The sequence below is a fragment of the Micromonospora noduli genome, assembly GCF_003264365.1.
Lineage (GTDB): Bacteria > Actinomycetota > Actinomycetes > Mycobacteriales > Micromonosporaceae > Micromonospora > Micromonospora noduli.
Map to the genome: position 1 here is coordinate 54313 of NZ_PYAK01000009.1, position 115343 is coordinate 169655.

Here is a 115343-nt window from a genome sequence, read left to right on the forward strand (position 1 = left end):
CGGCTGGCTGCCGGACGGGCTGCGGGATCTCCAGTACCAGGCCGGACTGCTCCTCTCCAGCCCGGGTGTCCACCTCGGCGCGTCGAACGGCCGCACGGACGACCAGCGACAGTTCGTGGCGGTCTCGCTTCTCCCGAAGGGCGTGCAACCGTCGGCACCCCAGCGCGACAGCGCTGAGCCCGCCGTGGCCGGTGCCACCGAGGCAGGCCCTGAGCTGAACGGTGGGCCCAGTGTCTTCGCCAGCTATTCCGGTGCCGAGAAGCCGGAGGCGATCCTGCGTTGGCGGTACGCCCCGGACGGCTGGGCGCAGCTGCGGATGGTCGGGGCCGGGCCGGACGTGCGAGCCGCGGCGACGCACGTTGCCCGGTCGCTGCGCTTCGGCTCCGACCCCGTCCCGATGCCGGCGACGGTGGCGGGCGTCCCGGCCAACCTACGGTTGATCACGCTCGACGTGAACGAGTCACTGGACGAGCCCCGATCCTGGTACGCCGGCTGGACCTGGACCGCACAGCCCGACACCGCCGAGCCACAGTGGCAGCGGGCCCGGACGTTGTCCGTCGGCGTCTCCCGCTACCGCAACGTCACCGATCCCACCGACAAGGCGTACGTCGACCCGAACACCACAGTCGGTGGGCACCAGGCGCGGTTCAGCGGGGAGGACGGCAACGAGTCGCTGACCGTCTACGACGTGAACGGGGCGAACGTGACGATCGACGACAGCGCTCTGCTTCCCACCGGTGGCACTCGGGCACTGTTCCCGACGATCACGCTGGTGGCCGACCCGGCCGCCTGGCACACCCACCTGCACCGGTGAGAGCCCCGGGCCCGCGCCGTCGGAGCGGCGCGGGCCCCGACGGGTCGGTCCGGACGGCCGGGGACGGGCATGATGAGGGTGTTCCCGACGACGACCGCGAAAGTGAGGCCGGCATGTCGTTGCTGCGACGAGTCATCGGCGGAGTGCTCCGCCGCCACCGCCAGCGTCAGGGCCGCACGCTGCGAGAGGTGGCCGCGTCGGCCGACGTCTCCGTGCCCTACCTCTCGGAGGTCGAGCGAGGTCGAAAGGAGGCCTCGTCGGAGGTGCTGGCGGCGATCTGCCGGGCGCTCGGCATCAGCCTCGCCGACCTGCTCGGCGAGGCCCGCGACGACATGCGCCGGGTCGAACCCCGCCTCCCGGCCGCGCCGCGCGCCGCGCTCACCCACCTGGAGCGGGTCGACGCGACTCGCCGGGAGATCGGCAACGCCACACTGCTGGTGGGTCCACGTGTCGGCGGGTTCGTCCTGCACCGAGGGCCGGTGGCGAGCGAGCCGACCCTCAGCGTCGACGGAAAAGCCTCCGCTGGTGGCTTGCGCCCCGGTCCGCGTACCGCCGCCCTTGCTGACTGCGCACAGACCCGGCTGGGCCTGCGGCGGGTGACCGTCGCGTAGGCCGCGTGGGTTCTGCCGTCGGCGGATCTGCCGGCGGCAGAATCACTGGGCCAGCCACCGTGGTCGCCCGCACGCTGAAGAGGCCGGTCCCCCGGGTGGTCCCCACCGCCCGCCGGCACGGCGGAAGGCGGCGGCACATGATCGGGTACGACGTGCGGATGTTGGAGGGCGGGCAGCCGTCCTTCGGTGACCAGGTGTTCGAGCGGCTGCTGCGGGAGCGGATCGTCTTTCTCGGCACCGAGGTCACTGAGGAGTCGGCCAACCAGATCTGCGCGCAGATCCTGCTGCTCGCCGCCGAGGACGACGACCGGGACATCTACCTCTACATCAACTCGCCGGGCGGTTCGGTGAGCGCGGGAATGGCTGTCTACGACACGATGCGCTACGTCCGCAACGACGTGGCGACGCTGGCGCTCGGGTTCGCCGGCTCGATGGGGCAGTTCCTGCTCTGCGCGGGTACGGCCGGCAAGCGGTACGCGCTACCGCACTCGCGGATCATGATGCACCAGCCGTCCGGCGGGATGGGCGGAACCGCCGCCGACATCACCATCCAGGCGGAGAACATGCTGCACGTGAAGCGGACGATGCAGGAGCTGATCGCCCAGCACAGTGGACGAACCCTCGACGAGATCCAGCGGGACTGGGACCGGGACCGTTGGTTCACCGCCGAGCAGGCCCGGGAGTACGGCCTCATCGACCAGGTGGTCACCCGAGCCGAACAGCTGCCGACGCTCTGATCAACGCCTGGTGGCTCCGGTACCGCCAGAGCACCCCACCCATTAGCCTCCGTAGATATGTTGGCGGGCGCAGAAGGAGTGGGAATGACGGACGGCCACGAAGGCAGCTGCTGCGGCGGCGACACGACCACCTCCGCCGTGAGTCGCCGCACGATGTTGCGCGCGGCGGTGCTGGGTGCGGGTGCCATCAGCACCGGTGGCCTGCTGGTTCCCGAGGCCGCACAGGCCGCGCCGGCCATCTACAACCCGTTCAGCGCCTACCCGATCACCGATACCTGGGAGGGTCACCTCCGCCGTGGGTCACTCGGCGGCATCGACTTCGGGATGGGGGTGGGCACGGCGTTGCCGGCCTGCGGCGCCGGCACCATCCAGAACATCCCCAACAACGGCACGGGTGGGCACACCGTCACGATCCAGCACGCGGACGGGTACCGAAGCCAGTACCTGCACCTGTCCCAGTTCCTGCTGGCCAACGGCACCAGCGTGGGTGCGGGCACGATCGTGGGCCGCTCCGGCGGCGCGGCCGGCGCACCCGGCTCGGGCAGCTCGACGGGCCCGCACCTGCACTGGCACATGATCGACCCGGTCGGCACCCGGATCAGCCCGCTGGTCTTCATCCAGCAGAACCCGGCCGACCAGCCCCGTCAGGTGTTCGAGGCGGCCAGCAACGCCGGCTGGCGCGCCCTGCCGGTCTCCGGCAGCGCGGGTGCGGTGACCGGCACGGCGACGACCGCGATCACAGTGGGCACCACGAAGATCCTCTACACCCTCAACGGCGGCCGGATCCACGAGGCCGCCAGCAACGCCGGCTGGGCCAACCTGTGGACCGGCATCCACGGCGCACAGGGCAGCGCACTGGCCGCGATCAGCCTCGACGGGGTGAAGCTGGTCTACAACGTCGTCGACGGGTACGTGCACGAGGCCGCCAGCAACAACGGCTGGCGCAACCTCAACACCGGCATCGGCGGGGCAGGCTCGTCCTCGATCTCGGTGATCGCGCTGAACGGCGTCAAGTACGTCTACAGCATCGTCGGCGGCTATGTACACGAGGCGCACAGCGCCAACGCCTGGCGGAACCTGAACACGGGCATCCCGGCCTCGGCGGTAGCGGCGATCACAGTGGGCAGCACGAAGATCCTCTACACCCTCAACGGCGGCCGGATCTACGAGGCCGCCAGCAACGCCGGCTGGGCCAACCTGTGGACCGGTGTCCACGGCGCACAGGGCACCTCGCTGGCCGCGCTCAACGTCAACGGGGTGAAGCACATCTACAACGTCGTCGACGGATGGGTGCACGAGGCCGCCAGCAACAACAGTTGGCGCAACCTCAACAGCGGGGTCCGCGGCACGCGGGCAGCCGCTCTGGGGCTGGACGGAGTCAAGCTGATCTACGCCGCCTGACTGACCCGCTGCTCTATGACGTGCCCCCGGCAGGATTCGAACCTGCGACACACGGTTTAGGAAACCGATGCTCTATCCCCTGAGCTACGGGGGCGCGAGGGCACAGTCTAGCGACTTGGGCGTTCACCTGGGGTGGCAGGGAGTGGCCCACGTTCACCCGCGTTCCCTGGATTGCCGTTGTTCCAGCCCAGGAACACACGCGGAGCACACGAACCCCGGTTTGCGACCGGCGGTCGACGCGCTGACCCGCGTTGGCACCGGTTCACCCCGGTTGGGATCCGCTGGAGAGCACACACCGCGCACATCATCGATGATCATCATGCGCGTTCTCTCGGCCCAGGATCCGTCGGCCAGGCGCCGGACGGCGGTGACCGACACGGTGTCAGTCCTCGGCCTCACCCCCGCCGACCGAGCACGTCGGCGGAGGCTTGGTTCATAGGGTTGGTGCCATCCGCCGACTGCAAGCCGTCGCCTGCCTCGGACCCCTCGCCTTGGACTTCCCACACGCCAACCAGGCCCTACGAATCCGCCGACGACGCAACAACCCGGCCACCGGACGGAAATTCATCGTCACCGTCTACGCCATCGCCAGCCTCACCGCAGCCTAGGCCCGCCCCCGACCTCGCCGACTGGCTCCGAGGACACTGGCCCATCGAGGCCCTGCACCACATCCGCGACGTCACCTTCGGCGAGGACGCCAGCCAGGTCCGCACCGGCAACGCCCCAAAGGCCATGGCCGCCCTACGCAACACCGTCATCAGCCTGCTCCGACAGGCCGGCGTCACCAACATCGCCAAAGCCCTACGCCACAACAGCCGAAACACGGACCAGCCCCTCCAACTACTCGAAATCACCTGAAACGGCCAAGTCCCTACCTTGCAGAAGCCGTGAGAGCACCAGTTCTCTGGGCACGTCGGTCATGGCGCGATAGGCAATCACATGAAGCCCTTCGAAGGGCGTCGACCTTGTCTCGATGAGCTACCCGTCGATGGGATCCACGCCATCTCGAGCGCTGTCCGACCCGACCAGGTATGCGCGCGTCAATGAGGTCCGACCCGGACTCCGCGCTGAGATCACGTCCCTGCGCCAACGCCCCCACTCGACTGCCATGTCATCGCTGGTCAACACCGCACCGTCGTATCGAGCCCCCTGCCAAGTCGCCTAGAAAGCCCGTGTTGGATAATCCGAACAGTCGTGGTTGTCTTCATCGGCGCACGGAGTCCGAAATGATCATGTTTAGCGACGAGGAGTGGGCTGAATGTTCCCGTGGTCTAAACGATCTTGGACTACGCGTGGGGCAGATCATCTCGACCCTGTCAAGCGAGGTTGACGTGACCCCTCATTCGATAACACATAGGGTCAAAGACAAACACAGTGCAGCCAGAAAGATCGCCAAGAAGCGCGAAACGAATCCCACGTACGGCCTGTTCAGCTTAACTGACGTTCTCGGGATCCGTGTCATTACATATTTTAGCGACGAGGTAGACCACATCGCGACGGCCTTAAGTCGTGAATTTGTTGTAGATGAACTGAACTCAATTGATAAACGGAAGTCGCTTGCGGCAGACCGGTTTGGATACATGTCACTGCATTACGTTCTCGGCCTCAGTCCTGCTCGCGCGACGATGCCGGAGTACCGTCAGCACGCTGATGTTTCATTCGAAGTGCAGATCAGGTCCGTGTTGCAGCACGCGTGGGCGGAAGTGGAGCACGACCTTGGCTATAAGTCTGTCGGGGACGTGCCTACTATACATAGGCGCCAGTTTTCAAGGCTGGCAGGCACGTTGGAATTGGTGGACGAGCAGTTTTGTGCGCTTCGCAGTGAACTGGGGACTCCTCGAACACTCAATGGACCGTCAGACGAGGTCGCCCTCATGGATGAGTCGATCTCTTCGGAGTCACTGGCAGCCTACGCCGAGCGCTCGACATTGCTTCAATTCAACGAGCGCTTTGCGCGCATTCACGCGGTCGAACTCGGCCCGTTCGAACCGGCGGCCCTGAACCGCCTCGTAGTGAACCTAAATTTATTGGGTGTTCGCTCGGTGGCCGATCTGGAACATCTTCTCGTGAGTCACTTTGAGAGTCTTTACAGACTTATGGAAGCGCGTTACCTGCTAGCACGCGATCGGGGGGAATCCCCTGCCGTGACCGTCACGACGCCGCTCTTGTACCTGTTGCTGTTCAAGATTGCGGACATGGGCGAGCCAGAGGGCAGGTCCGCGTTCGAGAAGATATGGAAGGCGTCCTCCTATGATGAGTATATGAGATCAGTTTTCTCGGCAATGAAGGGAGTGCGTCGTGTCTAGTCAGGATGGCACCACGCCTGAACTTCCCCTGCGGCCCGCTCACCACGATCGGCATTCTCAGGGGGAGCCCGTCGTGTCACTTCCGGCCGATGCGGTAATGGCAAGCTCATTACTGCCCTCGGACGCACAACTAATTCGTGAGGCCATCTCCGCGCTGATGCAAAGCCCGGACCCGCAGCGGCCTGGGCAAGCTATAGGTGGATCAAAGGCTGGCATCTACGCATTCTATGATTACGATAAGGAACCCATCTATGTCGGCCAGACTGCTGTGGGGTTCGCGATTCGCTTAGGGCGACACCTCATGTCTGGCCGCTCAGATGCCGTGGCGCAGTCAATTCTGGATCCATTCGAGATCCGCGAAGTGGCGCTTTGGTCGCTACCGCACATTGGCGATATGCCAGCCAAGGAGCGAAAGGCGGCTTTAGATCCATATGAGTACACCGTCTTCGAGCGACTAGTGAGTGAAAGCTCGTTCCACGCGCTTTTGAACGAGAGACTCGTCCCGCCGTCAACGGTCGTCGATCTCCCTGATCCTTTCGTCGGGGTAATCGTTCCGGACGAAGTCTTTCCGAATCGCAATCATCCGGACGTCCGCATCGCGCGCCGTGTGCAGACAATGTCACAGCTTGCCAAGTTCATCTGTGAGCGGAAGGTCTCGCTGGGGCTGCGAAGGACGCTCGCGACGCAGGCACTAAGACTTGAGGAGATAACCCGGCGACGCCTCAATGCGCTGACACAGGTGGACCGCCATCATGGATTTGAGCGCGGCGGCACCTTAGAAGTCTTCGAGAAAGAGCCAGACGGTTCGCTCTTCTGATTCCACCCTGCGGGAGGCAGTAAGGTGATCTCGGCAAGAGCCAGTTTGTCCGTGGTCAACGACAACCTTGCTTGACCGCCATTTAATTCGATCAGCCGGTTCAAGAAGTGTTCGGATGACCCGTAGGTAAGGAGGAACGCTTCGGAGTGGATGCGCTGATAGCGGCGGCTGCAACTTCGCGGGGGTCATCTCGATGAACAGAGGCCAAGTCAGCTGGAACCACCAGCCGGTTAGCCAACTCATCCGGCGGCATCAGCACACCGTCCGGGCGCTCTGATCTGAGCCGCGATGATGGTGCCCTGCGAGCCGCAGGTCGGCCCCTCCGGCAGGAGGACTCGGCGTAGGTAGTTCTGCTCGACGAGGGGCGCGGCTACGGCTGTAACTGTCGGGCAATGCTGCTCTTGCCTGCACCGGAGTTCCCGGCTGAAAGTCAGAATCGTGCCGAGGCTGCAGGTATGGCATATGGTTCACGGCGGCGGTCCCCCCAGCCGATGGGTCGGTATAGCTGCGGCATCGGTGTCGCGTTGGTCGGCGGCTTCATGGCCAGGAGTGTCATCCGGGGCCCCGGCCGGTGAACCGCCGCTGGGGTAGAGGCGTCGCGCCCGCGTAGCTACGGAGACGCCGTGGCGGAGGGCAACGTTTCGGTCGGCGCGGCGGGCGTGGATGCCACACTGGCCTGTCAGTGGTCGCCGATCCGCAACAGCGGCACGTCGTAGAGGCTCGCCTCGGGGATACGACGCATGACGGGCGCAGCGACCTCGATGATCAGCATCTCGGTGAGGAACTGGACCGTAGCGGCGAGCAAGTGACTGGTGTGGCCGGTCGCGCTGTGCTCCTTGAGTCCGACGCTGACGTGGATGTGCGGCGCGATCCGGTCGTGGGCGTCGTCGTAGGCGATGGTGCCGCCGCCGAGCGCTTCGACGTTGGTCAGGTGCACCCGGTCCCAGACCGGGGCTTGGGGGTCGTCCAGACGCTGGCAGGTGCCGACGATCTCGACCGTGCTGAACCCGGCGATGAAGACGGGGATGTAGCCGTGCCGGATGCCGTTGGCGCGGCAGGCGTCAGCGAGGGCGGTGAAGAAGTCCTCGCCATGATCGAAGGTGACGCCGATCATCCGTCCGGGCGTGAGGTCATGGCTGCGCATACTGAGGCACTTCCGGTCGGGTTGGTCGGGGGAAGTGGCTGTGGTGGGTTCAGCCGAGGACGTACGCCCGTCAGAGGTGAAGAATCCTGTCGTAGTCTTCGTCGTACCAGCCGTCGGTGTTGTGCTTCTGGATGGTCCCCGCGATGCGCGTCAGCATCAGTACGTCGCCGTTGAGGGTCAGGGCGGCGTCCTCGGCCCTGCCGGTGAGGATTCTGGCCACGGTTGCCAGCATATGGGGCTTGCCCTTGTCGACCAGGGTGTCCTTGCGCATGTAGAAGCTGACGTCGACGTAGGTCTCCGGCTCCCATTCCCACAGGGCGCCATCGTCGTCCTCGGCACTGCAGTAGCCGTGCCTTCCGCCAGTGATGTCCACGACGTACCCGCAATCGTCGTTCAGGTCGGCGCTGAGCATCCTGCCGCCGGACGCCGTGGACGTCTCGACTGCTCCGGGAGCAGCCAGTTCCGCCACCTGCTCCAGTGGAATGTCGCCCGCCAGCGTCAACCGGTACTCGACAGCCATTTGCACCCCTTCGTCAGTCTCGCCGGATGATCTGAATGATCGCACCGTCGCGCGTTACCGCCGCCAGTTCCTTGAGCCCTGCTACGGGCCAGTCGTGGAACTGCTTGTGCAGGGCGGCGAGGTCTCCTCGCCAGTCGTGGAGGTTCAACATCACGCGTTGGGTCTGCTCCGTGTCGACCTTCCTGGACACGGCGCTCCAGACGGCGCGGGGCGGCACGGGAGCGGTGGGCGCGTAGCAGTCGAAGACATGCCCCTCAATGAGGAAGTCGGGTGCCTTTTCCGGCCTCCCCGAATCCCCGGTTTCGAGTCGCGCGTCCGCGACCTCCTGCCCCGTGGGGTTCTGGTGAACCCGGTACCCCTTGCCGGCGACCCTGTCGGCACACTCGTTCTCCAACTCCAGGGCACGCCGCTCCCGTGGCTTCTCGTTCGCGGAGATCCGGGTTCGACGTCCGGTAGGCGACCCACCGCCGACGCCGGTGGGACGCCTGGTCCACGGGGTTGCTGCGTCAGGGTCCGTGGAGACAGTTCTGCCCAGGGTGGGGGCCGTCGGGGATGGGCTGCCGGTGGTATGAGGGGCGGGGCTGGCCGGTGGATGACCGCCAGCCCCAGTCAGTTTCCCGACGACCCCAACTGCCGGGCCTGCGCGATCGCCCCTTCGATGGCCTGCCGGGCCCCGCCGGTGCGCTGAACGACCAGTACCAGGACCTGCTTGATGGCCTCCAGGGCCTGCAACAGCGGCCCGGGCTGCCCACCCTGCAGGACCACGGCGACGAGCTGCTGCGCCTCCCCGACTCCGGTGATAGCCCCGGCCGCCGCGTCACGAGCGGCGTCCACGGCGGTCAGCACAGGCGCCAGCCCGGCGATCGTCTCCTGCGGGGTGGCCTCATTCGGCACGGCCGCGGTCGCCTTCGCTGCCTCACCGATCGACCCGGCAAGACTTCCCAGGGCACCCTGGATGCCCGTGATCGCGTTACGCACCCGCGCCACACCCGCCGCCACGGCGACGAAGCCGGCGCCCGCAGCCCGCAACGCCACCTCCTGCGCCTGACTGTCGGCGGCGGCTGCCAACCCCTGCGCGCGTTCGACCCCGGTCATCAACGCGCGGAACTCACCGGTGATCTTCTCGATGTGCGACACGTGGCCGGCATCCCCAATCGATGACAGTAGAAGTGCTCGACAGCTGAAACTACCTGGCGTTCCTAGGGGGCCCACCGTCCCGTGTCAGCCCGTCGCCGGTAACGGTGTCGACGAGGTCGAGGAGGCGGTGGGCCGCGTTGATCGCGGGGCGCATGACCTCGGTGGCGGCTTGGTCGACACGTTCGTCGAGGATCTGCCGCAGCGTGACGATCTCGACGCCGGATGGAAACCCCAAGTGTCGAGTGATAGCGACATGGCGCTGTCCGTCGCCACGGGCGAGATACTTCGCGGCCAACTGCACCAGGAGCAGGATGCTCGCCGGGTGATTCGCGTCGGCACCGGTGGAGTCCGGGGTGCGGTGCTGATCCAGCAGCGGCATGAACGCCAAGCCGGTGCGAGGTGGTGGTGATTCGCGATACAGCAGGAGCCGACCGTCGGAGGGTATAGCGGCGGTGGTGACGGGCCACAAGTAGAGATCGATCAGAATGGGTAAGGCGGCCAGCTCGACGCACACGGTCACGTATCCGCCACCGGCCGGGGGCTTTGCAGGGCTTACCTCTGGTGAACAGCAGCCGGCCTGGCAAATGCAGGCCGGCAACCGGATCGTCGAGCACGCTTTGGGGTGTGGTGTCATCAGCGGCCACGACGAGGTCGACGTCGCTGTACGGGTCAGCGCTGCCTCGTCCGAGAGATCCCACTAGCCACGCCGCCCCCACAGATTTCCGCTGGTGCAGCACGTCGACAGTGGCAGCGAGCCAGGCCGTACGGGCTTCAACTACGGCTGCCAGCAGTGCGGCCGCTCGCCGCCCTCGTGGCGGTGGGACGTTGGCGGGCACGCGTTGGCTCATGCCCTGCGGTCCCGTCCGTGTGCGGGCACTGCTGCCCCTACGTCCGCACGACTGTTCATGATCGTCTGGAGGCAGAGTGACTCGATGACCGTCACGCAGTTGGATTCGGCCGACATGGAAACGTCAAGTCGTTGCGTTGGCAGGCCCGGCCAGTCGCCAGAGGTATGCATCTCTGTGGCGAATGCTTGCAAATACCTTAGGTAACCGGGCGTCACGGTCTGAGACGACGTGAGGCGTGGCAAGGCCGTCTGGAGCGCCTCCTCGCCCTCCCCGAGTTCGATCGAAACGCACGGCTGGACGTCGGTGAGTGCTCGGACCGAGGCTGCCAGGTGTTCCCGAAGAGGTTCGAATTCGGTGTGTCGGGCGTGGGCGTGGGCGGATGCGTAGACGGTCTTCGGCCCGCGATCAACCAGGCGCACTCGGTCTTGTGCGACGCTCAGGTCGCGGAGATCATCGAGACGATCAATCATCGCCCCGATGAGCACCTCTGCAACGTCCATACCTGGGGTACTGACGACCCAGGAAGCGAACTGTTCCGGCGCGGCGATCGTGGGGAGGTAACGCCACAGTGGGCTGGAGACGACTGCTTCAATGCCACTGCTGTTGAGGGCGGTGGCAAGGTGTCCGATCAGAGTCGTCTTCCCGCTACCATCGATCCCGTCGACGAAAATGATCATAGGGGTGCCGACTCTTCGAGCATGCTCCTCACGGCCACAAGCGCACCTGGCACCCGTGCGGCGAGCAGTTCGGCCTGCGCTACGTCGTCTGCGCCTGCACGGCGGTAGGCGTCGTAGTCTCCAAGGAGCGATCTGAGCTCGGTGCCCGGCCAGTCGCGCAGCGCCTCGACCACCTCGGGAAGCCGCAGGCCGACCTCTGGCGCTCGATGTGCGACAAGCAGTCGACCGGCGCTCGACAGCACCGACAACACTCGGCGTGCGGTGTCCTCGCGCTCCGATTCTGTGTGGTGGCTGGCGGCCAGACGGGCGACGGCGAACTCGTGCAGTACGCCAACATCACCAGCGAGATCGGTCAGTTCTGTGGTGACGGCCGGCGTAGGGGCGGTGGCACCTGCGATCACGGCGGTGTCGAGCCCTACGCGACGCAGCACCACCCGCATCTTCATGTCGTAGAGCGGACCGAGGCGACGGGCGTCGCCCCCGTGGCTGTCGGCGAGGTGCAGCGACGCTCGAGAACCGTGGCGTCGGGCCGCTTCACTGACGATCTCGTGGAGCGACGTGGCGGCGGCCGACGTGGGGGGCAGGTTCCAAGCGATGAAGTCGACGTCGCTCCAGCCCTCGATGAAGTCTCCTCGTGCGGCGGATCCGCACAGCCCCACCCCGGCATCCGGATGTCCGGCGATGACGGCCTCGGCCTCTGCCGCCACTTGGTTGACCAGGTAACTGAGCTTTCGGCTGAACGGCAGGGGATGAGCGGCACGCCAGGTGATGACGGCAAGGGCGCGATCCAGCACCTGCTGGAACTGGGGATGGCTGGCGGCCTGCCGGGCGGCGGAAGCCTCGAGCCAGCGGGCCTGGACGAAGCCTTCGTCCCGGGCCGGCGTCGTGGTGGTGGTGGACGTCGAGAAGAGGAACCAGTCGACGATCTTCGCCGCTGGCGTGCCGTCGTTGTCGGTGAACGTGTAAGCCTCCTGCCCGAGATACGCGCTGTAGTGCGTGTCGGTGAGGCCGGCTTCCTCGGCCACCTCCCTCTTGGCTGCGAGGAGTGGTGCCTCGCCTGGCTCCAGTCGGCCTTTCGGCGCGACGGTCTGTCGTTCACCGGTCTTTCGGACCTGATCGAGGAGCAGGACTTGTGGAGAGCTGAGGTCGTCGGTCGCGACGACGGCACCGGCGGAGGCGTATCGACGAGTCATGGCTGGATGCCTCCTGGGGCTGTCTGCATGGTCTGGAACGCGTCGCGGAGACGAGCCCTGAAGCTGATGATGTTGGCAGTGTTGTCGACCCAGTGATCGGTAATTGCGCGCCAGGCCGGAAGCTGTTCGTGGACGCGTTTCCGCTCGTCTTTGCGTCGGATGATGCGTCGGGCCTCGTCGGCGGTCAGCCCTCGGGCCTGCGCGAGGCGTCTGACGCGGATGAGTTCTGGAGCGGTGATGAAGATAATCGAGCATGGTGCCGGCCACGTTCGCTTCACAGTCATAGCCAAAGCGGCATCGATGAAGCTCTCGACTGCCAGGGGGGCCTCGCCGCGGTCGGTTAGTACGAGGAGTTTCGAGACGAACTCGTCGTACCCGAAGCCTTCCCGCGTCTCCACGCCCTCGTGGTAGGCCTGCCGGCCTGAGGTGAGTTGCACGAGGACCGTCCTGATCTTGACGCGGCGGGCGCCGAGGGCGGCCAGGTACTCGCCCGCGCTCGACTTTCCAGCCTCGCTGGTGCCGGCGAGGAGGAGCATCGGTGGCGCGGCCGGCTGCCGCATCACGAATCTCCTCTTGTCCGACGGATCACCGCGGCAACACTGGTGGGCAAATCGTCTGGCTTGCCGATGCCGACGCGGATGACCGGTACAGCGGCAAGTGCGTCGAGCGCCTTCTCCGCCACGTTGAATGCGGGAAGACTGCGGCTGATGGTGACCTCGTCAGCCGAGGAGAAGATCGAGACGTGGTCAAGAGTCGGGTCGCGTAGCTTCGCCTCGTGGTCGGTCACCGCCGCGCGCAGCAGACCCCGGGCTGCGGGAGTAGGCGTCTCGCGCAGTTCACCCGCCGCAAGACCCTGATCCGGAATGACGATGAGGCTCAGCGGCAGCGGGCGGTGTCCGGCAGTGGTGGGGGTGGGAAGATCCACCGGGTAGAGGAGCCGTTCGGTGGCGTGAGGTGCCAGCAGCGACGCCATGTCGGCGCGTACGTGCCAGGGCAGGGTGGGCATCGGCACCACGCAGGGCTGACGGCAGGGGAAAGCGGTGAAGGCGAACTCGTCGACCAGGAGGCTGCCTCCGTGAGCGGCGACGCCCAGCGCGAGTGATGTCTTGCCCTGCCCGCGTCCGCCGTCCAGCACCGCTATGGCCGACCGTCCGCCGTCTATGGTCACCGCACTCCCGTGCAGGAGCGTCAGCTGGCCGTCCCCCATGACGGCCAAGGAGCGTGCCGCGGCCTGGAGCACTCCGATCTCCAACGTGGGTGGATCGCCAGCCAGCTCTGCGGCTAGTTCCAGGAGGACCTCACCTCTACTGATGTCGACGGTCAGCCGGGTTCGGTGCCCATCACGTACCTGCATGACCTGCCCGGCCGGCATGGTCGGCAGTTCCGTGTCAGCGAGTCGGGCGACGAACCGCCGCAGGCAGCGTGGTGCCGACTCAGCGATCCGGATCTCCAGCGCGTGGTTGCCGACTCTCAACAAGCTCATGACCGCTCCCCGGGCTTGCGGAGGACGAGCCACATCGAGTATCGGCGGTGTCTGCCGTGTACCGGGAGCGCGGGGGCCGACAGGACACCCTCCTCCGATGTCACGGTCGCGTACTGCCGGATCCCGCATGTCGCCGCGAGGAGGTACAGCTCGTGGGCGGTGGTGAGGTGGGCGTAGCCGGGTGCCGCTCCGCTGGTCTTGTTGGCGAGGTAGATGATGTCGCGCGCTGGCAGGGGCCGCGAGCCGGTGCGGCGCTGCCCCCGCCATCGCGCGGCGCGGGCGGCCAGGTCCAGCAGATTGGCGATACGGACAAGCCCGAGCCGGCCGGCGTAGTGCCAGTTGAACGTCTCTACCAGGACGGTGCCTCCCGGAGCGCACACCCGCCACATCTCGTGCAGGGCTTCCACACGTTCGGCCTCGGTTGCCAGCGCGTTGAAGGAGAAGCGGAGGCACCACACCTGGTCGAAAGTGTCCGCTGGTAGTGGCAGGGCGTTCATGCTGCCGTGCACGAAGGTGCCGTTCGGGCACGCGGCCCGGGCAACTGCCAGAGCCGCCTCGTTGATGTCGACGCCGACGATGTCGCCGCCCAATACGGTTATCGCTTGGGTGACGCGACCGGCACCGCATCCCACATCGAGGATTCGCGCCCCCGCACCGAGCCGGTGATAGAGCGCCTCCTCGCAGGGGCGCAGCGGTGCTGTGTTGTAGAACGACGTCTCGCCCGCGTAGTGGACCTGGTTCAGGGCGCGGATCATGGCTGCGTAGTCGATCTCGGCGATGCCGCCGTGGGTAGTCGTCATCGCAGTTCCAGTCCTCCGTCGACGTGCAGCGTGCTGCCGGTGATGTACGACGCCTTCGGCGACAGCAGGAACGTGATCGCGTCCGCCACCTCTTCCGGTTCACCGCAGCGCCCGAGGAGGCAGCGGTGACCGGCGGCCTTGTCGGGGGTCATCTGGGGTGGCGATCGCACCCGGCACGACCGTGTTGACGCGGATGCCTCGACCGGCCAACTGCCGAGCAGTGACCCGGGTGAGGGCCTCCACGCCGCCCTTGGCGACCGCGTACCCGAGTCGCTCCGGGTGCCCGTAGTGGGCGTTCACGGAACTGACGTTGACGATGGCGGCAGGAAGGGCGGCATACGCAACGAACTCACGGATCACCAGGAATGCCGAGCTCAGGTTGACCGCGAGCATCCGTTCCCACTCGGCTACGTCCGCATCGATGATCGAGGTGCGCTCCACCGCTCCCGCGCAGTTCACCAGCCCACCCACCGAACCCGGCTTGACGTGATCGGCGAAGAACGACCGCACCTGCTGCTCATCCGCGACATCGACGTCGTGCCAGGAAGAGCTCTGGTCTCCGCGCGGAACGTCCGCGGGCACGTGAATATCCAGCCCGTACACATGAAGGGCCCTGCTCATGGTCGCCCGCACGATGGCGAGCCCGATACCCCTCCCGGCACCCGTCACGATCAGGGCGGATGGAACGACTTCGTGCTCCACTGGCACCTCCCAGGTTCGTGAACAACCAGAGGGCGGATCTGACGAGTGATCGCGCCCCTCCTCCTCACACTCACCCTCAGCGTCGCTGTCGTGAATGGCGAGCATGCGGACGAAGGGTTTGTCCGCATGCGGCGCGCCGAACAGGCCGACGGTCATGCGGCGCAGTTAATGGCGATCCTGGTTGCGCCGCGCTGAACACTGAGTGACCCTATGTGCGCGATGTCCACGCTGCTCAATGCCATTGGCGACGCACAGCCCGAAAGGCGGTGTCATGGGCCAGACCCCGCGGGCGCTCCAGCCATCCCTGTCCGAGCGCCACTTCTTCGGCGCCGAACTGCGCCGACTGCGCGAACGCGCCGACCTCTCGCAGGCGCGGCTCGGCACCATGATCCGCTTTAGTGCCGATCTCGTGCGTCGTGTGGAGACGGCCGATCGGTTTCCATCTCGCGAGTTCGTCGGGGCCTGCGACAAGGCGCTGGAGACCGGCGGCTCCCTGATGCGCCTGCTACCGCTGCTCGACAAGAACCAGACCAGCGACGGCAAGCGGAGCGCCCCCTCGCCAACCGGCGGCGGCCTCAGCAGCGCGCTGTCCAATCGCCCGACAGAAACGTCAGGGCTGGCCGAGATGGTCGCTCGGGTTCCGTTTCAACCCGGTGTCCTCGATCGCGCCGCCCTTTAGTGGCTGAACGCTGCGGCGGGACCCCGGCCGCCCGTGGCCGGACGACCCGGCTCGCCTGACCAGGTTGACGAAGAGGATCTTGATTCGGCGGAGACCGCTCTGGCGATGTTCCGGCAGCTAGACCACACCCACGGTGCTGGACGAGTCCACGCGCAGGTGCAGCGGTACGTCGAAGGCGAACTGAACCGACTGTTGGCGAATACTCCAACGTCTGAGGCTGTTGGTCGCCAGCTCTACACGCTCGCGGCGGGATTCTTCGAGCTCTGCGGGTACCAGGCGGTTGACACTGGCGCCCATGGCCTCGCCCAGCGCCGTTACCTTCGCGCTCTGCGTCTGACGGAAGCTGCCGAGGACCGCCCGTACGGCAGCTACCTGCTCGCTGTGAACATCGGCCACCTCGCGCTGCACTGCGGGCACCCCGAGCCGGCACGCAGGATGGCGCTGACGGCGGTGAGAGGAAGCGAGACCCAGGCGACTCCCGCTGTGGCAGCCGCACTGCACGCGGTGGTGGCGCGCACGCACGCTCGACTCGGACGCGAACGCGACTGCCTGACCCACTTCGACATCGCGGAGAAGCAACTGGCCCGTAGCAAGCCCGAGGACGAGCCTCCGTGGATCCGGTACTTCGACGCGGCGTACCTCGCCGACGAGGTCGCCCACTGCTTCCACGACCTGGGCCGACCGCAGCACACCCAGCAGCACCTGGGCGAGGCCCTAACCGCGCTGAGTCCCACCCATGTCCGGCGACTCGCCATCGACACCGCGCTCCTGGCCTCGTCGCTGGCCGCCGCCGGCCGCATCGACGAAGCCTGCGCCGCCGCACGCGAGGCAGTCGACTACGCCGCACGAACCACCTCACACCGCTGCCTGCAGCGCATCGTCGAGGTACAGGTCGACCTCGAGCCCTATCGGTGTGAGCCTGAGGTCCGCGAGTTCGGCGACTACGTGCGTCACCGACTACCGCTGGCGGCTGTGCAACCCGGTTGATCGCTGGCCGCACCCGCCATCACCGAGCGATAGTGAGCCAGCTCCGCCTCCAGCGCCGCGCCTGCTCGACGGGACGACGCCACATAGTGGCCGACATCAGGAAGAAGCAACACCTCGGGCGCCATGCCGAGAGACGTCAACTCGTCGGCGAGGTCGCGGACATCCTCGACCACGGCCACCTCATCGGCGGTGCCGTGAATGAGCAGCACCGGCCGTTGGACCGTGGCGGCACGGACCGGGCCGGCGCCCCCACGCAGCCGCATCGCGTGCGCCCGCTGGAACCGGGGCACCGTCTGCGCCCACCGGTCAGGATCGACGATCGCCGACACGGCAGTGGCAGCAGCGAACGGGCCGTCCTGGGCCACCGCGTGTAACGCGGTGTACCCGCCGGCGCTGGCACCGCGGATGAACACCTGCCCCGGCACCGCCCGCCCTGTCGACAGCAGGAGCACCGCCACCGCCGCGCAGTCATCGACATCGTCCAGACCCCACCGGCCGTACAGCGATTCCCGGAACACCCGGCCGTACCCGGTGCTACCCAGGTAGTCGACATCAACGACGGCGAACCCGCGACTGGTGAAGAACTGCGCCTGCCAATCCAGGCGAAGCAGGCAGGAGGCGGTAGGCCCGGGATGCGCCCGAACGATCACCGGCGCCCGCCAGTCCGCCGCCGAGCCCGTCGGCGGGTACACCAGGGCAAGCAGCTCCCGACCGCTGGCCACTCGGACGCGCAGCTCCGTCGGCGTCGAAACGCACGCCCCGTCGAGCGCGGCGTGCTCCGACCTGGCAAGCACCTCCACCTGGGGGGCAGCGTCAGCCAGGTTCACGAGCGAGACCTGCGGGGCTGCGGTCGGTGATGATCCGATCAACGCCACGGTCGTCCCTTGCACGGCGAGGTACGGCTTGATCGACGTGTAAGGGAGGTCGACCGGGCGGACAGTACCGTCGGGCTCGACGACGACGAGGCGGTGTCGCGGCCCCTCCTGCGCCGCCACGACGATCCGACCGCCGTCGAGGAAGCCATACGACGTGTAACCCAATTCCCACGGCTCCGCGGCGCACTCACCCGCGATCGGCGCCACCGCCACCGCCTGGAGGCCGTTCCACCGGTAGAGGTTCCACCAGCCATTGCGGTCCGACACGAAGTACAACGCCCCGTCGGGTCCCCACTGCGGCTCCAGCGCAGACTCCTCCGGACCGCCGGCGAGCCTTACTGGGTCCTCGACCCCACCGTTCGGTGAGTAGGAGGCGGCCCACACCTCACACGCGTCCCAGGGCATGTCGTGCTCGCTCCAGGCGGTCCAGGCCAACGAGCCCGGACCCGGCCGAGGCGCGCCGAGGAAAGCCCGGGACGAGACGAGAGTTCGCATCTGCGGAGCACCGGTGAGCGACACCGCGACGAGTTGGTCACCCTGCTCCGACTCCCGCACAGCCAGCAACTCGCCGTCGCCGATCGTCAGGTCACCGAAGCATCCATGGCTGACCAATTCGAGTTCATCGCCGTGACGACGGCTCCGATAGAGGCCATCTCCGCCGACGCACCACAACGTCCCCTCGACGACAGCGAACGATCCGCCCCCATACGCGTGCACGCCGCTGGCGACATCGAAGCCCTTCGGACTGACATCATGCGTGCCCTCGCCGGACCGCCACCGTGTCACCGTCGTACCCTCGCCGGCGTCGGGGCGAGTCTCCAGCCAGTACAGGCCGTCATCGCCGGTACGCAGCTGGTCATAACTCACGGAGGCGCGGACGGCGTCATCCACCGGCACTTCAGCGATCCTGTCGCCCAGCCTCACAGGTCCTCCTCGAACAACTTCCACGCGGGCCGGACGACGGCGGGCTCGTCAACCGGTCGCCGGGACACCGGCGCGGCCACCGGCAAGGCTCGGTCTTCCGGGCCGGCGTATGTGCTCTCGTCCATCATCATTCCTGGTCATGCCTTGGGTCTCGGCAGGAGGCCGTAGTGGTCGGCGAAGGAGCGAACAAGGTCTTCGAGTACGGCCTTGCCCTTGGCCGCGGTGGCGTGGGACGGCAAACCAATGACGCCGCTGGTGGTGTAGCCACTCATGCCCCGCGTGAGGAGGTGACGTCGATCGTCCGCTAGGTGGTCGGCCTGCTGGAAGCCATCACGCACCACCTCCGGCGCAACGTGCAGAAGCAGCGAAACCTCGAGCTCGCCAGCGTGCATGTCCTGGTGGGCTGTGCTGTGCAGGCCGGCGGCAACTCGCGCGTCGTCCCAGTCGGCCCGAGCGGGGAACAGGGTCATCCTCGGTCCGGCGACGTTGGCTTCCTGAACGATGTTGGCAAGCGCGTAGTTCCCGCCGTGTCCGTTGATCACAGCGAGCCGGTCGACGCCCGATTCACGCAGGGAGTCAGCGATGTCAACGACCACGGCGGCGAGGGTGGTGGCGCTGATACTGACCGTTCCACGCCACGCGGCGTGCTCGTGGGAGCAGGAGATCGTCACGGGCGGCAGCAGAAAGAGGCCGTAGCGCTCGGCGACTGCCTTCGCAATCGCGCATGCCACGATGGTGTCCGTCAGCAGCGGGAGGTGGGCGCCGTGCTGTTCGAAACTCCCGACTGGGAGGACCGCGACGGACGCTGCTCGTTCGGACTCGTCGGTGCTCGTCGCCGTGGTGATGAGATCCACGGGCTAATGGTTACACGCTTCGAGGGTCGCCCGCCGATAGGCGAGCACGAAGGCCGCCGCCTCGGGAATGGCTGTCTGCTGGCGCAGGGCCACCGCCGTCGGGTTCAACCAGCGCAGAGCCCGCGCGGAGGAGGTGCCAGTGGCCAAGGCCAGGGCGTTGGCGGCCTCGGTCGCCGCGCGCTCGACGTCGCCCCTGTTGAGATAGGCGGTGGACAGGGCCGATCGCCAAAGGGCCTCGTCGACGCGCCACTGAGCTGGCCAGTGGCGCAGGAGTTGCTCGTAGAGATCGGCAGCAGCCGCCGGTTGGCCGAGGAGCAGACGGCATTGCGCTTCGTGGGCAGCCACGTACACCGCGTCGCAGTGGACGCCGACATCGATCGGCAGTTCCGAGCCCCAGTCGGCGCTGCCGGCGACCCTGTGCGCCTTGTCGATGCTGGCTGCACAGGCGTTCTGGTCGCCTCCCATCGCGTAGGCCTGGGCCTGGCGGATCAGCAGTAGAGCGCGGATACGGCCTGGTAGCCGGACCTCCTCCAGCGCCCGCTGCGCCAAGGCAATGGCATTACGCGGATCGAAGCGTTCGAGGGCGCGTTGGCTCTGCCTCATCAGGACGTAGCTGGCGAGCGCCGGCGCGTTGGCTTCGACGGCCTGCTGCTGGGCGCGTCGCAGCCAGGCGTCAGCCTCGGCGGCGTCGCCCTGCTCGTCGATCCAGCTGAGAAACTCCGCCCACAGTGCCTGCGCGATGAGTACGTCTCGGCGATCGCCTGAACGGCTTCGCCGCCCGACCGCGGCCGCGATGCTGATCTGCGCATGGGCGGTGGACGCCATCCCGGCGTATCCGATGCGGTTTCCGGCAATGGCCAGACCGGCGAGCTGCTCGTGCCACGAGCGGAGCAGGTAGGGCCTGTCGGGATGATCGATGGAGGCCCGGAGTTGGCCCTCCGCACCGCCGACCAAGCGGTAGCCGACGCTGGTGAGGCGACGCCCACTCTCGAGGTCTGACAGAAAGCGGACCAGCTCACCACCCGTCTGCAGTGCCCCCTCACACGACTCGACGAAGCGGGCGGACGGCCAGCGTTCGGCCTTCTCCACCTTGCCGACAAGGTCCCCACTGACGTGCACCAGCCTGCCTAGAGCGCGCTGGGACAGCCCGCGGCACTCGCGCCACTGCCGAAGCGCGGCCCCGAATCCGTGCAGCGCCGATCGGTGCGGGGTCAGCCGTCGTGGAGTTTGCGCCACCGGTACCCCTGAGTGCTGTCTGTTCGTCACTGCCGCATCCGGAAGGTCTGACCGTACGTGGTCGAACGCTACGCGGACAGTTGCATGCGGACAACACCGTGTGTCCGCATCAACGCTATCGACTCATCTGTCTCGGTGAGCAAATCTCGTTGCTGAGATACCCGTCGGCTTGCTGGTCGAAATCATTAGCAGCGGTTCAGGTTCGACGAAGCAGTTGCCTTCGCTGACGAGTCAGCTGCGAGTTGCGCGATTGGCCAGGACGCAAACATTTTGAGGAGTGTGATGAGTTTTCAGAATGACCTCTCCCGATATGGATATCGACAGGAACTGAGCCGCCAACTCCGGTTTCGGGACTTGGTCGCGTATGGATTGGTGTACATGGTGCCGATCGCGCCGATGGCGATCTTCGGCAGCGTGTACGCCGGCTCCGGCGGGATGGTGGCCCTGGCGTACGCGGTCGGTGTGGTGGCGTTGGTGTTCACCGCGTTCTCCTACGCGCAGATGGTCAGGGCGTTCCCGATGTCGGGAAGCGTCTACAACTACGCCGGCCGGGGCATCAGCGCGCCGGTCGGGTTCCTGGCCGGCTGGGTGATCCTGCTCGACTACGTCCTCGTGCCGGGTCTGCTCTACCTGGTGGCGTCGGTAGCGATGCACGCCACCGTCCCGGCGGCGCCGGTCTGGTTGTGGCTGCTCGGGTTCGTCGCGGTCAACACGGTCGTCAACTCTGTCGGGATGCGGATGACCGCGATGGTGACCCGGGTGATGCTGGTCGGTGAGTTGGTCGTCCTGGCGGTCTTCCTCGCTGTCGCCGGTTGGGCTCTTGCCTCGGGTAGGGGCAGGTTCAGTTGGGACGCGTTCTACAACTCCGACACGTTCACCTGGTCGCTTGTCGCCGGTGCGGTGTCGATCGCGGTGCTGTCCTTCCTTGGCTTCGACGGCATCTCCATGCTGGCCGAGGAGACCAAGGGCGGTTCCCGGCAGATCGGCCGGGCCATGGCCGCCGTCCTCATCCTGGCCGGGGTGCTGTTCATCGCCCAGACCTGGCTGGCCGCGATGCTCGTCCCCGAGCCGGCCTCGCTGCTCAGCGACGGGGATCCGAACGGCACCGCCTTCTACGACGCCGCGCAGGTGGCTGGCGGAGGGTGGCTGGCGACCCTGTGCGCGGTGGCGACCGCGATCGCTTGGGGCCTGCCGAACTCGATGGTCGCCCAGGTCGCCACGTCCCGGCTGTTGTACGCGATGGCGCGGGACCGGCAACTGCCCGCCTTCTTGGCGAAGGTTTCGATCCGCCGGAACGTGCCGATCAACGCGACCCTGCTCACCGGCGCGGTGTCCCTGGTGCTCGGCCTGTACATGGCCACCCGCGCGGACGGGATCACGCTGCTGTCGTCGCTGATCAACTTCGGGGCGATGGTCGCCTTTCTGGTCCTGCACGTCTCCGTGGTCGTGCACCACCTCATCCGCCAGCGCAGCGGGAACTGGTGGGCGCACCTGGTCATGCCCGGGATCGGGTTCGCGATCCTCGCCTACGTGGTGGTCAACGCCAACATCGCCGCGCAGCGCCTCGGTCTGGCGTGGCTCGCCCTCGGCATGGTCGTGCTCGCTGGCCTGTACCTGGCCGGCCGCCGGCCCGCGCTGTCGGGTTTGGCGCCCACGCAGCCGCAGGCCCGCCACGTGGAACGGGTGTGACCGCCATGGACACGATCACTTACCGTCCGGCTCGCGATGAGTTGGCCTACACCTTCGGTGGCCGGATGCCGGTGGCCCACGTCCGCTCCGGCGACGTGCTGCGGGTGTTCACGGAGGACTGCTTCGGCGGTCTCGTGCGCGGGCCGGCGGATCTGCCGTCGCGGGTGTGCCGGATGCCGTACCTAAACCCGGTGTCGGGGCCGTTCTTCGTCGAGGACGCTGAGTCCGGCGACACCCTCGCGATCCACCTCGCTGCCATCGAGCCCGCCCGGGACTGGGGAGTCTCGTCGACGTTCCCGCACTTCGGAGCACTCACTTCGACCTCGCAAACCGCTACGCTGCAGCCGCCGCTGGAGGAGCGGGTGTGGGTGTACGACATCGACCGACAGGCCGGGACGATCCGCTTCCACGCCACGGGCAGCGACCACAGCGTCGACCTGCCCCTGGACCCGATGATCGGCACGATCGGGGTCGCGCCCGGCGGGTTCGAGGCCCGCTCCACGATCGTCCCCGACTCCCATGGCGGGAACCTGGACAGCCCGGAGCTGCGCGCCGGGGCCACCCTGTACCTGGGGGTGAACGTGCACGGGGCGATGCTCGCCCTCGGCGACGGCCACGCCCGCCAGGGCGAGGGTGAGGCCTGCGGGGTCGGGGTGGAGATCGCCACGACCACCACCCTGATCATCGAGGTCATCAAGGGCGTCCCGACGGTGTGGCCCCGCCTGGAGACCGACACGTCGATCATGTCAGTTGGCTGCGCCCGTCCCCTGGAAGACGCGTACCGGATCGCGCACCGCGACCTGGTCGGCTGGGTGAGTGACCTCACCGGCCTGCAGCAGCTCGACGCCTACCAACTGGTGTCGCAGGCGGGAAGGGCGCCGATCGGCAACGTCTGCGACCCGAACTACACGGTCCTCGCCGCCGTCGACAAGCTGCTGCTTCCGCAGCCGCAGGCCGCCTACGGCGGGATGCACGCCCGCCTCCGACAGCGCGCCGGCGGGCTGCGGTAGAGGGCGGGATGAACATGACCTCCATCCCCCAGTTGCCGTTGCGCGACGAGTTGTTCCTGCTCGGTCACGACGACGACACCGGCCAGCCGCACATCCACCGCCAGGCCCTCGCCCTCGGCATGGCTGGTGCGGTACTCATCGACCTGTTCCTCGCCAGGCGGATCGCTCTCGACACCGACGACACCGGGCCGGGCGAGGAGCAGCGTGTCTGGCTGCACCTGGACCGCCCGGTCGGGGACCTGATCGCCGACACCGCCCTGGCCTCCATCCGCTACGCCCACCCGACCCCATCCCTGCGGGGGTGGCTGCGCGGGTTCGCCGACGACCTGTATGACCGCACCCGCGCCGGCCTGCACGCCGGCGGGATCCTGCGCCACGACGTGCGCCGCCGCCTCGGCGGGCTGGCCCGCACCGACCGCTACCTGCCCGCCGACCTCAAGTGGCCGGTCGTCGCCCGCGCCCGGCTGCACTACATCGCCGCCGGCCGTGACCAGCCCGACAACCACACCGCAGCCCTCGGCGGCCTCGTCGCGACCCTCGGACTGACCAACCACCTGTACCTCGCCGACGACATCGCCGCCCTCACCGTGCAACTACGCACCATCGCCGCGCAGCACCACCGGCAGGTACGCGACATTACCGCCGCGGTTGACGCCGCCGTCGGTGACCTCGCCACCGCCGCCTACCGGTGAGCCCCGCCATCCCACCCGATCCGCTGCCCTTGGAGGCATCTCATGGACGTCATTCCGCGTATCCGTGCCGCCCGGTGGGCGGACAAGGAACCGGTCGCCGCGATCGTCGCCGACGCCCTGCACTCCGGCCCGCTCGCCCAGTGGCTAGTGCCGGATCCGACCTGCCGGCGGCGGATCCTGGCCGATGTGGCAGTGATCTGAGTCGAGCACGCCATGTTCTTCGGCGACATTCAGATCACCAACGACCTGAGCGCCGCCGCGATCGGGTTTCACCGCTACCGCAGCATCCCGCCACCGTCGAACTACCGCCGCCGACTGGCCGACGCCGCCGGCCCGCACGCGCGGCAGTTTGAACTCCTCGACCAGCTGCTCACCCAAGTCCGACCCACCGAGCCCCACTACCACCTGGCAGTCCTCGCCGTCCTACCCGCCGCCCAGCGGCGCGGAATCGGCGCGGCGATGCTCACCCACCACGAGAGCCGCCTCGACCGCATCCACATGCCCTCGTGGACCGAAACCACGCCCTACAGCCAGGACTTGTACCGCCGGCACGGCTACCTCGCGAGACCCAGGCTCACCCTGCCCGACGGGCCGGTCATCGCCCCGCTGCGCCGCAACCCTCACCCGGCTCGCGGAGCCTGGCCCGTGAACACCGCCAAGCCGGCGACCGTCACCGCGCCGACGCGCGCCCAACCCAACGCGCAACGCTAGGCCGGGTGCAGACGCCCAGGTCACAGCCCTGACTGAGCTTCTCTATCCCCGTCCCCGCGTCACCGCCCGCCATCTGCGCTGGGCCCACGCCGGGACGTACAAGCCGGTCGCCCGCCCATAGAGGGACGGCAGCGGCGACCGACGTGGCCGGCGACGACAGTCCCCCGCTGTCGCCGCCGGCCACACCTCCCGCCCAGATCGGCAGCAGCCTTCGGCCGCGACCGCCTGCACCAGCCCAGCGGTGCTACCCGCACCCACCACCCGAACACGAACACGAACACGAACACGAACACGAACACGAACACGAACAGCAGGAAGGAAAGCCGATGCCGACGCGGACGCCAGTCCTCGCCGCGTGGACACCCGCCTTTGTCGCCGAAGTCGTCGCCGCGAGCATCAAGCATGCCGCCGTCCACGGCCTGCACCGAGCCTTCCCGGACGTGGCCCGCGGCCATGGCCTGTCGCCGGCGACGGTCGAGGAATGGGTCTCGCGGGCCCGCGCCGTGCAGGCCGCGCCCGTGCCACCCGACCTCCTGGCCTGCCACACCTGCGCGCGATCCATGGTCCTCATCCAGCTGCCCGGCTGCGGCAGGGTCTACCTGTGCTCGCCGTCCTGCGGGCGCACACCGGTTCTGGCCGACGAGATCCGCAGCGCCGTCGCCGCCGTCGTCCTGCACCGCACCCCACACCTCGTTCACCCGGCAAGACGAGCCAGGCCGCCTCCTACGCGCTCGGCCCGATCCAACGCGTCGCCGTCGGCGCGACCGGCACAGAACTGCACATCACCTGGAGAGCTGTCTCCCGGCAGATCACCAATCCGATGATGGCCATGGCCCAGCGTCTGCACCTGGCCCAACGCCACGCCCCATCACCGACCACCGCCGTGCCCATACCCACCACCCCGCCATCGCGCGCATGGCAGCCGCCCTGTACCGCATGCACACCACAGCCACCGACCCGCCGGTCACCCCACGCGCTTCGCTATGACCGCGACGCCCGGCGCCAGCTAGACCGCCCACACCTGACCACCCACCACCGGGACAGCCTGCCTGGGCGCACCCGCACCAGACTCGCATCGGAAGGACACGAGACACCGTGCTCCGCACCACCCCCACCACGCGTCGACGGTCGGCAGGGCTAATCGCCGGCCTCCTCCTCGCCGGCTGCCACCCCGGACCCTCCGCCCCGACACCGGCCACACCAACCCCCACGACGCCACCAGCGTCCACATCCCCAGCGCTCGCGGCGACCCCGCCGGGCCTCACCCCCCAGCAGCGCCTGCGCCTGCTCGCCGGCACCATCACAGCCGCCCCCGCCGATCAAACCGTCGGCCTGCCCTACACCTACCTGCACACCCAATCCTGGACCCGCGCCACCAATGTCATCACCCGCTCGGACCTACAGCGCTGGCGCCGCGACACAGACGACTCCGGCCGCGAGGTGACGCGCCGGCTCCCCGACGTGCGTGGCCTCGCCCACCGCCCGACATCCGACGAGCGCCGCCAGTTCGCCGCTGCCGGGACGACGTCGACGCGATACGTCAGCGGCGATCTCGAGCCGTACCTTCCCGAACCGCTGACCACCGACATCGCCGAGCTCGCTGGTGAGCTGGCCCCACGCGAGCTGGCCGGCGAGGCCGCATACCCGCGCATGCTCGTCCACGGCGTCGTCGGCGTCGCCATCAGCCAATACCTCGACCGAGCACAGCGCGCAGCCACACTGCGCGTCCTCGCGAACGTGCCGACCATCGCCTACCAGGGCGAGCGGACTGACCTCACCGGACGAACCGGCCTCGGCTTCACCGTGACGGCCGACAACTCCCAGACGCAGTTCATCGTCCACCCCCACACGGGCGAAATCCTCTCCGCCCACGAACAGGTGCTCGGTGCGAAGCCTGGCCTGTTCTCCTACCTGCTGATCCTCGAACGCAGCCACACCGCCACCGACACCGGAACACCCTCCGGGCGGCCCTGAGCTGCCCCGTCCAATGGGAGGGGCGCATCGGCTTGCAGGTGGTGTCCGGCTCCTGCAGTCCCGGCTGGCCCAGTCCCTGTTGAAGGCGTGGATCGCTGGCGGCCTTCAGTCGTCCGCTGCCCGCTTTCAAGAACCGGCCGGAAGGGCGGAGCTGTCTCGCCGCGGCGCTGTGTACAGCGCGGTGACGTAGTGGTCGATCGCCGTCGCCCCGGGTTGGCGGGCGATCACCTCGGCGACGCCGTCGAGGAACGCCTCGCGCTGGTCAGTACTCAGCTCGCGGACGTTCGGGAAGGTCCCCCACAGCACGCGCGCGCCGTGCGGGGTCAGCTGGTGCTTCCAGCGGATCATCTCGACCTGGACGGGGCCGAACCAGTCACCTGCCCGCAGTTCCGCCATGCGCTCGGCGACCCGCAGCGGCGCTGGCCTACCGGCGGGGCCGCGCCCCTGCCCCGGTAGCCACCGTCGGTACACCGCGTCCAGCTCCGTACGCCAGGGCGGGCTGCGGTCGGGGGTCGCCGAAGACCGTCCACCACACCGCCAGCCCTCCGCCCGGCCGCACCAGGCGGGCCAGCCGTCGCACCGCCGCGCCCGCGTCCAGCCAGTGGAACGCGGTGGCGCAGACCGCCAGGTCGAAGGTGTCGTCGGGCAGCGCCACGGTGGCGAAGTCGCCCTCGACGACGGTCACGTCGTGGCCGGTCAGGTTCGTTCGCAGCCGAGTTGCCAGCCTGCCACCGAGTTCCACCGCCAGCACCGACGCGCCGGCGTCCACGAGGGGACGGGTCACCTGCCCGGTGCCGGGTCCGATCTCCAGGACGCGCGCACCCGGTCGCAGCCCGCACTCGGCAAGCACCTCATACACCCGCCGCGGGTATCCCGGCCGGGCCGCCTGGTAGTTGTCCGGGTCTTCGTCGAAGCTGCCCCGCCGGCTCAGCCGCTTGTCGTCACCGCCCACGTTGCGAGCGTATTCGCTCGGGCGACCGGGGCCGGCCCGGCCGCACACGGTCGTCCGCCGCCGCTTTCGTGAGGTGGGGTTTACCCCGCCTTGCGGCGTTTCTGGTTGATCTTCTTCGCGACAGCATCGGCGGCGTCCTGGTGCATCCGCCTAGTGACACTCTGGTAGGTGTCGCGAGTCAGGGTCGTGGTGGAGTGACCGAGTTGCTCGGAGACGACTTTGATGTCGATGCCGGCGTCGAGGGCGATGGTGGCGGCGCTGTGGCGTAGGTCGTGCAGCCGGGTCGGGGGTAGCCCGGCTTTGCGGACAAGCCGCCGGAACCGTTGGGTGACGGCGCTTGGGTGCCACGGCTGCCCGTCGGGGCGGACGAAGAACAGTCCGGTGTCGGGCCACGCCTGGCCGGCGGCGAGTTGCCACTGGGCGCGGTGGGCCCTGTAGGCGGTGAGGACCTTGACGGTGTCGGCGTCGAGGGCGACGTCGCGGTTGCCGGCTCTGCTCTTCGGCGGTTTCTGCACAGCGGTGTAGCCGTGGGTGGCGATCTGGTTGTTGATGGTGGTCTCCCGTCGGTGCAGGCGAACCTCGCTGTCACGCAGGCCGCACGCCTCGCCGCGGCGGGGTCCGCGGTAGGCCATGTAGTGCCACATCGGATGCAGGTCCGGAGCGTGCGCGGCGGCGTAGTCGAGGAACCGCACGACCTGGGAGTCGGTCCACACCATCACCGGTCCGGGGACCTCGCCGGTGCTCTTCCACCGCTGTACGCGTTCGTCCTCCCACACGATTGGCAGGGGCCGGTCGGCGGGCACCTTGACCAGGGCTGCGGGGTTGGCGCCGACGATGAGTTCGTCGGCGAGGGCGTCGTTGATCGCCTTGCGTAGACAGGCGCGGATGCGCTGGCGTGTGCTAGCGCCGGTGGGTCGCACGCCAGTGACGGTCGTGCGGATCGCTGGGTCGGTGCTCGCCTTCGCGGCGGTGATCTCGTCGTTGCGGCGCTCGATGGCAGCGAACATGGCGCGGATGTGGGTGGTGCGCAGCTTGTCCAGCGGGATGTCCCCCAGGTGTGGGACGAGGTGGACCCGGGTGATCGATTCGTAGCCGCGCTGCGTGTTCTCGTCGACCATGAGGTGGGTCAGCCAGCCGGTGAGGTACTCAGCAAGGGTCGGCGTGTCCGCAAGAGGGCCGTCGCCGCGCAGCCGCTGCCGTAGGCGGTTGACCTCGGGTAGGGGGCGCTTGGCCCGCACCGCGGCCTGAAGTAGGTCGGCGATGTCGGTGCGGCGCCGCCGGTCCCCACGCGGGGCGAGGGCGAGCAGTTCCCGGGCCTGGTCGAGTTCGTCGGCAGCGGCGCGGCGGTTGGGCAGGCCGGCGCGGCGTAGTTGGCGACGTCGGCCGTCGGCGGTAGGTGGGAGTTCAAGTTGGTAGGCCCAGTGGCCGTGCTCGGAACTCCAGGCGCGGTTGGGGCGGCGCAGCTTCGGACAGTCGTTGCCGAAGGGCTTTCCGGTGTCGGGGTGGCGGCAGCCGCAGCGTTTGAAGACGCTTCCGTCAGGCATGGCAGGTGGTGCTCCTCGAGATCAGGTAGGGGTGCATCGGTTTCGTCGATCGACATCCACGCGTGATCCGCGGGCACGATCAAGTCGCCGGGACCGTCAGACGACGGTCCCGGCGCAAGGTCGGGGCTGGAAGAGGGCCGCGCGTTGGCGCGGCGTGAGGGTTAGACAGGTGGGGCCCCCGGTCGGCGCGCAAGGCGCCTACGGTGGGGCACTCGTGGCACCGACGGCGCGCTCCGGCGTGGTGCCGGGGTCACCCAAATGCAGGGCGGCGAGCAGCGGCGCCGTCGGTATCCGGTAGTGAGCCCCGACGCGGAAGTGCGGCACGGGAAACGCGTCGCGGCGGATCAGCTTGTAGGCGGCGGAGCGGGACATGCCGAGCACCGCCGCGGCGGTTGCCAGGTCGGTGCTGGCACCCAGGGCGCGGATCCGCTCGGCCGTCCACGTCGGCTCCCGCTCACCCGCGGCCGCCTCTTCCCCAGACTGCGGTGGCACCGTTCGAGTGCGTCTGGACGATCTCATGGTCATCTCCTCAACGGTGGGTACGGGCGTACGGCGTCAGGCACGGGGGCGCGCGGCGGTGAGACCGGATGCCCGGATGCGGACTCGGCCTCACGGCCGGACCGCAGGAGCAGATCCGACAGGCGCTCGACCTGGCTCGGCGACATCCAGCACGGCCGGCCGGGACGACTCAAGCGGTACTTACGTCGGTGCTTACACATCTCGATGTCGGCCCCGCGCCACGCCGGTCAGGGCGCTGACACCTGTAAACCCGCGCCTGTGTGCTCTGGCGAACGCCTGCCTGACTCACCGCCGCTCACAGGGGCTCACAGGCCGCCCGTCCGTGCGCTCACACGGGGCCGGCGCCGACACCACGCCGATGGCCGCCGCCTAGACGCCAACCCACCCGGACAGTGGCAGAAGCCGATGACACGGTGGGCGGTGTGGCGGTTGACGAAGCTCCGACAGCCTGTCCGCCGACGGCTCCGCCACGGTGCCAACGTGTCACACGGCGAAGTGGCGACGACCAGTCAGGCACTCATGAAAGTCGATGACAAGCTGTCCGCGAACATGTCCGTCGCCGACGAGCGCGGACACCGCTGGCGAGCGGTTGACACACCCGCCCACGCGGCGCGTTAATGTCATGCCGGTTGGCCATCGCCGCCACGGGACGGACCTCCGCCAACCTGCGCCAGTGTCACTCCAGGCGTGACACGCGAGGAAGAGTTGTCCCGGGCCTGATCAGCAACCCCGCCGGACAAGTTGTCAACGACGAGCATCGATGACACGCGCGACGCCACGGACACCGGTCCAGGCATCGAGGACATGCTGTGCCCACCTTGAGGCCATAGCCGCGCGCACGATACCGATCGGCACTTCTCGACGTCATGTGACCGCTCGTGAACACGTGTCCGGACAAAGTGACACAGCGCTCATGCCGACGTCCCTGTCCTCTCGGACGCGGTCGCCAACGCCCGCACGGACAACCTGTCAATCGACCGCCCTCGTTGACACCGGATCGCCCGCTTCCGGGCGAGGCAGCCGGGACCGAGGGTTCTCCCACTGGTGCGCACACCTCGGCGGTCGAATGGGTGAGGCGCCGGGCATGACGCCCAGGGACGAGGACGCGGCATTTGGTCGGGGTTCGCGCCACGCCGGCGTCGTCCGCTGGCCTACCGGGCGTGCCGGCAGCGGATGCCACGCCGCTGTGAGTCGCTGTGAGTCTTTGTGAGCGGCTGTGAGTCGCTGTGAGTGGGAGGGTGTATGGCAGGGCTCCCGGAGAGTCCTTGTCGGACACATCTCGCATGGACTCCTACGCTCACAGCCCTGCTCAGCACCCCTAGCGCGAGTGACCAGCGGCGGTGCGACCTCGGCGGTGAGATGGCTGCGGCGCGCCTTCGGTGGCATGAAGTTCATCGGCGCTGTCAGTCCGATGCCAGCCAAGGTTGTTCGGTGCCAACGAGAGTGATCCGATCGCCGATGACGGACGAGATTCGCCGACCAGACGGGCTCGGTCAGCGGCTGTGAGTGACTGTGAGCCGCTGTGAGTGACTGTGAGCGGTGGACGCGGCTCGACGATCGCGACCTCTTCGCAGAGGCGTCCGGGTACCGCCCACGGTGCGCCTCGGTGGCTCACAGCCCTGCTCAGCCGCACCGCGGCCCGTCCGCGTCGCTCGCCAGGTGCCGGACTGACGCCCGGAGTTCGGGTGGGGCGCTACGGCGGTCCGCTGGGGGCAAAAAGCGGGCCTGACCTGCGCTGTGAGCGGTTGTGAGTGGGTCGTGGCGTAATCGGCATCCCAGCGTCGCCGAAAAGACGGCGGCGGCCCTCGATGGTCTCAGACCGAGGAGTACTGATCATGAGTGTGTCCGACACGATCTTCCCTGCCGCGCCCCTGGACGCCTTCGATGTGGCGTTCGCGGCGTTGACCAGCGACCCGGCTCCCCTGTCCCTCGACCTCGACGAGTTCGGTCCAGATGTCGGGCTGCCGACGGGTGTCGTGGCGCTGCCGGCGCTGCGGGAGTGGCTGCTGGCGAGCCCGCGCGCCTACACGGCCCGCGACGCGGTGTGGCGGGAGTTGATCCGTCGTGCCCGCCTGGACGGGCCGCAGTGGGTCATCGCTGCGGTCGGCATGGCGATGCCGGCGCTGCGCCGCTACGCGAGGCGGTTGTCCGACGGCTACCGCGGTGACCCCGATGACATCAGCGCGGAGGTCCTCGCGGGTTTCCTGGCGGCGCTGCGTGACCACGTGGACGTGGCCCGCCGGGCGCCGTACGCGTCGTTGTGCCGGGCCGGGTGGCGCGCCGGGCACGCGCTGCGCCAGCAGGCCAGCGAGTTCGTTCCGGTCGAGGACGTGGAGCGCGTCACGGGACCGCGGACCCCGCAGGTGCCCTACGGGCATCCGGACGTGCTGGTACGCCGCGCGGTGCGCCTGGGGATCCTCGACGCCGACGACGAGCAGCCCTACATCGACGTGCGACTGGGACGGCGGGCCATGGACCCGATCGCGGCCCGGATGGGCATCAGCACCGACGCCCTGCGCATGCGGTTGGGTCGCATCGACACCCGCCTCGCCGAAGCCCTCGCCAACGGCATGCTGACCGGCGCGGCGTCCCCGCAGGCCGCCGAGGCGTTGGCGGCGCAAGCCGAACGCCGGGCCAGTCTGCGCGCCGCCAGCCGCCGTCGCCTCTCCACCACCACCGCCACGTCGACGGCAGTCGCGTAGGCCGGCTCCCTCTTCGCGCGGCGCCGTCACCTTCCCCCGGTGAGGGCTCCTGGGACGGATCACCTCAACTGAGAAAACCCCTCGTTGTGAGTGGCTGTGAGTGGGGCAGGCGTTCGCCAGAGCACACAAGCGGCGGTTTGTTAATGACGGCGCCAGAAGCCGCGCTCGGATTCTCGCCGTACCGCATGACCGGCCGGTGATCCGGCCGCGCGGACCAGCCGGTTCCGTGCCGGGCTGCCGCCCGGACACGGAATCGGCGATCTGGCACCGCACTGTCACCCACTGCGACGCACGACCGCGGTGGCGTGATCCGCCCGAGGTGTGCCGCACCGACGCCGTCACACAGGCATTCATCCGCCCCTGCCACCCCCAATCCGGGAGTGGCACCACCTTGGAGGTAACGGTCATGTCGACCACCCACCATCCCCAGTTCACTGTCCCGTCCACCCGACCGATCCCGACGGAGCTGCTCCTGGCCGAGAGCGGCCGCATGCGCCTGCCCGACTGGTGGGCCGTCGAGATGCTCGCCGAGCACCGCGTCCTGACCACCGCGCAACTCACCGCACTCGGCTTCGCCACCACCACGACGTCGGCCACCCGACGTCTGGCGATCCTCGCCCGCCGCGGCTGGATCGACCGCCTCTGGAACACCGGCACCGCGGCCACCGCCGACACCTCGTGGTGCCTCGGCCCGATCGGCACCCAACTCACCCCACTCGACGAAGACCGCGACGTCACACCGGCGCAGGTGTACCGGGCCCGCGACCGGCTCCGCGAACATGCGGAGCTGCCCGGCCTGCTGCAGGCCAACGACTTCTTCGTCGACCTGGCCACCCACGCGCTCACCGAACCCGGGAGTGACCTACGCACCTGGTGGTCACCGCGCACCTGCCGACACGTCACCGCGGCGCGACATGCCGCCTGGCACGGCGAGTACATCCACGACCGCAACCGCCACGCGTTCTGGTACCAGCCCGACCCCGGCGAGATCCGTCCCGCCGACCTCGCCGACCACGTCCACGCCTACCGGCGGCTGGCCGAACAAACCGGCCTGGCGACCCTGCTGTTCCACGCCGCCGACCCGCAGCGCGAGCAGGAACTGCGCCGCTACCTCGAGCGCCGCAACACGCGGCACCTCACCGTCGTCACCAGCAACCCCGAGCACGGCCACCCGGCCGACCCGGTCTGGCAGCCGATCGGCGAGACACACCGCCTCGCCCTGACCGACCTTCCCCACACCCCCGATCAGTGGCCGCCCGACACCGTGACCTTCAAGGAGGTACGACCCCGAGCCCCACACCCCATCTACGACCCCGAACGCCCCTACGAAGAATCCGTCGCCAACGGCGAGTACCACTACCCGCCACGCCCCTGACCAACCGACCACTGCTCCTCGACCGGCCCACCCGGGCCGGTCGAGGAGCAGACCGGGGCGACCCACCGAAGCGATCCCCCGGTCGCTGTCAGGGGACTGGCGAGGTTGCCGTTCGCTTCGAACCCGAACGGCAACGCCTGCGGCTCTCACGCCGCAGGTCGCAGCCGCTGTGACCAACTTCGATCGCGGCGACTGACGCTGCCCGTGTCACCGGAAGTTCGCCATACGCGCGAGACCAGGCAGGTTGGCATGTCCAACCACGCTTGCGTACGGCGGCTGCGGACCTCCGGTTGCTTCCGCCCGCTGCGGCCGCGCGGGAGCACCAACCTCACACCCACTCGCACCTGCGACCTTGGAGCACCAACGATGATCACCCCGCACCGCGAACCTCACCAGCGTCACCGGCCCGACTCACACCCACCCTCACCACACCGTCTGGCCGAACCCGTTGTGCCCGGCGCTTCAGCGGTCAGTGCCGATCTCCGTTCTACCGTCCGTCTTGATCCTGACACCCAACCTGACCCCGCACGGCCGCTCACAGCCCAGGTCAACCCCGCTGTCAGGAGTGTGGGACCGCTCCAGACAGACCCTCCAGTCTCGGGTCTCTCCCCCAGGGCTTGTGCCCATGGGTAAACACCTACCCGCCGCGGACCCGCTGCTACGCCTGCAGGCCAGCATCACCGCCCGCGACGACCGGCTCCTGGGCTGGCTCTACGACCACGGCGTGCTCACCACCGACCAGATCGCCGCCGCCCTGTTCCCCTCCCTGGACTTCACCCAACGCCGCCTCCGCCGCCTCACCGCCCTACGAGCGGTCGACCGGTTCCGACCCAACAAAGCAGACGGAGGCTCCCACCCCTATCACTACGTCCTGGACCAACTCGGCTACGACCACGTCCACGCCCAACGCGGACTCCCACGAGGCCGCCGAGACCAAGCCCGCCGACGCAAACACTCCCTCACCCGCCGGCCGGACCTGCCGCACCTGCTCGGCGGCAACCAGGTCTTCATCGACCTCGCCGCCCACGCCCGCACCCACCCCGACACCGAACTGGCCCGCTGGCAGCCCGCGTCCGCCTACCACGAACCCGGCACCCTCTACCGCAAAGGCGCCAACCCGCACCTCATCATCGCCGGAGCGACCGGCTTCCCCCGCCCGGACGGAGCCGGAATATGGACCGAGCACGAACGGTCCGTGCCGTTCTTCCTCGAGTACGACACCAGCGGTGAGAACCTGCAGGTCCTCATCGACAAAATCATCAAATACGAGCGGCTCTACCTCCTGAGCACTTGGGCGTGGCCGGTGCTGTTGCACCTCCCCTCCGCCCGCCGCGAGGCGAACCTGCACCACCGGATCGCCGGCGCCGGCCCGGAGGCGGCCATCGCCACCACCACCGCCGAACTACGCACCGCACTCGCCGCCAGCCCCGCCCACCAGATCTGGCAACTACCCGGCTGTACCGGCCGTCACCGCCTCATCGACCTGCCCTACACCGACACCCACCACGACGACCAATACCCCACCCACGACCAGCCCACCCCGGACGAGCGGGCCGCCTAATGAGGGGGAGCGGAACACGCGGCGCGTGCGGCGGCCTGCTGGCCGCCGCACGCCGCCGGACCGTGGACGGCCTGCGCCACCGCCTGGACCGTTGGGCATGGCCTGCGCGCCGTAGTCACGGTCGAGGCGGGCGAGAGCTCCGGACGGGGCACACCAATGTCGCGGAGTGGACTACGAATCCACGCAGCGTAACCGCGTAAACTTCAGCTCGGTGTTCGGCGGCAGGCTGGTAGTTTCTGCACCTAAGACTCTGGACCTTGGCTTCTGACTTCTCAAGTCCGAGCGCGCTGGGTTGTCGACCATCTCGAACGCCCAAGCTCAGCCGAGGATTTGTGGGCGGCGGCACTTGATGTTGACGATCCGTTCGGTACCGTAGCAAGCGGTAAACTACATAGCTGTGGTTCGCCATGGGTCTGCAGTTTCACACGAGCGAGAGATCAGGTCACAAACATGGCGCAGCGCAAGGCGGTAGTCCTCCTGAGCGGCGGCTTGGACTCGGCGACGGTGCTGGCGATCGCCCGGAACGAAGGGTACGAGACCTTCGCGCTGAGCTTCAGGTACGGACAACGCCACACGGTCGAGTTGCAGGCGGCAGAGCGCGTCGCCGCCGCACTGGGAGCGACCAAGCATGTGGTAGCCGACATTGACCTGCGGGTCTTCGGTGGATCGGCGCTCACCGACGCGTCGATCGCGGTACCGCATCACGACAGCGTTGACGACCTCTCGGCCGATGACATTCCCGTCACCTATGTCCCAGCACGCAACACGATCTTCTTGTCGTTCGCCCTGGCATGGGCCGAGACGCTTGACGCGTCGGACGTTTTCATTGGGGTCAGCGCACTCGACTACAGCGGCTACCCGGACTGCCGCCCGGAGTACATCAAGGCCTACGAGGAGATGGCGAACCTGGCTACTAGGGCTGGGGTCGAGGGCCGCCAGAGACTGAAGATCCACACTCCTCTGATTCAGTTGACCAAGGCAGACACCATCCGGCGAGGCCTCGAACTAAATGTGGACTACGCCCTCACCCACAGTTGCTACGACCCGGTCGACGACCGCGCCTGCGGCACGTGCGACTCGTGCCTCCTCCGCAACCGCGGCTTTGCCGAGCTGGGAATGACCGATCCGGCTTTGACGACGTCACAGAGCTGAACAGGGCTATGTACAAGATCAAGGAGATCTTTTACACCCTGCAGGGTGAAGGCAGCCACGCTGGTCGACCCGCAGTCTTCTGCCGGTTCGCGTCCTGCAACCTGTGGACCGGACGGGAGACCGACCGGCACCGCGCGATCTGCCAGTTCTGTGACACCGATTTCGTCGGCACTGACGGGCCTGGCGGGGGCCGTTTCGCCAGCGCCGCGGACCTCGCGATAGCGGTGGCCAAGACATGGCAGGGCCTGCCGCACTCCCGTAGCAAGCCCTACGTGGTGTGCACCGGCGGGGAGCCGTTGCTGCAACTCGACGATGACGCCGTGGCGGCGCTGCACGCCGAGGGCTTCGAGGTTGCGGTGGAAACTAACGGCACCAAACCGGCGCCCGCTGGCCTCGACTGGATCTGTGTCAGTCCCAAGGCCGGCGCCGATCTGGTGTTGACCGCTGGCGATGAACTGAAGCTCGTCTATCCCCAGCCCGCCGCGATGCCTGAGCTTTTCGAGGACCTCGCGTTCACGTTCATGCGGTTGCAGCCGATGGACGGCCCAGAGCAGGAGGCCAACACCCGCGCGGCGGTGGCCTACTGCCTGGCTCACCCGCAGTGGCAACTGAGCCTGCAGACCCACAAGTACTTAGGAATAGCCTGATGGAGATTTACCGCGAGTTCACCTTCGAGGCCGCCCACCGGCTTCCTCGCGTGCCCGACGGGCACAAGTGTGCCCGCCTCCACGGCCACTCCTACAACGTGCAGGTACACGTCCGCGGGGACGTCGATCCGGCGACGGGCTGGGTGATGGACTTCGCCGAGATCAAGAAGGCGTTCCGCCCACTGCACGACCAACTCGACCACTACTACCTCAACGATGTCCCCGGGTTGGACAACCCCACCAGCGAAAACCTTGCACGCTGGATCTGGGAACGACTCATCGATCAACTGCCGCTGTCAGAGATCCTCGTCCGGGAAACCTGCACGTCAGGCTGCGTCTACCGAGGCGACGCATGACGATCAGTGAGATCAGGGGCGACAGCTTGCAAGACGTTCAGGCCCTGCCGGACACTCGGGGCATCGCCCTCGACGAGGTCGGTGTCGAGGGCCTTCGCTACCCCCTGCTCATCTCCGACGCGCGTGGCAACAAACGCGAGACCGTCGCGACAGTCACCATGTCGGTGAGCCTCGCCGACCACGTCAAAGGCGCCCACCTGAGCCGCTTCGTCGACGTGCTGCACACCTGGCGCGACCGACTCAGCAGCCAAGCCGTCACCTTGATGGCCGACGACCTGCGCCAACGCATGGGCTGTGCCACCGCCCGCGTCGCTCTCACCTTCCCGTACTTCCTGGAACGCCTCGCCCCAGTCACCGGCATCGCCTCGTTCATGGACTACACCTGCACCCTGACCGCCGCCGCCAGCGACCGTGGGGACGAGGTGGTGCTCGCCGTGAAGGTGCCGGTCACCAGCGTGTGCCCGTGCAGCAAAGCGATCAGCGACCGCGGCGCCCACAACCAACGCGGCTGGGTCACCATCGACGCCCGCCCACACACCCCCGCCACCGGCCTGTGGTTCGACCACCTCATCGACATCGCCGAGGCAGCTGGATCATCGCCGGTGTACGCGCTACTCAAACGTCCGGACGAACGCCACGTGACCATGGCCGGCTACGACAACCCCGTCTTCGTTGAGGACATGATCCGCACCGTTGCCGGGGCACTGGACCACGACGTCCGCATCGCCGAGTACCGGATCCGCGTGGTCAACGACGAAAGCATCCACAACCACGCCGCCTACGCGCAGATCCCCTGGACGCTGACCGCAACGACTCGGGACTCCACCGATGGCTAGCAGCGGTCACTCCGGCCCGGCCAACGTGCACGTTGTGGTCACCTGCAGCAACCGGAAACGACACACAGTGCCAGACCGGTTACGTGTGGGTAACCTCCATGAAAGCAGTCCAGGTCAGCGGTTCGCCACCTGGACAGACCGACTGTTGACCAGTTCTGCCAGCAGGTTCCCTGCCGTTGATCTGTACGCCGGTGAGCATTGGCAGATTGCCCGGACCCTGCCCGACCAGATCGCACCGCGGGCCGCGACGTTATGGGTCTGCTCAGCAGGCTACGGGCTCATCGCCGCATCGGCGGCGATCCGACCGTATGCGGCAACGTTCGCCTCGGGCGGGGTCGATTCGGTCGGTGAGGATAAATCCGCCGCCCGCGACTGGTGGACAAGGCTGACCGAGTGGCCTGGCCCTGACGCAGACCAACCGCGGTCATTCGCGGACCTAGCCCGTCGTGATCCACACGCCACGATCATCGCGGTGCTCTCTGACGCCTACCAGCGAGCCTGCGCCACGGACGTCACCGTTGCGGCCAGTCTGTTGCACGACAACCAGCAACTATCCGTTGTCGGGCCATCCACTAATGACCTTGAAGACCTCGTCGTACCGGTGACCGCCAGGCTGCAACCTCACCTCGGCGGCAGCCTGCTATCGCTCAACGCCCGCGTCGCAGCGTTCCTGCTGCGCTCGTCGGTCGATGACGATCACGACCTACGGCGCGAACGACTGCGCGAGCGTGTGGAACAGACAACGCAAGCAACGCCGGTTCCCGCAACTCGCACCGCTGGACAGCGTCTTACCGACGAAGAGGTGCGCGCCTTCATCCGTGGGCATGCGGGCGAACGGGCAACCACCGCGACGGGCTTGCTGCGACGCCTTCGCCTGTCAGGACGGTCATGTGAGCAGGCCCGCTTCGGGCAACTCTTCGCCGAGGTAATGGCATGGAGGGCGCGCCCCTGATGCCTGCCTCACCGCCTCCCAACAGCATGGTCCGTCGGGCCTTGTGCATCGCGCAGAGCACCGAATATCCCCTCTATGTCTTCACCCTCCGGGCCGAGGAGATTTTGCAGGTCGCAGACATCTCCCGGGTCAGTCGTGACCATGCCGGCAAGCTCATCGGCTATCAACGCCCTGAGGTGCGCAAACATATCCAGGAGATCGTCGAGTACCTCAACAGCGACGCTGCGGTCTTCCCCAACCCGATCATCATGGCGTTGTCGTCGAGAGTGCACTTCAAGAAGATCCGCGGCGACCGGCTCCCAGGAGATGAGCTCGGCATTACCGGCACGCTCACCATCCCCATGGCGGAAAACGGTCGGCCGAAACCCGCGTGGATCGTCGACGGGCAGCAACGCGCGGTGGCGCTGTCCCGCACGCGGCGCAAAGACTTCCCCGTCCCAATCACCGCGTTCGTCGCCGACGCCGTGAAGGTCCAACGCGATCAGTTCCTGCGCATCAACAACACCCGGCCGTTGCCACGCGGCTTGGTGACGGAGTTGCTCCCGGCGGTCGACAGCCCACTGCCGACGCGGCTGGCCATTCGCCGGGCTCCGTCGGAGCTATGCGACGTGCTCAACACCGACGAACGCTCACCGCTGCGTGGGATGATCAAACGGGCGTCGACGGACAAGTCGCAGACCGCTCTCGCGGTGATCACCGACACAGGGTTCGTCGAACTGATCAAAGAAAGTTTGACATCGGCCGGGTGCCTGTTCCCGTATCGGGACGTGGGCCGCAACGAGACCGACTTCGACGGCGTCCTGCACGCCCTCTACACCTACTGGGGTGCCGTGCGGGACACCTTCCCCGACGCCTGGGGGAAACCGGCCGCCAAGAGTCGGTTGATGCACGGCGCAGGGATACGCGCCATGGGTCACCTCATGGGCCGGGTGCTCGGCATCGTCGATCCCCGCGCAGCGGACGCGCCTCGCCTGATCCGCGAGCACCTTGCGTTGATCGCCCCGTACTGTCGCTGGACTTCGGGCACCTGGGACGAGCTCAACATGCGGTGGAACGAGGTCGAGAACACCCCCCGCGACATCCAGGCATTGTCCAACTACCTCATCCGGGTGCACCGCAACGCCCAGGCGGAGCAGCGATGAAATTCTTCTTTCCTGACAGCCAGGACCAGGTCGATCCGAGCTTCGACTTCATCACCGAAGAACGGGACCCGTTCCGTGTCCGGCAACGCGACGACCTGTACGCGCACGAGGTCCTGACCCAAGCGCCGTTCGACGGGCTGCTGGTGTCCAAGGCCATCGTGGACGGTCTGGCCAGCGGCACCACGGGCAAGTACACCGGAGCACAACGCCACCGCCTCTATCGTGAAGGCGCCGCCAAGTTCTTCCGGCTCGACAACGGCCATACCCCTTTGGAGATCATGGGCGATTGCGGTGCCTTCTCCTACGTCGCCGAAGAATGGCCGCCGTACAGCGTTGATGAAGTCATCGATTTCTACGACGGATGCGGCTTCAACTACGGCATCGCCGTCGACCACGTGATCTTTCAGTACGAGCCCGCTACGTCACGCGACGATCCCAAGGCACAGGAATGGGTCCGCCGCCAGAAGATCACACTCGATTTGGCCCAGGAGTTCTGGGATCGGTGCGACGCCCGCAACGTCAGCTTCGCACCTGTCGGCGTTGCCCAGGGCTGGAGCCCGCAGTCCTACGCGGACGCGATCGCGGAACTGCAGCGCATCGGCTACACCCGCATCGCGCTCGGCGGTATGGTGCCGCTGAAGACCAATGAAATCCTCGCCTGCCTACGAGCGATCGACCAGGTCCGAGAGCACTCCACCGAACTGCACCTTCTCGGTGTTAGCCGCGTCGACGACGTGCCGACGTTCGTTAGCCACGGCGTCACCAGCTTCGACAGCACCTCACCGTTCCGCCAGGCATTCAAGGATGACCGGGACAACTACTACACCCCCACCCGCACCCACGTCGCCCTGCGCGTTCCGCAGGTGGACGGCAACGCGAAGCTCAAGGCCCGGATCCGCTCCGGCGAGATCGGCCAAGGCGAGGCGATGGCGCTCGAGCGGACCGCCCTCACCCTTCTGCGCGAGTACGACGCTGACAAGACTGACCTCGAGCCGGTGCTGGAGGCGCTGGTCGCCTACAGTGCGCTGTGGAACGGCGGCAAGTCCGACCGCAGCGAGCAGTACCGTGCGACGTTGGCAGCTCGGCCGTGGCGCGACTGTCGATGCGATCTCTGTGTCGCCGTCGGGATTGAGATCGTCGTGTTTCGGGGCTCCGAGCGCAACAAACGGCGCGGATTCCACAACCTGTACGTGTTCGAACAGCGTCTCCGCGCACAACGAGGAAGGACAACCGCGTGACCAAGACCCGGACCGAGGCGTCCGCTGACTCCGCCGTCACCCAGGAGTTGCGCCTGCCCGCCTTGGAGATTCAGCAGGGCCGCGGGCGCCTTCTCTACACCTTCGCCATGGACGGCAAGCTCGTACCCAAGATCGCTACAGTCTCCCGCATCCGCCGCGACGAGGACGCCCTGCTGCACGGCTACCAACGGCCCGAGGTCCTCGCCCATGTCGCGGCGATCCGCCGATACATAGAAACCGACGCCAGCCCCCTGCTCCCCAACGCCATCGTCATCGCGTTCGACGAACGGGTGCGCTTCGAGCCAGGCCAGACGGGATCCGACAGCCCTGGCTACGTGCGCAGCGGAACTTTGATCATCCCGATCACCGAAGGGCCTGATCACGACAGGCCCGGCTTCATTGTGGATGGCCAGCAGCGCAGCGCCGCCATCCGCGATGCCAGGGTCGATGCTTTCCCAGTGAGCATCAGCGCCTTCATCACGAACGAGACCGCAGATCAGCGCTCACAGTTCATCCTCGTCAACTCCACCAAGGCGCTGCCGAAGGGGCTCATCCACGAACTCCTGCCCGGGGCCTCGGGCGCGCTGCCAACTCCGCTGCGGGTACGTCAACTGCCGGCAACCCTGCTCGAGGGGCTCAACTTCGACGCCCGGTCTCCACTCAACCGGATGATCCAGACCCCGACCAACCCGTCCGGCGTCATCAAGGACAACTCGGTCTTGAGGATGCTGGAGACCAGTTTGAGCGACGGCGCCCTCTACCGGTTCCGCAACGACGAGGCGCTGCCGACCACCGGCTATATGTTGACCGTCTTGTTCAATTTCTGGACCGCTGTCAGCCAGGTCTTCCCCGACGCGTGGGGCAAGCCGCCCCGCAAGTCGCGCCTCATGCACGGCGTCGGAATCATCAGTATGGGCTACCTCATGGACGCCATTAGCCATGCGCGTGAGGAGGGCGACGGGATCGTCGAGGTTGAGGAGTTCGCCGCCCACCTCAAGTCGATCGCCGATGACTGCCGCTGGACCGACGGTGAGTGGGACTTCGGCAACGGCATCGTTCGCAGGTGGAACGACATCCAGAACACGCCTCGTGACATCAAGCGCGTCGCGGATTTCCTGCAGGTCAGGTACCGGAATAGGTAGTGAAGCATCGATTGCGCGCGGCGACTTTGGGTGTTGCGGTGGGCTGAGGCGGATTCGGGTCGGCCCTACGGTCACAGCCACGGCCGCCAGGCTCGGCCGACCGGACGGTGGTGGGAGAGCGTCGTCGTGACCCCTGAGGTCACCGGCGGCGCCGCACCGGGTCCGAACCGCGCTTGGCTGGGAAGCGGGAGGCGGCCTAGATGAGACCGTGAACCCATCTCAGGAGTTGGGTTGGTCTTTTGGGCTTTTCGGCTGATCATGTGCGCACCGCTGCTGCTGCCCCATGCCAGAGATAGTCGATACCCTGCGTTGGTGCGTTTAGGTGCCGATCCGTCCACAGGACGGCGCGCAGGGACGGGGACCAGTCCGATCATGCTGCTGCCGACCGGTCAATTCGTTGAGCACCCACAGGTTCCAGGTATCGGACGTGTGGGAGAACGTCGTGGCGGCGATCTGCGAATTGATGCCTTCGAGTCCATTGCGAGGCCGGTCGCGCAGAGCTACTGGGTCCCGGCCGACGAGTGCCGTCTGGCGCAACTTCTACCCCAGACGAGGGTCTACTGGCAGGACCCTGATACGGGACGGTGGCGGGCGGGCCGGATCATCGGCGGTGGCCCTGGTGTCTACTTCGTGCGCCTACCCAACAAGGACCTCGACTACCAGGTTCCACAGCAGCATCTGCGGGTGCGCTGGGACAGGCCGATCGCCTCTCCGGTCGAGGTCCTCGCAGCGGGCGCCAACGAGTCGCCGTACTTTCGAAATGCCCGGCTTCCGATGCTCAGCAGCCTCGTGGCCCAACGGGCCGCATGCGCCGACCTTCCCGCGCTGCTGTCGGCGGCGATCGAAATTTATCCGCATCAGGTGCAAGCTGCGCTGACCGTGCTCAGCGACCCTGTGCAGCGATACCTCCTGGCCGACGAGGTCGGCCTCGGGAAGACCATTGAGGCTGGACTGGTCATCCGGCAGCGCCTCCTCGATCAGCCGACCGCTCGGATCGTCGTCCTCGCGCCGGACATGCTGCGGCAGCAATGGAGCCGTGAACTGCAGGGAAAGTTTTTCACCGAGGACTTCCCGGCAGCAACGATAAAGATCACCCGCCATGAAACCCCAGACAAGTGGGAGGAATACCACGGCTTCGACCTGGTTGTGGTGGACGAGGCGCATCGCCTGACCGATGCGGCCGACCCAACGGAAGCCCGATATCGGGAACTGACCCAGCTGGCGCACTCCACGCCCCGGTTGCTGCTCCTGTCGGCTACACCGCCGATGTCGCGGCCGCAGGCGCACCTCGGCATGCTGCATTTACTCGATCCCACTCTCTACCGCTGGGAGGACCTGCCGCAGTTCACCCAGCGATTCCAGGCACGGCGCGTGCTGGCCAACGCCGTCTTCGCGCTCGACGCGGACTTCGAGCCTCTGCTTCCGAGCGCCATCGCGGAGATCTCGGACCTCCTCCCCGGCGACATAACGTTCCGCGATCTTGCCGGTCGTGTTTCGGACCTGCTGACTGCCGATGGCGACCTGATCGACGAAGGCGAGCGCGAGATCCTCCGGTCACACGTCGATGCCTTGCGGGCCCACATCAGTGAGACGTACCGCATGCATCGCAGAATCATCCGCCATCGCCGGCACAACGTCCTCACGTCGGCAGGCGACGACTCCGTGGACGCACTGCCCTTCGAGGTCACTGGCCGGCAGCGACCTACCGTACTGAGCGTCGCCGCCAATGACGAACTGGTCAGCGAGTCGCTGGTGACGTGGCAGCAACACGTCTCGCACTGGCTGCTGGATCACAACGCCGACGACCGCACCGAAGCGTACGGCCTCGTCCTGGCGGTGCTGTCGTCGCGCAGTGACGGTCTCTCCGGGGACCTGCAGGACGCTCTCCGGTGGCGCATTCACCGTGACGACGCGGCTGCTCGGCGCGCTGGCCTGAGTGAGTACGAGCGTGAGGTGCTTGCTGCGGCAGCTGTGTTGCCTGACGACGAGGACCTTCTGCGCAAACTCGACGACAACGATGCTGCAGAGCCCGACATGCGTGACTACCTTCAGGTGCTCGGACAGCACAAACGCGCTGTGATGTTCTGCGGCGCGGGCAGCCTGGCCGGCTTGATCGCCGACGTCCTGACACCGAATGCGCGAGTCCGGATCACCGAGCACACCCATCGTCGAGGTGCTGCGGCGAGCGCAATGGACGTGGATCGCTGGCGGGCCGAGGGCGGCCTCCTCATTGCAGACGACAGCGCCGAGGACGGCGTCAATCTGCAAGAGGCCGATGCCGTCATCCATCTACGGCTGCCGTGGTCACCCAACCAGTGTGAGCAACGGCTGGGACGAGTAGACCGGTTCGCCGGCGCGTTCGGTGCCGGACACCGGGCAGCCATGCAGTACGTCGCCCCTGGCGGTCACGCCGACAACTCCTTCGCCGCCGTTTGGACGACGCTGCTCACGAGTGCGGTACGCATCTTCGACGACTCTGTGTCGGCGCTGCAGTACGCCCTCAATAGTTTGACCACGACAATCTGGGAGACCGGCCTGCGGGATGGACCGGCGGCGATGCTGGAGATGGCCGATATGGTCGCCGACGTCCTCAGAAAAGAGCGTCGGGAGATCGACGGGATGGACACTGTCGAGGCCGTGCACGAGGGCTCGCTCGGCCTCAGCGTCGCTGAGGCGATGACCACTACCGAGATTCGCTGGGGCGCCCACGAAAAGGCGATGCGGCTCTACGCCGGCGCCGAAGCCGGTGGGCTGCGGTTTGCTATCCATCCCGAGGGATCGATTCGGCACGTCATGCGCTTCGAACGCGCCCATGCAAACCCGTTGGTGTCCCCGCGGCTCCTCGCTATCTCCGGACGGCCCGTCCCACCGGCAGCCATGCAAGGCACCTTCAACAGGAACACCGCTCTGCGTACACCGAACACCCGGCTCTTCCGGCTGGGTAACCCTTTTGTCGACCTGCTCGCGAACGTTGTGGCGATCGACGATCGCGGCCAAGCGTGCGTGTTCTGGCGTCCGGGCGTCCGCGGTCGAGAGCTCCGCTCCTACTTCGGCTTTGACTTCCTGGTCGAGCCCGACATCGAGCCGGCTCTAGAACTCGTCGGAGACGCGGCGGACGCTGTACACGCCCTCCGACGTCAGGCCAGCGTCATCCTCCCGCCCATCATGCGGCGGATCTGGCTTCCGTCGCAGGCAGACCAGGCCGTGCAGGATCCCGATCTCCTGCGGTGGCTGGAAGCCCCGTACGCGCAGGATCGCGGCGACCTCAACCTCAATGACGAGCGAATATCTGCTCTATGGCAATACTTCGGCGACATCGAAGGGCTGGCGACGGCCGCCCGCAGCGCCGAAGCAACCGCACGCGACGAGTTGACCCGTTCCGCGCAGCTCGTACGGCGTGCGGAGCAGGCGCAGCATGAAGCAGGCCGGGCGTGGGCAGTCCGTCGCGCCCAAGCCGAGGCGCGCCGGAACGCCGGCCGGTTGTTGTCCGATACTGATAGTTACCTCACCGATGTCCGCGTGGCGGCTGCTCTCATCGACGCGCTGAAGGAGCCAAAGGTCCGGCTAATGGCCGTGACCTGCGTGACCGGCGGCGAACTGGGGGTGCCACAAGATGGCAACTGATGGCTGGTCATCCGCCCAGGAGCTTTGGGCTAGCTGGCCCAAGGTTCCAGCCACGTTCCCTGCCTCGGGCAGTTGTGCGCGACTGCGTGATGCGCTCGTTGGCCTGACCGCCGGTGGTGCAGGATGGCGTGATGTGGTCGGGCTGACCCGTCAGATCCTGCTCGAGAACGAGGCACGCCAGGGTGGCGACTGGCCCCTCATTGTGCCCAACAGCCCAGCCCTCCCGAGCCGCCAACAGTGGGAGGATGTGGGCTGCGAGGCGTTGTCAGTGGCTGCGGGCTTCTCGGTGACGGCACGGATCTGGCATCCTCGCACCGACGCCCCTCTGTCGGAGGGCGCCGCCAAGCAGGAGGTTCTCGAGGTCTACGGCGGGGACGCCACCCCTAGGTCAGCTCATCCGGCGGATCCGTTTTGGAGCCGCGCACTCGGCACCGGCTTTCAGCATTACACCTCACTGGGACAGCGGCAGGCGGCTCGCGCGATCGTGACGGCACCGGCCGGCAGCACGACCATCGTGTGTCTGCCGACCGGCCAGGGAAAGACCGAGGTGGCGTGGGCTGCCGTCCTGCCCGCGACACGGCAGCGCGGTGTCGCAGTCGTCGTGGTCCCCACGGTCGTACTGGCCATGGACATGGAACGTCGTCTGCGTGCGCTGCTCACATCGCTCGGGGAGCAGCAAAGTCCCAGCGGCTATTACGCATACACCGGCGGAACTTCGGAAGACGTCAAAAAGGCCATCCGCAAGGACATCCGTGATGGTCGCCAACGCGTCGTCATCGCGGCTCCCGAGGCCATCCTGACCGGGCTCAGCCAGGCACTGGACGACGCGACACGGCAGGGCTACCTCACTCACCTGATCATCGACGAGGCACACCTGGTCGAACAGTGGGGCAATGAATTCCGTCCAGAGTTTCAGGCGATGAGCGGGCAGCGTCGCTCCTGGCTCGCCATTGCACCGCCTGGCCGAGAATTGATCACACTAGCCATGAGCGCCACGCTGACCGAACACCAGATCCAGACGCTGGTGGAGCTGTTCAGTTCGCCCGGTCGCGTCGAATTGGTCTGGGCGTCGCAAACACGCCGCGAACCGTCCTACTTCGTCGAACGCTTCAGAACCGAAGCCGACCGATGCGCCGCCGTTTTGCAAGCGGTCAGCACCCTGCCCCGCCCGCTCATCCTGTACACGTCCCTAAAGAAAGATGCGCGGGACTGGACTCGCCGGCTCAAGGCTGCCGGGCTCCTTCGCGTCGCGGAGGTCACGGGCGACATGTCCGATGCCGAGCGCAGAGCCGCCGTGATGGGATGGCGCGGAGAAAACAATGAAGGCAAACCGGCGCCTACCGAACACGACATCGTCGTCGGGACGTCAGCCTTCGGCCTCGGGCTAGACATGTCCAATGTGCGCAGCGTTGTGCACGCCTGCCTGCCCGAAACCTTGGACCGGTACTACCAAGAAGTAGGACGCAGTGGGCGCGACGGCCGCCCCGCAGCCGTCTACCTGACTATCGCACCCGGCGACGACGAGACGGCGAAGCGGCTCAACGCCTCCATCGTCATCAGCCCCGAGAAAGGCTGGGACCGGTGGCGCACCATGTCTCGAGCCGCTTCTGATCTCGGGGACGGCCGCCACGAGACAAGTCTTGATGTGGTTCCGCCGCACGTCCTCGCCGAGTCACGGCACAACCGCCAGTGGAACGTCCGCACCTTGAACCTGATGTCACGCGCCGGCCTCATCACACTTGAAGAATCACAAGCCCCTGAACGGCTACCGGACGAGCCCGATGGCCTGTGGCAGGCCAGGCTGGACCAGTACTTCAGCGGCCTCGATGCCCGGGTGGTCTTTCGGCTGCAGGATGGTCAGACAAATGACCGATTACATTGGGGGCGGGCATTCGGCACACAACGGGCACTTGTCGCGCAGCAGCAAACCGCTGCGCTCGACCGCCTGCAGGCATTGATAAAGGGTGACCGATGCGTCGGCGACGTCCTCGGCGACTACTACCGCATACCATGGCGAGGCGGGCTGTTGGGCACCGCCGTGAGCTGTCGAGGATGCCCTCACTGCCGGCGATGGCCCGACATGCGAGGCGACGATCCTCTTTACCGCGACGGCGGCGAACCCCATCCCGCAATTCCTCACTGGGAGGGAGGCCGTGATCCCCTCGCACTGATCCGCGGTGACCATCCGTGGTTGAGCATTTGGTGGCGGACGCCAACTGCACGTGATGATCTTCTGCCCGAACTGCTGTCGCAGCTCGCACGGCGCGGTCTGGGGGTGCTTGCTGGCCCCGGAATTACCGCACGTCTCGCGGACCGCATACAGCGCGAAGCGTGGCCCCACCCGGTCATCGTGGACCACGACGGCAACCTCACCGAATCCTTCTCCGGGCCGCTAGTCTGGGTCGCCGACGACCTGCCCGCCCTGCCGACCGCCGTACGTCTGCGCCTGCAGGACGACGTTCCGACCTACCTCGTGCACTCCCAGGACCTGCCCGATCCCGAACGGCCGACCATTAGTCTGCGGCAGATGTGCGACGCTTCACTCTCGCTCGAGACCGCCCTTGGAGCGCTGTGACATGACGCTGTTGAACGAGCCTGCGTCCTTTCCTACTGCCATGTGGGTGGTTGCCAGGCACCTAGCGTCCGCGCCTGGCCGGCGCCAAACCCACGACGCTGTACGGGCCGCGCTGAGGCCAGGCAGCCTGCTGCCACCTGACAAGGCTGACGCCGACAAGACCTTCGACAACGCGGTCAGAACGCTTCAGGACCTGAATCTGATCGCCCTAGAAGACGATCGCCTCACTTTGCGCGACGACGGCCGACTGAAGTCCCCAGATGACTACCCCGGGTACACCGATCTGCTGCGCACACGTGTCCTTGAGTCTCACCGCAATGAAGGAATCGCCCACGAAGGCGACCAGGGGCCCAAGGACCTGGTCAGAGCGTTGGCATGTTTCCTCACTCTCGACGCGTTCACGCCAGTCGACGAGGACGCCATGGCTGACCTGCTGCGCAGGACGCTGCCAGAACACATCAGCGACCCCAACTTCAACGACGTCCGCCGGAACCGATTCGGTTACTGGGCCAAAGCCCTCGGTTTCGCGACCGGCCCGCTCCTGCAAACGCCCACCAAGCTGACGCTCCAACCCGATTGCGCGGTCGCTGTCCAGCGTGCGGCTCGGATGCTTTGGCCAGCGGGCGCGCGGCTCGCAGCGCGAGACGCGATCGCGGCTCTCCTTGAGGTTCTGCCTGTCCTACCTAGCGGCCGCTACAGCCTCGCGCTCGACCTCAAGGAAACCTCGATAGACGTGTCCTCCGCCTTATCATTCGCACTCTTCTGCGGCGAGGAGCGAGGCTGGCTCAAGTTCGACCGCCGCTCCGACGCCGACGATGAGGTGTTGCTCGTCGATCCCGACCGGGCTAACGGGACGCACCGGATCACCCACCTTGACATCCTGGAGCCACTCGATGGCTGAGTTCCGCCAGTTCCTCTGTTGGTCACCGATCGAGGCCGCGACGACCATCAGCACGGAAGCCGTCAGCCCGTCACCGTCCGTCTTCTTCGCCACCCATGCGCCACTGCGCATCAGGCGCCGACACCCCGAGGCCAAAACCGACGACCCCGGCACGGCAGTCACCGAGGAGGACGTACGGCGAGACTTCCTGGGGCGGGACACCCCGAACGGGGTCCTATTGATGCCCGTGACCGGCGAGTCCGGAACCGGAAAATCGCATCTGGTCCGCTGGGTGCACGAGTTAACGCCGTCGACCGACAAGCGGGTGGTGATCTACCTGCCGAAGACCAGCACGAGCCTGCGGGCCGTCGTCCGGACGCTGCTCGATCAACCCGGAGTCGACAGCCCTGAATTGGCGCAACTACGCGCCGACGTCGACCGCATGAGCTCGGAACTGGACGTCGAAAGTCTGGAACGCCGCCTCATCAACGAGCTGTCCGAGGCCGTTGCGGTCGCTGACGCCAGACCAGGCCAAGGACGCGTCCTCGCCGGGCCAGGCAATCTCGCTCTTCTCCTGCTTGACCCCCATGTCCGCGACCATCTGCTGCAGAAGGGCAAGCTGATCCCGCGGCTTGCCGCCAGCCTCCTCTCCGACCGACGGGATGGCGAAGACGATCGACCGACCGCCTTCTCGATCACCGACCTGCCACTAGACATCGCCGATGTCAACAAGGCATCCGACAAAGCAAGACGCCTGCTGAGTCTCATCACGAACAGGCCGGAACTGCAAACCGCCGCGATCGACATCCTCACCGAGCAGTTACCGGTCGCCATCACCGCCGCCTGGAACATGGGCGGTGGCCGCCTACAGCAAGCGATGTTAGAGATTCGCCGCCAGTACGCAGCCCAGGGCAAAGAAATCGTCCTACTGATCGAGGACTTCGTCGTCCTCCAGGGTGTTCAGCGTGACCTGCTCGACGCCCTGATCGAGGCGGGGGTGCGCAGTGGCAAGGCCGAACTGGCTCCTGTCCGAACGCTAATGGCCGTGACTACCGGCTATTTCGCACGGCTGGCCGAGACGGTGCTCACCCGCGCGAAGGCGGCTACGCCGTACCTCTACGACCTGGATGCTGGGTTCGACACCGGCGAGCAGGGCCGATCTGACATCACGGCTTTCGCCGGCCGGTACCTCAACGCCGCGCGCGTCGGCCGAGAGGCCTTAGACAATGCCAATATCGCGAACGGGGCAGACGTGCCCAACCGATGCGTCACGTGCGAGTTCCAAGAGACATGCCATTCCACCTTCGGTGCGTCGGTCGACGGGCATGGGCTCTACCCGTTTAACTGGCCAACCTTGCGACGGGCCATCCGAGCACGACCGGCACATAATAATCCCAACTCGTTCAACCCGCGGGCGGTGATCGGCGAGGTCATCCGGCCCGTCCTGGTCGATCACGCTCATGCCCTCCGTGATGGATCCTTCCCGGATCAACGCTTCAGCGAGGACTACCGCACTCCTGCTGGTGAGGATTACATGCTCGGCGCAGTGCAACGGGAGATCGAGGAACGCGACCACGCCGACGCTAGCCGCCGAAAAGCCTTCCTTGAGTTCTGGGGCGACGCCCCAGATCAAATAACCAACCTTGATCCGGCGATGCACGCCGCATTCGGCATTGGCCTTCTCGATCTCAACGATCTCGCCAGCGGACCCGGCCAGACAACGACACGCGCAACGGAAGACACCACCTCCGGGAGGAGGAAGCCGGCCAGCGCCAACGCGCAAGAACTTCCTCGCGCCCTGGCCATGATGATCGATCATGTCGAAGAATGGCAGGGACGACACAGTCAACTGCCGCAGACTACCGCTGCTCACCTTCGAGGGACGATCAGACAGGCCGTGATCAACAGATGCATGTGGACCGATCCGGTTGTGGCGGACCCCCAGTCTGCTGAACTCGACAGGGCATGGCCATCGAACTCCACCGTCGTGTCGATCGAAGGTGCGGCGAGCGAGCGGTTGCCGGGAACAGCAGACGCCCCGATTCGGTTCAAGCGCAATCCGAGCAACGCCACGTTTTTCCGACAGATACTCCTGGCGAGCGTGGGTGTGGCAGGTAACGCGGCAGCGATACGACGCCTCCACGAGATCGCGGAGCATCACCAACCCGACCTCCAGCGTGCCGTACAACGCCACCGTGGCTTCTCAAACCGGGAACTCATTCTCGGTTTCCGCGCCTCTCTGCTGGGCGCCGCGCTTGCCGGCCACGCCTGGCCGGGCATGAAGGACACAGAATTGCTGAACGCGGCGCTTGCCGACGGGAGCGGGTGGGAACGAGCGGATGGACTGAGCCGCACACCGCAATGGAATCGGCTCTGGGAGGCTCACCGCAGCGGCCGTGGCGAACTGGTCGCCAGGCTACGAGACAGTGTGGGCTTCACGCGAGGGGTGCGAGGCAACGTCCGCATCGTCGACGGCACACGGGCCTTGCCCTTGGTTGGTGAGGCATCCCAACAGTGGGCCTGGGAGCGCCCCGACAAGCTTCCCTCGTGGGCCACCAAGGCAGTGTCCGGACTCAATCAGTTTGCTGTCGTGGCCGATGCGCAATTTGCCGACCTTCAGCACACCCTCGAGAAGGTTCGCGCTCTGCTACCCGCAGGAGTCAGCGGCGCCGAGACGGTGCTGGCGGTTGACCAGGCTCTTCGTGCCGCAGTCGACGAGGGCCTTGGCCCGGTGGACCTGCCAACATTCCGATCCTTGCTGGCTGACGTTCGGCAACGCGACTGGAAATCCATCGATCGGCTGGAGCGTGACATAGCGCGCGTCACGGCTGCCGAGGACGACGACAGCCGGTTCCGCGCCATCCTGGCGACATGCGCAGCAGACCGAGGGGCGGACCTGGCCGCGATTGAACGCTTCCTCGTCGCTGGTAACGCTTGGTTGACCGAGCGACTGGACCAGGCCAGGTTGAAAACTGGCGGTTCTGGTGAGTCGGCGGCACTACGGGTTCAAGAAGTTTTGCGGCAGTGGACAGAGGTGGGGCCATGACAGCGATGTCTGTTCTAGACAAGGCGAGGGCGCTCACGGCTGAGGCGAACCGGCTACGCGAAGGGTCTGTCGCGGAAGACAACGCCAAGCGGGTTTTCACGCAGGCCGATGGCCTCGGCAGCGCGCTTGAGCAACTGCGCCGGTTGCTTGAAGCGGGTCGCGCTCTGCAGGAACAAGGCGCCGATGTGCCGGTGGGTCAGGTCGATGAGGGACGCGAGAGATTCGCGCAACTTGCCGCGGACGGACTGCCATCAGTTCGCGCCATCACCGCGGCCCGCCAGAAGGTAGAGGGCGTCCTTGAGCGGGTGCAGGCCACGCTGACAGGGGCGTGGCTGAGGTGGACCAGCGAGCGGTTGGCCGAACTCCCGATTCAACGTCTGGCAGTGTTGCCCGCTGCCGCCCAGCGCGACCAGCAGACATCGTTCACCGAACTGAAGAGACTTGGCAAGATCGAAGTGCCTCACGTACGGGAGATCTCCTCCTTCGTGACGACACATGCCGGCCTGAAGGAGTCGCTGAGCTACCTGCGGGAACCCGAGCCGGAGCTTGAGGCGTTACTGTTTCGCCTTGGCCGACGGGTGTCACTCGATCGAGTCTCAGACGCAGAGATCGCGATGCTACGGGAGTACGGTCTGGCCGACCAGATTGAACTCCATAGGAGGGGTTTGTGACTCAGGGGCTCGACGGACGCACCCTGTCTGGCGTCCTCGATCATCTGGAGGATCTCGAACTGCCTCTCCTGGTTTGGGGCGTGACCACGGGCACCCTCTCGCACGAGGAGGTGCTCGAGACGATTAATGAGCAACTTCTGCAGTCCCCGACCTCGGCAAACGTGGACCCCGACGACGTCCTCACGGCCCTCCTCGATGGCGCACTGCTGATGCGCATCCCGGCGACGTCACCGCCCCGCTACCGCACACGCATGGGCGAGACCGTGCGTCTCACCACCCGACTGCGACAGCTATTCGGCCCCCGCGACCTCACGTCGCCCCCAGCGCGTTGGTGGGAGCAAGGCAAAACGCTCGTCGCCGATTACCGCCTCCACACAGCACCGCGTCGATACCCTGAGATCAACGTCCTCATCGAGGACGCCCTGCAGGAACTCGCCCTCACCGAGGCGTGGACGGCCGGGCATGAGTCAACCGCGCGAGCGCTGCTCAGACATCCAACTATGGCGAGATTCCAGGTGGACGCGACGCGAGCGATCACCACGGCGCTGAATGCGCGCCAGAGCGCGGGTGTCATCGTCGGTGCTGGCACCGGCAGCGGAAAGACGCTGGGTTTCTACCTCCCCGCATTCGCCGCCATGGCTGCGCACTCGCGGACGGGCGGAACCGGTGTGCATACGCTGGCTCTCTACCCTCGGATCGAACTGCTGCGTGACCAGTTGCGGGAGGCGGTCGCCACCTCATTGCGGGTGAATGGGGAGGCCGGCGCCGGGACGAGCCGCCGGCTCAGGATCGGAGTGTTGTACGGCGACACGCCGCACAACGCCCAGCGTCTACGCGCACAGACATCTCACCTGACCCGTGCGTGGCGCAGTCGCGGCGCCGATGTCGTGTGTCCCTACCTGTCGTGTCCCCAGTGCCGCCAGGAACTGATCTGGTCTCGCCAAGATCAGAACGAGAACCGGGATCGCCTGCACTGCACTCAGGCCACCTGTGGGCTTGTCATCGACGATGTCGTTCTGACCCGTGACTCGCTACGCGACAATCCACCGGACCTTCTATTCACCACGACGGAGATGCTCAACCGCAACGCCACCGACCCTGGGCTCGGTCAACTCCTCGGCTGGCGCGGCCCACGCCGGCCGTCGCTGGTGCTCCTGGACGAGGCTCACACCTACACCGGCATGCACGGCGCCCAGGTGGGACTCGTACTCCGGCGATGGCGCCACGCCGTGCGAAACCCGGTGACCTTCGTCGGCCTGAGCGCCACCCTGCGTGACGCCGCTGCATTCTTCGCACAGCTCACAGGCCTGTCGGACGCGTCGGTGGAGTACGTCACGCCCCGGCCGCAAGACCTGGAGAACAAAGGCCGGGAGTACGCCATTGCTCTACGCGCCGACCCGGTCTCCGGCGCGAGCCAACTGTCGACGTCCATTCAGACCGCCATGCTGTACGGCCGAATCCTCGACCTTCCCGGCCGGGAGATGCTTTACGGCTCGCGCGGTTTCCTATTCACTGATGATCTAGACGTCACGAACCGTTTCTACGACGACCTGTGTGACGCCGAAGGAGGAGGCACTAGACGCGGACCTCGACGAGCCGGGCGAGTCTTGGCCGGGCTCCGGTCACCGGAAGCGTCGTTCCGGGCTGAACGCTTCATCGACGGTCAGTCGTGGGATCTGGTACGTCAGATTGGACGTGACCTAGACCCTCGCGCTCTGATGGGACAGTTAGCCGTAGGACGTACGTCATCGCAGGACGTCGGTGTGGACGATGATGCCGATCTCATCGTTGCAACGGCGTCGCTGGAGGTGGGCTACGACGACGACCGCGTGGGTCTCGTCCTTCAGCATAAGGCGCCACACGACGCGGCTGCCTTCATTCAACGCCGCGGTCGCGCCGGACGTCGCCGAGGAACCCGCCCCTGGACCGTCATCACCCTGTCGGACTACGGCCGCGACAGGCTGGCATACCAGGCCTACGACTCCCTGTTCTCGCCCGAGTTGACCGCGCGCCGCCTCCCGGTCCGCAACCGCTTCGTACTCAAAATCCAAGGCGCGCAGGCTCTGCTGGACTGGCTATCCACGACGCTACGGGACAACCGGATCGACCCACGCCGGCTGCTGTCCGCGCCACGCCCGACTGCCCGCCCGCCGTCTCCAGCACAGGGCCAGGCACTCGCCGATTTGCTGGAAAAACTCATCATCGACCCAACATTGCAGGACAGCCTGATCGTCCACCTGCGTCGCGCCCTGGACATCAGCGCCGATGAGGCTCAGGCATTGCTCTGGGAACAGCCGCGTGCCCTCCTGCTCGGCGTGGTGCCCACTGCCCTGCGCCGGCTGCGGTCCGGGTGGCGACCCGTCGACCCGGACCCAGGCGCGCATCCCGGAAGCCTGCTACCCGAGTTCCTCACCACGGCCTTGTACGAGCCGCTGAACGTGCCGGAGGTCAACTTCCGGCTGCCATTCGCAGAGGATTGGGAAGCCCTTCCCATCGAGCGGGCGCTCCGCGAGGCAGTGCCCGGACGCGTCAGCCGCCGCTATGGCTACCGCCGCAGCAATCACCGGACATGGCTGCCGCTGCCAGATGTCCAGGCCAACGGCGCTCTAGAGATCGACAGTTTCGTCGAGACCTATACGCCACAGGGCACCTGGTCACCGACGGGACACCAGCCGGTTCAGGTCTTCCGGCCCCACGTCGTCGCTCTGCAGCAGCCACCGGACGAGGTCGCCGATCGATCGCAAGGCATTCCGGTGTGGGCGTCTGAGATCCTTGAACCCAGCAGCGGCCTCTACATGGCGGACATCCCCAAGCCGTCCAACTGGACCGACCGCATCACCGCTGTTGGTTTCGCCACGAGCGCCGCCGGCAACCCGGCTGAGGTTCGCCGAATGACGCTCGGGGCCGAATGCGACACGACCTATGACCGCGGCACCGCAGGCACCGTCACCAGCAGCGTCCGCTACAGCTTGGACGGCCGGCCGGCCGCGCTTGGCTTCCGCCTAAACGTCGACGCAGTCCGGTTCGACCTCGCACCGCTTAACCTCACTCGGCCGACCGTCGCCGAACACTTGAAATCGCCAGAGTGGCGATCGCTGGCGTTCGCCACCGCCGTCGCGGAGGACCCGGCGCTCGACGGTGTAGCCAATCCATTCCAGCGGAACTGGCTGACCACCGTGTATACGGCCGCATATGCCCTGGCCGCCACCCAGCCCAACAACGCGACCTCCGGCGAACGCCTTCACGCCCAATTGAGTCGTGGCGCCTGGCGTATCGACGTCCAACAGATCCTGCGGGCCCTCTACCGCGACGCCGGATCCGTCGCGACCGCCGCACCTGAGCGGCTCGTCGCCGGTCTGACTGAACTCAGCAACGACGCGCGGCTCACTGACTGCCTCGACCGCCACGCACGGCTGCTCTGGACCGATCAAGTCGTAAGCCTCACGGAAGACCTCGCCCAACGGACGTACCGCGAGACCGTGGCAGCCGCGATTCTGGCCGCTGCCCAACGCGCGTGCCCCGACGCTCAAGACCGCGACCTGATCGTCGACGTCGTTTCGCCGCCTGGGACCGGAGGCCCCGCCGCGGTCTGGCTGAGCGAAACATCGCTGGGCGGTATCGGAATCATCGAGCAACTGACGCACTACTATGCCGAGAATCCGCGCCGCTTTTGGAACCTCGTCGACAGCGCTTTAGGCCCCAGCGACCACGACTACATTCACAGTACCGTCGTGCAACTGCTCGACCATGTCGTGTCCCAGCCATCAGGGCCCGCCGCGCAGGCAATGTCCACGCTCCGTGACCCGCGCTCGGCCCATGCCGCTGAGAGCGCGCTGCAACAACTTCGATCAGCATGGGCGAAACTCACCGGCCACCCACGCCAACAAGCCGTGGCAGCGCTCTCCACCCGCCTGCTAAGACCAGGAACCACCAACGCCACCGACGCCGCAGCGCTCGGACTCGTCCACGCCTGGGACGCCCTCCAGCAACGCCTCGGCTTCGAGGTCGAGGCAGCAGTGTTCGCATATCTCATCGGCAGCGGACAAGTCGCCGTGCCGAATGCAGGCAACACCAGCCTTACACCGGACCAGGTGTTCAGCTTGCTGTGGCCCCGGGGCAACAAGGCCCGAGTCCAACACCTGCAGCATTACCAGCCATACGCCCCCACGCCGATCCTCGATCGGCTCTTGGCGCAGGCAGCACACGACGAACGGCTGCCTGTGGTCAACGTCGACGACGTCGACTGGCTCGACAACTACCGAACGGCAGTACGCGACCGCGGCGCCGTCGTGCTCGTCGCCCCGGCACAGCGGATGCGAGCCTTCAGTACAGCCCTCAGGACCGTGCCGGCGGTCGCCGTCGATCGCGACGTGCTGCGGGTCTACGGCGACGTTCGCACCATCACACGTGACGGCGACAATCTACGCGCGACGATCGAAGTTCGTGAGGCTACACAGTGACGTTGGAACGAGTGGTCCGGACCGGCCGGGCGACCGGCCTTCGCATCGACACAGTGCTGGCAACCGTGCTCACCGCTGAACTGGTGGCGCCGAGCAGCCAACTCTGGCTCGTGTCTCCCTGGATCAGCGACGTACCGGCCATCGACAACACCAGCGGCAGCTTCGACAGCGTGTTCGTCGACCCCTCGAACCGGATGTACACCCTCTCCGAAGTCCTATCCCTACTTACCTACAACCAGGCCCGGGTGACAGTCGTCTCCCGTCCCGACCGGCACAACTCGACGTTCTTGGACCGCCTTCGCCGCAGCGCCGACGGCGAGAACCTGCAGATCAAGCAACACGAAGACGTACATGAGAAGACTTTCTGCGGAGACGATTGGCTCCTCACGGGGTCCATGAACCTCACCCTTCGCGGCATGCAGATCAACGACGAAGCCGTCACGTACAAGGTGAGCAGTGAAACTGCCGCTACCGCCCGCCTCGACTTCCGGCACCGTTTTGGAGGACTCGAATGACCGGGCGCCGCACCGAGAGCAGCTACGCCATTCGGGCGGACCGGCTCATCGAAGCGTTCTTCGGTCCAGCAAATCCTGTGTGGCCGGACCGCGATCCGGGCTCGCCTGTCGGACGCCGCCTCGTTCCTTACCTCCAAGTCCTTCATGAGGCATCTGACGTCCCCATCATCCTGCCGCGCCAGGACCCCGAGACCCGGCAATGGGTGGCATACGTCATCCCCCACGATGAACGACATGCGGCGACGGTTGGTGAACTGCTCCAGGCGTTCATCGGCACCAGCTTCGCCAGATTTCACGGCCTGCCCGCACGCCTCAACCCGAATGATCCGATAGATCGGGCTGTCCTTGAGTTCGCCGGCCACAGTTCAATCTTCGTCATCGCGAGCCCACGCTCGAAAGAGAAAGACATGTGGGACGCCGTACGGCTACTCCAGCAAGCCATACGAGCACGCCCACGACGGTCCTGGCATACGCCGACTCCCGTCGGCCGGCTGCTCAGCCAGTTTGACGTTGCCATGGCCGCAGGCGACAACTCCGCCTCAGCATCGATCCTCGATCAACTCTCGGCCACCGGCGGGCTCAGCGCCACAAACGTCGCTCACCTGCGCATCAAGCGCCTATCCCGTCTCGGCCGGAACAGCGAACTGCTCCGGCTCGCAGAACTGCCCGATGTCGCCATCACGCACCCACCCATCCCTGTGCGCGACGCCATCCTCGCAGCGATCTTTGCCACCGCACTGGCGGAACCCCTAGCAAACGGCGACCTCGACCTTGCGCGGACCCGCCTCATCGAGGCCGGAACTCTGGTCCCCGCCCTTATGAACGGCGAACTTTCCGAACTGAGCCCTGAAGCGCTCACTGTCCTCGCGCTAGCTGCAATCGTCGTAAACAGCACACCCATCTTAGACCTCCTACGCGACCAACCCGATGTCCTCGAAGCGGTCGAACGGTTGGCACCTGAACTGGCCGCGAAATACCGCAACACCCGCCCCGAACCGCATGGGGGAGGCAATGTCCCAGAACCGACCGAACGCAGATCCAGCCCGCCGGCAGCAGCGCCAGCGTCATGGCTTCAGTTGGTACAAGCCGTCGCAGTCCGGTCACCCGTCACTGAGGTCCTTGCCGGCGAGCAGTGGCGCCAATGGTCACAAGCAGCCGAGCACGACGACCAGATCGCTGCCGTCCTCGGTCAACTCGACGATGCAGCGGCGGACCGAATTTGGTCTCTTGTTGGCCCATTCGTCGATTCGGACCGCTACCTGACCCCAGCGGCGAAATCAGCACGTGAGTTCCTCGTTAACGCGCTCACCCATGACCGTTTCAGCCCTGGTGACCTGGCCGGCGTCGTCGCTCTCACAGAAATCGTCCTTCGGTCCGCACCGGACGCCCCCGCATACGCACACCTCCTGGACGACCTGACGGCTGAAGCACCGCGATGGGCCGGCCCCGATCGTGCCCCAGTCGTCCTCGACCTCGTCGACCTCGTCGCACGGTCGGCGTGTCCAGACTCCGACGCCCGGCTTCGACTGGGTTACCGCCTACTTCGACCGCTGAGCGATCACAGCACCCGCCTCGACCCCGATCAGGCTACTTTTGCCGCTCAACTGAGTGCCGAAATCGCCGTTGAACTCCCGTGGCCTGAGCCCGAATCGAAATCATCAGCAGAGGCATGGTCGTTAGTGATGGCTCAGGATCTGCTCCTGTACTCACTGGACGAAAAGGTCCTCGGCCGGGTAGCCGCGACCTTCAATGCCGTCGCACCCCAGGTCAACGTCATCACAAGCCATGATTACGTCGGCAGCACGCAACTAAGACAGTGGGCTCGGCGTGCCGACGTCGTGGTCATGGCCACACGCTGCGCGACTCACGCCGCGACTGGCTTCATCCGTGCGAACTGCCGGCCGGGAACACCTGTCCGTGAAGCTGATGGAAGTGGCTCGGCCTCCCTCCTGCGCGCCGCGACAGCAGCGCTGATGCGTCGGCAGCCGATTTGAGCGGTGCCCCCAACTCGCGGTCGCTGGAGGACGCCCAACGACGCCCGAGTGCTGCTGTTGCATCCGGGCGGTGCAGGTGTTTCGTCCTCCAGGTCCACTTCTCCAGGTAAGAGCCGCGTTCCTCGGACGCGCCGAGGGGCAACTCGTCGCCGGACTCCGTCGTCAACCCACCCCGCCACACCACGTGAGGAGTACGACCAGTTCCGCGTCATCCCGTGCGGGCCCCTCACATGAAGAATAGAATAGGAAGCCGTAGGTCATTGCCTGCGTGCACAGATAGAGCACCACCTTAGGGAAAACCGGTACCCCATTTCCTGAGCTCAACCCGCGCCGTGTGCCTGTCACAGGTGGCGGGCACGTTCCGTATGGCAAGCGAGCAACCCGCGAGCATCACGGATCCATAGTGGATTAAGAGCGCGGCATTCGCGCAGGTCGTTGCATGATCGTCTCAGTGCTGGCGGACATTGCTCTGGATTAAAAGAAAACGGATCTCTCAACGGAAGTCGTTCTGCACATTTGTCGTGTTCCAGCGGCACTCGTCTCTACGATGCCACAGTTCTGCATGGACTCGCGAGAGGGTGGTGCGATGTCGCTGATCGACAGCATTGGTGCCGACTTGCAGGCGATGGCGGCGGGTGTGGACCCGGCGCAGCAGGAGGCCGCGGCTGTCGACCATGCAATCGAGCAGATCACAGCCCGGGCGGTGGCCCCCGGCTTCGCTGGCGTCACCGTGGGGTTGGCTCGCACACGAGAACTGCTTGGGCAAGCTCGCTCCCGGGCTGACAGCAGCTAATGGGGTCCTTTGGTGCAGCGTCGCGGTCGCTCAGCGCCGTGCCGCAGCAGCCGTCGCCGCAGGAGACGGGTCGCCGCGCTCACGCCGGTCGTAGCCGCGCTGACCGCCGTCGACGACTATGTCCGCAGCCGGATCCGCAGTCGATGACACGCGACGGCCGGTTATGGCGGCGTTGCAGCGAGGATAGCGTGGTACGGCGGGTGTTCACCACCAGCGGCGCCTGATGTTGATCTCGCGTACGGGTATCTCGGAGGGGTGTAGGGAGCGTTCGACGACGGGGCGGATCGTGTGGGGTGTGATGCGGTCGCGTTCGTGTTCCTCGGCGAACCGGGCGGCCTGTTCGTGTTCGCCGAGGTTGTCCAGGGCCTTGAGGAGGTCGGTTACCAGGATGTCGAGGCGGTGAGTTTCGGCTTCGGCGGCGAGGAACCGTTCGTGGTGGGTGACTGCCCGGTGGCCGCACCACTGGCGTAGTAGTTCGTGGCGGGGTCGGTCGTGGCGGCGGTACCAGTCGTACTCCCATTCCGGTGTCGTCGATCGGCTGTCGCGGCCGACGCGGTAGTCATCGCCGAACTTGCATTTGTGGCGGGACTGGGCTTCCTGCTCGATGACGAGGTCGAGGACCTGGGTCGGATGGGCACAGCACGCGGCCTCGACCAGTTGGAGGGTGCCGGCCGGTGACAGGATGGTCCGGCCGTCGTGGTCGAACCATTCAGCCGAGGCGAGGATGTCGTCGATCGGGCCGCCGATGATCTCGCATAGCCGGGTCCTGTCGTGGATGTCGGTGGCGCATGACACCGGGGACCAGAGCAGTTCGGCTACGTCATCGCTGATCAAGAGGCCGAAGATCTCCTCGACGCAGGCTTCCTCTGCACGGTCGAGGCTCAGATCGTCGATGCGTTGCCAATTGGCCATCAGCGCGTCGAAGGTCCCGACCTCGCTCCACGGCACCCGCAGCCGCGACCCGGGGACCTTCTCCACCCGTTCGTCGGGGTCGTCGAGGAATCTGATCTCAAGGCGGGCGCTGTTCTTCTTCGGCTCGACGGCCAGGATGCGGACGCGTTCGGAGGATCCGTGGTCCGACTGCCGGTACGCCCATTCGTCGCCGACGGCGAAGCGGGAGGGGTCGATTCTCATCCAGCCGTCCTTCGGGTAAGCGTCGCTTGTTGCGTGGCACCGGGTCGTGCTGACGGTTCGCGCCGCGATGGCGGCAGGTCCCGGCGCAGGCTCGTGCGCATCCGGCCGGAGTGTGGTGACGGTTGAGGTGGACGCACTTCAGGCACCGCGGTCGAGCAGCCCGTGGTGCCACGATTCGGCCTGTCGGCGGATGCCGGCGTGGGCCTGCCGGTCGTGATCAGGGCGGTGCTCCTTGCGTGGCCCGTGAGGGCTCCAGTCACCGAGGAACGGGCGCAGGTCGTCGGGTCCGGGTTCGGGGTTGTAATCGATGTCAGCCAGCACACGGGGACTGCGGATGGGGTCGATCCGGTCGGCGGCGGCCCTGCCCCACGCGACCCAGCTGGCGAGGTACCCGCCGGCGCCGGTCCGCCCCTCGGCCGCTTGTTCAAGGGCGGTGCAGAACGCGCGGATGTCAGCTGCGGTGGTCCACGCCTGGTAGGCGTTGCGGAAGGTTTCCGCGCGGATCTTTTCGGCGGCCCGGACGCGGGCGTCGGCCATCGCGGCGTGCCATTGCGCGAGGGTGGCCTCCTCCTGCCGTCTGCGCTCGGCCGCGGCCTCCTCCTGCCGCCGCCGGTGCTCGGCCGCAGCCTTCTCCCGCGCGACTTCGGCTGCCCGCCGTTGCTGTTCGTCGGCGGTGACGCCAGCCTCGAACCCTTGGATGATCTGCGCGACGCGCTGTTCCAGACGTCCGCGTGGGGTGTCGGTCCAGGTGTCCCGGTTGTCGTGTCCGGCCCGGGCGATCTCCAAGCGGAGCCTGCCGGAGTCGACGACGTCGAACTCCGCGGGTTTCATCCACGGCCGCAGGCGCAGCACCTTCAGCTCCTCGGCGGTGGGTCCGTGCGGGACCTGGTCGCGTTCCTCGGTCAGGGTGACCGTGCGTCGGACCTGCCCGGCCTGGAGGAACACCCGCGGGTGTTTCGCCTTGGTGTTGACCCCGAGCCGGTGCCCACGCCGGGCCGCCTCGCCGGCGAGCTGCCGGATCAGCAGCAACGCCCGGGGCAGTAGGTCCGAGCTGACGGCGAGGTTGGTCGAATCGGTTTCGAGAGCGCTGAACGCCAGATGCGGGTCGGTGGTGACACGTCGGGTGTTGAGCCGGATCCGGTTCCAGTCGGTCTCGTCCGGACCGGCATCGGTGTACAGGCGGATGACGATGTCGCCAGCGTCGCGGCCAGTGTGGCGCAGATGGTGACCCGATGGCACAAGTCCCTGCTGCTTGAACACGTGAATGATCCGGCGGTACCGGGCCCGCGTTCCACTGTCGGGACTCTCGATACGGACCATGCCGTCCTCGCGCTGTAGACGGTCGAGCAGTTCGCGAGCCGATCGCAGCAGGTCCGCCCCCGAAGCGCCGCCGGCGATGCCTCCGGGTGCCGGCGTCTCGGACCGCGGGAGGGCAGCACGGTGGTCGGGATGATCGGGATGGTGACCATGCTCAAGGTAGAAGCGGCCGGCGTCGGTCGAGGACGCCCTCCACACCCCGGCCTTGCGTGTCACCGTCACCAGGTTCCGGTCCTGGAGCGCACGCGCCGACCGACGGTACTCGACGCCGTCCGGGCCGCTGAGGTCATCGCCGCCGTGGATCCGGCGAAGCAGGTCGAGCTGCCGCTCATTGAGCGAATCCCATCGCTGCACCCACCCGACACTAAGGGGCAAGGCGTACTCGATCGAGCTGGACACGGCCATATCAGGCAGCCCGGTCCGAAGAACGAATCGAACTGTCGGCTCAGCCTGAAACTGACCCATGGTTTCGGAACCCCCCGAACGAAGGGGCCAAGGTTAAACCCGCGTTGACACCGAACAGGATCCGGCTGCCTGCGATCTACGAGCCTGTAGACGGGTGGCCCCTCGACTCTTTTGGCCGGGAGAAGCGGGCGGGCTCGTCGTGCGCGATCAGGCTGTGCGGTGTGATGAGCGGGGCGACGCTGGTTGCGAGTGCGGCACCGACTTCTGCGGTGGATGTGGTCAGGCCTTCGTGAAAGTGCGCCACTGCGCGTCCCGCCCCGGCTACGAGGTCGGCGAGTTGGATCGACGGATGATTCGATGAGTCACCCCGTGCCAGCCCTCGCGGCCTGACGCCAGTCCAGAGGTATCGGAAGTCTGGGTGACCCGCCGTCATGGCCTTCCACAAGATGTCGATGCGGTCGTCGGTCATGACCTTGTGGGCGTCCATGAGCAGGCTTGCCGGCCCGATTTGCCGTGACCACTCGTTGAGCACGGCGGGCATCGTCGGGATCAACGGTTCCATCGCCAGGAGGAAGTCCGGTTCAAGCATCGTCTTCTGCAGTTCATCAGCCTGCGCGCGGCACCGTAGCAGCATGCTCAGGATGTCCGTGATCGCTCGGCGATGCGATCGGCGTTCGGCGGCATCGAGTACCTGGAACAACTCGGCTACCTCGACCAACGCCTGTCCTCGGTTGCGGATGCCGGCGAAGCGTACGAACACTCTGATCACTTCGTGGAACATAGGGGCCCCAAGAGCACGCGGGCCCTCTTCGATCAGCTTTTGTGCGTACCGCCGAGCCTGGTCGTCCGCGTGCAGGTCCACCCCGTTCTCGTGCGCATACTCTTCAAGCAGCAAGTCAATGATCTTGGCTGTGACGAAGAACCGCTTGTCGATCATGAAGATGCTCGCCCTGCCGGCAAGCATGCCGCCGGGCCGCAGCGCTCCGGCGAGCACCTCAAGTCGTCGCTGATTACGGCCGCGGGTGAAGTGGCCGAACTTGAGCTCAGCGGCCTGCTCGATCCCGGCGTCGCGGCGCAGCGAGGCCAGCACCGTGTCGGCGTCGCCGTCGTCGATGGCGACCGACCCGATGGTCATGTACGGCTCGGTGGGCTCAAAGAGGGCCTCGCCAGCCCAGCCGGACTCGTCTGCGGCGATCCACCGGCCGCCCGATCCGCCGTCCTTGGTCGGGGTGTCGCGGGAATATTTGACGTGGGCAGGGCCAGAGAGGCCACCGGGCGTGACGGACCTACCCGGGACCGCAGGCACCGATGATTTTCCGTTGGGGTCGGTCGCTCTTGCTGTGCCGGGGGGAACTGCCACGCAGCCAATTCTGATGCCTTGGCGCGATGTTGAACATCCCGTTAAGGCGGAGCATCCCGGCCGAAGAGCGGCAGTCAAGCGTTGCGTGGGGTCACGCTACTCGGACTATCTTGTCCGGCTGCCCAGGGCGGAGCGGACGCTGTGGCAGGGGTCTTGGGCGAGCCGGTCGCGCGCATAGGACTGATAGCCCGCGACTTCGACGCTGGCGAGGGCCTTGGCAAAGGCTCGTCGGACCCGGACGTCATTGTCGGCGGCGAGCCGTGCCCCCGCTTGCGGCGGGCTGCCGTGCCGCGCCCAGAGGATTGCCGCGAACGACCTGAGGGCCCACCCCTGCGCGACCAGGAATCCAACGTCGTCCTTCAGTGCGTCACCGAGTTGTTGCAGGGCTCGGGTCGGCCAGTAGTCCGAGTTTTCGCCGGCTCCGAGAAGCGCGTACGCCTGGCTTCTGACTGCGGCACGTCGAGCATCGTCGGTCGCTAGACAAGCTGCAAGGAACAACGCACGGTCACGGCTGTCGTGGTCGGGGTTGATAATCCGTAGGAATCCAAGCCGATGGCCGAAACGCTGATCCAATTCGTCATGCTCAGACGATGTGGGCGCGGAGGCACATCGCAGGGCGACCGCGAAGTGCTTGTCGCGGTCGGCGCCCTCGAGATGGTGAGCGAGATTGGACGCGGCGATGAGGTATTCCCCTCGGTCACTGGAGCCGACGTGCGGGTCGTCGGCTCGCCGGAGGAGTTCCGCGACGGCCGGCTCCAGGCGCGCGGGGGGCATCGCACGAACGAGCAGCGAGTCGCCGACGGCGGTAGTTCCCGTGCTATAGACGCCCGGCTGGTGGCTGAGTGGATTAGTGAGGCGGGTCAACGCCTGCTCGACAACTTCTGGCGGGTTGGCTTCGGGATCGTGATAGGCGAGCGTTTCCTGCGCCCACCCGTCATCTTCGACGGCCAGCTCGGCGAGGTGAGGTTTCGCGATCTCGATGTGATGGTCGATGGCTTCCTGCGCGGCCTGGTTGCGCGATGACTGCGACCGGGCCAACAACGCCGCCAAGTGCGGTATGGCTCGCTGGCTGAGTGCTGGCTGGTTGATTGCGATACGCGCTACCGCTGCGGCTTCGTCCTCATCGTGGAGGCGGTAGTGATTGACTTCTACCTTCGGCTGCCGTTCGAAGTGGGACAGGACCGTCTCGGCATCTTCAGGCGTGAGGCGGTCGGAGACGCCGGCGAGAGCGCCCAGTGCTCCGCGATAACGAGAGGTCGCGAAGGATCTGAGGTCGACGAGCTCATGTGCTTCAGCGCCTGTGATCTCGGCGACGATGTGACCCACGATGACGCTTACTATTTCGTCGGGAATCAGGTCTGCCTGCTGCGCGATCAGCCGGTAGGCGGTACCGACGGTCCAGTAGTTGGGGGCCGACAGGTCAGCGGTGATGTCGATGAAGCTGCTGGAGCACTGCTTGCCTAGGTTCTTGATGGCTTCGACGTCGCCCGCCCGAGTGAGGTGACGCGCGGCGACCACCGGCTCGTCCGCCTCGACCAGCACGGCGGCCAGGACTTGCCTGGCCTTGCCTTCTGCCACCCAGTCGCTCATCGCCACAGCGTCTCGCAGTGCTCGTTGGGCGGAAATTGCTGCGGAGCGAAGCTTGTGAACGCGTAGCCCTTCCAGAGCCTCCTCGTAGGCGCCCTCCGCAGTCGCGATGACGGGGCGAGTGGGCCCCCTCTCGCGTAGCGCCGTTTGCAGCGGCAGCAGTTCGTCGCTTGTAAATGGCTTCCAGCGGCTGCGGAAGGCTCGACGGCTGAATGTCCAGGTTGCCGCGTCTGTCCAGCGTTGGGCGAGGCACGCGTCACCGGCTGCCTCGTCCCAGAGGGCTTCTGCCTCCTCGAATCTCTGATGCAGCGCACAGTGCCGCGCGTAGCGCGCTGTCACCAGGCCACCGAGGGCGTGCCCGAGGCGCAGCTTCCGCGCGTCCTCAAGAAGGTTCGACCAGTCACCGCTCGACTCGGCGACCAGCAGGCGCAGCCGCGTCCGGAGCACTCGGTCACCTGTCTCCGTCTCGGCCAGCGCGGCCAACTTCTGCCGCTCGCGGGTCAGCCAGGCATGGTCGTCATTCGCGAGTGCCGTCTCGCCGGCAAGGACAGCGAGTCGGACCTGGTCAGCGTGCTCACCTACGACCAGCACACTGGCTTCCGGCAAGGACGCCAGCGGGTCGAAATACAACTCCATCGCCGCGTCGGCGACCTTCACCAACGCCCCTGCTGGATCCTCCGTTGCCCCGTCGCGGGCGAGTTCGCGCAGTCGCCGTTGGCCGATCTGCGCGGTTGTGCTCAGCCCTCGGTCGAGAGCTGTCCAGATGCCATCCAGGGTCCGCCGAGCCGCCTCGCCCACGCGACCGAGACCCGCCAGCAGACGATTGCGCTCGGTTTCGTGCTGCTCGGCATAGCTGCCAAATCCCGCTGCGCGCAGTTTTGCCTGAGCTTCCTCGATCAGAGCCAAGGCGCGCTCGGGCTCTTCCGACGCGGCGCGCGCCTCCCGGAGCAGGGCGGCTGCACCCGTGGTCTCCTCCGGCGTCCGGGCCAGCGCCTCACGGATGGCTACCGCGTCGGCAGTCGGCACACGCACGGGCTCCAGCTCGAACGGCAGGCAGAACGCCTCGGCTGTCGGCAGGCCGAAGAACTCGATGACGATCTCCGGCGCGCCGCGAAGGAGCCGAGACAGCTCCTGCCTGTCCCACAGATCCAATGTGATCGGATGAAACTCGGCCCGGAATTTAGCGAGATCCTCGACGACCCTGGTCGACGTGACCTCGCGACTCACGCCGATGATGAGCCGACCCACGTGGAACGGACGGCTCGTCGACCGAAACTTCGTCACAGCGGCTTCGAGCTCTGCAGGGCCAAACCGCTTGTAGCGCTTGCTCTGCAGTGCGACGCCTACCCCGTCCGGCGCGAGCGCGACAACATCCAGCCCGTATTGACTCTGGCCGCGCTCGCCGTAGATCTGCGCGTGACGCAGACCCTCGACATCGCGCATGACCCGCCACTGGATCCGTTCGAAGTTCTCCCAGGTGAGCTGGTCCAACGGCAGCGACTCGAGTTTCCTGAGCACGGGAGCGGAGGTAATGGCCGCAGGGCCGCGGTACAGCCGAGAATCGAGCGGAACCGGGGTCCACGACCCTGCAGCTCCTAGCTGGCTATTGGCCTGCGCCGGCATGGGTGTGGCCACCTCCAGTCCATCGTCCAGTGACGAGCCAGATCTCATAGTGCATGAGCCACTCCGCAGCCCACGGTACGACCGTGGCGGCGAGGAACATGTCCTGCTCCCACTGGCCGGGGTAGTACAGGCAGAGCTCGTCGCCAGCGTAGACGTGCGGCAGTGCGGCAGCCCTTGGGTGCCGGGCGAGCGGCGGGTCGGTGACCATCACCTCGGGGCGTCGGCCGTGCCGATGGGTCAGCCGCAGGGTGTAGATCTGGCTGGCCGGGGACGGTTGCAGGCGGATGGCGCACGTCAGCTCACCGCGGTGGACCGCACCGACGGCGTCCGGGAGCAGTGCGGTGATCGCGGTGAGCTGACGGCGGAGGTTAACGGCGCGGGTCGGGGTGCTCGCCATAGAAGTGGTGATCGCGGACCCGGGGGCCGGTGGTGGCGGTGGTGGTGAGCAAGCCGGTGGAGGTCATGCGCAGGGCCCCGGTCTCGCGGCTGTGGCGCATGCGATCACCGTAGCTCTCTACGGAGTTGAAGACCGGCCCAGCGCTGAAGCTCTCCGACATGCGAGAGGCGATAACCTGCAGGCCCTTGCCCTGCAGGCCGGCGAGGTCGTCGAGCACAGTGACGATGCCCCGGTGCCAGGCGATGAAGGCCAGGCGACGCTCGGGGTACTCGTTCCACTTGTCCGTGAAATTTTCCTCCTCGTGCGCCGGGTTGGGCACCCACCACTTGCCATGGCGGTTCTCGATGAAGGAGGTCATCCCGTCGAGCGCGGCCCGAGTGCCGGTGAACAGGTTCTGCTCGCCGCGGTAGGCGCGGGCGGCGAGGGTAGTGATCAGGATCGACGGGGGCCGGTTGTCCGGGTCGTTCGCGAACCGCAGCATGCAGTGCCACTTGAGAACCTGGACGATGCGCTGCAGGGTGCTGCGGACCGTCCAGTCGGGCACGTCGGCAACGTTGTGGTGGCGCTTGGCCTCGACGAGGCTCCGGCCCTGTTCGCAGCGCCGCTTGAACCAGTCGGCGTAGCCGATCGGGTTGCTGTGCTGCCACTCGCGCAGGTTCTGGTCGGTGAGCAGGATGCCCGTGGGCGGGTGCTCGATGTCCGGGATGGTGGGCAGGACGTCGAGGTGGAAGCCATGATCGGGGTACTCGAGGGTCCAGCAGCGGCGGCGGGACTCGCAGGACTTGGGGCCGTCGGTGTGGCCCTGTCGGGTCTTCCACCGCAGGTAGGCGTGGAGCATGTCGCCGAGCAACTGCTTGAGCTGGGCCTGGGTGATGTTCCCCTTGCGCCGCGGCACCCGGCAGACCAGGTCAATGTCGTACTCCCCCGTCCGGGTGCTCGGACGCACCACGGTGCCCAGCCGGAAGGATCCTTGGGGGTAGATGCGCCAGTCCGGCTCACCGTGTTCGGCCAGCCAGGTGCCGACCTCCTCGTAGCGTTCGACGGCGAGCTGCTGCAGGTGCGGGGAGATGTCCAGGGTCTCCACCGCCCCGTCGAGGAGCATGGAGAGCATCTGCTCGATGGTGTCCATCGCGTCAGTCCTTCTGGGCCGGGTGGTGCGGGACGTACGCCGGCGCGCGGTGGTCGGCGAAGCAGCGGTTGAAGCTCGGGGAGGCGGTGCGGCTCTCGTGGGCCGCCCGGCCGATGAGGTCGTCGGCGTCAACCTTGTCTAGGGCGAGCACCCCGGTTGGCACGGTCGGGTTGAGCCGGAGTACCCGGTCGTTGCTGAGGAAGTGGCGGACCTGCTTGATCGCGCTCTCGCTCTGCGCGCGCATCAGCACCTCGACCGCGTCCCGAGCCCACGGCAGGAGTCCTCCTCCGTCGAGGCGGCGGCTGCGGTGGCGCATGTCGGTAGTGGTGCCCAGGCTGAAGACCCGGATCGCGTCCAGCGGCAGGCCGAGCGGCCCGACGGCCTCGGTCAGTGCCACCATCGCCGGGTTGTTCGCCCAGACGCCGCCGTCAACCAGCCGGGTACCGTCCAGCGGCATGCCGGGCAGATAGGTCGGGGCGGCGGCGGTGGCCATGGCGACGTCGACGGCCCGTTCGCGCCAGTCCCGGGTCAGCTGCGGCAGGTGCGGGGTGCGGAACAGGTACACGTCGTCGGCGCCCACGTTGTAGGAGGTGATGACGAGCCGCTTGGTGCTCTCGCCGAAGGTCCGCTCGCCCAGAACCTCGGTCAGCGCGGCGCGCAGCGGCTCGGCGGCGTACTTGGCCCGCACCAGGTGCCGCAGCCCCCGCAACCGGCTGCGGTCACGGAAGACCCGCGGACCGAGGTCGGTGTAAAACTCGAGGATCTCGCGAGGTGTCATGCCCAACCCCAGGCCCAACGCGATGATGCCACCGGTCGACGTGCCGGCAATCAGGTCGAAGTGATCCGTGACCCGGATGTCGAGATCCTCCTCGAGCCGGGCCAGCACAGCTGCGGAGAACATCCCCCGCAACGCCCCGCCGTCCAGCGACAGGATCTGGAACCGCTGCGTCGTCACCTGCCGCCACCCGGCCTCGTCACCGTCACCGTCACCACCGCGATCTGCCCTCCTCGACGATCATCAACTTACACCTTGTACTTAATATCACGACGCTTGCTTCCGCGTGCGCTTCTACACTCGGAAGGTAACTGTTTCGCCGCGCCACCCGGGCACGACGCGCCGGATCAGCCACAATGCGGGAGTACAAGATCGGGTTGGGAGAGGGATGAGCAGGTCGACGTTCGAACGGGGACGCCTGCGGGTGGCCCGGGAACTCGTCGGGCTCAGCCAGGCTCAACTCGCTGCCGCCGTCGGCCTGACACCGGCGGCCATCAGCCAGTTCGAGAGCGGCGCAGCACGTCCCAGCGCGGAGAGCGTTCACTCCCTCAGCGCCGCGCTGCAGGTACCCACCGAGTTCCTCGCCCAGCCGCTGACCGAGACACACGAAGGTTTCTTCAGGTCGCTGCGCCGGACCGCAGTGGTAGACCGCCGTCGCGCAAGAGCGATCGCCCACGTCGCCCATGATCTAGCCCTCCACGCGACTCAGGCCGGGCACTTCGCCGGCGGCGACGTCCCCCGCATCCCCTCCAGCGGACTCGACGCTCCCCGCAGCGAGATCGAGCGGATCGCCGACCAGGTCCGCAAGACATGGAACCTCCCCGCCGGCCCGGTCACTGACGTCGTCCGGCTCCTCGAAGGGCACGGCATCGCCGTCATCCGACTCCCGCTCGGAACCGCAGACGTCGACGCCTTCTCACTGCCCTTCCCCGACCACCCAGTCGTCGTGCTCGGTACGGACAAGAATGACCGGGCACGCTCACGCTTCGACGCCGCCCACGAACTCGCCCACCTTGTCCTCCACGGTGAACAAATCTGGGGGATAAAAGAGGTCGAAACACAGGCGCACCAATTCGCTGCGGCATTCCTCATGCCAGCGGACGAGATCCGAAACCAACTACCAACCACAGTAGATTGGCCCAAGCTATTCGAACTCAAGCGATACTGGCAGGTGTCCCTAGCCGCCCTACTCATGCGCGCCCGCACCCTAGGCCGCATGACCGAAAGCACCTACCTCACAGCCATCAAGGCCTCCTCCGCCCGTGGATGGCGACGCCTCGAACCAGTCCCACTCGGACCACCCGAGACGGCATCACGCCTGCTCAGCTATCTGGAGGCCCCACAGAGCAAGACCGCACGGACAGCCCTACCGGCCCACATCATCGCCGGCATCACCACCGCCACAACAACTACCGAATAAAGGAAACTGATCTCCAGCAAGCGAGCACAGCACCCATCCGCTGCGACCCGCACGCAAGGGGCAGAAATAGAGAAACCGCAGGCAGTCAGCCTGCGCACAAAAATAGAGCACCGGTTTAGGAAACCGATGCTCTATCCCCTGAGCTACGGGGGCGCGAGGGCCCAGTCTAGCGACCCGGGCGTCCAGCTGGGGTGGCAGGGAGCGGCAGGCGTTCACCCCGCCACCCGGACGCCTGTTGTCCCAGCACAGGGCGACAACCCGACGGGACGCCAGTGGAACCGACATGAGGTCAGCACCCGTCCGCTGCCGTCGGCAACTCGCCACGCACACCATCGATCACCATCGTCGACCGGCTACGAGCTGGCGGGCCGGGCGGCACGGCGACGCTCGGTGAGTCGTCGCGCCTTCACCGCGTTGCCGCAGTCCGCCATGCGGCACCAGCGGCGGGAACCGTTGCGGCTCTGATCGAGGAACAGCCAGCCACAGCCCCCTTCGAGCACCGGGCAGCGGCGCACCCGGGTCAGGTCGGCCGTCAGCATGACGTCGAGGGCGGCCTCGGCGATCCGGTCCGGCACCAGCATGGCCGGCACCGTGCCGTAGGCCAGCCGCACCCGGGACGAGTCGAGCACGAATCTCGCTCGGGCGGCCGCGCCGGACCAGCGCTGATGCAGAGCGACCAGCGCGGCACCGGCGGCGATGGGGTCACCCGCCGTACCACCGTCCGTGTCGGTGATCGTCGCAAGCAGCACAAGATGGAGGCCCTCACGGATGTCCCGCACGGCGGCCAGTCCCGCGTGCGCCGCCGCGGGCTCCTCGCGCCACGCCCACCCCACCTGGTCGGCCTCCGCGTCACTGACCACGCCCACCCGGACCGACCAGCGCAGCAGGGCGGAACTGTCGGTCAGGAAATCGTGCGGCGGCTCGCCCCCTCGCTCCAGCGTGTTGGCCAGATCGAGTGCCGGGTGGCCGCCGACCAACGGTAGCTGGCACACGTCGAGTGGCATACCGACGATGCTACCACCTACACCGTCCACGACGGTTACTCCCCGTCTAGTCCGGGAGTCGGCGTGACGCGCCTGGCCTAAACACCGGCGCAAGGATAGGGATCGGCAGCGAGAGATGCCTAAGCACCTATGCTACCGTCAAAGCCCAGTTAGCCGGAATCATTGACGGACGTCCAGGATCTGGGAGGCAGCCAATGGTGCATGAACGACGCGCGGTCTATGCCCTCGCCGCTTTGTCCGCCGCCACCTTCTGTTACGTCACCACCGAGGTGCTTCCAATCGGGTTGCTCACGCTGATCGCGCCAGACCTGGGACGCTCCAGGTCCGAGGCCGGCCTGCTGGTGACCGGGTACGCCGTGGTGGTCATGGTTGTGGCACTCCCCCTGACCCGGGTCACTCGGCGTGTGCCCCGACGCCCGCTGCTCGCCGGCGCCCTCGGTGTGTTCGCCGCGGCGACGGCGGTGTCGGCCTTCGCAACCTCCTATGAGGTGTTGCTCGCCGCGCGGCTGGTGTCCGCCACCACCAACGGTGTCTTCTGGGCGGTGGTGTTCCCGGTGGCGATCTCGATGTTCCCCGCGAACATCCGAGGCCGCATCGTGGCTCGACTGTCGATCGGTAACGCCCTCGGCCCGGTCCTCGGCGTGCCGCTGAGCACCTGGTTGGGCGGGCAGGCCGGATGGCGGGCCGCCTTCGTCGCGATGGCCGTCTTCGGGTTCGTCGCCTGCGTCGCGGTCGCCCTGCTCCTACCGAGCGTCACACCGCAACAGAGTGCGGGAGACATCGGGCCGATGCCGGATCGGCACCGCTTCGTCGTGCTCCTCGTCGCGACCATTCTCGCGGTCACCGGCGCCATGGGCGCGTTCACCTACATGACCGTCTTCCTCCTCGACGTCAGCGGGTTCACCGCAGCGTCTCTCGGCCTGCTGCTCTTCGTCCAGGGCTCGTTCGGTGTCGCCGGCACCTGGGCGGTCGGCCGGGTCCTGGACCGCTTTCCGCTCGGTGTCGTGCTGGTTCTACTCGGGCTCCTCACCGCCGCGATGCTCGGCCTCTACGGAGTCGGCGCGAGCAAGGTATTGACGATCCCGTTGCTAGCCGTGGCGGGGATGTCGTTCAGTTCGCTGATCGCGGGAATCCAGCACCGTGTCATGCAGGTGGCCCCGTCGACCACAGACATGGCGTCGGCCAGCCTCAGCGTCGCCTTCAACTTCGGCCTCGCGGCTGGCTCGTTGATCGGCGCGGGCCTGCTGGCGACGGCCGGGGTGCGCGTCATTCCATTGTTCGGTGGCCTGCTGACGGCCGTGGCGATCGCGTTGCTCGCCGGCCACGAGACGTCCCGCGGGAGAGGGAGGAACCACAAGCCCGACCACAGCAGTTGGTCGGTACGGCCGACCCGCAGCCGCAATGCCGAGAAGCCACAGGCCACCAGCGTGCGGACGTAGACGGGCGGCGCGAGCGCGACCTGGGCGTTCAGCCGGGGTGGCAGAGAGCGGCCCGGCGCGGAGGGTGGTCCTCCGCGCCGGACCGTCGCATCGGCTGGGGTCAGCTGGTCACGCAGTCGGCCAACACGCCCGGGCCGGTGCCGGTGCCCTGGAAGCCGAAGGTGGTCGACTGCCGGCCGAGGACCCGTCCGTTGTAGCTCACGTTGGTGAACCCTACGGTCCCGCTGGTGCCGCTGACCTGCGCGTTCCAGGCGCTGGTGACCGCGCCGCCGGGCAGCGGGACGGTCACGGTCCAGCCGTTGATGTCCGACTTGCCGGCGGTGACCGTCACGCTCGCGGTGAAACCGCCAGCCCACTGGTTGACCGCGATCGACGCGTAGCAGCCGTCACCGGCCGGCGGAGTGGTGTTCGGCGGAGGGGTGGTCGGCGGCGTGGTCGTCGGCGGAGGGGTGGTCGGCGGCGTGGTCGTCGGCGGCGGCGTCGTCGGCGGGGTGGTGGTGGGCGGGTTGGGCGCGCCGTTGGCCAGGCTGAAGGCCAGCTCGGGCTGGAACGAACCGGCCGTGAAGCGGCAGCCGTCCGCCTCCCCCGGCGGCTTCACCCACAGGTACGCGTCGATGTTGCCATCGCCGGTGTTGGTCGTCGGGTACTGCCCGATGCGCCGGTCGGTGTTGTCGTCGCCGCACCAGTCCCCGCTGGCGCCCCCGTTACGGCTGGTGTCGATGACCTGGCGCTTGCCCGAGATCCCCATGCCGTTGAGGGCGGAGATGACCGCCCGGCCGAAGTTCGCCTCGCTGGAGGTGGAGTTGTAGTTCGACACGTTGGTGAAGAAGCCGTCGGCGTACTGCACGCCGGCCGCGCGGAGCCGGTTCGCCGTCTCACCCGCGCTGTTCCAGGTGGAGTGGCCGCCGTCGAGGTACACCTTGGCGTTGGGGTTGCCCGACTTGATGGTCCGGGTGGCCGTCGAGATCGCCTGGTTGCGTGCGTTGATCTCGGCGGCGCTCAGGCACGTCAGCAGAGCGAGCGAGTCGGTTTCCAGGATGATGATGACGGTCTGGTTGCCCAGTCCCCTGGCGAAGTTGGACACCCACGTCTGGTACTGGTTGAGGTCCGGCGCCCCACCGGCGCTGGCCCCGCCGCAGTCCCGGTTGGTGATCTCGTAGACGGCCAGAACCGGGATCTGCTGCGCCGCGTTGGCGGCGCCGATGAAACCGGAGACCTCGGACTGCACGGTCGAGGGGTTGAAGTTGGCGAACCAGCGCGCCTGCGGCTGACTCGCGATCTTGTCGCGGATGACGGCCGTACGTGAGTCGCCGGGGTTGGCGGCCACCCAGCGGACGACGGCCGAGCTCGGGTCACGGTAGAGCGACCCGGACAGCGTGCCGGCGGAGGCGCTGCTGACGGCGAGGCAGACGCCGACGGCGGTGGCGCCCGCGACGGCCGCCACGCTGATGGCCGCCGATCTGCGGCGGAGCGAGGAGAGGATAGCCACGACGTGTTGCCTCCAGATCACATAGATGTATCTAAGTTCATGGGAGCGTTCCCATGGACGTTAGCGGAGGCGCGCACCGCTGCCAAGGTGTGAACGCTCGTCGATGAGCCAGATGCCCGTGTTTGGAGGTCCGTGTCTGGGTGTCCAACTGGTCGGCAGTCAGGAGCCGTAGATGCTGACCTTCAGCTTTTCTCGAATGACTGCCGCCTGCACCTCGTCACGTCCGTCATAGACATCCAAGGCTTGATGCCACACCTTCCACGCGGCGGCCAGGTCACCTGCGGCCTCGTAGGTGTCGCCGAGGCGGGCCAACGCGCTGGCCTGGAGAGTGGTTTCACCGACCTCCGCCGACAGGTTGACCGCCCGCCGCCCACAGGAGAGCGCCTGGGCGTGGTCGCCTCGTTGGTGGTGAACGTGCGCCAGGCTGTCCCACACGTACGCCTCACCGTGGAGGTCGCCCAGGCGTTGCATGAGAGCAACGGCGCGTCCGCAGTAGTCAAGCGCGCGGGTGTGGTCGCCCAGCAGGCTGTGATACCACCCGACCGCGTTGAGTGCACTGGCCTCGCCAGACTCGGGGCCCGCATGCCGATGGAGGTGCAGCATCTGTTCGGCGTGTGCCAGCGCATCCCGGTAGCTTCCCTGGCGCTCGGCCAACCAGGACAAATTGCTGTGGACCTGGGCCTGCCCGGTCCGGTCCCTGATCTCGACGTACAGCTTCAAGGCAGACCCGTGGTGCTGGCGGGCACGTTCGTAGTGCCCCAGGCGGGTGTGGGCGTTGGCGAGGCCGCGATGGCAGCGGGCCTCGGCCCTGCGGTCCTTCAGTCGCTGCGCAGCGACGAGACCCGTGGCCTCGACCGCAGCCCACTCGTGCCACCATCCGCATCGGTTGAGGAAGGTGGTCAGTGTCCAGCCAAGTTGCCAAGCGTGCGAGTCGAACCCGTGCGAGGCTGCCATGTCGACGGCCGTGACGAGTGCCCGCCGTTCGTGCGTGTACCAGGCGAACGCCGCGTCGCTGTCGGTGAGGACCTCCGTGGTCACGCCGGGCTGCGGCGCCGCCAGGTCGATCGAGTCACGCCGGTGCGGATAGATCAGGCGATCGGCGACATGGGCGGTGTGCAGGTAGTGGTCGAGCATCCGATGCCGCGCGGCGTGCAGATCGCGCTCGGTCTCGTGAACATTGACCAGTTCGCGCGCGTATGCGCGCAGGAGATCGTGCAGCGCGTACCGGTCTGTCGAACGCCGCTCCACCATGTGCACGGCTACCAGGTCGGCCAGCAGTCGGCTGGTCTGGTCCAGTGGCAGGCCGCCCAGGCTGGCGCAGGTCGAGACGGTCATCTCCAGGCCGTGATGCAGGCCGAGCAGGCGAAACAGGCGGGCGTGTTCGGGGCTGAGAGCGCGGTAGGAGCCGGAGAGAACCGTGCGGAGGTCGGACCGCGGATCGTCTCCGGCAAGGACGTCCAGATCCCCGCCGCTCCCGAGGCGACCGGCGAGGACCTCGATCGAGAGTTGGGCGTCGGTGGCCGCACGCGCCGCGACGATGGCCAGCGCCAAGGGTAGTCCTGCGCACCGGCGGATGATCTGGTCGACGGCTTCCGCGTCCTGCACGACCCGGGCGACGCCGAGTCGACGGGTGAGCAACTCGTGCGCTTCCACCTCGGTCAGCATGCCGAGCGAGACGGGTTGAGCCCCTTCGTTCACGACGAGTCCGGTGAGCCGGTTTCGGCTGGTGACCACGACCAGGCAGGACGGGTTACCCGGGAGCAGCGGGCGCACCTGTGCCGCATCGCGGGCGTTGTCCAGTACGACCAGCACCCGGCGGTCGGCCAGGACGCTGCGATAGAGACCCACCTGGGCGTTGAGCCCGGGAGGTATCCGGTCTGACGGAACGTGCAACGCTTCCAGGAAGTCTCGTAGGACGTCGGTGGGCTTGAGGGCCGCCGTTCCGTCCGGGCCGAACCCGTCCAGGTTCACAAAGAGCTGCCCGTCCGGGAAACGGTCGCGGACCCGATGCGCCCAACGGACGGCCAGCGCGGTCTTGCCGACACCGGCATGGCCCACGATGGACAGGACCGTCGGGTGCGGCTGGTCAGTGGGTTCGGTCACCAGAGCCGCATCCAATTCGGCCAGGCTCGCAGAACGGCCGACGAACAGGGCCCCTTGCACAGGAAGTTGAGCCGGACGAACAGGTGTCGCACCGGTGCCCGACGCAAGGGTGACGCCCTCGGTACGCGCCGACGGGTCGAGGGCTCGGTCCTGCCGAAGAATCGCCTCGTACCTCTTACGCAGCTCGTCGCCCGGGTCGACGCCCAGTTCATCGGCGAGCGTGGAAGCGACACGCTGGTACGCCTCGATCGCCTCCGCCTGCCTCCCGGACTGGTAGAGGCCGGTCATCAACATGGCCGCGAGCCGCTCGCGCAGCGGATGTCTCGCCACCAGATCAGTCAGTTCGGCGACCACTGCGGCCCCGCCGCCGAAGGTCAGCTCGCACTCCAGGCACTCTTCGAGAACCGCGATGCGCATCTCCTCCAAAACGGCCGCCTCGCGCTCCAGCACGATGCCGTTCAGATCCGCGAGCGCAGGGCCCCGCCACATCGACACCGCCTGACGCAGCACGACGGCAGCCTTGCGCTTGTCGTCAAGCGCTACGAGGCGTCGCCCCTCGGCCACGGCGTCCTTGAATCGGGCGAGGTCCAGCTGACTCGCGTCGACCCGAAGCCGGTAGTTGGCGCGCTCCCCAACCAGCAGGTGCGCCGCACCGTAGCGGTCAAGTGTGCGACGCAGCTGCCAGATTCCGCTGTGGATCTGGTTGCGAGCTGTCGCGGGCGGGTTCCCGGTCCAGGCGATGGCGATCAGGTCTGCGGCGGACACCAGCTGACCGTGGCGGAGAAGCAGACCTGCCAGCAGCCTTCTCTGCCGCTCGCCGCCCAGCTCAACGCGTCGGTCGCCAGCGCGAACCTCCAGCGGCCCGAGCACCATGAAGTCGATCGGCACCGCCACGATGACACCCCCGATGTGCAGATCGGCCCGTAGGGTAGTCATCCGGTATCACAGTGTCAAGATCGAGCTTCGCTGATCGTCGTAAATCGTCTGAAGACCGCCGGGGGACGGGCCCGGCTCGTCCCCCGGCTGGCCCGATCAGACCCGAGCCAGCCCCAGCGCCCGTACGTCGACCGCGACGTCCGGACCGTAGGAGTCGGCGATGCGGCGCTCGAAAACGTCGGCGTCGACCGTGTATTCCTGCGGGCCTTCAACCTCCAGCACGTGCGCCGCCAGCACGCAGCCCACCTGTGCCGCGCGCTCGATGGGCAGGTCGGCAGCGAGCGCGGCGAAGAAGCCGGCCCGGAAGCCGTCGCCGACGCCGGTCGGGTCGACGATGCGGCCCACCCGTGCCGCCGGGACCAGGAAGTCACAGTCCTGCCCGGTGACGCGTACCCCGTTGGCGCCCAGGGTCACGACCCGCACGCCCACGCGGCGCAGGATGTCGTCTTCGCTCAGCCCGGTCTTCGACTCCAGCAGCGCCGCCTCGTACTCGTTGGTCAACAGGTAGCGAGCACCGTTGATCATCGCCTCGATGTCGGCCGACGACATCCGGGCCAGCTGCTGTGACGGGTCGGCGGCGAAGGGCAGGCCCAGCCGGCGGCAGGCGGCGGCGCGGGCGAGCATCGTGTCCGGGTTCTCCGCGGCGACGATGACGAGCCCGAGCCCGCCGGCCCGCGCGGCGACACCGTCGAGGCTGATCCGGTCGGGCTCGCCCATCGCGCCGGGATAGAACGACGCGATCTGGCAGAGGTCGGTGTCGGTGGTGCAGATGAACCGGGCGGTGTGTGCGACGGAGCTGACCTGCACCTCCGAGCAGTCGACCCCGTGCCGCTCCAGCCAGCTGCGGTAGTCGCCGAAGTCGCCGCCGACCGCGCCGAGCAGCACCGGCCGGTGCCCGAGTTGAGCGAGCCCGAAGGCGATGTTGGCCGCGACCCCGCCGCGCCGGACGACCAGGTCGTCGACGAGGAACGAGAGCGAGACGGTGTCGAGGCTGCCGGCGATGAGTTGCTCGGCGAACCGCCCCGGGAAACGCATCAGATGGTCGGTCGCGATCGAGCCGGATACGGCGATCATGCGGACGGGCCCTCTCAGTAGCGGTAGTGGTCGGGCTTGTAGGGCCCTTCGACCGGGACGCCGAGGTAGTTGGCTTGTTCCTTGGTCAGTTCGGTGAGGCGGACACCCAGCGCGGAGAGGTGGAGTCGGGCCACCTTCTCGTCCAGGTGCTTGGGCAGGGTGTGGACACCGATCGGGTACTGGTCGGTGCTGGTGAACAGCTCGATCTGCGCGATGGTCTGGTTGGCGAAGCTGTTCGACATCACGAAGCTCGGATGCCCGGTGGCGTTGCCCAGGTTCAACAGCCGACCCTCGGACAGCACGATGATCGAGTGGCCGTCCGCAAACCGCCACTCATCCACCTGCGGCTTCACGGTGATCCGCTCGACGTCCCCGCGTTTCGCGAGACCGGCCATGTCGATCTCATTGTCGAAGTGGCCGATGTTTCCCACGATCGCCTGGTGCTTCATCCGCGCCATGTGCTCGTTGGTGATCACGCTGAAGCAGCCCGTGGCGGTCACGAAGATGTCCGCGGTCTCGACCACGTCGTCGATGGTCGCGACCTGGTAGCCGTCCATCGCCGCCTGGAGGGCGCAGATCGGGTCCACCTCGGTCACGATGACCCGCGCACCCTGGCCACGCAGACTCTCGGCGCAGCCCTTGCCGACGTCGCCGTAGCCGAACACAACGGCGACCTTCCCGCCGATCAGCACATCGGTGGCCCGGTTGATCCCGTCGATCAACGAGTGCCGACAGCCGTACTTGTTGTCGAACTTGCTCTTGGTCACCGAGTCGTTCACGTTGATCGCCGGGAACAGCAGGTTGCCCGCCTGCTGCATCTCGTACAGCCGGTGCACGCCGGTCGTGGTCTCCTCGGTCACCCCCTTGATCCCGGCAGCGACCCGCGTCCAGCGGCGGTTGTCCTCCCGCAGCGACCGCGTCAACACACCGAGGATGACCTCGTACTCCTCCGAGTCGGCGCTCTCCGGCGACGGGACCGCCCCGATCGCCTCGAACTCGGCGCCCTTGTGCACCAGCAGTGTGGCGTCACCACCGTCGTCGAGGATCATGTTCGGGCCCTGCCCGTCCGGCCAGAGCAGCACCTGCTGGGTGCACCACCAGTACTCGTCGAGGGACTCGCCCTTCCAGGCGTAGACCGGGACACCCGCCGGATCGTCCGGGGTGCCGGTCGGGCCGACCACGATCGCCGCCGCCGCGTGGTCCTGGGTGGAGAAGATGTTGCAGGACGCCCACCGGACCTGCGCGCCGAGCGCCACCAGCGTCTCGATCAACACCGCCGTCTGAATGGTCATGTGCAGCGAGCCGGTGATCCGCGCACCCTTCAACGGCTGCCGCGAGGCAAACTCCCTCCGGATCGACATCAGACCCGGCATCTCATGCTCGGCCAGCTCGATCTCCTTACGCCCGAAGGCCGCCAACGACAGATCCGCCACCTTGAAATCGCTGAAGTTGCCAGTCATGCCCGCAGCCTCCCCCACCCGCGTCGAGGACCGTTGGAGTCCCGTTCAACCGGGCTCATGCTCCGCACACCGGGCCACCCGGGCCCGGGTGCGGAGCAGGCGCCGTCAGGAGTTGCGGCTGGCCGGGTCGACCCGGGCGTACGTGAGCAGGTCGGCCATCGTGAACTGGCCCGAGAAGCGGGCCGGCAGGGTCGGACGCCAGTTGGGCTGCACCTTCAGGTAGCTCGCCGGGTCGAGCTGGGCGATGCCGATGAGCACCTCTGCCACGATCCGTCCACCTACCGCGCCCAACGAACCTCCGCCGGCCTGGAGCTGTGCCTCCTTGAGGATGTAGTAGAAGAGCGGGGTGTTCGAGTCCAGGCCGAGGCCGTACCCACTGAGCTCCGGGAAGTTGAAGCTGCCCAGTGCGGGCGCCCCGATGTGGGCGGCGATCCGCTGACCCGACGGGATGCCGAAGGTGAGCTGACGGAGCAGGTCACGTCCGAGCAGGTTGGCCGACGGCGAGCCGGACGGTGGCGGTGGCAGCGGGAAGCCGAACAGCGGCGTCGAGTTGCGTACGTCGATCCACTTGCTCCAGCGCACCTGGCCGTCGAAGAACTGGAACCAGAACTGGTAGTCGAGGTAGCGACGGGCGGCCCGCTTCCCGCCGCGCAGGTCGGCCGGGTCGGCACCGCTCAGCGCCGGGTCGAAGAGCATGGCGTAGAACTCGTCGCCACCGTTGCCGGTGCGGTTGACCAGGTAGGCCGGTCGTGGCTGGCTGTGGCCGAAGCGGAATGCCGCCGCGGTGAACTCGACCGGGATGAACGTCGCGTTCGGCTCGGGCCGGTAGAACCGGCGGCCTCCGTTGAGCACTGTGGAGACCGCGCCTGGGCCGGCGATCAGCGGAAGGAACTCGTTGAGCACGATCCACTGGTAGTGCCAGGTGACGAGTTGCCGGGCGGCGCCGAAGACCTGTGCCGCCGGTGTGCCCTGTGCGCGCACCAGGTCGACCACCCGGTTGTGGAAGAGGATGAACGCGGCAGTGATCTGCGCGATCGGCAGGTTCTCGTCGTTGCGGACGTCGAAGACGACAGCCCTGCCACTGGAGTTGCGCGGCAGGTCTTCGAAGCGCCCGCCCGACTCGATCTTGAGTTTGGCGGGATCGGCGGAGTTGTACAGCTCCGGGTTCCCGGTCGGTCCGCCACCGTAGAGCGAGTCGAGGTCGAGGGCCGGTGTCCGGGGGTTCGGCACCGTGGTCGGGTCGACCGGCGTACCCAGCGGCGCCGTCGTCTCGAAGGCCAGGTCGTGGTCGACGAACTGCCCGAAATACGTCATGCCCTGCGGGATCGAGAAGTTGTCGGGGTTGTTGATGCTGTACTGCTGCTGGTCGGCGAGCGCCTCCGCACCGACGTTGAGCGGGTCACGGGCATCCATCGGGCCGCCGACGCGCGACAGGTCGATCAGCGCGTTCCGCATCTGGGTCGTCGCGGACCCGAACGCCGGCAGCGACGGGAACATCCGGCCGAACCGGTTGGAGAACGCGGCCGCCGCGGGCGTCGCGTCGAGCAGGACTCCCCCGGTGCCGGCCACGAGCGCCCCCGCGCCGACTCCGGCCAATAATCGCCGTCGGCTGACACCTCGAGAAGCGTTGTCAATTGCCATGTCGGCCACCTTCCGTCCGCGGGCGCCCGCGTGGACGCACGGGCCGCAAACCCGCGAACCGGCAGCAGTGTGAACCCTTCGGTTAGTGGCGCCCTGGAGCTTCGGTGGTGTCCGGCTGGAGGCCGGTGAGCATTGTGTCGACCAGCGAGGTGTCGTGTTTCGCGGCGCGGAACAGCGGATGGTCGAGCGTCGATCGGAGGAAGTCGCGGGTGGTGGCCACACCTGGCCCTTCGACGGCGCACTCGTCGAGGGCGCGGGCCATCCGGGACAGGGCCTGGGTGCGGTCGGGCGCCCAGACGACCACCTTCGCGAGGAGGGAGTCGTAGTCGGCCGGAACCCGGTAGCCGGCGTACCCGTGCGTGTCGACGCGGACGAACGGGCCGGCGGGCAGGTCGAAGCGGGTCAGCTCACCCGGCGTCGGTACGAAACCGCGCACCGGGTCCTCGACGTTGAGGCGACACTCGATCGCCGTGCCGCGCGGCGTCACGTCGGCCTGGGTCAGCGCGAGCCTTTCGCCGGCAGCGACGAGGATCTGTTGCCGCACCAGGTCTACGCCGGTCACCAGCTCGGAAACCGGGTGCTCGACCTGGAGCCGGCAGTTGACCTCCATGAGGTGGAAGTCGTCCCCACCGCCGACCAGGAACTCGAAGGTGCCCGCGCCCACGTAGCCGACACCGAGCGCGCCGGTGACCGCGGCGGCGGTCATCCGGTCGACCATGTGTTGCGGCAACCCGGGCGCGGGCGACTCCTCGATCAGCTTCTGGTGACGCCGCTGCACCGAGCAGTCGCGCTCGCCGAGGTGGATGCCGTTGCCGTAACGGTCGGTGAGCACCTGCACCTCGACGTGCCGGGCCGACTCGAGGTAGCGCTCGATGTAGACCCGGTTGTCGCCGAAGAGCAGCTGCGCCTCGGCCCGCGCGGCGGCGAACTCGCCCAGGAACGAGGCCGGGTCGCGGACGACCCGTACGCCCCGACCGCCGCCACCGGCGACCGCCTTGATGATCAGCGGGAAGCCGATCTCGTCGGCGACCGCGCGGGCGTGGGCCGCCGACTCGACGGCGTCGGTAGTGCCGGGGAGTACGGGCAGGCCGAGGCCCGCCATGATGCCCCGCGTCCGGGCCTTGTCGCCCAGCGCGGCCATCACGGCGGGCGGCGGCCCGATGAACGTGATCCCGTCGGCCTCGCAGATCTCGGCGAAGTCCGGGTCCTCGGAGAGGAATCCGTAGCCGGGGTGGATGGCGTCGGCCCCGGTGCGGCGGGCCGCCTCGATGATGGCGGGAGCGCTCAGGTAGCTGCGCCGGCTGGGACCCGGCCCGATCTGGACGGCTTCGTCGGCCAGCCGCACCACCGCCGAGTCCCGGTCGACGGTCGAGTAGACCGCCACGGTACGCAGCCCCATCTCCCGGCAGGTCCGGGCGATCCGGACCGCGATCTCGCCACGGTTGGCGATCAGCACCGACTCGAACACTGGGTCAGCCCTCCGACACAGCTAAGGCGATCAACCGTTCGCCGTACTCGACCGGGGTCGCGTTGGGTACCAGCACCTTCACGACCTCGCCCGCGCGGTCGGCTTCGACCGGGATCATCATCTTCATCGCTTCGAGGATCGCGACCTGCTGGCCGGGCACGACCTGGTCGCCCTCACTGACGAACGGGTCGGCCCCGGGCGAGGGCGCGAGGTAGAGCGTCGCGACCATCGGCGCGCACACGTAGTGCAGACCGGCGTCGGCCTCCACCGGAGGAACCGCCGGGACCGCCGCCAGCCCGGGTGCGCCGTCCGGCCACTCCACCTCGACCACCAGATCGCCGTGCTGGAGCCGGGCGCGGCGGACCGGACCTGGCGTCGACCCGATCAGCCGCGCGAGACTGCGGACCGCGGCATCCAGCGGGTCGGCGTTACCCTCCAGCATTCGTCAAACCTCCGATCTGTCGGAAGCGGGCCCGGCGATGGGCCCGCACCTCCTCGCGGTTGAGACCGGCCAACTCGGCAAGTGCGTCGACAACCGCCCGATGTACGGCTGACGCGGTCGCCCCGGGATCGGCCGGTGCCCCGCCGGGTGGTTCGGGAACCACCCCGTCGACGATGCCGAGCGCCAGCAGGTCGCCGGCCTGGAGCTTGAGCTGCGCGGCGGCCTCGTCGGCCCGACCGGAGTCGTTCCAGAGGATCGCGGCGCAGCCTTCCGGGCTGATCACCGAGTACGTGGCGTTGGCGAGCATCAGCACCCGGTTGCCGACGCCGAGAGCGAGCGCGCCTCCGCTGCCGCCCTCGCCGGTCACGATGGCGACGACCGGCACCGTCAGCCCGGCCATCATCCGAATGTTGTCGGCGATGGCGAGGGCCTGCCCGTTCTCCTCCGCCGAGATGCCGTGGTAGGCGCCGGGGGTGTCGATCAGCGTCACGATCGGCGTGCCGAGCTTCTCGGCCAGGCGCATCAGCCGGGCCGCCTTGCGATAGCCCGCCGGTGTCGCCATGCCGAAGTTGCGGCTGGCCACCTCGGCGACCGTGTGGCCCTTCTGGTGGCCGATCACCACTGTGGGCCGGCCGTCGATGAGACCGACGCCGCCGACGATCGCCGGGCAGTCACTCGCCAGCCGGTCGCCGTGCAGCTCCACGAAACCGTCCACGAAGTGGCCGATGTAGTCGAGTGTGGATGGCCGACCGAGATCGCGGGACAGCGCCACGACCGCCCACGGGTCCGCCGACTCGGGGGCCGCGGTGGCCCGTACCGGGTAAGGATCCGGCGCGGACCGGTCGGCGCCCGCGAAGGCCAGCAACCGGCCGATGGTCGACCGCAGGTTCGACCGGGGCACCAGGTCGTCGAGCATGCCGCGGGCGAAAAGGTACTCGGCGGTCTGGAAGCCGGCCGGCAGCGGCTGACGCAGCGTCTGCTGGATGACCCTCGGCCCGGCGAAGCCGAGGCGAGCCCCCGGCTCGGCGAGAATGACGTCGCAGAGCGTCGCGAACGATGCCGCGACGCCACCGTAGGTCGGGTCGCTGACCAGCGAGATCGTCAGCACCCCAGCCTCGTCGAGGGCCCCGAGCGCCGCGCTCGTCTTGGCCATCTGCATGAGCGACAGCACGCCCTCCTGCATCCGGGCGCCGCCGGAGGCGCTGACGATCAGCAGCGGCGTACGGGTTTCGAGCGCCAACTCGGCGGCCCGGGTGATCCGCTCGCCGACGCCCGTGCCGAGGCTGCCGCCGAGGAACCGGAAGTCCATGACCGCCGCGATCAACGGCTGTCCCTCGACAGTGCCCCGGACGCAGACGACCGCCTCGTCGAGCCCGGTGCGCCGGCGGGCCGCCTCGATCCGTTGCGGGTAGGGCACGGTGTCGACGAACCCGAGCGGATCACCGAAGGCACCGACCGGCGGCAGCTCCTCGACCGAGTCGAGATCGAAGAGCTGCTCGATCCGCTGGTGTGCGGTGACCTGATCGTGGTGGTCGCACTCCGGGCAGACGCCCAGGTTGCGCTCGACCCGACGCTGGTAGAGCAGCGCCCGGCAGCCCGGGCAGATCAGCCAGCTCTTGCCGACGGGCATGTTGACGGTGGCGGTCATGACTGCCCGCGTTCGGCCGCGGCCTTCTCCACGATCTCCCGGATGCGTGCCTGCTGCTCACGTGTGGTCCGGTTGAGGTGGGCGGTCATGCCCTCGTCGTCGGCGTGCCCGCCCGGCCGCATCTCGAAGTCCTGTACCCACCGCATCCGCACGCCGCCGTCCGGGATCTCGGTGTATTCCCAGAACAGGTTCATGTACTTGAAGGCGCCGGTTTCCAGCCGCCGTGCCCGCACCACCCGGTCGGTGCGGTCGGGCACCCGCTCGGAGACCCAGCTCCAGATCCGGCCGGCCGGGTCGGGATTCATGGTCAGGCGGAAGACGACGGCCCCGTCGGCGGACGTCGAGAGCACTTCGGTGCTGGCGTACTCACTGAACAGGGAGGGCCAGTTGGGGATGTCGTTGGTCAGGTCCCAGACGAGGTCGAACGGTGCGTTGATGACGACCGCGTTGTCCGTGTGTCCGGCCATGGGGTCACCGATCCGCGAGTCGTTGGTTGACGTAGTCGACGGCGAGCCGCGGCGTCTTCATGATCGACACGGCGTCGTCGGGGATGCGCACCTCGTACTCCTGCTGCACCCGCGCCGCCAGCTCCAACAGCGCGAGCGAGTCGTAGCCGAGGTCGTCGAACGGCGCGTCGAGCGTCGCCGGATCGGCCCAGTCGGTCTGCTCGACCACACCGGAACTGGTCTCCAGGATCCGACGCAGGTCGTCGAGGGTCAGCTGGCTCATGAGTTTCCTCCCGTCGGTCGTTGCCACCCGTCGCGCACGCCGCCGACCTGCGGCACCGGCGACTCGGGGTGCGGGACCTCCTCGGTGTCGACGTGCCCCAGCTCGGGGCGCGGCGCGAGCGGGCTGATCTGGAACACGATCAGCGCGGTCTCGCCACCGGCGTTGACGATGCGGTGCCGCTGGCCGCGACGGACCATGAGAGCCTCGTCGGCAGCGAGCTTGACCTCCGCGCCGTCGACCCGGATCACGACCTCGCCGCGCACCAGATAACAGAACTTGTCCGAGTACGGGTTGTACTGCTCCGCCAGGAACTCGCCCGGCTCCAGGCGGACCGTGCCCATGAAGCCCTCCGTCGCGTCGACGGTCTTCGGGCTGAGCAGGATCCGCACCTCGCCGCCGATCCGGTTGATGCCGGGCACGTCGGTGGCGGCGACCTTCACGATCGGTTGCCGATGCATGATCATCCCTTCTCTGCGACGAGCACTCGGAACGGCAGGTCCGTCGGGTGGACGGTGGCCGGGCCGAAGCCCGCCGCGGCGAGGGCCCGGTTGTAGGCGGCGACGGAGTGCGACTCCCCCTCGAAGGTCCAGACCAGCATCAGCACCGAGAAGAGGTACGGCGCCGGGTCCAGTGCCGGCGACTCGTCGCCAGTGGTGAAACCGACGATGACCAGCCGGCCACCCGGCTTGACCACGGAACCGAGCCGTTTCACCAGCTCGTGCACCCGCTCCTCGGAGAAGTGGTGGGTGACGTTGGTGAGCAGCGCGACGTCGTAGGGCCCACCGAGATCGGTGGTGAACATGTCACCCGGCAGGAACGACGCCCGGTCTCGCACGCCGAGCCGCTCGGCGTGCTTCTCCGTCACGGCGAGCACGTTGGGCCAGTCCAGCGAGGTCACCGCCGCCTGCGGGTTGTGCTGCGCGAGGGTGTAGCCGTAGACGCCGTGGCCGCAGGCGACGTCGAGGATGTCGAGCTCGGCGCGCTCCTTCGTCCACGGCGCGAGCGCCTCGGCCATCACCTCGGCGGTCGGCTGGGCGACCTTCGTCGCGTACGCCGCGAAGTCCTCCCAGTAGGTGTACTCCGGGGTCTCGGCGTGCACGTCGAGCACGGTGCCGCCGGCCCGAACGGCGGCGCTGAGGTCGCGCAGCGCGTCCCACTCCCAGTCGCTCGACATCACCTTGACCATGCCGCCCAGGTAGTCGGGACGGGTGCTGACCAGGTGGTCGGCCGCCGCCGAGGTGAGCGAGAAGTGCTCGCCGGTCCGGTCGGTGAGGCGGATCGCGGTGAGGGCGTCGAGCAGGATGCGCGCGCCCCGCGGGTGGATACCGAGCTTCGGAGCGAGCCCGCCGGCCGTGGCCGGGCCGGCGGCGAGCGCGTCGAACACGCCCAACTCGACAGCGGTACGCAGCAGGCTCGTCTTCTTGTATGCCTGCATCATGTCGTTGATGTCGCGGCGGGTCAGCGTCACGTGATGCTCCCTGTCTCGGGGCTCCAGGTGTAGAAGGGCGTGGCCTTCGAGTCCTGCAACTCGGTCATGCTGTCCGGCGCGTAGCGCTGCAGGTAGGCCGAGAGGCGCCGGTTGACCTCCTGGAAGTCCGCGCGGGCTCGGGCCGCGAGGAGCTTGTCGAAGACGTCGGTGTCGGCTTCGAGCAGGTGCATGTAGAGGTCCTGGTACTGGAAGAGCGTGCGCCGCGAGATGCCGACGACGTAGGGCATGTCGCCCTTGTCGTGCTCGGCGAAGAGCTCGGCGACCGCGTCGGCGTGACCGGGGGCCATCCGCATGACCATGAGGGCGCGGTAGGACATGTGCTCACGCTCCCCGCAGGATCGTGGCCAGGGCGGCGGCCAGGGTCTGCGCCTGGTCGTCGACCGGGCCGGCGCTGCGCCAGGCGACGATGCCGTCGGGGCGTACCAGCAGCGCCCCGCCGGGGCCGACGCCACAGCTCGCGAGCCACGAGCCGTCGTCGGCGAGGTCACCGTCGGGGCCGGCGGTCAGCGCCTTGATCGGAAGCCCGGTCTCCGCGGAGACCGCCTCGGCGGCCGCGACCCAGGCGTCGTCGCCGGGGGCCGTGGCCAGCGTCCAGCCCTCGGTCAGCACGTCGATCGTGGAGACCCGCGCGCCGTCGTGGTCGACCCAGCCGTGCGGGGCACGCGACCCGGGTTGACCGGTGAAGGTCAGCTCGCGGGGCAGCAGCTCGGTGTCGGCGGGCGCGCCGACGATCGCGTTGGAGGTGTACCGGTAGCCCATCGTCACGATGACGAAGTCCCGGTAGGCGGCCTTGTCCTCGTCGGCGAGCTGACCCCGGGTGCGGAAGAGCATCCATGCCTGGTCGGCGGTCGCCGCGCCGACCGGACGACGCTCGGCTTCGTAGGAGTCGAGCAGGCTCTCGTCGGCCCGCCCCGCAAGGACGTCGGCGAGCTTCCACGCCAGGTTGTGCGCGTCCTGGATGCCGGCGTTGACGCCGAAGCCGCCGGCCGGCGGGTGGGCGTGACAGGCGTCGCCGGCGAGGAAGACCCGCCCTGACTGGTACGCGTCGGCGACCATGTGCCGTGCGTCCCAGGGCTGGGCCGACTCGACCTCTACCTCCAGCTCGGGGTCGCCGGCCGCGATCCGGGCCAGTTCGACGCAGCGTTCCGGGGTGAAGTCGGCCGGCGACTGCCCCCGCTCGGGGTAGTAGTTGACGCCGAACATCCACCGCCCCGGCTCGATGAAGAGCAGCAGCCCCTGGGCCAGTTGGTTCATCAGGTAGATCAGCGTGAACCGGGGTGCCGACTCGGGCAGGTCGACCTTGGCGCGGAAGATGATGCTGACGAAGTTCCCGGCGACGCCGTTGCTGCGGTCTCCGATCTCAAGCATGTTCCGGACAGGGCTCTTCACGCCGTCGGCCGCGACGACGTAGCGCGCCCGGATGGTGCGTGTCGTGCCGTTGTCGTTGACGGTCGCGGTCACCCCGTCCTGGTCCTGGGTCAGCCCGACCAGCTCGTTCTGGAAGCGGATCTCCGCGCCCGCCTCGACGGCGGCGTCGTGGAGCAGCGGCTCGTAGTGGTCCTGGCCGCACCAGATCGGCCAGCTCGGCGTGAACTTGTCGTAGTCGACGTCGTGCGCCTCCATGACGAAGGACTTGTGGAGGTCGGCCAGGGACTGGGCGCCGAGCATGACCAGTGGCGTGGCGCGGCCGGCGCGGACGAGGTCGAGTTCGGCGCCCGGCCCGACGATCTTCATGCCGGCCTGCTGCACGGCCGGTTCCAGGCCGACGGTGCGGAAGATCTCCACAGTGCGGGCGTGCAGACCTGTCGCGCGGGGGATCGTCGACAGCCGGGGCCGACGTTCGACCAGGATCGGCCGGATCCCCTTGCGGGCCAGGAAGAGCGCGGTCGACAGGCCGACCGGGCCGCCGCCGACGATCAGGACGTCGGTGCTTCCGTCAGACATGAGCGTCCTCCGTGTAGACGACTTTGTAGAGGTGGCGTTCCGGCGTGGCGATCGCGCGTACCTCGCCGAAGTGGGGGTGGACCTCGGGGTTCTGGAGCATCGCGGTGAAGTGCTCTTCGCTCTTCCACTGCGCGTAGTTGACGACCCGGGTCCCGTCGAGGCTGGCGTGGATGTTCGCCGACACGAACCCGTCGACCTTGGACATCACCGCGTCGGTCGCCTCGATCAGGATGTCGACGAGCTTCTGCTGGTTGGCCGGCTCGACGGTGAAGATGTTGACCATCGTCACGACCGGCTGGTCGATGCCGATGTGTGCCATTGCGGGCTTCCTTTCCTAGATCGGACGCGCTTCGAGCAGGGCCCAGCCGCGGGATGCGGGGGTGTTGACCAGCTCGAAACCGGACGCGGTGAACAGCGCCTGCCATTCCCGGAGGTCGCGCTCCTTGCCGCCGAAGAGCACCAGCATGTCGATGTCGATGATCTTGGCGTGGTCCCACTGGTTGCGCGGCGGCACGATCTGGTCGATCGCGATGAGGCGGGAGTCGGCGTCGCCGATCGCCGCGCGGATCCGACGCAGCAGCGTGACGCAGGTGTCGTCCGGCCAGTTGTGGACGATCGACTTCAGGATGTACGCGTCGGCACCGGCCGGCAGTTCGTCGGTGAAGAAGTCGCCGCCCCGCACCTCGACCCGCTCGGTGACACCGTGCTCCTTGAGCAGCGGTTCTGCGTCGGCCACCACCTCGGGCAGGTCGAAGAGAATACCTGTGCCCTCGGGGTGACGCTGGAGCATCTTGGCCAGGAAGTAGCCGTTGCTGCCGCCGATGTCGGCGATCCGGCCGAACCGCTCGGGCGCCAACTCCGCCGCGAACCGGTCGGCGAGCCGCCGGCTCCAGTGGGCCATGAAGCCCTCGAAGAACCGGTTGGCCTCCGGGTGGGCCTGGAGGTAGTCGTAGAAGCCCATGCCGAAAACCTTGTTGAAGGCCGGCTCGCCGGTGCGGACGCTGTGCAGGATCTCCGCGTACGGGAGGCGGTTGAAGTCGGCCCCACTGAACTGCACCATCGGCCGCAGCCCGCCGATCCGGGCCGACGTCAGCCCCTCACCGAGCGGGGTCAGCGCGAACGACCCGTCCTCCTGCTCGTCGAAGATGCCGACAGCGGAGGCCGCGCGCAGGATCCGCCGCAGCGCGTCCTCGTGCGACTCGGTCGCCGCCGCCAGTTGGGCGACCGGCACCGGTCCGTCGACGAGCAGGTCGGCGACGCCGAGCTCGGTGACCACGTAGATCACGTTGGCGATCTGTTTGGCGCTTCCCAGCACCGCGATCTGCCGTTCACGCAGGTCAAGTGCCTGCTGCTCGTCGAAGTTCGCGACGGCGGCGAGGCTGGCGTCGGTCATCGTCCATTCCTTTCGTCGGTCACGACCATGGCCGCGTTGAACCCGCCGTAGCCCCTGGCGAGGACGAGCGCCGCGCGTACGGGTGTCTCCCGCGCGACGTCGCGCACCAGGTCGAGGTGCAGGCCCTCGGCCGGCTGGCGGATGTTGGTGGTGGGCGGGATGACTCCGTGCCGGATCGACAGCAGCGCGGAGACGAGGTCGAGCGCCGCCCCGCCCGAGTAGAGCCGGCCGGTCATCGTCTTGGGCGCGGTCACCGGCACCCCACGTGGGCCGAAGACCGCGGTGATCGCCTCGGCCTCGACGCGGTCGAGCTCGGCGACACCGGCGCCGTCGGCGAAGACGACGTCGATGTCGGCCGGTGTGAGACCGGCGTCGGCCACTGCCATCTCGGCCGCCCGACGCAGTCCCGGTGGGCGGCCGGAGCCGGGCCGTGGGTCGAACGTCGCGCCGTATCCGGCGATCACCCCGTAGACGGCGGCCCCGCGCCGGGCAGCGGCTTGTTCGTCCTCCAGCACGAGGATCGCCCCGCCCTCGCCCGGCACGTAACCCGACGCGTTGGCGTCGAACGGCAGGAACGCCGTGGCCGGATCGCGCCCCGTGCTGAGGAGGCCGTTGGCGAGCTGGGCCGTCCAGCCCCACGGGCAGAGCGACGCGTCGACACCGCCGGTCATCACGAGCTGCACGCCCTTGCGCACCTGGCGCCGGGCCTGTGCCACCGCGTCGAGCCCACCCGCCTGCTCGGTGACGAGCACCCCGGTCGGCCCACGCATCCCGTGGCGGATCGAGATCTGGCCGGTGTTGACTGCGTAGAACCACGCGAACGACTGGTAGGCGCTGACGTGCTCGGAACCCTTGCTCCAGAGCTTCTCCAGCTCACGGTGGCCGAACTCGAAGCCGCCCGACGCGCTGGCCGTGACGACACCCATGCCGAACTCGGGCAGCGCCGACGGGTCGACCGACGCATCGGCCAGCGCCCACTGCGCCGCCGTCAGCGACAGCCGGGTCATGTGGTCGGTCTGCGCCATCAGCCGGCTCGGGATGTGATCGGCCGCCTCGTATCCGGGAACCTCGCCGGCCAACTGGGCGGGGTAACCCGAGGGGTCGAAACGGCTGATCGGCCCGATGCCACCCACCCCGGCGACGGTGGCCGCCCAGAAGGCGTCGCGGCCCAACCCGTTGGGCGCTGCCACCCCGACCCCGGTGACGACAGTGGTCATGCCACACGCGCCAGGAGCATCGCGCTCTGGAAGCCGCCGAACCCGCTACCCACGCTCAACACCACGTCGGTCTGCTGCTCACGGGCGGTGAGCGGCACGTAGTCGAGGTCGCACTCCGGGTCGCGTTCGTGCAGGTTGGCCGTCGGTGGCACCGCCCCGTGCTTGATCGCCAGGGCCGACGCCGCGATCTCGATCGAGCCGATGGCGCCGAGCGAGTGGCCGATCATCGACTTGATCGAGCTGACCGGGGTGCGGTACGCGTGATCGCCGAGGCTCCGCTTGAACGCCGCCGTCTCGTGCCTGTCGTTCTGCTTCGTACCTGAGCCGTGCGCGTTGATGTAGTCGACGGCGTCGCCGGGCAGCCGGGCATCGGCGAGCGCGACGCGGATCGCCTCGGCCATCTCCCGCCCGTCGGGCCGCAGGCCGGTCATGTGGAAGGCGTTGGAGCGCGAGGCGAACCCGACCAGCTCGGCGTAGATCTGGGCACCTCGCCGGCGGGCGTGCTCGAGCTCTTCGAGGACGAACATCGCCGAACCCTCGCCGAGAACGAACCCGTCGCGACTGTTGTCGAACGGCCGCGAGGCGTGCGTCGGGTCGTCGTTGCGGGCCGTGGTCGCCTTGATCGCGTCGAAGCAGGCCACAGTGATCGGTGAGATCGGGGCGTCGGTCGCGCCGGCGATCATCACGTCGGCCGAGCCCTCCCGGATCAGCTCCCGGGCGTGGCCGACCGAGTCGAGGCCCGACGTGCAGCCGGTGGAGACCACCGTCGCCGGACCTTCCGCCCCGACCGACCACGCCACCTCACGGGCGAACGAGCTCGGCACCAGATAGTCGTAGAGGTGCGGGGTGGCGTACCGGTGGTCGGTCAGCCATTTCCGGCCGCCGTCGCTGACCACGACGTACTCCTCTTCGAGGCTCATCGTGGCCCCGACCGCCGTGCCGACGCTGACGCCGACCCGGGTCGGGTCGGCGACCTCGAAGCCGCTGTCTGCCAGCGCCTCCCGGGTGCAGACCACGGCCATCTGGGCCGCCCGGTCCATCCGGCGGACCTCCTGCGGCGACAGGCCCTCGGCGACCGGGTCGAAGTCGGCCTCCGCGGCCACCCGCGACCGGAAGGGGGTGGCGTCGAAGAACGACAGGGTACGGGTGGCCGTGCGGCCAGCGGTCAACAGTTCCCAGAACGCCTTGGTGCCCAGTCCACCGGGGGCGATGACGCCAATCCCGGTGATGACCACCCGACGGTCGGATGTGCTCGTCATGGAAGACCTCCTGGCCGCGATGTCCGTGTGAAAGCTAGGGACGGCCGGTCGAACGGCGCTGGAGCGTCGGTCGAGGGCCTGTCACGAGGCCCTGGCAAGCCCCGGGCGCAGTGGCCCGCCGGCTGCCAACACCTCCCGCTGGAGCCGCTGGAGGTCAGGCGAAGGGTCCAGGCCCAACTCCTCACTGAGCACCCGGCGCAGGTGGTGGTACGCCTGCAACGCCTCGCCACGGCGCCCCGAGCGGCTGAGCGCCACGATGAGCTGGCGGTGGAACCACTCGTTGAGCGGGTACGTGCCCACGAGATAGCGCAGCTCGCCGATCAGCTCGCGGTGGCGGCCGAGCGTGATGTCGGCCTGGATGCGCAGCTCCAGCGCACGGATCCACTGCTCCTGAAGGTGGATCGCGTGCGCCTCCAACGCCGGCCCGAACGTCACGTTGGCGCCCACCGGCCCCGTCCACATGGCCAGCGCCCGCCGCAGCACCTCGGCGCCCTCCTCGGGCCGGTCCGACTCGATGTGCGAGCGGCCCCGGTCGAGCATCGTCTCGAACACCTCGGCGTCGAGCTGGCCCGGCTCCACCCTGAGCAGGTAGCCGCGGGCACGGCTCTCCAGCACGGTCCGGTCCGGGGTCTCAATCCCCTCTTTCGCGAAGAGCTTGCGCAGGTGGTAGATGTAGGTCTGCACGGTGGTGACGGCGCTGCGCGCCGGATCGTCACCCCACAGCTCCCGGATTATCGAGTCGACCAGAACGACCCGATTGGCCCGCATCACCAGCAGCGCCAACACGGTCCGCACCTTCGGCGGCGTCGGCGTGCAGATCCGGCCGTCGTGGATCACTTCCAGCGACCCGAGGATCTCGTACCTGACCACAGTGGTCCCCCCATTCCCCATAGCACTCGTCGAGACGTTCTCAAGCTATGGATGAGCGGGGCGTGTCGGAACGACCGCAGGTAGCGACATCGCGGGTTCTTCCGAGGATCGATGCGTGTCGAAAGTTGTACGGCGGATACCCCTTTGATCGCTCGATGCTTCCTCCAGGCAACCTCCACCAGGGGCGGGAAGACTCGCCGGGCCCCCACGCCCCTCGGGTTAGGAGTCACACATGTCGCGCCGCCTCTTCACCTCCGAGTCGGTCACCGAAGGTCATCCCGACAAGATCGCCGATCAGATCAGCGACGGGATCCTCGACGCGTTACTGGCGCAGGACCCGCACAGCCGGGTCGCCGTCGAAAGCCTGATCACCACCGGCCAGGTCCACGTCGCGGGCGAGGTCACCACGCAGGCCTACGCCGACATCCCGCGCATCGTGCGGGAAACGGTCCTGGGCATCGGGTACGACTCGTCGAAGAAGGGCTTCGACGGCGCATCCTGCGGCGTCAGCATCTCGATCGGCGCCCAGTCGCCCGACATCGCGCAGGGCGTCGACACGGCGATCGAGCTGCGCGACGGTTCGTCCGGCGGTGGGCTCGACGCCCAGGGCGCCGGCGACCAGGGCATGATGTTCGGCTTCGCCTGCTCGGAGACGCCGGAGCTGATGCCGCTGCCGATCGCGCTGGCCCATCGGCTGGCCCGTCGGCTGGCCGCCGTCCGCAAGGACGGCACCGTGCCCTACCTGCGACCGGACGGCAAGACCCAGGTCACCGTCGAGTACGACGGCCTACGCCCGGTCCGGCTCGACACCGTAGTGGTCTCCACGCAGCACGCCGCCCACATCTCCCTCGACGAACTGCTCGCCCCCGACATCCGGGACCACGTGATCACGCCGGAGCTGGAGGCGCTCGACCTCGACACCGAGGGTTACCGGCTGCTGGTCAACCCGACGGGGCGGTTCGAGATCGGTGGCCCGATGGGCGACGCCGGCCTGACCGGACGGAAGATCATCGTCGACACCTACGGCGGGTACGCCCGGCACGGTGGTGGCGCGTTCTCGGGGAAGGACCCGTCGAAGGTCGACCGCTCGGCGGCGTACGCGATGCGGTGGGTGGCGAAGAACGTGGTCGCCGCGGGCCTGGCCGAACGGTGTGAGGCGCAGGTGGCCTACGCGATCGGCAAGGCCCACCCGGTGAGCCTGTTCGTGGAGACGTTCGGAACGGAGACGGTGCCGCTCGACCGGATCGAGAAGGCGATCGGCGAGGTCTTCGACCTGCGCCCGGCGGCGATCATCCGCGACTTGGACCTCCTGCGTCCGATCTACCAGCAGACGGCCGCCTACGGCCACTTCGGCCGTGAACTCCCGGACCTGACCTGGGAGCGCACGGACCGCGCCGCCGACCTCAAGGCCGCTTGTTGAGGAACGTCGCCGACCGTTAGAACGGCGGGCGGCGCGGGCGTGGCACCAACCGGTCGTGTGGCAGCGTCACCAGTGACGCTGCCACCGCCTTGTTGACCGCGTCGATGCGGGAGACCGCGCCGAGCTTCGCGAAGATGCGACGTAGGTGGCTCTTCACAGTGGCCTCGGTCAGGTCGAGTCGCCGTGCGATCTGGGCATTGGTCATCGCCTCGGCCGCGAGTTGCAGGATCTCCAGCTCGACGTGGGACAGGATGGCCGACTCCGCGTTCTGCACCTGCACCAGGCTCTGACCGGAGACCGAGAGCAGCACCGAGCCGCTGCCGTCGCGTGCCTTGCGGATCGCGGCGACCAGCTCCTCACGACCCACGCTCTTGAGCAGGTAGGCGCGCACCCCGGCGGCGATCAGACGGCGCAGCAGGTCAGGGCTGTCATACATGCTGAGGATGACGACTGCACTGTCGGGCGACACCTCACGGATGCGGCGCACCGTGACCACCGGGTCATCGCCGGGAATCTCGACGTCGAGCAACACCACGTCGGGACGCTCCGACGCAGCCTTGGCGACCGCGGTGGCCGAGTCGCCCGCCTCGTCGACCACGTCGAGGTCGGCGTGCACCTCGAGCACCCAGCGCAGCCCCTCGCGGACGAGAGCGTGGTCGTCGACTATGAGGATGGTGGTGGCGCCGGCGGAAGACCCGCCGTCGGACCGCGTCAACCTAACCCCCAGACCCCATCCCCCGCCGCCAGCGTGCACACGATTGGCACCGTATCGCGGACGTGTGACGCCACAGCTATCGTGGCGTCCTCCCGACACGAAGAACGCCACGATCGCCGCGCGATTCTGTCAGTCTCGTGTGGACAGACGGACCAACTCGCCGATGCCGAGGCCCTTGTTGGCGATGTAGAAGCTGCCGTCGGAAGCGATGGCGAACGACATCGGGGAGTCCAGGCCGGTGCTCGCCAGCTCCCGGTGGCTACCGTCGCGCTCCACCCGGATCAACGCACCGGTGGAGTCCCCGGAGCTGAGCCCGTTCTTCGCGATCTCCAGCACTACCAGTCGGCCCCGCTTGTCGAACGCGATGTCGATGATGTTGGTGAAGCCGGTCGCGAAGATCGTCGGCTCCTGCCCGGGCACCAGCCGCCACACCCGGGCGCCACCGTTCGGGAAGGGGTGCCCGGTCAGCTGTCCGATGTAGAAGGCGCCGTCCGGCCCGCGGGTGATGGTGACCGGCACGAACTGGATCGGCGTCGTCGAGCCGGGCGGCAGGCCCCACTCCGGCGGCGCAGGAACCTGCTCCTGCGGCCACACGTGTTCGGCCGTGACAACGCCACGGCGGTCGATCCTGAGCACGTCGTTGGCGGCCGCGTCGAGCGCGTAGACGTCACGCCCGTCGGCGACCACGGCGTACGGCTGGCTCTCCGGAATGACCCCGTCGGGGTTGTTCTGCCCCTCGAAGGCGGAGAGGTCGCCGACGACCGACCAGCGGCGCTTCCCCTCGACCCGGAGGATCGTCCCCATCGTGGCCCCGGCCGCACCGAGCAGGTCGCGCGAGACCGGGTCGGTGCTGTAGCCCATCGCCACCAGGAGCTTGCCCTGCCGGTCGAAGGCCAGGTCGTGGGCCCCGTAGACGGAGAAGCCGCCGCCGGTGCTGCGCAGCGACGGCAGACCCGTCACGACTCGCTTCTGCCAGCCGTGACGGACCGCCGTGATCGCACCGGTCGAGCCGTAGCAGAGGTTGGTGCCGAACGTGCCGGGGATGCACACGTCGTCGCCGCCGAGCCCGGCCTCGGCGACGTGGACGGTGCCGGCCCGGTCGATGGCGACACCGCGAGGGTTGTCGAGGTTGCGGGCGACGACGGTCAGTCGCCCAGTGGTCGAGGTGGCCGCAGTGGCGGGCGCGGCAATGCCGGCCACCAGTACCAGCGGCACAGCCAGCGACAACGTTCGTCGCATCGCGTCGAGCATGGGTTCTCCTCAGCATGCGGGGTTCGGATGCGAACGACGCTGCCGTCGTTGCCTCGAGGCCCGGTGGAGGAAGGCTCGACAGGTTGGCCTACTCCGGCTGATTGGGGGTGCCGCGCCCCAGCTCATAGGGGGATGTCACGCCCTCGTAGGCGAGGTGCATCACCATGCCGTTGGCCGCGTGGTCGAGGTTGTGGCAGTGGTCCATCCAGAGCCCCGGGTTGTCCGCCTTGAAGCCGATTTCGTAGATCTCACCGGGGATCACGTCGAGGCTGTCGATCCACCACGGTGACCCGGTCGCGCGGACCCCGTTGCGGGACAGCACCAACGCGTGATGGCCGTGCAGATGCATCGGGTGGTTCTGGTGGCTGCGGTTGACGATCCGCACCTTGACCACGTCGTCCATTCGAACCATGAGCGTCGGCGTGTTGGGGAAGCTGTGCCCGTTGATGATCGGCACCAGGTGCAGCCCCCCGTTGTAGAAGGACAGCCGGTCGTCGAGGAGTTGGGTGAACGAGCGGTCGTACGACGAGCCGGCGTCGAAGGGCCGGGAGCCACCAGAGCCGTACGAGAGCGGGTCGAACTGGTCCCCGTCGTCGACGATCTTCGGCGTCGAGGTGTCACCCGGTGGCGTCAGGACCAGCCCGCCGTCGCGGTTGGCGAGGTCGGTCAGGCGCACCGGACCCGCCGGCATCGTGAACGTCACGTCGTAGCGTCCACCGGTCGCCAACCCGAACCGCGGGTCGGTCAGCGGGGTCGGGCCGTTGACGTCGACCCCGTCGATCGCCGCCACCCGCACCGGCGTGCCGTTGACAGTCAGAGCCCGCGGACGACTGTCGGTGGACGGGTTGTTGTCGGTGTTGATCAGACGCAGTCGCACCGGTGTGCCCGGGGCAACCTCCTGGCGTTGCAGCGTGTCGCTGGTGCCGAACGAGACGATGTTGTCGTCCGGCGTACGCCACTCGTGGGCCTGCACGACGAAGTCACGCTCGCCGGGGGGTGGGCCGTCGCGCGGCTCAACGATCAGCGCGCCGAACAGACCGCGCCGGATCGCCTCGAGCGGGTTCTGGTGGGTGTGGTACCAGAACGTGCCGACCTGCTCGGCGATGAACCGGTAGGTGAAGCTGCCGCCCGGCTCCACCGCGTTCTGCGTCGCGCCGGCCACGCCGTCCTCACCGTTGGGGACGTCGAGGCCGTGCCAGTGGATGGTCACGTTCTCGTCGGGAATCTCGTTGTGCAGCGTCACCTCGACGAGGTCTCCCTCGCGGACCCGCAGCTCCGGCCCGGGCGACTGTCCGTTGTACGTCAGCGCCTTGATCTCGGTGCCCGACGAGAGCCGTACCGTTGCGTTCTTCGCGGTCAGCGTGAAGGCCTTGTTGGGCTTGCCGGTCCGCGGCCCGCGCAGGTCGTCGACCGAGGTCCCGCCGTGACCACCGTGACCGATCGAGGGGCCGCCACCGTAGTCGACGTTGTCGTGGGACGTCATGGACATGCGGTCGGGCAGCCTGCTGCTCTGGGCCACGTAGGTGATGCCGGCGGCGACGACGAGCACCACGACGGCGGCCTGTGCGGTGGCGCGCAGGGCGCTGGCACGCCGGCCCCGGCGCGCGAAGTCGGTAGCGGTGACGACCCGCAGGCGACGCCCCTGCCAGAACCACAGCACCAACACCGACAGCAGGATCGGCGCGGCGTGGGTCGCGATGTCGTCGAGGTAGGACGGGACCGGACGGGACACGTACGCGAAGTAGACACCAATGACCGTCGCCACGGCCGTCACCTGGACCGGCACGACGAATCGGGGATCGGCGGCGGCGGAGCGCGTCTCGACGTCGACCGGCGCGTCGTCACGGTTGGCCAGGGCGCGCAGGCCCGGCACGGTCCAGATGACGACGGCCAGCATCGGCAGCAGCAGGAGCGGCATCTGCACGATCACGCGGTTGTCGGCAAAGATCCAGTCGACGGCGAGCATCAGCCCGATCGCGACGCACTTGACGACCAGCACCACCAGCGCGGCGACGAGCAGACGCAGCAGCCGACGGGCGCTCTTGCGCAGCGCCTCGGGCGTCGGCCGCCAGGCCAGCCGCGTGGCGAGGATCGCCGCGGACAGCCAGATCAGGAACAGGACCCCGGCCAGGATCCCATCGGCGTTCTCTCCGACCTCAAACATGACGCCAACATACGAAGGATGCGCACCCCACGGCATCCGCGTAGGAACGGCCGATGGGTACGGCGATCGCCGTAGCCGGCACCGCCTGCGAAACAAGTGCCGTAGTCAGCTGCCGGGCGCGACGAGCCCCGTCTGGTAGGCGAGGACGACGAGTTGCGCGCGGTCGCGGACGCGGAGCTTGACCATGGCCCGGTGGACGTGGGTACGGGCCGTGGCCGGGCTCATCGACAGGCGACGCCCGATCTCCTCGTTCGTCAGCCCGCTGGCGACCAGGCTCATCACCTCGCGCTCGCGGTCGGTCAACACCGCCAGCCGGCCGCCGTCGACCGGTGTCGGCGCGACCTTGCTGACGAACGCGCTCACCAGACGGCTCGTCACCCGCGGCGAGATCAACATGTCGCCGCCGGCCACCACCCGCACCGCCTGGCGCAGCTCGTCGGGCTCGATGTCCTTGAGCAGGAACCCGCTCGCGCCGGCGCGCAGCGCCTCGAAGACGTACTCGTCGAGCTCGAAGGTGGTCAGGACAATGACCCGCACGGCCGGGAACCGCTCGACGATCGCGGCCGTGGCCCGCACGCCGTCGAGCACCGGCATTCGCACGTCCATCAGCACGATGTCCGGCCGGGTCGCGGCGACCATCTCGACAGCCTGGGCGCCGTTGGATGCCTCACCGACCACCTCCAGGTCGTCGCTGTGGTCGAGCAGGCCCCGGAAGCCGGCCCGCACGAGTGTCTGGTCGTCCGCCAGCACCATCCGGATCGTCACGCTGTCTCCTCCACCTCGACCGGCAGCCGCGCGGCCACTCGGAACCCCCCGCCCTGCGGCCGGGGCCCGGCCTCAAGCGACCCACCGGCGGCCGTGGCCCGTTCCCGCATGCCGGCCACCCCGTGCCCCCGCTGGCTCGCCCCGGACCCGACCCCGTCGTCGACGATCTCCACAGTGACGGCGTCACCCGCGTAGGCGATGGTGACGTCGACGGTCGACGCTTCGGCGTGTTTGACCGTGTTGGTGATCGACTCCTGCACGATCCGGTAGACCGAGAGCGCCACCTCCGGTGGGATCGGGCGCGGGGTGCCGGCGATCCCCGACCGCACCTTCACGCCGGCCTGTTCGGCGACCGCGAAGACTCGGGCCAGATCGGGCACCTCCCCGGCGTCGCGGAGCATGCCGATCGCCGAGCGGACCTCGTGCATGGCGTCGCGTGCCGCGCCCCGGATGCTCCGCAGTGCGGCCCGCGCCTCGGCCGGTTTGCTGTCGAAGATGTCGTCGGCGAGGCTCGCCTGCACACTGATGGCGGCGATCGTGTGACCGAGTACGTCGTGGACCTCGCGGGCGATGCGAAGGCGCTCCTGGGCGACCTCGTGCTGACGCTCCTGGCGCATCACGGCGAGACGCTGCTGTGCCTCGGCCAGCCGGACCCGGCGGGTGCGGATCGTCTCGGCGAGCAGCACCACGGCCGCGAGCAGCGAGCCCTCTTCGAGGGTGGCCGAGAGGGCGGGGAAGAAACCCTCGCCGAGCAGCGTGTACCGCATGATCAGCTCAAGGACGACGAAGAACCCGGCGACGACGAGCGCCCAGGTGAACCGGCCGGCGGCCGCCACGGAGAAGAGCGCGGCGGCCAGCGGGAGCGCGGGCGGGATGCCCGGGTACTCGAGCGCGTAGTAGATCATCAGCGCGGTGACTGAGCCGACCAGCACCAGCAGCGGCCAGCGGCGCCGGAAGACCAGCAGCAGCCCGATCACCGCGCCGATCGCGTAGGCGCGCGCGTCCGGCGGCCGGGCGCCGGGCTCGTCGGCGACCCGGATCGCCACCGCCACCACGGCCGCGACGACGATCGCGATGAGGGCATCGATCGCGATTCGTCTGATGGCCGGCTTCATGTCCGCAACGGTACGACGCGCGCACGGTCCGTTAGCGAGGGCCCCTTCCCAACCGGAAACCGTCAGCAAGGGGCCCGTCGGCTCAGCCGCGGCGGAGCGAGAGCAGGGTCTGCCCGGTGGGGATCACCGTGCTGCCCGCCACCTGGAGCCCGGCCTTCTCGCCCAGTTCGGCGTACTCGCGCCAGGTCCTCGCCTTGCCCGCCATGAGCGAGAGGAGGCGCAGGTCCATCTGGGTGATGAACATCAGCCGGGCCGGGTCATCGGGGAAGTTGTCGTTCTCGTCCTTCACGAGGATCTGCACGATCAGCACCTTTCCGGTCGTGCCGATCGCGTCCGCCGCCCGCTGGAGGATCTTCTCGGCGGCACTGTCGTTCCAGTCGTGCAGAACGTTCGACAGGATGTAGACATCGGCGCCGGCCGGGAGCGGGTCGAAGATGCTCCCGCTGACCACCTCGGCGCGGTCGGCGATGCCCGCCGCCTCGAACCGGGCCCGGCCCTGCTCGACGACGCCCGGCAGGTCGACCACTGTGCCGCGCAGGTGCGGCTGGGCCTTGAGGATCTCGGTGAGCAGGGCACCGGTGCCGCCGCCGACGTCGACGACGTGGTTGACGGTGCTCCAGTCGTAGCCCTGGACGACCTGGTCGAAGTAGCTCGCGTGGGTGGCCATCAGCGCGCCGAACGACGTGGCCCGGTCGGGGTTGGTGGCCAGGTCGTCCCAAAACTCGATGCCGTAACGCACGGGGTACGCCGCATCGCCGGTGCGGATCGAGTGGGTCAGCGAGCTGAACGTGCCCTCGATCCGGCCGGCCATCGAGTCGACGTCGAGCCAGGGACGCTGGGCGGCGGGGTGGTCGGTCTTGAGGAACTCGGCGGCCTCCGTCAGGGCGTACACCCGCGGCTCGGTCTCCTTGAAGACGCCGCGGACCGAGAGGTAGCGCAGCAGCCGGTGCAGCGCGTCGGGATTGGCCTTCGTCGCCGCGGCGAGCTCGTCGAGCGTGGTGGTGCCCGCGGCGATCAGGTCGGCGAGGCCGAGCGTCGCCGCGGCCCGCACTGCCCACGGCGTGATCGTGTCGGTCAGCGAGTAGAGATTGACCCGATTTTCCGTCATGGCGGCGAGCTTCGACGACGGCGCTCGAGACCGGCTCGAAGCCGCGTCGATCGACCGGTTCTCCAGCCGGGTTCGAGTGGACGCGCGCAGGCTGCGCCTGTCACGGCCGCCATGCGAAGGGGACACGATGGGCGCCAGCCACCAGGAGCGCGGAGCGATCGAGGTCATTCAGGACCTCATGCAGCAGAAGTGGGTCTACGAGCTGTTCGGCGAGATCGGCGCGCGCCAGGGTGCCTCGGCCGCGCATGTCGAGCAACTGAGGGCGGTCGACGCCGCCGCGCACGTGTTCTGGCCGTTCCAGGCACCGCCGTTTCCGGTCATCGCGGCCACCGCGAGCGGATCGACGTTGACTGACATCGACGGCAACGACTACCTCGACTGCCACATGGGATACGGCGCTCAGGCGCTGCACGGGCACAACCCGGCGCCGGTCGTCGACTTCGTCCGCGAGCACCTCGGCAAGGGCACCGGCAACGGCTACACCAACGCGTTGGAGCTGGAGCTGGCGACGCTGCTGCGGGAGATTCTCCCGCACAACGAGAAGTTCGCTTTCCAACACTCGGGTACGGGCGCCACCCAGTCGGCGATCCGGCTCTGCCGTGCGCACACCGGGCGGCGGATGGTCGCCAAGTTCGAGGGCACCCTGCACGGGTCCCACGACCTGGCCGTCCACAACACGGCGCCCTGGTATCACGGGCATCCCGCGGTGCCGTTCCCGGAGATCGGCAAGGACGGCATTCCGCTGGTCTCGGCGTTCGCCGGCGTCACCCCGGCCGAGCCGCGCGACCTGCTGATCCTGCCCAACGACACAGCGCTCGCGGTCGAGTTGATCGAGCGCCACGCGGGCGAGTTGGCCTGCATCCTGGCCGAGCCGGCCGCCTCGTCGTTCCCGTTCGAGGAGACGACGATCCCGATGATCCGCGAGGTGGCGGTGGCCGCCCGGCGGCTCGGGGTGCCGTTCATCCTCGACGAGGTGCTGACGGGCTTCCGTTCGGGGCTCGGCGGCGCCGCGCAGAAGTTCGACATCCCGACCGACCTCGTCACCTACGGCAAGGTGATCAGCGGGCTCGGACTGCCGCTGTCGGCGATCGGTGGTCGGGCCGACATCCTCGACATCTCGCAGACCAGTGGGCAGTCCTGGACCGACTTCGGCCAGAAGACCGGCCTGCAGGGCAGCCACACCGGCAACTACCTGTCGGTGGCGGCGTCGCTGGCCACGCTCCAGCTGCTTCGCGACAAGGGGCCCGCCTACTACACCGAGCTGCAGGCCAAGGTCGACCGGGTCCAGGCGCGGCTGGCCGCGTTCCGGGCGGCCGAGGGGATCCCGCTGCGCATGGTGGGGTTCGGCGACTACATCGGGTGCTTCCAGTTCCTTCCGGAAGACTCCTACACCGACTACCGGGTCTACTCGCGGGCGCTCAACCCGGCGACGTTCATCCTCACGCTGCTGCTGCGCAAGCGCGGCATCTACACGCTCGGCATGCCGATGTTCTTCGCCGGCGGCGCTCACAGCGACGCCGACGTCGACCGGCTGACCGACGCGGTGCTGGAGAGCACGCTGGAGCTTCGCGCCAACGACTTCCCCTTCGATCTGGCGTGGCCGGCGACGTCCGCGTGGGGCTCCGGGTCCTCCGAGTGGGGTTCGGGTTCCTCCAACTGGTCGTAGCCACCTCTGCGTCACCGGGCCCGGGTCAGCTCCTGACCCGGGCCCTCCTCATGCGCCGTACAGGTCATACGCAAATAGCCGTACTTGACTAATCGTACGCGACGGCGTGTAGTCGAAGGGTGGGTCCGCTGTCGACCCCCGTCCGACTTCAGGAGGAACGCGATGACGGAGAGCTGGACCGACGAACGCAGCGCCGCCCCACCCAATCCGCGCCGATGGCTGATCCTGGCCGTCATTCTGGCCGGGGCATTCATGATTCTGCTGGCCACGACGATCGTCAATGTGGCGGTCGCGCCGATCCAGCGCGACCTCCGGTCGACGTACACGGCCATGGAGTGGGTCATCGCCGGCTACGCGCTCGGCTACGGCCTGTTGCTCATCCCCGCCGGCCGGATCGGCGACCGCTTCGGCCACCGCAAGCTGTTCCTCATCGGCGTCGCGGGGTTCACGCTCGCGTCGGCGGCGTCGGCGCTCGCGGCCACACCCGGCCAGCTGATCGCGTTCCAGGTGGTGCAGGGCATGATGGCCGGCATCCTCAACCCGCCGGTGCTGGCGCTGATCCAGGCCACGTTCCCGGCGAAGGAGACCGGCAAGGCGTACGGGATCTACGGCGCCATCGGCGGCATCGCGACCGCCAGCGGCCCGCTCCTCGGCGGCCTGCTGATCGCGTGGGACCTCAACGGCTGGGACTGGCGGCCGGTGTTCCTGCTCAACGTGCCGATCGGCCTGGCCACGTTCGTCGCCGCGCTGATCCTGGTGCCCGAGTCGCGAGGCCGCCGCGGTGGCCTCGACGTGATCGGCATGCTGCTCGTCTCGGCCGCCGTCCTGCTGCTGGCCGTCCCCCTGGTCGAGGGCCAGCGCCTGGGTTGGCCGGCATGGACGTTCGTCTCGATGGCAGCGGCGCTGCCCGCGTTGGCCGTCTTCGCGGTGTGGGAGTTGCGCCGCGCCCGACGCGCCCAGGTCCCGCTGGTAAGCATGCGCCTCTTCGCGCACCGCTCGTTCTCCGCCGGCGTCGGCATCAGCCTCTGCTACTTCGCGGGCTTCATCGGCCTGCTCTTCGCGCTCTCGCTGCACCTGCAGATCGGCCTGGAGAAGTCCGCCCTGACGACGGGCCTGATCCTGCTGCCGTTCTCGTTCGGCACACTGGTCGGCGCGGCCATCTCCGACAACGTCGCCCGGGCGCTCGGTCGTGGCGTCCTGATGCTCGGCGCGGGCATCGTGATCGTCGGCATGGTGGGCATCATCGCCACGATCCACTGGTGGGGTTCCGGCCTGGAGCTACTGCCAGCCCTGCTCTTCGCCGGCTTCGGCTCGGGCCTGGTGATCGCGCCGAGCGTCGAGATCGTGCTGGCCGGTGTGCCCTGGCAGGACGCGGGCGCGGCCAGCGGTGTGCTCGGCACCGCCCAGCGTCTCGGCCAGGCGATCGGCGTCGCGGTGGCCGGCGTGGTCCTCTTCGGGACGCTCGGCTCCTACTCGGGGACCGCCGCGGAGAAGGCGAGCCCGGAGCTCCAGGCATCGCTCGTGGCGGCGGGCCTGCCGCCGGCCGAGGCGAGCGCGGCGACGACCACCTTCGCCGACTGTTTCATCCGCCAGTCGCGCGCGTCGGATCCGACGGCCACGCCGCCCGGCTGCGCGGACTCGGCGCCGGGTCCGGTCGGCGCGGCCTTCGACAGCGCGGCCACGTCGGCGCTGGAGACCAACTTCAACCGGGCGGTCCAGTGGACCGTCGGCGCCGTCCTGGTCGGCGTGATCCTCACGTTCCTTCTCGTCTACCTGCTGCCCCGCCGGCCCGAAGAGCCCTGGGCCGAGGCGAGCAAGCCCGATTGGAACGTGACCACCCAGCCCGAGCCCGCTCAGTGACAAGCCGCCAGCCCCGGCCCCGAAGATGCCACCGGGGCCGGGGGTGGCACCGTCAGGAGGTCGTCATCGAGGTCGGCTGGTTGGCCATCAGCTTGGGCAACTGGTCGAGCAGCTCGTCGTGCCAGGCGAGCTCGGTACGGAGTCGGAGCTCGGTATGACGGAAGGTCGTCCACTCCAGACCACGGATGTGCGGTGCCGCCAGCTCTCGGAGCGCGAGCCACGAGTCGAGCTGCTCGGCGAGGGCCTTCCGGCGCGCCACGATGATCGCGCGCAGCGCGTCCTCTCCGAGGTCGATCACGTTCTGCAGGGCCAGGTCGACCGGATCGTGACGGAGCTTGGTGTCGCGCAGTGCCTCGTCGCGGTGGTCGATCAGCTCCGCCGCGCCGGCCGAGGTGAGCGCGTAGATCGTGCGGGCGGGCCGGTTGCCCTCCTGCTCGGTCCGGACCGCCTCGATGACGCCCTCGACCTGCATCCGGTGCAGCGCGCCGTAGAGCGACCCCGGCTTGACGTCGCTCCACAGCTCGGTACGGTCGACCTGGGCCGCCCGGCGGATCTGGTGCCCATGCATGGGGCCCCCGCGCGCGAGCGCTCCAAGTACGAACAGGCGAGTGCTATTCACGGCATTAGTCCAACACGAGTGCCCGTTTGCGGGCAAGTTACCCAGAGCAATCCTTGAGCGGCCTGCTATCCGTGAAACGTCGGGTCGACGCAGAGCCTCGGCAGGACGATCAGCGAAGCCGCGATGGCCCTGTTGACCGCGTCGATCCGGGACACCGCACCGAGTTTGGCGAAGATGTTGCGCAGGTGGCGCTTGACCGTCGCCTCCGACAGGCAGAGCCGACCGGCGATCTGAGCGTTGCTCATCGCCTGACCGACCAACTGCAGGACCTCGCGCTCACGGTCCGACAGCGTGCTGTGCACCGGCCCCTGCACCTGGGTCAGGCTCTCCCGCGACACCGCCAGCATCACCGGCGCGTCATCGGCGCGGGCGCTGCGGATCGCCGCCACCAACTCCTGGCGCGTCGAGTTCTTCAGCAGGTAGCCGCAGATGCCAAGGGTCAACAACTCACGCAACAGCGTCGGGCCGTCGAACATGCTGAGGATGATGACCCGGCTCGCCGGCGCGACGTCACGGATCCGACGGACCGTGGTGGTCACCCCGTCGCCGGGGATCTGCACGTCGAGCAGCACGATGTCGGGCTGGCGGATTCGGATCTCGTTGACAGCGGCGCCGCTGTCGCCGGCCTCGCCGACGACCACGAGGTCGCGCTGGGCGTCGAGGATCTCCCGGAGGCCGTCGCGCACCACGACGTGGTCGTCGACCAGCACGATGCGGGTCGGCTCGATCATCGTGACGGTCACCGGCCGGCCCCCGCCCCGACGGCGAGCAGCGGCACGACGAGCTCGACCGAAGAGCCCTGGTGCCCCGCCGCGCGCACCGCGAGGCGACCGCCGACGACGGCCGCGCGCTCAGCCATCGCGCGCAGGCCGGAGCCGTCGCGCACCGTCGCGACGTCGAAGCCCACCCCGTCGTCGGTGACGGTCGCCCGCAGCTCGTGCGGGGTGATGTCGATGACCGCATGGATCACCCGAGCGCCGGCGTGGGCCACCGCGTTGCGCAGCGCCTCGCGGACGACCAGGAACACCTCGTCGAGCACCTCGGGCGGCACCCACGACTCGTCGCCGTTGATCTCGGTGTGCAGACGTGTCTCGCCCGTCTCGACCGTCGACAGGAAGTTGGCCAGCGCCTCGTCGAGTGACCCGAGCGGCTGAGAGAGCCGAAGGTCGGCGATGAGCACACGCAGATAGCCGACCGCGTCGTGGAGCGACTCCCGGGCGATGACCACCCGGCGGTCCACGTCGTCGTGGCGTCGTTCCTGGGCGAGCTCGTGGGCCTCCAGGTTGCGGTACGCCGCGCTGAGGCTGTGGCCCAGCCGGTCGTGCAGCTCGCGCGCGATCAACGAACGCTCGGCGATCTGCGCCTGGTGGACCTCGTTCATCAGGCCGGCGGCATAGCGCGAACTCGCGTCGACCAGCCGGGTGAGTGTCGTCCGGGTGAGCGCGTCGGCGACCAGCGCCAGGATCGCGCCCTGGTCGGGCTGGCCGACCAACTGCCCCAGCGCGTCGGCCAGCACGATGTCGGCCAGCGCGACGACCGCGCGAAAGCACTCGCGTGGGTGAAGCTCGACGTCCTCGGTGGACACCGCCGGCGGCGGTGCCGACAGCGGCTCGGTCGCCCCACGGCGAATCTCGGCCATCGTCTCCCGGAGCAGGACATCGGCCTGCGCGGCGTAGCTGTCGATCAGGTCAGCGGCCCCTTCGAAATCGTCACTCGCAGCGGCAAGACGCTGACGGTAGGCGGCAAGAATCGGTTGATGCCTGCGTTCGAGAACCTCGGCAGCGGTCCTCCGCAGCGCATCGTTTCCAACAACCATTGCGGATCCCCCGGTGTGTGCCCTATTGCTCCCCAGGTGCGGGCACGAACGGCTCTCCCCAGCGCCGCTGCCCGCCGTGTCGCCGACTCCCCCCGTCGTGGGCGACAAAGCACTCAGATCGGATCGGCCTTCTATGAGTTGTCACGGCCGACTACTCGCACGAGTCTACGGTCTCACCGCTCGTCGTTGGAAGCATCGAAGCTTAGCTTTTGGTAGTCACACCAAAACTTAAGGTGAAATCCACATTTGGCCGCGACCAGTTTTCGACGGCGCGTCGAGGGACCTCCCTGACAGTTCACCCGAGACCTCGACCACCAGGAGTGGAGCGACCAATGGTGAGCAGACGCAACGTCATGAAGGCCGGTGCCACCGCGGGAGCAGCCGCGCTGGTCACGACCACCGCGGCGGCAGCGGCCCGCGGTTCCACCCCGTCCGCGACGCCGGCGCACGGCACCCACGCCGGCCACGGCAAGACGGCACACGTCGCGGCCGTCACCGCCCCGTTCGCTGTCCGGATGCCGATACCGCCCGTGCAGCAACCCATCGCCTCGGTAGCCAACACCGACTTCTACGTCGTTTCCACCCGTAAGGCTCAAGTGGAGATCCTGCCCGGGACGCGTACCGAAGTGTTGACCTATGACGGGCTGTTTCCCGGCCCGACGTTCCGGGTCAAGACTGGCCGGCTCGCGGTCATTGCCCACAGCAACCACCTCGACATGCCGACCGCCGTGCACGTGCATGGAGGCCACACGCCGTCGAGCAGCGACGGGTTCCCGACCGACGTGCTGGACCCGGGGAAGAGCCGGATCTACAGCTATCCCAACAAGCAGCGGGCAGCCACGCTCTGGTACCACGACCATGCCCATCACATGGAGGCCGAGCACGTGTTCCGCGGGCTCGCCGGCTTCTTCCTGATCGACGATCCAGCCCAGGCCGAACTTCGGTTGCCCACCGGCAACCACGACATCCCGATCATGCTGCGCGACGCGCGGTTCGCCGACGACGCGAGCCTGATCTTCGAACACGACGACTTCCAGTTCCGCAACACGATCCTCGTCAACGGCAAGCCGCAGCCCTACTTCCCGGTGGCCGCCCGCAAGTACCGGCTGCGCTTCGTCAACGCGTCCAACCTCCGCACGTTCACCCTGCGGCTCGGCAACGACGCCGAGGTCGCCCAGATCGCGAGTGACGGCGGGCTGCTCGCCGGGCCGACGCCGATCCGCTCGTGGAGCCTGACGCCCGGCGAGCGGGTCGAGATCGTCGTCGACTTCGGCGCGTTCCCGGTCGGCAGCCAGGTCTTCCTCGACGATGCGGTGGCCGGGCCGGTGCTGCGCTTCGACGTCAACCGAGCCGCCGCCGACACCAGCCGGGTGCCCGACCGGCTGAGCACCATCCCCGCGCTCCCGGCAGCCACGAAGGAGCGGGCGTTCACGCTCAACTTCAACCCGGCGACCGGCCAGTTCCTCATCAACGGGCAGCAGTTCGATGCCGAACGGGTCGACACCGAGATCAAACGCAACACGACCGAGGTGTGGACGGTGACGAACGGCGACACGCTCTTCGGCATCCCGCACAACTTCCACCCCCACCTGGTCCAGTTCCGGGTGCTGGCCCGCAACGGTCAGCCGCCGGCGCCGGGCGAGGCCGGGGTGAAGGACACCATCTCGGTGGGGCCGGGCGAGACGGTCCGACTCCAGGCGACATTCGGGCCGTATCTTGGCCGATATGTCTACCATTGTCACATGATTGACCATTCCGCGAGTGGGATGATGGCACAGATGAAGATCGTTCCCTGACCCCTGAGAAAGGTTTCTTGTGCCCTCGGCAGAGAAGACTGTGCAGATCGGACGGACTCCTGAGGTCGTCTTCGCCTTTCTCGCCCGTGGCGAGAACGACGCGCGCTGGCGTCCCAACGTGCTCGACGTCGCGCGCGTCTCCGGCGAGGGGGTCGGCGCTCGCTACAAACAGGGACTCAAGGGCCCCGGTGGGAGCCGCATCCCGGCCGATTACGAGGTGACCGGGTTCGAGCCGGGTCGACGTCTGGCGTTCCAGGCAACCGGCAGCGTGGTACGCACCCAGGGCGAATACACCCTCACCCCGGCCGACGGCGGCGGGACCCGACTCACGCTGAAGCTGGCGTGGCAGCCGAGCGGGCTGTCGCGCTTCCTCGGCCCGGTCGTCGGCAAGACGTTCGAGGAGGAGATCGCCGCCCTCGACGCTCTTCGCGACCTGCTGGAGAGCGAAGCCTGAGCGCAGCGTGCAGCCGGTGGTGCCGGCGGCAACCGCCGCCAGTGGATGTCACCCGCGGGCCCGGAGCCAGTTGGCTCCGGGCCCTCATCCTGCCCCCGGTCAGGGGCTGGTGCAGGTGACGTTGCTGGGTGCGGTGGCACCGTTGCCCGTGGCGGTGAACCCGAAGGTGGTTGAGGCGCTCGGGCCAACTGTGCCGTTGTAGGCGGCGTTCTTGACGGTGACGCTGCCGGTGGTGCCCGTGTTGGTGCCGCTCCAGAGACTGCTGATGGCCTGACCACTGGCCAGGGTCAGGCCCACCGTCCAGCCGTTCAGGGGCGCGGTGGAGCTGTTGGTCACTGTCACCTCAGCCTGGAAGCCGCCGGGCCAGGTGTTGATCGTTCGGTAGGTGGCAGTGCAGGTGCCGGGCTCCCCGGTCGGCGGCGGGGTGGTTGGCGGCGGGTCCGTGGGCGGCGGGTCGGTCGGCGGTGGGGTCGTCGGAGGCGTGGTCGACTCGAACTGGCTGAAGAACCTCCAGATCTCCCCCGAGGTCCAGGTCCGCGAGTCGTTGGGGCTGCCCGACCCGTCGACCGGACTGGGGGTGTGGTCCCCGTCGAACGCCGCCCACTGCACCGGGTAGCCGACCCGGCATCCCGAGTAGGCGGTGGTGATGTGGGTGAGGCTGCCCCGGCTCGGCTCACGCGGGCTCTGCGCGGTGCAGCCGTTGTTTCGCACGAACGTGTCGCGCAGTTGCCGACCCTGGGAAATGTTCAGCACGCTGTCGTAGATGCCGTGGATGCCGAAGTAGGCGACCGGCTGCGTGCCCCCGTTGCATCCGCTGAGGTTGGCACCGGATATGACGGTGACCGCGCGGATGACAGTGGGCCGGGCACAGGCCACCGCGTAGCTCATCGCCCCGCCGTAGCTCCAGCCCAGGGCGAAGCGCTGCGTGGTATCCACGCACAGGTCGTTCTCGACCTGCCGGGAGATGTCGTCGAAGAGGGTCAGGTCCCGACCATTGGTGTTGGCCCAGCCGGCGTTGAGACCCTGCGGAGCAACGAAGATCGCGCTGTTGTTCGACAACGGCTGGAGCCCGTAGTAACCGGCCGAGGTGACGTTGTTGGCCGAGCCGTTCAACCAGTGGAAGCCGAAAATCAGCCGGTAGGGGCGGTTCCGGTCGTACCCGTCCGGGATCCGCAGGTTGTACGTACGACTCTGGCCGCTGCTCTGAATCGTCCGCGTCCCGCTGGCGAGTGTGGGGGCCTTGCCGCAGCCGGCGGTCGCCGCGAGGGTGCCGTTGGTCGCGGCCACCGCCGTCGCACCGAAGCCGCCGCTCAACGCGCCGCCGGTGGTGGCCGCGAGGAGAAGCGCCGCGGCCGCGATGGATGGGAGGAAAAACCTACGTCTGAGCATTGCTTGGGCTCCTTGCCGTTCGGCGACCAACCGTGGTCGCCAGGCATCGACGGGGGCCCGGACTGGTCACCGACCGGGAAGGTGGCGGGAGGGGCGGGCCCCTCGGCGCGTCTTCGCCGGCTGGCTCGGGTGACCGGGAGCGTGCCCTTCACTCCCGGGTGAAAGATAGCATGTTATCGATAACACACCGAGCCGATCGAGGCTCCCGGGCTCACCCTCCGAACGGCCGCGCCGCCCACTCGACGGCCACTTTGTGCAGGTCACCGGTGCGAAAATGCGGGGGCTCGTGCAGCAGGAAGTCACGGTGGCTGATGTTCCAGGCGTACGCCCCGGCCATGGCGAAGGCCAGCACGTCGCCCACGCCGATCGGCCCCGCGGTGGCCGACCGGGACAGCACGTCCTTCGGGGTGCAGAGTTGCCCGACCACTGTGACCGGCCCGCCGTCGGTGCGGGGGCCGCCGACACCCGGCCGCGGGTGCACTGTGAACGGCTGCGCGTGCCCCTTCGCCGCCGGAGTCCGCAGGTGGTGCGTCCCACCGGCCACCACCACGAACCACTCGCCGTAGGAGCGCTTCACGTCGACGACCTCGGTGAGGTACGCCCCGCAGTAGGCGGTGACCGACCGGCCCGGCTCGATGCGCAGCCGCACGCCCGGGTGCCTGTCGAGGACGTCCGCCAGGGCCTGGCCGTAGCCCTCCCAGTCGAACCGCGCGTCCGGGTCGGTGTAGTCGACGGTCATGCCGCCGCCGACGTCGACCTCGGCGGCGTCGACCTCGGCCGCCGCCCAGCCGACCACGGCGGCGGCGACCGTCGCGGCGAGCGGCGCGTCCAGTCCGCTCGCCAGATGGGCGTGGATTCCGCGTACGTCGATGCCGGCGGGCGGGCGGCGGGCGCACGCGACCGCGTCGGCCGGGTCCATGCCGAACGGGCTGGGTCCACCGCCCATGACCAGGCTG

The 115343-nt window shown here is 67.9% G+C and carries 97 protein-coding genes, 1 tRNA gene and 2 pseudogenes (2 of these 100 only partly in view); 40 read left to right on the forward strand and 60 right to left on the reverse strand.

Features of this window, described 5'->3' with window-relative positions:
- The 4 genes from GUI43_RS09770 to GUI43_RS09785 form a co-directional block, all read left to right on the forward strand.
- Positions 1–814 carry the 3' portion of a hypothetical protein gene (locus tag GUI43_RS09770; RefSeq protein WP_112698582.1) on the forward strand. The gene continues 305 nt to the left of window position 1, outside the view, so the window shows 814 of its 1119 coding nt (coding positions 306–1119); the start codon falls outside the window, past its left edge; its stop codon occupies positions 812–814.
- A gap of 113 nt (positions 815–927) precedes the next feature.
- Complete coding sequence (locus GUI43_RS35020; RefSeq protein WP_112581695.1) at positions 928–1425, forward strand: helix-turn-helix domain-containing protein; 498 nt, start codon at positions 928–930, stop codon at positions 1423–1425.
- Between the two features lie 137 nt (positions 1426–1562).
- A complete protein-coding gene (locus tag GUI43_RS09780; RefSeq protein WP_091394861.1) occupies positions 1563–2162 on the forward strand; it encodes a ClpP family protease in 600 nt (199 codons plus the stop codon).
- 84 nt (positions 2163–2246) lie between these two features.
- Entirely contained in the window at positions 2247–3563 is a 1317-nt protein-coding gene (locus GUI43_RS09785; protein WP_112698583.1) for a M23 family metallopeptidase, read from the forward strand.
- Positions 3564–3584: 21 nt separating this feature from the next.
- Here GUI43_RS09785 and GUI43_RS09790 read toward each other — a convergent pair.
- Positions 3585–3657, reverse strand: a tRNA-Arg gene (locus GUI43_RS09790).
- A gap of 1132 nt (positions 3658–4789) precedes the next feature.
- Here GUI43_RS09790 and GUI43_RS09800 point away from each other — a divergent pair.
- Positions 4790–5869 carry a GTP pyrophosphokinase gene (locus tag GUI43_RS09800; RefSeq protein WP_170158701.1) on the forward strand — a complete coding sequence of 360 codons (1080 nt, stop codon included), beginning with the start codon at positions 4790–4792 and terminating at the stop codon, positions 5867–5869.
- 73 nt (positions 5870–5942) lie between these two features.
- Positions 5943–6686 (forward strand): GIY-YIG nuclease family protein, encoded by a 744-nt coding sequence (locus tag GUI43_RS33455; protein WP_146765876.1) that lies wholly within the window; start codon positions 5943–5945, stop codon positions 6684–6686.
- 679 nt (positions 6687–7365) lie between these two features.
- On the opposite strand, the gene GUI43_RS09805 is transcribed toward GUI43_RS33455, so the two are convergent.
- The 13 genes and pseudogenes from GUI43_RS09805 to GUI43_RS09855 form a co-directional block, all read right to left on the reverse strand.
- Complete coding sequence (locus GUI43_RS09805) at positions 7366–7830, reverse strand: PPC domain-containing DNA-binding protein (RefSeq protein WP_112698585.1); 465 nt, start codon at positions 7828–7830, stop codon at positions 7366–7368.
- A gap of 70 nt (positions 7831–7900) precedes the next feature.
- Positions 7901–8350 carry a SitI3 family protein gene (locus GUI43_RS09810; RefSeq protein ID WP_112698586.1) on the reverse strand — a complete coding sequence of 150 codons (450 nt, stop codon included), beginning with the start codon at positions 8348–8350 and terminating at the stop codon, positions 7901–7903.
- 13 nt (positions 8351–8363) lie between these two features.
- The gene (locus GUI43_RS09815) at positions 8364–8750 is read right to left on the reverse strand and encodes a CdiA C-terminal domain-containing protein (protein WP_249037709.1); all 387 of its coding nucleotides are present in this window, start codon (positions 8748–8750) and stop codon (positions 8364–8366) included.
- Between the two features lie 209 nt (positions 8751–8959).
- Positions 8960–9487, reverse strand: a complete 528-nt coding sequence (locus GUI43_RS09820) for a DUF6244 family protein (RefSeq protein WP_112698588.1) — start codon at positions 9485–9487, stop codon at positions 8960–8962.
- Between the two features lie 49 nt (positions 9488–9536).
- On the reverse strand, positions 9537–10001 hold the full coding sequence (locus GUI43_RS34500) for a hypothetical protein (protein ID WP_249037693.1): 465 nt from the start codon (positions 9999–10001) through the stop codon (positions 9537–9539).
- 118 nt (positions 10002–10119) lie between these two features.
- Positions 10120–10335: pseudogene (locus GUI43_RS35120) on the reverse strand (nucleotidyltransferase domain-containing protein); the annotation flags it as partial.
- Positions 10332–11012, reverse strand: coding sequence for a P-loop NTPase family protein (locus GUI43_RS09830; protein ID WP_112698589.1), 681 nt, complete (start codon positions 11010–11012; stop codon positions 10332–10334). The pseudogene GUI43_RS35120 and the gene GUI43_RS09830, both read right to left, overlap by 4 nt.
- The gene (locus tag GUI43_RS09835) at positions 11009–12205 is read right to left on the reverse strand and encodes an NUDIX domain-containing protein (RefSeq protein WP_112698590.1); all 1197 of its coding nucleotides are present in this window, start codon (positions 12203–12205) and stop codon (positions 11009–11011) included. The genes GUI43_RS09830 and GUI43_RS09835 overlap by 4 nt, the downstream gene beginning before the upstream one ends.
- Positions 12202–12765, reverse strand: coding sequence for a cytidylate kinase-like family protein (locus tag GUI43_RS09840; RefSeq protein ID WP_249037694.1), 564 nt, complete (start codon positions 12763–12765; stop codon positions 12202–12204). The genes GUI43_RS09835 and GUI43_RS09840 overlap by 4 nt, the downstream gene beginning before the upstream one ends.
- Positions 12765–13688, reverse strand: a complete 924-nt coding sequence (locus GUI43_RS34505) for a hypothetical protein (protein WP_249037695.1) — start codon at positions 13686–13688, stop codon at positions 12765–12767. The genes GUI43_RS09840 and GUI43_RS34505 overlap by 1 nt, the downstream gene beginning before the upstream one ends.
- Positions 13685–14488 (reverse strand): class I SAM-dependent methyltransferase, encoded by an 804-nt coding sequence (locus tag GUI43_RS09850; RefSeq protein WP_112698591.1) that lies wholly within the window; start codon positions 14486–14488, stop codon positions 13685–13687. Before GUI43_RS09850 ends, GUI43_RS34505 begins: the two co-directional genes overlap by 4 nt.
- Positions 14485–14577: an SDR family oxidoreductase gene (locus tag GUI43_RS34890; protein ID WP_283016225.1), complete on the reverse strand. Its 93-nt coding sequence runs from the start codon at positions 14575–14577 to the stop codon at positions 14485–14487. Before GUI43_RS34890 ends, GUI43_RS09850 begins: the two co-directional genes overlap by 4 nt.
- A gap of 10 nt (positions 14578–14587) precedes the next feature.
- Positions 14588–15346, reverse strand: a complete 759-nt coding sequence (locus GUI43_RS09855) for an SDR family NAD(P)-dependent oxidoreductase (RefSeq protein ID WP_283016226.1) — start codon at positions 15344–15346, stop codon at positions 14588–14590.
- 115 nt (positions 15347–15461) lie between these two features.
- Between GUI43_RS09855 and GUI43_RS09860 the strand changes: the two are divergent.
- Positions 15462–16856: pseudogene (locus tag GUI43_RS09860) on the forward strand (helix-turn-helix domain-containing protein).
- On the opposite strand, the gene GUI43_RS09865 reads toward GUI43_RS09860, so the two are convergent.
- From GUI43_RS09865 to GUI43_RS09880, 4 genes are all read right to left on the reverse strand, one after another.
- Positions 16820–18007 (reverse strand): prolyl oligopeptidase family serine peptidase, encoded by a 1188-nt coding sequence (locus tag GUI43_RS09865; RefSeq protein WP_112698665.1) that lies wholly within the window; start codon positions 18005–18007, stop codon positions 16820–16822. The pseudogene GUI43_RS09860 and the gene GUI43_RS09865 overlap by 37 nt on opposite strands.
- 644 nt (positions 18008–18651) lie before the next feature.
- Positions 18652–18780 (reverse strand): hypothetical protein, encoded by a 129-nt coding sequence (locus GUI43_RS34895; protein WP_283016227.1) that lies wholly within the window; start codon positions 18778–18780, stop codon positions 18652–18654.
- A 12-nt stretch (positions 18781–18792) separates the two neighbouring features.
- Positions 18793–19509, reverse strand: a complete 717-nt coding sequence (locus tag GUI43_RS09875) for a creatininase family protein (RefSeq protein ID WP_112698592.1) — start codon at positions 19507–19509, stop codon at positions 18793–18795.
- Between the two features lie 3 nt (positions 19510–19512).
- Positions 19513–20745 (reverse strand): NsdA family TPR-like regulatory protein, encoded by a 1233-nt coding sequence (locus GUI43_RS09880; protein WP_112698593.1) that lies wholly within the window; start codon positions 20743–20745, stop codon positions 19513–19515.
- A gap of 282 nt (positions 20746–21027) precedes the next feature.
- On the opposite strand from GUI43_RS09880, the gene GUI43_RS09885 reads away from it, so the two are divergent.
- The 6 genes from GUI43_RS09885 to GUI43_RS09910 all read left to right on the forward strand — a co-directional run bounded on the left by GUI43_RS09885 (position 21028) and on the right by GUI43_RS09910 (position 26821).
- Positions 21028–22434 carry an APC family permease gene (locus tag GUI43_RS09885; RefSeq protein WP_112698594.1) on the forward strand — a complete coding sequence of 469 codons (1407 nt, stop codon included), beginning with the start codon at positions 21028–21030 and terminating at the stop codon, positions 22432–22434.
- Positions 22431–23444: an acetamidase/formamidase family protein gene (locus GUI43_RS09890; RefSeq protein WP_112698595.1), complete on the forward strand. Its 1014-nt coding sequence runs from the start codon at positions 22431–22433 to the stop codon at positions 23442–23444. Before GUI43_RS09885 ends, GUI43_RS09890 begins: the two co-directional genes overlap by 4 nt.
- A gap of 14 nt (positions 23445–23458) precedes the next feature.
- The gene (locus GUI43_RS09895) at positions 23459–24136 is read left to right on the forward strand and encodes a GOLPH3/VPS74 family protein (RefSeq protein WP_112698666.1); all 678 of its coding nucleotides are present in this window, start codon (positions 23459–23461) and stop codon (positions 24134–24136) included.
- A 42-nt stretch (positions 24137–24178) separates the two neighbouring features.
- Complete coding sequence (locus GUI43_RS34510; protein WP_249037697.1) at positions 24179–24337, forward strand: hypothetical protein; 159 nt, start codon at positions 24179–24181, stop codon at positions 24335–24337.
- Between the two features lie 12 nt (positions 24338–24349).
- Complete coding sequence (locus GUI43_RS09900; RefSeq protein ID WP_249037698.1) at positions 24350–24847, forward strand: GNAT family N-acetyltransferase; 498 nt, start codon at positions 24350–24352, stop codon at positions 24845–24847.
- A gap of 1095 nt (positions 24848–25942) precedes the next feature.
- Positions 25943–26821 (forward strand): hypothetical protein, encoded by an 879-nt coding sequence (locus GUI43_RS09910; protein ID WP_249037699.1) that lies wholly within the window; start codon positions 25943–25945, stop codon positions 26819–26821.
- Between the two features lie 126 nt (positions 26822–26947).
- Here GUI43_RS09910 and GUI43_RS34515 read toward each other — a convergent pair whose 3' ends face one another.
- The 4 genes from GUI43_RS34515 to GUI43_RS09925 form a co-directional block, all read right to left on the reverse strand.
- Complete coding sequence (locus GUI43_RS34515) at positions 26948–27217, reverse strand: hypothetical protein (RefSeq protein WP_249037700.1); 270 nt, start codon at positions 27215–27217, stop codon at positions 26948–26950.
- 28 nt (positions 27218–27245) lie between these two features.
- Positions 27246–27773 (reverse strand): class I SAM-dependent methyltransferase, encoded by a 528-nt coding sequence (locus GUI43_RS34520; protein WP_249037701.1) that lies wholly within the window; start codon positions 27771–27773, stop codon positions 27246–27248.
- Positions 27774–27853: 80 nt separating this feature from the next.
- The gene (locus tag GUI43_RS09920) at positions 27854–29317 is read right to left on the reverse strand and encodes a site-specific integrase (protein WP_112698596.1); all 1464 of its coding nucleotides are present in this window, start codon (positions 29315–29317) and stop codon (positions 27854–27856) included.
- Positions 29318–29515: 198 nt separating this feature from the next.
- Positions 29516–29836, reverse strand: coding sequence for a helix-turn-helix domain-containing protein (locus GUI43_RS09925; protein ID WP_249037702.1), 321 nt, complete (start codon positions 29834–29836; stop codon positions 29516–29518).
- A gap of 1835 nt (positions 29837–31671) precedes the next feature.
- Here GUI43_RS09925 and GUI43_RS09930 point away from each other — a divergent pair.
- From GUI43_RS09930 to GUI43_RS10020, 20 genes are all read left to right on the forward strand, one after another.
- Positions 31672–32538, forward strand: a complete 867-nt coding sequence (locus GUI43_RS09930; RefSeq protein WP_112698598.1) for an RNA polymerase sigma factor — start codon at positions 31672–31674, stop codon at positions 32536–32538.
- A gap of 406 nt (positions 32539–32944) precedes the next feature.
- Positions 32945–33913, forward strand: coding sequence for a replication-relaxation family protein (locus GUI43_RS09935; RefSeq protein WP_112698599.1), 969 nt, complete (start codon positions 32945–32947; stop codon positions 33911–33913).
- A gap of 625 nt (positions 33914–34538) precedes the next feature.
- Positions 34539–35474 carry a replication-relaxation family protein gene (locus GUI43_RS09940; protein WP_112698600.1) on the forward strand — a complete coding sequence of 312 codons (936 nt, stop codon included), beginning with the start codon at positions 34539–34541 and terminating at the stop codon, positions 35472–35474.
- 450 nt (positions 35475–35924) lie between these two features.
- Complete coding sequence (queC, locus tag GUI43_RS09945; protein ID WP_112698601.1) at positions 35925–36626, forward strand: 7-cyano-7-deazaguanine synthase QueC; 702 nt, start codon at positions 35925–35927, stop codon at positions 36624–36626.
- Between the two features lie 8 nt (positions 36627–36634).
- A complete protein-coding gene (queE, locus tag GUI43_RS09950; protein ID WP_112698602.1) occupies positions 36635–37273 on the forward strand; it encodes a 7-carboxy-7-deazaguanine synthase in 639 nt (212 codons plus the stop codon).
- Entirely contained in the window at positions 37273–37629 is a 357-nt protein-coding gene (gene queD / locus GUI43_RS09955) for a 6-carboxytetrahydropterin synthase QueD (RefSeq protein WP_112698603.1), read from the forward strand. Before queE ends, queD begins: the two co-directional genes overlap by 1 nt.
- Positions 37626–38465 (forward strand): GTP cyclohydrolase FolE2, encoded by an 840-nt coding sequence (folE2, locus tag GUI43_RS09960; protein ID WP_112698604.1) that lies wholly within the window; start codon positions 37626–37628, stop codon positions 38463–38465. The genes queD and folE2 overlap by 4 nt, the downstream gene beginning before the upstream one ends.
- Before the next feature lie 85 nt (positions 38466–38550).
- Positions 38551–39417 (forward strand): hypothetical protein, encoded by an 867-nt coding sequence (locus GUI43_RS09965; RefSeq protein WP_249037703.1) that lies wholly within the window; start codon positions 38551–38553, stop codon positions 39415–39417.
- Complete coding sequence (dbpB, locus tag GUI43_RS09970) at positions 39399–40559, forward strand: DGQHR domain-containing protein DpdB (protein WP_249037704.1); 1161 nt, start codon at positions 39399–39401, stop codon at positions 40557–40559. Before GUI43_RS09965 ends, dbpB (GUI43_RS09970) begins: the two co-directional genes overlap by 19 nt.
- Positions 40556–41797 carry a tRNA-guanine transglycosylase DpdA gene (dpdA, locus tag GUI43_RS09975; protein WP_112698605.1) on the forward strand — a complete coding sequence of 414 codons (1242 nt, stop codon included), beginning with the start codon at positions 40556–40558 and terminating at the stop codon, positions 41795–41797. Before dbpB (GUI43_RS09970) ends, dpdA begins: the two co-directional genes overlap by 4 nt.
- Positions 41794–42939, forward strand: a complete 1146-nt coding sequence (gene dbpB, locus GUI43_RS09980) for a DGQHR domain-containing protein DpdB (protein ID WP_112698606.1) — start codon at positions 41794–41796, stop codon at positions 42937–42939. The genes dpdA and dbpB (GUI43_RS09980) overlap by 4 nt, the downstream gene beginning before the upstream one ends.
- A gap of 372 nt (positions 42940–43311) precedes the next feature.
- Entirely contained in the window at positions 43312–46563 is a 3252-nt protein-coding gene (gene dpdE, locus GUI43_RS09985; RefSeq protein WP_249037705.1) for a protein DpdE, read from the forward strand.
- The gene (dpdF, locus tag GUI43_RS09990) at positions 46553–49138 is read left to right on the forward strand and encodes a protein DpdF (protein ID WP_112698607.1); all 2586 of its coding nucleotides are present in this window, start codon (positions 46553–46555) and stop codon (positions 49136–49138) included. Before dpdE ends, dpdF begins: the two co-directional genes overlap by 11 nt.
- 1 nt (position 49139) lies before the next feature.
- The gene (gene dpdG / locus GUI43_RS09995; protein ID WP_112698608.1) at positions 49140–50039 is read left to right on the forward strand and encodes a protein DpdG; all 900 of its coding nucleotides are present in this window, start codon (positions 49140–49142) and stop codon (positions 50037–50039) included.
- Entirely contained in the window at positions 50032–53064 is a 3033-nt protein-coding gene (gene dpdH, locus GUI43_RS10000; protein WP_112698609.1) for a protein DpdH, read from the forward strand. The genes dpdG and dpdH overlap by 8 nt, the downstream gene beginning before the upstream one ends.
- A complete protein-coding gene (locus tag GUI43_RS10005; protein ID WP_146765877.1) occupies positions 53061–53735 on the forward strand; it encodes a hypothetical protein in 675 nt (224 codons plus the stop codon). Before dpdH ends, GUI43_RS10005 begins: the two co-directional genes overlap by 4 nt.
- Positions 53732–58195 (forward strand): protein DpdJ, encoded by a 4464-nt coding sequence (dpdJ, locus tag GUI43_RS10010; protein WP_112698611.1) that lies wholly within the window; start codon positions 53732–53734, stop codon positions 58193–58195. Before GUI43_RS10005 ends, dpdJ begins: the two co-directional genes overlap by 4 nt.
- A gap of 11 nt (positions 58196–58206) precedes the next feature.
- Positions 58207–58710 (forward strand): phospholipase D-like domain-containing protein DpdK, encoded by a 504-nt coding sequence (gene dpdK, locus GUI43_RS34230; protein ID WP_283016228.1) that lies wholly within the window; start codon positions 58207–58209, stop codon positions 58708–58710.
- On the forward strand, positions 58707–60704 hold the full coding sequence (locus GUI43_RS33460; protein WP_146765878.1) for a hypothetical protein: 1998 nt from the start codon (positions 58707–58709) through the stop codon (positions 60702–60704). The genes dpdK and GUI43_RS33460 overlap by 4 nt, the downstream gene beginning before the upstream one ends.
- Positions 60705–61290: 586 nt before the next feature.
- Positions 61291–61497 (forward strand): hypothetical protein, encoded by a 207-nt coding sequence (locus tag GUI43_RS10020; RefSeq protein ID WP_146765879.1) that lies wholly within the window; start codon positions 61291–61293, stop codon positions 61495–61497.
- A gap of 204 nt (positions 61498–61701) precedes the next feature.
- On the opposite strand, the gene GUI43_RS10025 is transcribed toward GUI43_RS10020, so the two are convergent.
- From GUI43_RS10025 to GUI43_RS10055, 7 genes are all read right to left on the reverse strand, one after another.
- Entirely contained in the window at positions 61702–62631 is a 930-nt protein-coding gene (locus GUI43_RS10025; RefSeq protein ID WP_112698613.1) for a hypothetical protein, read from the reverse strand.
- A gap of 138 nt (positions 62632–62769) precedes the next feature.
- Positions 62770–64302 carry a hypothetical protein gene (locus GUI43_RS10030; protein WP_146765880.1) on the reverse strand — a complete coding sequence of 511 codons (1533 nt, stop codon included), beginning with the start codon at positions 64300–64302 and terminating at the stop codon, positions 62770–62772.
- Positions 64303–64489: 187 nt separating this feature from the next.
- Positions 64490–65713 (reverse strand): hypothetical protein, encoded by a 1224-nt coding sequence (locus GUI43_RS10035; protein WP_146765881.1) that lies wholly within the window; start codon positions 65711–65713, stop codon positions 64490–64492.
- A gap of 105 nt (positions 65714–65818) precedes the next feature.
- Complete coding sequence (locus tag GUI43_RS10040; RefSeq protein WP_112698616.1) at positions 65819–68818, reverse strand: hypothetical protein; 3000 nt, start codon at positions 68816–68818, stop codon at positions 65819–65821.
- An 85-nt stretch (positions 68819–68903) separates the two neighbouring features.
- Positions 68904–69320, reverse strand: coding sequence for a type II CBASS E2 protein (locus GUI43_RS10045; protein ID WP_112698617.1), 417 nt, complete (start codon positions 69318–69320; stop codon positions 68904–68906).
- Positions 69292–70449 (reverse strand): nucleotidyltransferase domain-containing protein, encoded by a 1158-nt coding sequence (locus GUI43_RS10050; protein WP_211326670.1) that lies wholly within the window; start codon positions 70447–70449, stop codon positions 69292–69294. The genes GUI43_RS10045 and GUI43_RS10050 overlap by 29 nt, the downstream gene beginning before the upstream one ends.
- Positions 70450–70453: 4 nt before the next feature.
- Entirely contained in the window at positions 70454–71404 is a 951-nt protein-coding gene (locus GUI43_RS10055; RefSeq protein ID WP_112698618.1) for a CBASS cGAMP-activated phospholipase, read from the reverse strand.
- Positions 71405–71612: 208 nt separating this feature from the next.
- On the opposite strand from GUI43_RS10055, the gene GUI43_RS10060 reads away from it, so the two are divergent.
- Entirely contained in the window at positions 71613–72644 is a 1032-nt protein-coding gene (locus GUI43_RS10060; RefSeq protein WP_112698619.1) for an XRE family transcriptional regulator, read from the forward strand.
- 353 nt (positions 72645–72997) lie between these two features.
- Here the strand turns inward: GUI43_RS10060 and GUI43_RS10065 are convergent, their stop codons facing one another.
- On the reverse strand, positions 72998–73648 hold the full coding sequence (locus GUI43_RS10065) for a CGNR zinc finger domain-containing protein (RefSeq protein WP_112698620.1): 651 nt from the start codon (positions 73646–73648) through the stop codon (positions 72998–73000).
- Between the two features lie 194 nt (positions 73649–73842).
- Here GUI43_RS10065 and GUI43_RS10070 point away from each other — a divergent pair, with 194 nt between their 5' ends.
- On the forward strand, positions 73843–75087 hold the full coding sequence (locus GUI43_RS10070; protein ID WP_112698621.1) for an MFS transporter: 1245 nt from the start codon (positions 73843–73845) through the stop codon (positions 75085–75087).
- A gap of 100 nt (positions 75088–75187) precedes the next feature.
- On the opposite strand, the gene GUI43_RS10075 is transcribed toward GUI43_RS10070, so the two are convergent.
- From GUI43_RS10075 to GUI43_RS10165, 19 genes are all read right to left on the reverse strand, one after another.
- A complete protein-coding gene (locus tag GUI43_RS10075; RefSeq protein ID WP_112698673.1) occupies positions 75188–76576 on the reverse strand; it encodes a glycoside hydrolase family 6 protein in 1389 nt (462 codons plus the stop codon).
- A 159-nt stretch (positions 76577–76735) separates the two neighbouring features.
- Positions 76736–79573 carry an AfsR/SARP family transcriptional regulator gene (locus GUI43_RS10080; RefSeq protein ID WP_170158702.1) on the reverse strand — a complete coding sequence of 946 codons (2838 nt, stop codon included), beginning with the start codon at positions 79571–79573 and terminating at the stop codon, positions 76736–76738.
- Between the two features lie 138 nt (positions 79574–79711).
- Positions 79712–80689: a carbohydrate kinase family protein gene (locus GUI43_RS10085; RefSeq protein WP_112698623.1), complete on the reverse strand. Its 978-nt coding sequence runs from the start codon at positions 80687–80689 to the stop codon at positions 79712–79714.
- Positions 80690–80703: 14 nt separating this feature from the next.
- Complete coding sequence (gene ahcY / locus GUI43_RS10090; protein WP_112581702.1) at positions 80704–82149, reverse strand: adenosylhomocysteinase; 1446 nt, start codon at positions 82147–82149, stop codon at positions 80704–80706.
- 105 nt (positions 82150–82254) lie between these two features.
- Positions 82255–83790, reverse strand: a complete 1536-nt coding sequence (locus GUI43_RS10095; RefSeq protein ID WP_146765882.1) for a peroxidase family protein — start codon at positions 83788–83790, stop codon at positions 82255–82257.
- Between the two features lie 82 nt (positions 83791–83872).
- Entirely contained in the window at positions 83873–85258 is a 1386-nt protein-coding gene (locus tag GUI43_RS10100) for an acetyl-CoA carboxylase biotin carboxylase subunit (RefSeq protein ID WP_112698625.1), read from the reverse strand.
- Positions 85259–85262: 4 nt separating this feature from the next.
- A complete protein-coding gene (locus GUI43_RS34900; protein WP_112698626.1) occupies positions 85263–85700 on the reverse strand; it encodes an acetyl-CoA carboxylase biotin carboxyl carrier protein in 438 nt (145 codons plus the stop codon).
- The gene (locus GUI43_RS10110; protein WP_112698627.1) at positions 85687–87348 is read right to left on the reverse strand and encodes an acetyl-CoA carboxylase carboxyltransferase subunit alpha; all 1662 of its coding nucleotides are present in this window, start codon (positions 87346–87348) and stop codon (positions 85687–85689) included. The genes GUI43_RS34900 and GUI43_RS10110 overlap by 14 nt, the downstream gene beginning before the upstream one ends.
- Positions 87345–87815 carry an SRPBCC family protein gene (locus tag GUI43_RS10115; RefSeq protein WP_112698628.1) on the reverse strand — a complete coding sequence of 157 codons (471 nt, stop codon included), beginning with the start codon at positions 87813–87815 and terminating at the stop codon, positions 87345–87347. Before GUI43_RS10115 ends, GUI43_RS10110 begins: the two co-directional genes overlap by 4 nt.
- A gap of 4 nt (positions 87816–87819) precedes the next feature.
- A complete protein-coding gene (locus tag GUI43_RS10120) occupies positions 87820–88077 on the reverse strand; it encodes an acyl carrier protein (protein ID WP_091394916.1) in 258 nt (85 codons plus the stop codon).
- Complete coding sequence (locus GUI43_RS10125; protein WP_208646634.1) at positions 88074–88538, reverse strand: cupin domain-containing protein; 465 nt, start codon at positions 88536–88538, stop codon at positions 88074–88076. Before GUI43_RS10125 ends, GUI43_RS10120 begins: the two co-directional genes overlap by 4 nt.
- The gene (locus GUI43_RS10130) at positions 88538–89545 is read right to left on the reverse strand and encodes a class I SAM-dependent methyltransferase (protein WP_244220439.1); all 1008 of its coding nucleotides are present in this window, start codon (positions 89543–89545) and stop codon (positions 88538–88540) included. The genes GUI43_RS10125 and GUI43_RS10130 overlap by 1 nt, the downstream gene beginning before the upstream one ends.
- On the reverse strand, positions 89542–89883 hold the full coding sequence (locus GUI43_RS10135) for a TcmI family type II polyketide cyclase (protein WP_112581708.1): 342 nt from the start codon (positions 89881–89883) through the stop codon (positions 89542–89544). Before GUI43_RS10135 ends, GUI43_RS10130 begins: the two co-directional genes overlap by 4 nt.
- A 4-nt stretch (positions 89884–89887) precedes the next feature.
- A complete protein-coding gene (locus GUI43_RS10140) occupies positions 89888–91510 on the reverse strand; it encodes an FAD-dependent oxidoreductase (protein WP_112581709.1) in 1623 nt (540 codons plus the stop codon).
- Positions 91503–91829 (reverse strand): antibiotic biosynthesis monooxygenase family protein, encoded by a 327-nt coding sequence (locus GUI43_RS10145; protein WP_091394929.1) that lies wholly within the window; start codon positions 91827–91829, stop codon positions 91503–91505. The genes GUI43_RS10140 and GUI43_RS10145 overlap by 8 nt, the downstream gene beginning before the upstream one ends.
- Before the next feature lie 15 nt (positions 91830–91844).
- Complete coding sequence (locus GUI43_RS10150) at positions 91845–92903, reverse strand: methyltransferase (RefSeq protein ID WP_112698629.1); 1059 nt, start codon at positions 92901–92903, stop codon at positions 91845–91847.
- Positions 92900–94120, reverse strand: coding sequence for a ketosynthase chain-length factor (locus tag GUI43_RS10155; RefSeq protein WP_112698630.1), 1221 nt, complete (start codon positions 94118–94120; stop codon positions 92900–92902). Before GUI43_RS10155 ends, GUI43_RS10150 begins: the two co-directional genes overlap by 4 nt.
- Complete coding sequence (locus GUI43_RS10160; protein WP_091394937.1) at positions 94117–95379, reverse strand: beta-ketoacyl-[acyl-carrier-protein] synthase family protein; 1263 nt, start codon at positions 95377–95379, stop codon at positions 94117–94119. Before GUI43_RS10160 ends, GUI43_RS10155 begins: the two co-directional genes overlap by 4 nt.
- An 81-nt stretch (positions 95380–95460) precedes the next feature.
- Positions 95461–96270: an AfsR/SARP family transcriptional regulator gene (locus tag GUI43_RS10165; RefSeq protein ID WP_211326671.1), complete on the reverse strand. Its 810-nt coding sequence runs from the start codon at positions 96268–96270 to the stop codon at positions 95461–95463.
- A gap of 211 nt (positions 96271–96481) precedes the next feature.
- Here GUI43_RS10165 and metK point away from each other — a divergent pair, with 211 nt between their 5' ends.
- Complete coding sequence (metK, locus tag GUI43_RS10170) at positions 96482–97669, forward strand: methionine adenosyltransferase (RefSeq protein ID WP_091394940.1); 1188 nt, start codon at positions 96482–96484, stop codon at positions 97667–97669.
- A 16-nt stretch (positions 97670–97685) separates the two neighbouring features.
- Here metK and GUI43_RS10175 read toward each other — a convergent pair whose 3' ends face one another.
- The 6 genes from GUI43_RS10175 to GUI43_RS10200 all read right to left on the reverse strand — a co-directional run bounded on the left by GUI43_RS10175 (position 97686) and on the right by GUI43_RS10200 (position 104787).
- Positions 97686–98384 (reverse strand): response regulator, encoded by a 699-nt coding sequence (locus tag GUI43_RS10175; RefSeq protein ID WP_112581711.1) that lies wholly within the window; start codon positions 98382–98384, stop codon positions 97686–97688.
- Positions 98385–98513: 129 nt separating this feature from the next.
- Positions 98514–99635 carry a ScyD/ScyE family protein gene (locus GUI43_RS10180; protein WP_112581712.1) on the reverse strand — a complete coding sequence of 374 codons (1122 nt, stop codon included), beginning with the start codon at positions 99633–99635 and terminating at the stop codon, positions 98514–98516.
- 88 nt (positions 99636–99723) lie between these two features.
- Entirely contained in the window at positions 99724–101799 is a 2076-nt protein-coding gene (locus tag GUI43_RS10185; protein ID WP_170158703.1) for a multicopper oxidase family protein, read from the reverse strand.
- 105 nt (positions 101800–101904) lie between these two features.
- Complete coding sequence (locus tag GUI43_RS10190) at positions 101905–102564, reverse strand: response regulator (RefSeq protein WP_112581714.1); 660 nt, start codon at positions 102562–102564, stop codon at positions 101905–101907.
- A complete protein-coding gene (locus tag GUI43_RS10195) occupies positions 102561–103679 on the reverse strand; it encodes a sensor histidine kinase (RefSeq protein ID WP_112698633.1) in 1119 nt (372 codons plus the stop codon). The genes GUI43_RS10190 and GUI43_RS10195 overlap by 4 nt, the downstream gene beginning before the upstream one ends.
- 82 nt (positions 103680–103761) lie before the next feature.
- Positions 103762–104787, reverse strand: coding sequence for a methyltransferase (locus tag GUI43_RS10200; RefSeq protein WP_112603705.1), 1026 nt, complete (start codon positions 104785–104787; stop codon positions 103762–103764).
- A 127-nt stretch (positions 104788–104914) separates the two neighbouring features.
- On the opposite strand from GUI43_RS10200, the gene GUI43_RS10205 reads away from it, so the two are divergent.
- Positions 104915–106453, forward strand: coding sequence for an aminotransferase class III-fold pyridoxal phosphate-dependent enzyme (locus tag GUI43_RS10205; protein ID WP_170158704.1), 1539 nt, complete (start codon positions 104915–104917; stop codon positions 106451–106453).
- A gap of 162 nt (positions 106454–106615) precedes the next feature.
- Positions 106616–108313, forward strand: a complete 1698-nt coding sequence (locus GUI43_RS10210; protein ID WP_112698635.1) for an MFS transporter — start codon at positions 106616–106618, stop codon at positions 108311–108313.
- 52 nt (positions 108314–108365) lie between these two features.
- On the opposite strand, the gene GUI43_RS10215 is transcribed toward GUI43_RS10210, so the two are convergent.
- From GUI43_RS10215 to GUI43_RS10225, 3 genes are all read right to left on the reverse strand, one after another.
- The gene (locus GUI43_RS10215) at positions 108366–108932 is read right to left on the reverse strand and encodes a PadR family transcriptional regulator (protein ID WP_112581719.1); all 567 of its coding nucleotides are present in this window, start codon (positions 108930–108932) and stop codon (positions 108366–108368) included.
- Positions 108933–108997: 65 nt separating this feature from the next.
- A complete protein-coding gene (locus GUI43_RS10220; RefSeq protein WP_225855431.1) occupies positions 108998–109675 on the reverse strand; it encodes a response regulator in 678 nt (225 codons plus the stop codon).
- Positions 109672–110748: a sensor histidine kinase gene (locus tag GUI43_RS10225; protein ID WP_146758744.1), complete on the reverse strand. Its 1077-nt coding sequence runs from the start codon at positions 110746–110748 to the stop codon at positions 109672–109674. Before GUI43_RS10225 ends, GUI43_RS10220 begins: the two co-directional genes overlap by 4 nt.
- Positions 110749–111080: 332 nt before the next feature.
- Here GUI43_RS10225 and GUI43_RS10230 point away from each other — a divergent pair, with 332 nt between their 5' ends.
- Together GUI43_RS10230 and GUI43_RS10235 are read left to right on the forward strand one after the other, a co-directional pair.
- Positions 111081–112544, forward strand: coding sequence for a multicopper oxidase family protein (locus GUI43_RS10230; RefSeq protein ID WP_112581721.1), 1464 nt, complete (start codon positions 111081–111083; stop codon positions 112542–112544).
- Between the two features lie 19 nt (positions 112545–112563).
- Positions 112564–112998 (forward strand): SRPBCC family protein, encoded by a 435-nt coding sequence (locus GUI43_RS10235; RefSeq protein ID WP_112581722.1) that lies wholly within the window; start codon positions 112564–112566, stop codon positions 112996–112998.
- A gap of 99 nt (positions 112999–113097) precedes the next feature.
- On the opposite strand, the gene GUI43_RS10240 is transcribed toward GUI43_RS10235, so the two are convergent.
- The gene (locus GUI43_RS10240; protein ID WP_112698636.1) at positions 113098–114387 is read right to left on the reverse strand and encodes a CE1 family esterase; all 1290 of its coding nucleotides are present in this window, start codon (positions 114385–114387) and stop codon (positions 113098–113100) included.
- A 211-nt stretch (positions 114388–114598) separates the two neighbouring features.
- Positions 114599–115343, reverse strand: the 3' portion of a protein-coding gene (locus GUI43_RS10245) for an alanine racemase (protein WP_112698674.1). It continues 401 nt past the right edge of the window; only the last 745 of its 1146 coding nucleotides appear in the window; its start codon lies beyond the right edge, outside the window — the gene reads right to left on this strand; it ends in the stop codon at positions 114599–114601.

Coding starts and splice junctions, on each gene's coding strand:
- queD (WP_112698603.1), top strand. CDS start 37,273: ATGGAGATTTACCGCGAGTTCACCTTCGAGGCCGCCCACCGGCTTCCT.
- queC (WP_112698601.1), top strand. CDS start 35,925: ATGGCGCAGCGCAAGGCGGTAGTCCTCCTGAGCGGCGGCTTGGACTCG.
- GUI43_RS09855 (WP_283016226.1), bottom strand. CDS start 15,346: ATGACCGTCGGCCTGTTCGGCGCGCCGCATGCGGACAAACCCTTCGTC.
- metK (WP_091394940.1), top strand. CDS start 96,482: ATGTCGCGCCGCCTCTTCACCTCCGAGTCGGTCACCGAAGGTCATCCC.
- dbpB (WP_249037704.1), top strand. CDS start 39,399: ATGGAGGGCGCGCCCCTGATGCCTGCCTCACCGCCTCCCAACAGCATG.
- GUI43_RS10020 (WP_146765879.1), top strand. CDS start 61,291: ATGTCGCTGATCGACAGCATTGGTGCCGACTTGCAGGCGATGGCGGCG.
- GUI43_RS10195 (WP_112698633.1), bottom strand. CDS start 103,679: ATGAAGCCGGCCATCAGACGAATCGCGATCGATGCCCTCATCGCGATC.
- GUI43_RS34515 (WP_249037700.1), bottom strand. CDS start 27,217: ATGGCGGAACTGCGGGCAGGTGACTGGTTCGGCCCCGTCCAGGTCGAG.
- GUI43_RS10230 (WP_112581721.1), top strand. CDS start 111,081: ATGGTGAGCAGACGCAACGTCATGAAGGCCGGTGCCACCGCGGGAGCA.
- GUI43_RS09930 (WP_112698598.1), top strand. CDS start 31,672: ATGAGTGTGTCCGACACGATCTTCCCTGCCGCGCCCCTGGACGCCTTC.
- dpdE (WP_249037705.1), top strand. CDS start 43,312: ATGCTGCTGCCGACCGGTCAATTCGTTGAGCACCCACAGGTTCCAGGT.
- GUI43_RS09800 (WP_170158701.1), top strand. CDS start 4,790: ATGATCATGTTTAGCGACGAGGAGTGGGCTGAATGTTCCCGTGGTCTA.
- GUI43_RS10140 (WP_112581709.1), bottom strand. CDS start 91,510: ATGTCTGACGGAAGCACCGACGTCCTGATCGTCGGCGGCGGCCCGGTC.
- GUI43_RS10095 (WP_146765882.1), bottom strand. CDS start 83,790: ATGGCAATTGACAACGCTTCTCGAGGTGTCAGCCGACGGCGATTATTG.
- GUI43_RS10200 (WP_112603705.1), bottom strand. CDS start 104,787: ATGACGGAAAATCGGGTCAATCTCTACTCGCTGACCGACACGATCACG.
- GUI43_RS34510 (WP_249037697.1), top strand. CDS start 24,179: ATGGACGTCATTCCGCGTATCCGTGCCGCCCGGTGGGCGGACAAGGAA.
- GUI43_RS35020 (WP_112581695.1), top strand. CDS start 928: ATGTCGTTGCTGCGACGAGTCATCGGCGGAGTGCTCCGCCGCCACCGC.
- GUI43_RS10110 (WP_112698627.1), bottom strand. CDS start 87,348: ATGACCGCCACCGTCAACATGCCCGTCGGCAAGAGCTGGCTGATCTGC.
- GUI43_RS10060 (WP_112698619.1), top strand. CDS start 71,613: ATGAGCAGGTCGACGTTCGAACGGGGACGCCTGCGGGTGGCCCGGGAA.
- GUI43_RS09830 (WP_112698589.1), bottom strand. CDS start 11,012: ATGATCATTTTCGTCGACGGGATCGATGGTAGCGGGAAGACGACTCTG.
- GUI43_RS09810 (WP_112698586.1), bottom strand. CDS start 8,350: ATGGCTGTCGAGTACCGGTTGACGCTGGCGGGCGACATTCCACTGGAG.
- GUI43_RS34505 (WP_249037695.1), bottom strand. CDS start 13,688: ATGAGCTTGTTGAGAGTCGGCAACCACGCGCTGGAGATCCGGATCGCT.
- GUI43_RS10025 (WP_112698613.1), bottom strand. CDS start 62,631: ATGAGAATCGACCCCTCCCGCTTCGCCGTCGGCGACGAATGGGCGTAC.
- GUI43_RS34895 (WP_283016227.1), bottom strand. CDS start 18,780: ATGGACGAGAGCACATACGCCGGCCCGGAAGACCGAGCCTTGCCGGTG.
- GUI43_RS10150 (WP_112698629.1), bottom strand. CDS start 92,903: ATGACCGACGCCAGCCTCGCCGCCGTCGCGAACTTCGACGAGCAGCAG.
- GUI43_RS10145 (WP_091394929.1), bottom strand. CDS start 91,829: ATGGCACACATCGGCATCGACCAGCCGGTCGTGACGATGGTCAACATC.
- GUI43_RS10005 (WP_146765877.1), top strand. CDS start 53,061: ATGACAGCGATGTCTGTTCTAGACAAGGCGAGGGCGCTCACGGCTGAG.
- GUI43_RS10210 (WP_112698635.1), top strand. CDS start 106,616: ATGACGGAGAGCTGGACCGACGAACGCAGCGCCGCCCCACCCAATCCG.
- GUI43_RS10225 (WP_146758744.1), bottom strand. CDS start 110,748: ATGGTTGTTGGAAACGATGCGCTGCGGAGGACCGCTGCCGAGGTTCTC.
- GUI43_RS10115 (WP_112698628.1), bottom strand. CDS start 87,815: ATGGCCGGACACACGGACAACGCGGTCGTCATCAACGCACCGTTCGAC.
- GUI43_RS10045 (WP_112698617.1), bottom strand. CDS start 69,320: ATGGCGAGCACCCCGACCCGCGCCGTTAACCTCCGCCGTCAGCTCACC.
- GUI43_RS09840 (WP_249037694.1), bottom strand. CDS start 12,765: ATGCGGCAGCCGGCCGCGCCACCGATGCTCCTCCTCGCCGGCACCAGC.
- dpdG (WP_112698608.1), top strand. CDS start 49,140: ATGACGCTGTTGAACGAGCCTGCGTCCTTTCCTACTGCCATGTGGGTG.
- GUI43_RS09900 (WP_249037698.1), top strand. CDS start 24,350: ATGTTCTTCGGCGACATTCAGATCACCAACGACCTGAGCGCCGCCGCG.
- ahcY (WP_112581702.1), bottom strand. CDS start 82,149: ATGACTGGCAACTTCAGCGATTTCAAGGTGGCGGATCTGTCGTTGGCG.
- GUI43_RS10160 (WP_091394937.1), bottom strand. CDS start 95,379: ATGACGAGCACATCCGACCGTCGGGTGGTCATCACCGGGATTGGCGTC.
- GUI43_RS09785 (WP_112698583.1), top strand. CDS start 2,247: ATGACGGACGGCCACGAAGGCAGCTGCTGCGGCGGCGACACGACCACC.
- folE2 (WP_112698604.1), top strand. CDS start 37,626: ATGACGATCAGTGAGATCAGGGGCGACAGCTTGCAAGACGTTCAGGCC.
- GUI43_RS09850 (WP_112698591.1), bottom strand. CDS start 14,488: ATGACGACTACCCACGGCGGCATCGCCGAGATCGACTACGCAGCCATG.
- dpdA (WP_112698605.1), top strand. CDS start 40,556: ATGAAATTCTTCTTTCCTGACAGCCAGGACCAGGTCGATCCGAGCTTC.
- GUI43_RS09895 (WP_112698666.1), top strand. CDS start 23,459: ATGACCTCCATCCCCCAGTTGCCGTTGCGCGACGAGTTGTTCCTGCTC.
- GUI43_RS34900 (WP_112698626.1), bottom strand. CDS start 85,700: ATGCTGGAGGGTAACGCCGACCCGCTGGATGCCGCGGTCCGCAGTCTC.
- GUI43_RS10070 (WP_112698621.1), top strand. CDS start 73,843: ATGGTGCATGAACGACGCGCGGTCTATGCCCTCGCCGCTTTGTCCGCC.
- dpdH (WP_112698609.1), top strand. CDS start 50,032: ATGGCTGAGTTCCGCCAGTTCCTCTGTTGGTCACCGATCGAGGCCGCG.
- GUI43_RS09885 (WP_112698594.1), top strand. CDS start 21,028: ATGAGTTTTCAGAATGACCTCTCCCGATATGGATATCGACAGGAACTG.
- GUI43_RS10120 (WP_091394916.1), bottom strand. CDS start 88,077: ATGAGCCAGCTGACCCTCGACGACCTGCGTCGGATCCTGGAGACCAGT.
- GUI43_RS09805 (WP_112698585.1), bottom strand. CDS start 7,830: ATGCGCAGCCATGACCTCACGCCCGGACGGATGATCGGCGTCACCTTC.
- GUI43_RS10185 (WP_170158703.1), bottom strand. CDS start 101,799: ATGTTTGAGGTCGGAGAGAACGCCGATGGGATCCTGGCCGGGGTCCTG.
- GUI43_RS10065 (WP_112698620.1), bottom strand. CDS start 73,648: ATGCCACTCGACGTGTGCCAGCTACCGTTGGTCGGCGGCCACCCGGCA.
- GUI43_RS10135 (WP_112581708.1), bottom strand. CDS start 89,883: ATGTCCTACCGCGCCCTCATGGTCATGCGGATGGCCCCCGGTCACGCC.
- dpdF (WP_112698607.1), top strand. CDS start 46,553: ATGGCAACTGATGGCTGGTCATCCGCCCAGGAGCTTTGGGCTAGCTGG.
- GUI43_RS09835 (WP_112698590.1), bottom strand. CDS start 12,205: ATGACTCGTCGATACGCCTCCGCCGGTGCCGTCGTCGCGACCGACGAC.
- queE (WP_112698602.1), top strand. CDS start 36,635: ATGTACAAGATCAAGGAGATCTTTTACACCCTGCAGGGTGAAGGCAGC.
- GUI43_RS10155 (WP_112698630.1), bottom strand. CDS start 94,120: ATGACCACTGTCGTCACCGGGGTCGGGGTGGCAGCGCCCAACGGGTTG.
- GUI43_RS09935 (WP_112698599.1), top strand. CDS start 32,945: ATGTCGACCACCCACCATCCCCAGTTCACTGTCCCGTCCACCCGACCG.
- GUI43_RS09940 (WP_112698600.1), top strand. CDS start 34,539: ATGGGTAAACACCTACCCGCCGCGGACCCGCTGCTACGCCTGCAGGCC.
- GUI43_RS10165 (WP_211326671.1), bottom strand. CDS start 96,270: ATGGGGAATGGGGGGACCACTGTGGTCAGGTACGAGATCCTCGGGTCG.
- GUI43_RS10085 (WP_112698623.1), bottom strand. CDS start 80,689: ATGATCGCCGTATCCGGCTCGATCGCGACCGACCATCTGATGCGTTTC.
- GUI43_RS09780 (WP_091394861.1), top strand. CDS start 1,563: ATGATCGGGTACGACGTGCGGATGTTGGAGGGCGGGCAGCCGTCCTTC.
- GUI43_RS09920 (WP_112698596.1), bottom strand. CDS start 29,317: ATGCCTGACGGAAGCGTCTTCAAACGCTGCGGCTGCCGCCACCCCGAC.
- GUI43_RS10050 (WP_211326670.1), bottom strand. CDS start 70,449: ATGGACACCATCGAGCAGATGCTCTCCATGCTCCTCGACGGGGCGGTG.
- GUI43_RS10180 (WP_112581712.1), bottom strand. CDS start 99,635: ATGCTCGACGCGATGCGACGAACGTTGTCGCTGGCTGTGCCGCTGGTA.
- GUI43_RS09925 (WP_249037702.1), bottom strand. CDS start 29,836: ATGAGATCGTCCAGACGCACTCGAACGGTGCCACCGCAGTCTGGGGAA.
- GUI43_RS10240 (WP_112698636.1), bottom strand. CDS start 114,387: ATGCTCAGACGTAGGTTTTTCCTCCCATCCATCGCGGCCGCGGCGCTT.
- GUI43_RS33460 (WP_146765878.1), top strand. CDS start 58,707: ATGACCGGGCGCCGCACCGAGAGCAGCTACGCCATTCGGGCGGACCGG.
- GUI43_RS10205 (WP_170158704.1), top strand. CDS start 104,915: ATGGGCGCCAGCCACCAGGAGCGCGGAGCGATCGAGGTCATTCAGGAC.